At 70.0% G+C, this 115,064-nt stretch carries 93 protein-coding genes, 2 pseudogenes and 1 riboswitch (1 of these 96 running past the window's edge); of the genes and pseudogenes, 44 read left to right on the plus strand and 51 right to left on the minus strand.

Features of this window, described 5'->3' with window-relative positions; translation table 11 throughout:
* A protein-coding gene (locus ACQP2E_RS25050) for a glutamate--cysteine ligase (protein ID WP_433825376.1) crosses the window boundary here: on the plus strand, positions 1-26 show its end. It extends 1,450 nt beyond the left edge of the window; only the last 26 of its 1,476 coding nucleotides appear in the window; its start codon lies off the left edge, out of view; its stop codon occupies positions 24-26.
* A 1,123-nt stretch (positions 27-1,149) separates the two neighbouring features.
* The gene (locus ACQP2E_RS25055; protein WP_433825377.1) at positions 1,150-1,476 is read left to right on the plus strand and encodes a hypothetical protein; all 327 of its coding nucleotides are present in this window, start codon (positions 1,150-1,152) and stop codon (positions 1,474-1,476) included.
* A 52-nt stretch (positions 1,477-1,528) separates the two neighbouring features.
* On the opposite strand, the gene ACQP2E_RS25060 is transcribed toward ACQP2E_RS25055, so the two are convergent.
* From ACQP2E_RS25060 to ACQP2E_RS25085, 6 genes are all read right to left on the minus strand, one after another.
* The gene (locus ACQP2E_RS25060) at positions 1,529-1,918 is read right to left on the minus strand and encodes a cobalamin biosynthesis protein (protein ID WP_433825378.1); all 390 of its coding nucleotides are present in this window, start codon (positions 1,916-1,918) and stop codon (positions 1,529-1,531) included.
* Positions 1,915-3,261, minus strand: coding sequence for a cobyrinate a,c-diamide synthase (locus ACQP2E_RS25065; RefSeq protein WP_433825379.1), 1,347 nt, complete (start codon positions 3,259-3,261; stop codon positions 1,915-1,917). The genes ACQP2E_RS25060 and ACQP2E_RS25065 overlap by 4 nt, the downstream gene beginning before the upstream one ends.
* A complete protein-coding gene (gene cobO, locus ACQP2E_RS25070; RefSeq protein WP_433825380.1) occupies positions 3,255-3,854 on the minus strand; it encodes a cob(I)yrinic acid a,c-diamide adenosyltransferase in 600 nt (199 codons plus the stop codon). Before cobO ends, ACQP2E_RS25065 begins: the two co-directional genes overlap by 7 nt.
* A gap of 132 nt (positions 3,855-3,986) precedes the next feature.
* Positions 3,987-6,149: a VWA domain-containing protein gene (locus ACQP2E_RS25075; RefSeq protein ID WP_433825381.1), complete on the minus strand. Its 2,163-nt coding sequence runs from the start codon at positions 6,147-6,149 to the stop codon at positions 3,987-3,989.
* 55 nt (positions 6,150-6,204) lie between these two features.
* A riboswitch (cobalamin riboswitch) is annotated at positions 6,205-6,342 on the minus strand.
* Between the two features lie 62 nt (positions 6,343-6,404).
* The gene (locus ACQP2E_RS25080; protein ID WP_433825382.1) at positions 6,405-7,970 is read right to left on the minus strand and encodes a gluconokinase; all 1,566 of its coding nucleotides are present in this window, start codon (positions 7,968-7,970) and stop codon (positions 6,405-6,407) included.
* 840 nt (positions 7,971-8,810) lie between these two features.
* Positions 8,811-10,094, minus strand: coding sequence for a citrate synthase (locus ACQP2E_RS25085; protein WP_111647819.1), 1,284 nt, complete (start codon positions 10,092-10,094; stop codon positions 8,811-8,813).
* 173 nt (positions 10,095-10,267) lie between these two features.
* Between ACQP2E_RS25085 and ACQP2E_RS25090 the strand changes: the two genes are divergently transcribed.
* Positions 10,268-11,122 carry a universal stress protein gene (locus tag ACQP2E_RS25090; protein WP_433825383.1) on the plus strand — a complete coding sequence of 285 codons (855 nt, stop codon included), beginning with the start codon at positions 10,268-10,270 and terminating at the stop codon, positions 11,120-11,122.
* 68 nt (positions 11,123-11,190) lie between these two features.
* Positions 11,191-13,539 (plus strand): putative bifunctional diguanylate cyclase/phosphodiesterase, encoded by a 2,349-nt coding sequence (locus tag ACQP2E_RS25095; RefSeq protein ID WP_433825384.1) that lies wholly within the window; start codon positions 11,191-11,193, stop codon positions 13,537-13,539.
* Positions 13,540-13,547: 8 nt separating this feature from the next.
* Here ACQP2E_RS25095 and ACQP2E_RS25100 read toward each other — a convergent pair whose 3' ends face one another.
* Complete coding sequence (locus ACQP2E_RS25100; RefSeq protein ID WP_433825385.1) at positions 13,548-14,171, minus strand: hypothetical protein; 624 nt, start codon at positions 14,169-14,171, stop codon at positions 13,548-13,550.
* Between the two features lie 249 nt (positions 14,172-14,420).
* Between ACQP2E_RS25100 and ACQP2E_RS25105 the strand changes: the two genes are divergently transcribed.
* The 3 genes from ACQP2E_RS25105 to ACQP2E_RS25115 are packed head-to-tail and all read left to right on the plus strand — an operon-like array spanning position 14,421 to position 17,913.
* Positions 14,421-15,203 (plus strand): exodeoxyribonuclease III, encoded by a 783-nt coding sequence (locus ACQP2E_RS25105; protein WP_433825386.1) that lies wholly within the window; start codon positions 14,421-14,423, stop codon positions 15,201-15,203.
* A gap of 41 nt (positions 15,204-15,244) precedes the next feature.
* Positions 15,245-16,891 carry a PP2C family protein-serine/threonine phosphatase gene (locus tag ACQP2E_RS25110; RefSeq protein WP_433825387.1) on the plus strand — a complete coding sequence of 549 codons (1,647 nt, stop codon included), beginning with the start codon at positions 15,245-15,247 and terminating at the stop codon, positions 16,889-16,891.
* A complete protein-coding gene (locus tag ACQP2E_RS25115) occupies positions 16,888-17,913 on the plus strand; it encodes a cobalamin B12-binding domain-containing protein (RefSeq protein ID WP_433825388.1) in 1,026 nt (341 codons plus the stop codon). The genes ACQP2E_RS25110 and ACQP2E_RS25115 overlap by 4 nt, the downstream gene beginning before the upstream one ends.
* 189 nt (positions 17,914-18,102) lie before the next feature.
* On the opposite strand, the gene ACQP2E_RS25120 is transcribed toward ACQP2E_RS25115, so the two are convergent.
* The 4 genes from ACQP2E_RS25120 to ACQP2E_RS25135 all read right to left on the minus strand — a co-directional run bounded on the left by ACQP2E_RS25120 (position 18,103) and on the right by ACQP2E_RS25135 (position 24,429).
* Positions 18,103-18,846 carry a LamG-like jellyroll fold domain-containing protein gene (locus ACQP2E_RS25120; RefSeq protein WP_433825389.1) on the minus strand — a complete coding sequence of 248 codons (744 nt, stop codon included), beginning with the start codon at positions 18,844-18,846 and terminating at the stop codon, positions 18,103-18,105.
* A gap of 74 nt (positions 18,847-18,920) precedes the next feature.
* On the minus strand, positions 18,921-19,301 hold the full coding sequence (locus ACQP2E_RS25125) for a DUF6401 family natural product biosynthesis protein (RefSeq protein ID WP_433825390.1): 381 nt from the start codon (positions 19,299-19,301) through the stop codon (positions 18,921-18,923).
* A gap of 75 nt (positions 19,302-19,376) precedes the next feature.
* A complete protein-coding gene (gene hrpA / locus ACQP2E_RS25130; RefSeq protein ID WP_433825391.1) occupies positions 19,377-23,300 on the minus strand; it encodes an ATP-dependent RNA helicase HrpA in 3,924 nt (1,307 codons plus the stop codon).
* Between the two features lie 55 nt (positions 23,301-23,355).
* Positions 23,356-24,429 carry an LCP family protein gene (locus tag ACQP2E_RS25135; protein WP_433825392.1) on the minus strand — a complete coding sequence of 358 codons (1,074 nt, stop codon included), beginning with the start codon at positions 24,427-24,429 and terminating at the stop codon, positions 23,356-23,358.
* A 136-nt stretch (positions 24,430-24,565) separates the two neighbouring features.
* On the opposite strand from ACQP2E_RS25135, the gene ACQP2E_RS25140 reads away from it, so the two are divergent.
* Positions 24,566-24,925, plus strand: a complete 360-nt coding sequence (locus ACQP2E_RS25140; protein ID WP_433825393.1) for a response regulator — start codon at positions 24,566-24,568, stop codon at positions 24,923-24,925.
* Between the two features lie 17 nt (positions 24,926-24,942).
* On the opposite strand, the gene ACQP2E_RS25145 is transcribed toward ACQP2E_RS25140, so the two are convergent.
* Complete coding sequence (locus ACQP2E_RS25145) at positions 24,943-27,225, minus strand: ATP-binding protein (protein ID WP_433825394.1); 2,283 nt, start codon at positions 27,223-27,225, stop codon at positions 24,943-24,945.
* A 64-nt stretch (positions 27,226-27,289) separates the two neighbouring features.
* Positions 27,290-28,405, minus strand: a complete 1,116-nt coding sequence (gene gsmA / locus ACQP2E_RS25150; protein WP_433825395.1) for a sporangiospore maturation cell wall hydrolase GsmA — start codon at positions 28,403-28,405, stop codon at positions 27,290-27,292.
* A gap of 221 nt (positions 28,406-28,626) precedes the next feature.
* Between gsmA and ACQP2E_RS25155 the strand changes: the two genes are divergently transcribed.
* Together ACQP2E_RS25155 and ACQP2E_RS25160 are read left to right on the plus strand one after the other, a co-directional pair.
* On the plus strand, positions 28,627-29,550 hold the full coding sequence (locus tag ACQP2E_RS25155) for a phosphatase PAP2 family protein (protein WP_433825396.1): 924 nt from the start codon (positions 28,627-28,629) through the stop codon (positions 29,548-29,550).
* A complete protein-coding gene (locus ACQP2E_RS25160; protein WP_433825397.1) occupies positions 29,547-30,185 on the plus strand; it encodes a general stress protein in 639 nt (212 codons plus the stop codon). The genes ACQP2E_RS25155 and ACQP2E_RS25160 overlap by 4 nt, the downstream gene beginning before the upstream one ends.
* A 54-nt stretch (positions 30,186-30,239) precedes the next feature.
* On the opposite strand, the gene ACQP2E_RS25165 is transcribed toward ACQP2E_RS25160, so the two are convergent.
* Positions 30,240-31,001, minus strand: coding sequence for an RNA polymerase sigma factor SigF (locus ACQP2E_RS25165; protein WP_433825398.1), 762 nt, complete (start codon positions 30,999-31,001; stop codon positions 30,240-30,242).
* 248 nt (positions 31,002-31,249) lie between these two features.
* On the opposite strand from ACQP2E_RS25165, the gene ppgK reads away from it, so the two are divergent.
* Entirely contained in the window at positions 31,250-32,041 is a 792-nt protein-coding gene (ppgK, locus tag ACQP2E_RS25170) for a polyphosphate--glucose phosphotransferase (RefSeq protein WP_433825399.1), read from the plus strand.
* Entirely contained in the window at positions 32,042-32,503 is a 462-nt protein-coding gene (locus ACQP2E_RS25175) for a PPOX class F420-dependent oxidoreductase (protein ID WP_433825400.1), read from the plus strand.
* 137 nt (positions 32,504-32,640) lie between these two features.
* Here ACQP2E_RS25175 and ACQP2E_RS25180 read toward each other — a convergent pair whose 3' ends face one another.
* Both ACQP2E_RS25180 and ACQP2E_RS25185 read right to left on the minus strand, forming a co-directional pair.
* Complete coding sequence (locus ACQP2E_RS25180; protein ID WP_433825401.1) at positions 32,641-33,123, minus strand: hypothetical protein; 483 nt, start codon at positions 33,121-33,123, stop codon at positions 32,641-32,643.
* A gap of 174 nt (positions 33,124-33,297) precedes the next feature.
* Positions 33,298-33,894: a hypothetical protein gene (locus ACQP2E_RS25185; protein ID WP_433825402.1), complete on the minus strand. Its 597-nt coding sequence runs from the start codon at positions 33,892-33,894 to the stop codon at positions 33,298-33,300.
* A 361-nt stretch (positions 33,895-34,255) separates the two neighbouring features.
* On the opposite strand from ACQP2E_RS25185, the gene ACQP2E_RS25190 reads away from it, so the two are divergent.
* The 4 genes from ACQP2E_RS25190 to glgB are packed head-to-tail and all read left to right on the plus strand — an operon-like array spanning position 34,256 to position 41,472.
* Positions 34,256-36,220, plus strand: coding sequence for an alpha-1,4-glucan--maltose-1-phosphate maltosyltransferase (locus tag ACQP2E_RS25190; RefSeq protein ID WP_433825403.1), 1,965 nt, complete (start codon positions 34,256-34,258; stop codon positions 36,218-36,220).
* A gap of 10 nt (positions 36,221-36,230) precedes the next feature.
* The gene (gene treS, locus ACQP2E_RS25195) at positions 36,231-37,988 is read left to right on the plus strand and encodes a maltose alpha-D-glucosyltransferase (RefSeq protein ID WP_111647799.1); all 1,758 of its coding nucleotides are present in this window, start codon (positions 36,231-36,233) and stop codon (positions 37,986-37,988) included.
* A complete protein-coding gene (locus tag ACQP2E_RS25200; RefSeq protein ID WP_433825404.1) occupies positions 37,985-39,301 on the plus strand; it encodes a maltokinase N-terminal cap-like domain-containing protein in 1,317 nt (438 codons plus the stop codon). Before treS ends, ACQP2E_RS25200 begins: the two co-directional genes overlap by 4 nt.
* A gap of 20 nt (positions 39,302-39,321) precedes the next feature.
* A complete protein-coding gene (gene glgB, locus ACQP2E_RS25205; protein ID WP_433825405.1) occupies positions 39,322-41,472 on the plus strand; it encodes a 1,4-alpha-glucan branching protein GlgB in 2,151 nt (716 codons plus the stop codon).
* Positions 41,473-41,478: 6 nt separating this feature from the next.
* On the opposite strand, the gene ACQP2E_RS25210 is transcribed toward glgB, so the two are convergent.
* Positions 41,479-42,054, minus strand: a complete 576-nt coding sequence (locus tag ACQP2E_RS25210; protein ID WP_433825406.1) for a DUF4240 domain-containing protein — start codon at positions 42,052-42,054, stop codon at positions 41,479-41,481.
* Positions 42,055-42,120: 66 nt separating this feature from the next.
* Complete coding sequence (locus ACQP2E_RS25215; protein WP_433834048.1) at positions 42,121-42,672, minus strand: GNAT family N-acetyltransferase; 552 nt, start codon at positions 42,670-42,672, stop codon at positions 42,121-42,123.
* Between the two features lie 47 nt (positions 42,673-42,719).
* Here ACQP2E_RS25215 and ACQP2E_RS25220 point away from each other — a divergent pair, with 47 nt between their 5' ends.
* Positions 42,720-43,100, plus strand: a complete 381-nt coding sequence (locus tag ACQP2E_RS25220) for an MmcQ/YjbR family DNA-binding protein (protein WP_433825407.1) — start codon at positions 42,720-42,722, stop codon at positions 43,098-43,100.
* Here ACQP2E_RS25220 and ACQP2E_RS25225 read toward each other — a convergent pair whose 3' ends face one another.
* The gene (locus ACQP2E_RS25225) at positions 43,101-43,820 is read right to left on the minus strand and encodes a PP2C family protein-serine/threonine phosphatase (RefSeq protein WP_433825408.1); all 720 of its coding nucleotides are present in this window, start codon (positions 43,818-43,820) and stop codon (positions 43,101-43,103) included.
* A gap of 535 nt (positions 43,821-44,355) precedes the next feature.
* Here ACQP2E_RS25225 and ACQP2E_RS25230 point away from each other — a divergent pair.
* The gene (locus ACQP2E_RS25230) at positions 44,356-46,731 is read left to right on the plus strand and encodes a Tex family protein (protein ID WP_433825409.1); all 2,376 of its coding nucleotides are present in this window, start codon (positions 44,356-44,358) and stop codon (positions 46,729-46,731) included.
* 18 nt (positions 46,732-46,749) lie between these two features.
* Here the strand turns inward: ACQP2E_RS25230 and ACQP2E_RS25235 are convergent, their stop codons facing one another.
* Positions 46,750-48,525, minus strand: a complete 1,776-nt coding sequence (locus ACQP2E_RS25235) for a serine/threonine protein kinase (RefSeq protein ID WP_433825410.1) — start codon at positions 48,523-48,525, stop codon at positions 46,750-46,752.
* Positions 48,526-48,698: 173 nt separating this feature from the next.
* Between ACQP2E_RS25235 and ACQP2E_RS25240 the strand changes: the two genes are divergently transcribed.
* The gene (locus ACQP2E_RS25240) at positions 48,699-48,950 is read left to right on the plus strand and encodes a PspC domain-containing protein (protein WP_433825411.1); all 252 of its coding nucleotides are present in this window, start codon (positions 48,699-48,701) and stop codon (positions 48,948-48,950) included.
* Positions 48,951-49,161: 211 nt separating this feature from the next.
* On the opposite strand, the gene ACQP2E_RS25245 is transcribed toward ACQP2E_RS25240, so the two are convergent.
* Genes ACQP2E_RS25245 through ACQP2E_RS25255 form a run of 3 tightly spaced genes read right to left on the minus strand, consistent with a single transcriptional unit; the run spans position 49,162 to position 53,084 of the window.
* Entirely contained in the window at positions 49,162-49,701 is a 540-nt protein-coding gene (locus ACQP2E_RS25245) for a TlpA family protein disulfide reductase (protein WP_433825412.1), read from the minus strand.
* A gap of 24 nt (positions 49,702-49,725) precedes the next feature.
* On the minus strand, positions 49,726-51,201 hold the full coding sequence (locus tag ACQP2E_RS25250; protein WP_433825413.1) for an NADH-ubiquinone oxidoreductase-F iron-sulfur binding region domain-containing protein: 1,476 nt from the start codon (positions 51,199-51,201) through the stop codon (positions 49,726-49,728).
* Positions 51,198-53,084 carry a translation initiation factor III gene (locus ACQP2E_RS25255; RefSeq protein ID WP_433825414.1) on the minus strand — a complete coding sequence of 629 codons (1,887 nt, stop codon included), beginning with the start codon at positions 53,082-53,084 and terminating at the stop codon, positions 51,198-51,200. The genes ACQP2E_RS25250 and ACQP2E_RS25255 overlap by 4 nt, the downstream gene beginning before the upstream one ends.
* Before the next feature lie 380 nt (positions 53,085-53,464).
* On the opposite strand from ACQP2E_RS25255, the gene ACQP2E_RS25260 reads away from it, so the two are divergent.
* Together ACQP2E_RS25260 and ACQP2E_RS25265 are read left to right on the plus strand one after the other, a co-directional pair.
* Positions 53,465-54,250 (plus strand): hypothetical protein, encoded by a 786-nt coding sequence (locus ACQP2E_RS25260; protein ID WP_433825415.1) that lies wholly within the window; start codon positions 53,465-53,467, stop codon positions 54,248-54,250.
* An 88-nt stretch (positions 54,251-54,338) separates the two neighbouring features.
* Positions 54,339-54,974, plus strand: a complete 636-nt coding sequence (locus ACQP2E_RS25265; RefSeq protein WP_433825416.1) for a DUF3455 domain-containing protein — start codon at positions 54,339-54,341, stop codon at positions 54,972-54,974.
* A gap of 89 nt (positions 54,975-55,063) precedes the next feature.
* On the opposite strand, the gene ACQP2E_RS25270 is transcribed toward ACQP2E_RS25265, so the two are convergent.
* Positions 55,064-56,860 carry a glycoside hydrolase family 6 protein gene (locus tag ACQP2E_RS25270; RefSeq protein WP_433825417.1) on the minus strand — a complete coding sequence of 599 codons (1,797 nt, stop codon included), beginning with the start codon at positions 56,858-56,860 and terminating at the stop codon, positions 55,064-55,066.
* A gap of 258 nt (positions 56,861-57,118) precedes the next feature.
* Here ACQP2E_RS25270 and ACQP2E_RS25275 point away from each other — a divergent pair, with 258 nt between their 5' ends.
* Together ACQP2E_RS25275 and ACQP2E_RS25280 are read left to right on the plus strand one after the other, a co-directional pair.
* Positions 57,119-58,645: a diguanylate cyclase domain-containing protein gene (locus ACQP2E_RS25275; protein WP_433825418.1), complete on the plus strand. Its 1,527-nt coding sequence runs from the start codon at positions 57,119-57,121 to the stop codon at positions 58,643-58,645.
* 83 nt (positions 58,646-58,728) lie between these two features.
* Positions 58,729-59,487 (plus strand): hypothetical protein, encoded by a 759-nt coding sequence (locus ACQP2E_RS25280; protein WP_433825419.1) that lies wholly within the window; start codon positions 58,729-58,731, stop codon positions 59,485-59,487.
* Between the two features lie 84 nt (positions 59,488-59,571).
* On the opposite strand, the gene ACQP2E_RS25285 is transcribed toward ACQP2E_RS25280, so the two are convergent.
* Positions 59,572-60,714 carry an acyl-CoA dehydrogenase family protein gene (locus ACQP2E_RS25285; RefSeq protein ID WP_433825420.1) on the minus strand — a complete coding sequence of 381 codons (1,143 nt, stop codon included), beginning with the start codon at positions 60,712-60,714 and terminating at the stop codon, positions 59,572-59,574.
* 44 nt (positions 60,715-60,758) lie between these two features.
* Between ACQP2E_RS25285 and ACQP2E_RS25290 the strand changes: the two genes are divergently transcribed.
* On the plus strand, positions 60,759-63,716 hold the full coding sequence (locus ACQP2E_RS25290) for a glycine--tRNA ligase (protein ID WP_433825421.1): 2,958 nt from the start codon (positions 60,759-60,761) through the stop codon (positions 63,714-63,716).
* A gap of 1,328 nt (positions 63,717-65,044) precedes the next feature.
* Positions 65,045-66,136, plus strand: a complete 1,092-nt coding sequence (locus tag ACQP2E_RS25295) for a glycerophosphodiester phosphodiesterase (RefSeq protein ID WP_433825422.1) — start codon at positions 65,045-65,047, stop codon at positions 66,134-66,136.
* 48 nt (positions 66,137-66,184) lie between these two features.
* Here the strand turns inward: ACQP2E_RS25295 and ACQP2E_RS25300 are convergent, their stop codons facing one another.
* From ACQP2E_RS25300 to ACQP2E_RS25325, 6 genes are all read right to left on the minus strand, one after another.
* Positions 66,185-66,496, minus strand: a complete 312-nt coding sequence (locus ACQP2E_RS25300) for a hypothetical protein (protein ID WP_433825423.1) — start codon at positions 66,494-66,496, stop codon at positions 66,185-66,187.
* 11 nt (positions 66,497-66,507) lie between these two features.
* A complete protein-coding gene (locus tag ACQP2E_RS25305; protein WP_433825424.1) occupies positions 66,508-67,737 on the minus strand; it encodes an anion permease in 1,230 nt (409 codons plus the stop codon).
* Between the two features lie 232 nt (positions 67,738-67,969).
* Positions 67,970-70,036: a PQQ-dependent sugar dehydrogenase gene (locus tag ACQP2E_RS25310; protein ID WP_433825425.1), complete on the minus strand. Its 2,067-nt coding sequence runs from the start codon at positions 70,034-70,036 to the stop codon at positions 67,970-67,972.
* Positions 70,036-70,947, minus strand: coding sequence for a sugar phosphate isomerase/epimerase family protein (locus ACQP2E_RS25315; protein ID WP_433825426.1), 912 nt, complete (start codon positions 70,945-70,947; stop codon positions 70,036-70,038). Before ACQP2E_RS25315 ends, ACQP2E_RS25310 begins: the two co-directional genes overlap by 1 nt.
* 149 nt (positions 70,948-71,096) lie before the next feature.
* On the minus strand, positions 71,097-72,392 hold the full coding sequence (locus ACQP2E_RS25320; protein ID WP_433825427.1) for an aspartate aminotransferase family protein: 1,296 nt from the start codon (positions 72,390-72,392) through the stop codon (positions 71,097-71,099).
* A 28-nt stretch (positions 72,393-72,420) separates the two neighbouring features.
* On the minus strand, positions 72,421-73,797 hold the full coding sequence (locus ACQP2E_RS25325) for an aminotransferase class I/II-fold pyridoxal phosphate-dependent enzyme (RefSeq protein ID WP_433825428.1): 1,377 nt from the start codon (positions 73,795-73,797) through the stop codon (positions 72,421-72,423).
* 193 nt (positions 73,798-73,990) lie between these two features.
* Between ACQP2E_RS25325 and ACQP2E_RS25330 the strand changes: the two genes are divergently transcribed.
* From ACQP2E_RS25330 to ACQP2E_RS25360, 7 genes are read left to right on the plus strand one after another with little or no spacing between them, the layout of a single operon-like run.
* The gene (locus ACQP2E_RS25330) at positions 73,991-74,833 is read left to right on the plus strand and encodes a nitrilase-related carbon-nitrogen hydrolase (protein ID WP_111647776.1); all 843 of its coding nucleotides are present in this window, start codon (positions 73,991-73,993) and stop codon (positions 74,831-74,833) included.
* The gene (hydA, locus tag ACQP2E_RS25335) at positions 74,830-76,230 is read left to right on the plus strand and encodes a dihydropyrimidinase (protein WP_433825429.1); all 1,401 of its coding nucleotides are present in this window, start codon (positions 74,830-74,832) and stop codon (positions 76,228-76,230) included. Before ACQP2E_RS25330 ends, hydA begins: the two co-directional genes overlap by 4 nt.
* Positions 76,231-76,241: 11 nt before the next feature.
* The gene (locus ACQP2E_RS25340; RefSeq protein WP_433825430.1) at positions 76,242-77,243 is read left to right on the plus strand and encodes a TIGR03842 family LLM class F420-dependent oxidoreductase; all 1,002 of its coding nucleotides are present in this window, start codon (positions 76,242-76,244) and stop codon (positions 77,241-77,243) included.
* Complete coding sequence (locus ACQP2E_RS25345; protein WP_433825431.1) at positions 77,240-78,082, plus strand: ABC transporter permease; 843 nt, start codon at positions 77,240-77,242, stop codon at positions 78,080-78,082. Before ACQP2E_RS25340 ends, ACQP2E_RS25345 begins: the two co-directional genes overlap by 4 nt.
* Positions 78,079-78,837 (plus strand): ABC transporter ATP-binding protein, encoded by a 759-nt coding sequence (locus ACQP2E_RS25350; RefSeq protein ID WP_433825432.1) that lies wholly within the window; start codon positions 78,079-78,081, stop codon positions 78,835-78,837. The genes ACQP2E_RS25345 and ACQP2E_RS25350 overlap by 4 nt, the downstream gene beginning before the upstream one ends.
* A complete protein-coding gene (locus ACQP2E_RS25355) occupies positions 78,834-79,589 on the plus strand; it encodes an ABC transporter permease (RefSeq protein WP_433825433.1) in 756 nt (251 codons plus the stop codon). Before ACQP2E_RS25350 ends, ACQP2E_RS25355 begins: the two co-directional genes overlap by 4 nt.
* Positions 79,590-79,600: 11 nt before the next feature.
* On the plus strand, positions 79,601-80,740 hold the full coding sequence (locus ACQP2E_RS25360; RefSeq protein ID WP_433825434.1) for an ABC transporter substrate-binding protein: 1,140 nt from the start codon (positions 79,601-79,603) through the stop codon (positions 80,738-80,740).
* A 1-nt stretch (position 80,741) separates the two neighbouring features.
* Here ACQP2E_RS25360 and ACQP2E_RS25365 read toward each other — a convergent pair whose 3' ends face one another.
* From ACQP2E_RS25365 to ACQP2E_RS25385, 5 genes are all read right to left on the minus strand, one after another.
* Positions 80,742-81,515: a hypothetical protein gene (locus tag ACQP2E_RS25365; protein ID WP_433825435.1), complete on the minus strand. Its 774-nt coding sequence runs from the start codon at positions 81,513-81,515 to the stop codon at positions 80,742-80,744.
* A gap of 73 nt (positions 81,516-81,588) precedes the next feature.
* Positions 81,589-82,452: an SCO6745 family protein gene (locus ACQP2E_RS25370; protein ID WP_433825436.1), complete on the minus strand. Its 864-nt coding sequence runs from the start codon at positions 82,450-82,452 to the stop codon at positions 81,589-81,591.
* Positions 82,449-82,952 (minus strand): hypothetical protein, encoded by a 504-nt coding sequence (locus ACQP2E_RS25375; protein ID WP_433825437.1) that lies wholly within the window; start codon positions 82,950-82,952, stop codon positions 82,449-82,451. The genes ACQP2E_RS25370 and ACQP2E_RS25375 overlap by 4 nt, the downstream gene beginning before the upstream one ends.
* Positions 82,953-82,990: 38 nt before the next feature.
* Positions 82,991-85,342, minus strand: a complete 2,352-nt coding sequence (locus tag ACQP2E_RS25380; RefSeq protein ID WP_433825438.1) for a putative bifunctional diguanylate cyclase/phosphodiesterase — start codon at positions 85,340-85,342, stop codon at positions 82,991-82,993.
* Entirely contained in the window at positions 85,339-85,635 is a 297-nt protein-coding gene (locus ACQP2E_RS25385; protein ID WP_433825439.1) for a PAS domain-containing protein, read from the minus strand. Before ACQP2E_RS25385 ends, ACQP2E_RS25380 begins: the two co-directional genes overlap by 4 nt.
* Positions 85,636-85,719: 84 nt before the next feature.
* Here ACQP2E_RS25385 and ACQP2E_RS25390 point away from each other — a divergent pair, with 84 nt between their 5' ends.
* On the plus strand, positions 85,720-86,748 hold the full coding sequence (locus ACQP2E_RS25390; protein WP_433825440.1) for a hypothetical protein: 1,029 nt from the start codon (positions 85,720-85,722) through the stop codon (positions 86,746-86,748).
* A 137-nt stretch (positions 86,749-86,885) separates the two neighbouring features.
* Positions 86,886-88,256, plus strand: coding sequence for a serine/threonine-protein kinase (locus ACQP2E_RS25395; RefSeq protein WP_433825441.1), 1,371 nt, complete (start codon positions 86,886-86,888; stop codon positions 88,254-88,256).
* Positions 88,257-88,284: 28 nt separating this feature from the next.
* Here ACQP2E_RS25395 and ACQP2E_RS25400 read toward each other — a convergent pair whose 3' ends face one another.
* Positions 88,285-89,295 (minus strand): LacI family DNA-binding transcriptional regulator, encoded by a 1,011-nt coding sequence (locus ACQP2E_RS25400; RefSeq protein WP_433825442.1) that lies wholly within the window; start codon positions 89,293-89,295, stop codon positions 88,285-88,287.
* Positions 89,296-89,430: 135 nt separating this feature from the next.
* Here ACQP2E_RS25400 and ACQP2E_RS25405 point away from each other — a divergent pair, with 135 nt between their 5' ends.
* Genes ACQP2E_RS25405 through ACQP2E_RS25415 form a run of 3 tightly spaced genes read left to right on the plus strand, consistent with a single transcriptional unit; the run spans position 89,431 to position 92,481 of the window.
* Positions 89,431-90,393, plus strand: coding sequence for a GlxA family transcriptional regulator (locus ACQP2E_RS25405; protein ID WP_433825443.1), 963 nt, complete (start codon positions 89,431-89,433; stop codon positions 90,391-90,393).
* Positions 90,394-90,440: 47 nt separating this feature from the next.
* Positions 90,441-91,436: a type I glyceraldehyde-3-phosphate dehydrogenase gene (gene gap, locus ACQP2E_RS25410; protein WP_433825444.1), complete on the plus strand. Its 996-nt coding sequence runs from the start codon at positions 90,441-90,443 to the stop codon at positions 91,434-91,436.
* Between the two features lie 16 nt (positions 91,437-91,452).
* Positions 91,453-92,481 carry a LacI family DNA-binding transcriptional regulator gene (locus ACQP2E_RS25415; protein ID WP_433825445.1) on the plus strand — a complete coding sequence of 343 codons (1,029 nt, stop codon included), beginning with the start codon at positions 91,453-91,455 and terminating at the stop codon, positions 92,479-92,481.
* Between the two features lie 326 nt (positions 92,482-92,807).
* Here the strand turns inward: ACQP2E_RS25415 and ACQP2E_RS25420 are convergent, their stop codons facing one another.
* Positions 92,808-93,374, minus strand: a complete 567-nt coding sequence (locus tag ACQP2E_RS25420; RefSeq protein ID WP_433825446.1) for a helix-turn-helix domain-containing protein — start codon at positions 93,372-93,374, stop codon at positions 92,808-92,810.
* A 47-nt stretch (positions 93,375-93,421) separates the two neighbouring features.
* Between ACQP2E_RS25420 and ACQP2E_RS25425 the strand changes: the two genes are divergently transcribed.
* Positions 93,422-94,456 (plus strand): class I SAM-dependent methyltransferase, encoded by a 1,035-nt coding sequence (locus ACQP2E_RS25425; protein WP_433825447.1) that lies wholly within the window; start codon positions 93,422-93,424, stop codon positions 94,454-94,456.
* A 262-nt stretch (positions 94,457-94,718) separates the two neighbouring features.
* On the opposite strand, the gene ACQP2E_RS25430 is transcribed toward ACQP2E_RS25425, so the two are convergent.
* On the minus strand, positions 94,719-96,737 hold the full coding sequence (locus tag ACQP2E_RS25430; RefSeq protein WP_433825448.1) for an MFS transporter: 2,019 nt from the start codon (positions 96,735-96,737) through the stop codon (positions 94,719-94,721).
* A gap of 177 nt (positions 96,738-96,914) precedes the next feature.
* Here ACQP2E_RS25430 and ACQP2E_RS25435 point away from each other — a divergent pair, with 177 nt between their 5' ends.
* Positions 96,915-97,493: a hypothetical protein gene (locus tag ACQP2E_RS25435; protein WP_433825449.1), complete on the plus strand. Its 579-nt coding sequence runs from the start codon at positions 96,915-96,917 to the stop codon at positions 97,491-97,493.
* Here the strand turns inward: ACQP2E_RS25435 and ACQP2E_RS25440 are convergent.
* The 10 genes and pseudogenes from ACQP2E_RS25440 to ACQP2E_RS25485 form a co-directional block, all read right to left on the minus strand.
* A pseudogene (locus tag ACQP2E_RS25440) lies at positions 97,490-97,747 on the minus strand (L-glutamate gamma-semialdehyde dehydrogenase); the annotation flags it as partial. The gene ACQP2E_RS25435 and the pseudogene ACQP2E_RS25440 sit on opposite strands and share 4 nt — an antisense overlap.
* 51 nt (positions 97,748-97,798) lie before the next feature.
* Positions 97,799-97,900: pseudogene (locus ACQP2E_RS25445) on the minus strand (hypothetical protein); the annotation flags it as partial.
* 64 nt (positions 97,901-97,964) lie between these two features.
* Positions 97,965-99,158: a hypothetical protein gene (locus tag ACQP2E_RS25450; protein ID WP_433825450.1), complete on the minus strand. Its 1,194-nt coding sequence runs from the start codon at positions 99,156-99,158 to the stop codon at positions 97,965-97,967.
* 170 nt (positions 99,159-99,328) lie between these two features.
* Complete coding sequence (locus tag ACQP2E_RS25455) at positions 99,329-100,930, minus strand: serine/threonine-protein kinase (protein WP_433825451.1); 1,602 nt, start codon at positions 100,928-100,930, stop codon at positions 99,329-99,331.
* 200 nt (positions 100,931-101,130) lie between these two features.
* Positions 101,131-102,435 (minus strand): pectate lyase family protein, encoded by a 1,305-nt coding sequence (locus ACQP2E_RS25460; protein WP_433825452.1) that lies wholly within the window; start codon positions 102,433-102,435, stop codon positions 101,131-101,133.
* Between the two features lie 8 nt (positions 102,436-102,443).
* Positions 102,444-102,770 carry a cupin domain-containing protein gene (locus ACQP2E_RS25465; protein ID WP_433825453.1) on the minus strand — a complete coding sequence of 109 codons (327 nt, stop codon included), beginning with the start codon at positions 102,768-102,770 and terminating at the stop codon, positions 102,444-102,446.
* Positions 102,771-102,789: 19 nt separating this feature from the next.
* The gene (locus ACQP2E_RS25470) at positions 102,790-103,893 is read right to left on the minus strand and encodes a Gfo/Idh/MocA family protein (protein ID WP_433825454.1); all 1,104 of its coding nucleotides are present in this window, start codon (positions 103,891-103,893) and stop codon (positions 102,790-102,792) included.
* A complete protein-coding gene (locus tag ACQP2E_RS25475) occupies positions 103,890-105,326 on the minus strand; it encodes a mannitol dehydrogenase family protein (protein ID WP_433825455.1) in 1,437 nt (478 codons plus the stop codon). The genes ACQP2E_RS25470 and ACQP2E_RS25475 overlap by 4 nt, the downstream gene beginning before the upstream one ends.
* On the minus strand, positions 105,323-106,726 hold the full coding sequence (gene uxaC, locus ACQP2E_RS25480) for a glucuronate isomerase (RefSeq protein WP_433825456.1): 1,404 nt from the start codon (positions 106,724-106,726) through the stop codon (positions 105,323-105,325). Before uxaC ends, ACQP2E_RS25475 begins: the two co-directional genes overlap by 4 nt.
* Positions 106,723-108,054, minus strand: a complete 1,332-nt coding sequence (locus ACQP2E_RS25485) for a Gfo/Idh/MocA family protein (RefSeq protein ID WP_433825457.1) — start codon at positions 108,052-108,054, stop codon at positions 106,723-106,725. Before ACQP2E_RS25485 ends, uxaC begins: the two co-directional genes overlap by 4 nt.
* Positions 108,055-108,310: 256 nt before the next feature.
* Between ACQP2E_RS25485 and ACQP2E_RS25490 the strand changes: the two genes are divergently transcribed.
* The 5 genes from ACQP2E_RS25490 to ACQP2E_RS25510 are packed head-to-tail and all read left to right on the plus strand — an operon-like array spanning position 108,311 to position 113,023.
* Positions 108,311-109,336 carry a LacI family DNA-binding transcriptional regulator gene (locus ACQP2E_RS25490; protein WP_433825458.1) on the plus strand — a complete coding sequence of 342 codons (1,026 nt, stop codon included), beginning with the start codon at positions 108,311-108,313 and terminating at the stop codon, positions 109,334-109,336.
* Between the two features lie 9 nt (positions 109,337-109,345).
* Complete coding sequence (locus ACQP2E_RS25495) at positions 109,346-110,638, plus strand: ABC transporter substrate-binding protein (protein ID WP_433825459.1); 1,293 nt, start codon at positions 109,346-109,348, stop codon at positions 110,636-110,638.
* A gap of 5 nt (positions 110,639-110,643) precedes the next feature.
* Positions 110,644-111,621 (plus strand): carbohydrate ABC transporter permease, encoded by a 978-nt coding sequence (locus ACQP2E_RS25500; RefSeq protein WP_433825460.1) that lies wholly within the window; start codon positions 110,644-110,646, stop codon positions 111,619-111,621.
* A complete protein-coding gene (locus tag ACQP2E_RS25505; RefSeq protein ID WP_433825461.1) occupies positions 111,621-112,451 on the plus strand; it encodes a carbohydrate ABC transporter permease in 831 nt (276 codons plus the stop codon). Before ACQP2E_RS25500 ends, ACQP2E_RS25505 begins: the two co-directional genes overlap by 1 nt.
* Entirely contained in the window at positions 112,448-113,023 is a 576-nt protein-coding gene (locus ACQP2E_RS25510) for a hypothetical protein (RefSeq protein WP_433825462.1), read from the plus strand. Before ACQP2E_RS25505 ends, ACQP2E_RS25510 begins: the two co-directional genes overlap by 4 nt.
* A 148-nt stretch (positions 113,024-113,171) precedes the next feature.
* Here ACQP2E_RS25510 and ACQP2E_RS25515 read toward each other — a convergent pair whose 3' ends face one another.
* Together ACQP2E_RS25515 and ACQP2E_RS25520 are read right to left on the minus strand one after the other, a co-directional pair.
* Entirely contained in the window at positions 113,172-114,401 is a 1,230-nt protein-coding gene (locus tag ACQP2E_RS25515) for an endonuclease/exonuclease/phosphatase family protein (protein WP_433825463.1), read from the minus strand.
* A 62-nt stretch (positions 114,402-114,463) separates the two neighbouring features.
* Entirely contained in the window at positions 114,464-114,931 is a 468-nt protein-coding gene (locus tag ACQP2E_RS25520) for an Lrp/AsnC family transcriptional regulator (RefSeq protein ID WP_433825464.1), read from the minus strand.
* Between the last annotated feature and the right edge of the window lie 133 nt (positions 114,932-115,064).

Below are 115,064 nucleotides of genomic sequence, written 5' to 3' on the forward strand. Positions count from 1 at the left end.
CCGTTCACGAGTGGCCGGTCAGCTGATTGAAGGTTGGTTGTCGGCAGGGTGCGAACGCCCGGGCGCCGCACGGCCAGAGGGCGGGTTCGTCCATCTCTTCGGGTAGCCGGGGTCTGCGGGGCCGCCGGGTTCTGCTGAGGGCTCGAGGTCGCTCAACGTGTGCGCTCGCCGCCCCTGCCAGCGGCAGAGGCAGAGGCAGCGGCAGCGGCAGCGGCAGCGGCAGCGAATGTGTCCACAGCCGCGACTCAGCAGCGATGGCGAGAGGCCACGGTGACCCCCCAGACGCCGTGACCAGGTCGCACATTGGCGTTCCGTGCGCCCTGATCACGGTCCTGGCGATGCTGAAATCGCACACAACGTCAACGTGCGACCTCGTCCCGCCAGGCTCAGCACAACTCACCCGCTGCCCCACGCCCTGCCCGACCCCGCTCCGCTCCACGTCCTGCCCGACCCCGCTCCGCCCCACGCCACCCGCCCCGATCTGCCTGGATCTTGTGGACTTCCCCGCAGACGTGTCCGCACAACTCCACAAGATCGAACAGGCCCAGCCGATCTTGCGGAGTTACGCGCAAACGGTTCGCCGAACTCCACAAGATCGGCGAAGCACCCCGCTCACCACCTCGGAACCGCGAAGCACCGCGCTCACCACCTCGAAACGGTGAAGCACCCCGCTCACCACCTCGGAACCGCGAAGCACCCCGCTCACCACCTCGAAACGGTGAAGCACCCCGCTCACCACGTCGAAACGGTGAAGCACCGCGTTGGCCGAACCGTGGAGACCGGTGGGGCATAGAGCACAGGGCATGGAACACCCACGAGTCTCCAAGATCCGGCACGTCCACCCGCTGCGGTGGCAGAGCATCACCACAGCACTCGCCAACCACGCGACACCGACATGCCACGGGCGCACGCCCCGCAAACTCGTGCACTCGCGGTCGATCAGCCGGCCAAACCGCACAAGATCTCCGAGCGGCACCTCGCACGGAGAAACCGCCGCCCCGCCCCGCCACGCCACGCCGCCACGCCACGCCGCCACGCCACGCCGCCCCCGCCACGCCGCCACGCCGCCCCGCCACGCCGCCCGGCCACGCCGCCACGCCGCCACGCCACGCCGCCACGCCGGCTTTCTCGGCGGATCCGACCACCGGCTTGATCCAGACCTGGCTGCCCGAGTCCACGGCCGAGTCCGGGGCGTCGCCGATCATCGTGTTCGACGGCACGTCCGGAGCTGCCGTGCACACCTCGCCGGCTCGCCGTGCTGGCGGTGATCACACCGCCGATCGGCGCGAGGCTGGCGCGCAGCGTATACGCCGATGTCGCGCGGGTGCTCGCCGCAAGACCGGTGTCCGATCAGATGCCGGGCGACAAGGTGAGCACGGTGCCGACTACGACTACGACTACAGCTACAGCTACAGCTACAGCTACAGCTACAGCTACAGCTACGCGAATCCCGTCGAGGCGACGAGCACAAATTGATTTATAAACCCCAACCAGGGGAAGTCCATCTCTTAGAAATGACCAGGAAACCCTATTCGACAGCACCTTCGGAAACATCAGTCGCAACAGCCACGGTGATCGTTCCGATAATCTTTTTCGGCACTATCAGGCCACCGTTCGGACCGGCCGCCAGCAGGGCCGCCGCCTCGGCGACGCTGGGTGTGCCGGTAACCGCCGCGACCGTCGCGCTGGGTGACGGCACCTGAACGGCGGCGAGCTCGCCGGCGGAGAACCCGACGAGCCGCCAGCCGGCCTCGGCGACGAGAACACGCACTTCGGAGGAGCTAGCCCGCCGATCCAGGGTGGCGAGCGCCGTGACGTCCGGAAATCCGAGACCGGCGTCGGCAAGTACCTGGCGAACCGCGGCGGCCAGGGCCGCGGTGGTAACCCCCGACCGCGACCCCAGACCGACAACGATCACGCAGCGGCCCGTACCAGCCGGCGCGCCAGCTCCGGATGCCCGGCCCAGTGCAGGTGCAGGTAGGAGGCGTGTACGCCGGGGCCCGCGAACCCTTCCGGGTCGGCGCCGCGCCACGCCCAGGCCGCGCCGGCGGCCGGCGACAGCAGGATTCCCGAGCGGGGATGCACCGTGGTCCGGTGGAACTCGTGCCCGGTCACCCGGGTGCCGGCCGGCGCGAGAGGACTGTCGGTGAGCGCGACCGCATCCCGATAACCCAAGGTCAGCGTGGGTGTCATGGCCGCCTCGGCGTCGATCACCCCGCACATCGGCTTGCCGTCGAGCGACGTGCAGAGCCAGAGCAGCCCGGCGCACTCCGCGGTGATCGGCCCGCCGGTCGCGGCGAGGGCGGCGACCGAGGCGCGCAACGGGGCGTTCGCCGACAGTTCGGACGCGTAGACCTCGGGGAATCCGCCGCCGATCACCAGCGCACGGGTTTCGGGCGGCAACGACTCGTCACGAAGCGGATCGACGGTCACCACTTCGGCTCCGGCTCCGGCCAGCAGTTCGGTCGTTTCGGCGTACCCGAAGGAGAAAGCCGGGCCACCGGCGACCGCGACCAGCGGACGGCCTGGAACCGGATCTTCGGACAGCGGGCTCCAGGGCGTCGCCACCAGCGGCGGCGCGGAGCGCGCGACGGCCGCGACCGCGTCCAGGTCGATCGCGTTCGCGATCAGCGCGGCGAGCGCGTCCACCGAGGCGAGTGCCTCTGCGCGGCGTTCGGCGGCGGGCACGAGACCGAGATGGCGCGACGGCGCGGCGACCGCTTCTGATCGGCGCAGCGCACCGAGCACCGGCGTGCCGACCTCCTCGCAAGCGTCCCGCAGGATCTGCTCGTGCCGGTCGGAGCCGACCCTGTTCAGGATGACGCCGGCCAGCCGGACCGTTCCGAAGCTGCGGAATCCGTGCACCAGCGCGGCCACCGAACGGCCTTGCGCGGCCGCGTCCACGACCAGGATCACCGGGGCTTGGAGCAGCTCAGCGACCTGTGCGGTGGATCCGGTGTCACCGGCGCCGGTGCGGCCGTCATAGAGGCCCATCACTCCTTCGACGATCGCGATGTCGGCGCCGGCCGAGCCGTGCGCGAAGAGCGGCCCGATCTGGTCCGCACCGACCAGAACCGGGTCGAGGTTGCGGCCGGGCCGGCCCGCAGCGAGCGCGTGATAGCCGGGGTCGATGTAGTCAGGACCGATTTTGAACGGCGCAACCGTCTTGCCCCGGCGGGCGAACGCGGCGAGCAGACCGGTCGCCACCGTCGTCTTCCCGTGCCCCGACGCGGGCGCGGCGATCACGACCCGGCTCACCATTCGATGCCCTGCTGACCCTTGCGACCGGCGTCCATCGGGTGCTTCACCTTGGTCATCTCCGTGACGAGGTCGGCCGCCGCGATCAGGTCCGGATGCGCATCCCGCCCGGTGATCACCACGTGCTGCGTGCCTGGCCGATTCTGAACAGTCTCGACGACATCCGCGACGTCCACCCAGCCCCACTTCATCGGATAGGTGAACTCATCGAGCACATAGAACTTGTAGGTCTCCGCCGCAAGATCCCGCTTGATCTGCGCCCAACCCTCGGCAGCCTCGGCCGCATGGTCACGCTCCGTGCCTGCCCGCTGGATCCACGACCAGCCCTCACCCATCTTGTGCCAGGTGACCGGAGTGTCGTTGATGCCGTCGAGCGCTTTGAGGGCGGTCTCCTCCCCCACTTTCCACTTCTGCGACTTCACGAACTGAAACACCCCGATCGGCCACCCCGCACTCCACGCGCGAAGCGCCATCCCAAAGGCGGCCGTCGATTTCCCTTTGCCCGCCCCGGTGTGCACCGCGAACACCGCCTGCCGCCGCCTCTGGCGCGTGGTCAGCCCATCGTCCGGCGTGACGGCAACTTTCCCTTGTGGCATTTAAGAACCCTTTTTTCTGTACGGGCCGAAACCCGTCCCGCCGAATTACCGTGGCTCTCCGAGAACCCGCCCCTGACGGGCGCGGTCCGGCTCACCTCGCTCACCCACCGCCGATGGCCGGGCTTCAATCCGTCAGGCAGCCCGCCGATGAGCACGGTCCACCGGACCGACCGGTGCGGACCCCTGCAGAACCGAGGCCTGCAGCTGTTCGAGCGGCATCAGCTCGGCCTTCAGCGCGCCCGCCAGCCGGCCGGCCAGGCCCAGCCGGATCGGGCCGGACTCGCAGTCGACCACCACTGCCGAAACCCCGTGCAGAGCCGGCACCATCCGCAACGGGTCCGGGCCGCTGGTGGCCCGCCCGTCGGTGACCAGCACCAGCAGCGGCCTGCGGCGCGGATCCCTGCGGCGTTCGGTGGCGATGGTCCGGGCCGCGGTGCGCAGGCCGGCCGCGATCGGCGTACGCCCACCGGTCCGCAACGCCGCCAGCCGCATCACCCCGACCTCGTGGCTGGACGTCGGCGGCAGCACCAGATCGGCGTCCGCGCCCCGGAACGTGATCATCCCGATCCGGTCCCGCCGCTGGTACGCGTCCCGCAGCAACGACAGCACCGCCGTCTTCACGAGAGTCATCCGCTTGCGAGCCGCCATCGACCCGGAGGCGTCCACGACGAAGAGCACCAGATTGGCCTCCCGCCCCACGTGCACCGACTCCCGCACGTCCCGCGGCAGAACCCGGATCACGCCGTCCGCCGTATCCACCGGCCCGTGTGAAGCTGATCGGCCCAAAGCCGTCCGGTCCAGCGCCGCTCGCAGCGTCGCCGGCAGGTGCGGCGCGCCCGCCAACTTCCCGGCCGGGGTACGGCTGCCGACGACCCGGCCGCGCCGTGCGTACGCGGGTGACCGCCGCCCGGCGTGCCCGCCCTCACCACGGCCGGCGATCTTCAGCGTCCGCGTCCGGTACGCCGGCCCGGCGCCCGCGACAGCTCCGGCCTTCTCCTGCCGGCCGGCCCCGTCCTGTTCGGCCCCGTTCTGTCCGGCCCTGTTCTGTTCGGCACCGTTCTGTTCGGGCTGCTCGGGGGGCGTGCTGTTACGCGTACCCTCGTGATCGGAGCCTGCGCCCTGCGGGCCGCCGCCGTCGCGCGGACCTTGTGGCGCACCGCCTCCGCCGCCGTCAGGCGGTCCGTCACCCTCGGGATCCTCCGGGTTGTCCTTCTCCTCCGCCGCCTGGCGTTCCGCCTTTTCCTCCGCCGCCTGGCGTTCCGCTTCGTCCTCCGCCGCCTGGCGTTCCGCCTCGGCGAGGGCGTCGTCGAGTTTCTCCTCGTCGGTGCCGGGCGGGTCGAGCGGATCGGTGCGGCGGCGATGCGGCAGCGCGAGCCGGGCCGCGTCCGCGACGTCCTCGGCGGTGACCCGGTCGCGGCCGTGCCAGGCGGCCAGGGCCACCGCGCAGCGAGCCACGACGATGTCCGCGCGCATCCCGTCGACGCCGTACGCGAGGCAGACCCGTGCGATCCGGTCCAGCTCCTCGTCGGGCAGCACCACGGCCGGCAGCTGGGCGCGGGCGGCGGCGATGCGGCCGGCGTACGCATTCTCGTCGCCGGCGAACCGCACGGCGAACCCGTCCGGGTCGGCCTCGTACGCCAGCCGGCGCCGGACCACCTCGGCGCGCTGCACGGCGTCGCGGGGCGCGGCCACGTTCACCACCAGGCCGAACCGGTCCACCAGCTGCGGGCGTGGCTCACCCTCCTCCGGGTTCATCGTGCCGACCAGCAGGAACCGGGCCGCGTGCTTGACCGACACGCCGTCGCGCTCGACGTGCGCCCGGCCCATCGCGGCCGCGTCCAGCAGCAGATCGACCAGGTGGTCGGGGAGCAGATTGACCTCGTCCACATAGAGGACACCGCGGTGCGCGGCGGCGAGCAGACCCGGTTCGTACGCCTTCACGCCGTCACTGAGCGCGCGCTGCAGATCGAGGGTGCCGACAACCCGGTCCTCGGTGGCGCCGACCGGGAGTTCGACGAGGGTGGCCGGTCTGTGCTGCGCTTTTTCATCGGCCGCGTGGGGTCCGTCCGGACACGCCGGATCGGGGGCTGCCGGGTCACAGGCGAACCGGCAGCCGCGGACCGTGTCGATGCCGGGCAGCAGGGCGGCCAGGGCGCGTACCACGGTGCTCTTCGCGGTGCCCTTCTCGCCGCGTACCAGCACGCCGCCGACCGCCGGCGAAACGGCGGTGAGAAGCAACGCCAGGCGCAGGTCATCGAGGCCGACCACGGCCGAGAACGGGTACGGAGTTGTCACAGAGATCCCTTCCGGCGGGTGTCCACGCCCGCGCGACGGCCGAAACGAGCGGCCGGAGTCTCCTGACTCCCGGATCAACGCTCGCCGCTCCTTCCGGCTGTTCAAGCCGTCAGGCTCTTTTCAAGCCGTGGAATTGCGGGTCGCTCCCCAGGTCACAGTGGCGGGACCGTCCCGGATTCGCACCGGGTTCCTCCGCTTCCGCTCGCGCGTCACTCTAGCGCGGTCGTTTCCCGGCGGCCTACGGCGAGGATCACGTCAGCTCTTGACCGCCTTCTCGGTTCCGGGCAGCGGCTCCGGCGCGATCCGGTCCAGCTCGGCCACCACGTCGAGCACCGCGAGTGCGGACTTCTCGACGAGCGGGCGCAGCTTGCTGTACAGCGCCGCGTCGGCCGGCTGCGGCTGGGTGTGCCGGCTGATCGGCACGAGCGCCGCCGCCTCACCGAGGTCGGGCAGCTCACCGAGGGCGTGCCGGGCCAGCAGGCAGGCGCCCAGGGCAGTGCCCTCCGGGGTATCGGCCACCGAAACCGGCAGGTCCATTGCCGACGCGAGCGTCTGAATCCACAGTTCCGAGGCGGCGGCGCCACCGGTGGCCCGGATCTCGGTGAGTGAGCTGCCCTCGGCCTCGAACGAGTCCCGGACCAGGGCGAGCTGCTGGCACACCCCTTCGACCGCGGCCCGGACCAGGTGCGGGCGGGTGTGCTCGCGGCGCAGACCGAGGTACGCGCCGCGCATACCCGAACGCCACCACGGCGCACGCTCGCCGAGCAGGTAGGGCAGGCACAACAGACCTTCGCTGCCGGCCTCGACCGCGGCCGCCTCCTCCAGCAGGGCGGCGTCGCGCTCGTCGGCGTCCTCCCCTTCGGACCCGGGCCGCTCGAATCCGGCGGCGAACGCCTCCCCCGCCCACCGGACCACCGAACCGGCGTTGTTCACGGCGCCGCCGATCACCCACCGGTCCTCGGTGAGCGCATAACAGAACAGACGCCCTGCGGCGTCCGTCGTCGGCCGATCCACGACGGTACGCAAGGCGCCGCTCGTACCCAGCGACACCGCTGCGACCCCGGGCGGTGTGGCGCCGACACCGAGGTTGGCGAGCGGCCCGTCGGCGGCGCCGATCACCAGTGGCACGTCCTTGTCGAGCCCGGCCGCCGAGGCGATGTCGGACCTCAGTCGCAGGGTCGTGGTGGTCGGCACCACCTCGGCGAGCTGGTTAGCCCGGACACCGGCGATCTCCAGGGCCTCGTCGTCCCACTTGCGCGAGTGGATGTCGTACAACCCGGTGCCGGACGCGATCGACAGGTCCACCTGGAACGGCGCGTCGGTGAGCGCCGCGACGATCAGCTCCTTCACCCCGCCCCAGCGAGGTGTGCCGCGCAGCGTCTCCGCGTCGTTCTCGGCCCACCAGGCAAGCTTGGTGAGCGGCGACATCGGGTGTACCGGCGTACCGGTCCGGGCCTGCAGCGTCTTGGCCCGCCCCTCGGCGACGATGCGCTCACACTGCTCGGCCGAGCGCCCGTCCGCCCAGGTGATCAGCGGCCCGAGCGGCTGACTGCCGGCGGACATCGGCACGAGGGCGTGCAGGAACCCGCTGAGACCGATAGCGATCACCCGGTCGCCGTTGTCCCGGCATTCGGTGGCGACGTCGACGAGCGCCTTGACGGCGGCGGCGGTGAGCTGCTCCGGGTCAAGTTCGGCCCGGCCCGGCCCGGGCACCGACAGCGGGTAGTGCACGCTGGTCAGCGCACGCACCTCACCGCGCGGCCCGGTCGCGACACCCTTGGTGGCGGTGGTCCCGGTGTCGATCCCGATCACGACGTCCATGCGTAGCCTCCCTCGCGGCGCCCGGCAGTTTCCCGGCGCGTTCTGGCATACCCGTCGAACATCCTTTCCTACCGGCCCGCCACCGGCCGATCCCGCAAGGCGGGCGCCCGGGTCCCAGCCACCGGGTCACCCCGGACGGCCGCATCCCGGGCGCGGCGGGGCGGCGGCGGGCGCGGCGGGGCGGCGGCGCGGCGGCGGGGGCGCGGCGGCGCGGCGGCGGGCGGCGGGCGGCGGGCGGCGGGCGGCGGGCGGCGGGCGGCGGGCGGGATCAGAGCACACAAAGAGGAGTGGCAGGGTAGGCCCGGTCGCACAGTGGCGGTCGATAGCGAGGATCGGGTCGCACACAACGCCAACGTGTGGCCTGAGCACGGCTATAGCGATGATGAAAACGCACGCAACGCCAATGTGTGTCCTGATCCCGCCTCGAGTGGACCAGAACCCACCGTGGGCCCCTGCCCCGGCCGGACACGAGCACACCGTGGGCCCCCGCCCCGGCCGGACACGAGCACACCGTGGGCCCCCGCCTCGGCTCGGCACTGCCGGCCGCTCCGGCTCCGGCCGCTCCGGCCCCGGCTCCGGCTCCGGCTCCGGCTCCGGCGATCTTGGCGAGTTCGGGCTTTTACGGCGGTGGAGCTTGCCAAGATCTTGGAAGTCGGCGGACAGCGACCCGGTGCTGTGGGCGACGGCCTCAGGCATGCACCGGTCGCGATGGGCGCCGGGTGGCCTGGAGTGGGCAGCCAGCTCGCGTCCGGGTGGCACGGGGCTCTGCGGTCACGCGTACCCAGAAGAAAGGGAAACGCCCTGCCGGAGCCACCGGCAGGGCGTTGTGGAGCGGAAAGCTCAGCGCTTGTCCAGAGCGACGAAGTCGCGGACCGGAGCGCCGGTGTAGATCTGGCGCGGGCGGCCGATCTTGTTGGCCGGGTCGACCATCATCTCGCGGTACTGCGCGATCCAGCCCGGCAGGCGGCCGATCGCGAAGAGGACCGTGAACATCTTCGTCGGGAAACCCATGGCCTTGTAGATGAGGCCGGTGTAGAAGTCGACGTTCGGGTACAGCTTGCGAGAGATGAAGTAGTCGTCGGAGAGCGCGATCTCCTCCAGCTTGAAGGCGATCTCCAGCAGCGGGTCGGGCGTTTCCAGGGTGGAGAGGACTTCCTGGGCGGCCTTCTTCACGATGGCGGCGCGCGGGTCGTAGTTCTTGTAGACCCGGTGGCCGAAGCCCATCAGCTTGACGCCTTTTTCCTTGTTCTTCACTCGCGTGACGAACGCGTTGACGTCTCCGCCGTCCTTGCGGATCTGCTCGAGCATTTCGAGCACCGCCGCGTTGGCGCCGCCGTGCAGCGGGCCGGAGAGGGCGTTGATGCCGGCCGAGACCGAGGCGAACAGGTTCGCCTGGGAGGAGCCGACGAGGCGCACCGACGACGTGGAGCAGTTCTGCTCGTGGTCGGCGTGCAGGATGAACAGCATGTCGAGGATCTTGGCGACCTTCGGGTCGACATCGTACGGCAGCGTGGGCAGCCCGAACGTCAGACGCAGGAAGTTCTCGACGTAGTCCAGCGAGTTGTCCGGGTACGGCAGCGGGTGCCCGATCGACTTCTTGTAGGCGTACGCCGCAATCGTCGGAAGTTTCGCCATCAGGCGGATTGCGGAGATATCGACCTGCTCGGGATCGAGCGGGTCGAGTGAGTCCTGGTAGAAGGTCGACAGCGCGGTGACCGCCGAGGAGAGCACCGCCATCGGGTGCGCGTCGCGCGGGAAGCCGGAGAAGAACGTGCGCATCTCCTCCTGGAGCAGGGTGTGCACGCGGATCTTGTCCGCGAAGTCCCGCAGCTCCGGAGCGGTCGGCAACTCGCCGTTCATCAGCAGGTAGGACACCTCAAGGAAGGTGCTCTTCTCCGCCAACTGGTCGATCGGGTAGCCCCGGTACCGCAGGATGCCCTGGTCGCCGTCGATGTAGGTGATCGACGACGTGGTTGAAGCGGTGTTTACGAAGCCCTGATCGAGCGTTACGTAGCCGGTCTCTTTAAGAAGAGCACTGACGTCGATGCCGCCCGGCCCGTCGACGGCTTCGCGTACCGACATCGACAGCTGGCCACCAGGGTGGTCGAGCTTGACATCCGTCATGTATTTCCCTCACTTCACCGGCAGATGTCCCAAAGATTTTGCCGTTCACCGTAAACCCTCAACCTGAATGGGTCATCAGGTAGCCACCTGTTGAGGCATTGGTCACCAGTACGTATGGGCCGTTGCACCATAGACAATGGTCGGTATATTGCGGCTTTGTTACGGGAGGACCGATGCGAGATCCCGTCGTGGTGGGTACCGACGGCACCGCGGCGAGTCGCGCCGCGGTCCGGCTGGCCGCACGGGAGGCCCTCTCCCGCGCGTGCACGTTGCAAATCGTTCACGCTTTCACCTGGCCCGATCCGAAATCCTGGCCCGATCCGAAATCCTGGCCCGATCCGAAATCCTGGCCCGACCCGAGAACCGAGTCCGGCCCGGGCACTGATTACGCCTCGGCTCGTGGCGCCGCCTCGCGCGTGCTGGACGAGGCGGTCGCTACCGCCCAGCGTTCCACACCCGGGGTGGATGCGCGGGGACAACTGCGGGATGGATCACCCGCACGCGTCCTGATCGGCCTGAGCCGCACCGCCGCCCTGGTCGTGGTGGGTGGCGACGGGCTCGCCCGGCTCGGTTCGGGCTCTTTGGTACGCACACTCGTGCCGGATTCCTGGTGCCCGGTGATCCTGGCCCGCGGGCCGAGGCCGCCGGTCGGCCCGGTGCTCGCCGCTGTCGACGACTCCGAGTTCGCCGCACTGGGCCTGCGGTTCGCCGCCGAGGAGGCCGCGCTGCGCGGCAGCGCGCTGTACGCCGTGCATGTGATCACCACCGACCGGCCGGAGACCAGGGCCGCCGCCGATCGACTGCTCGCGCCGGTGCCGCCGGGCAGCAGGCGGATCCTGGTCGGCCCGCCGGCGGCCACCCTGGTCCGCCTCAGCCGCCAGGCCGGCCTCGTGGTGCTCGGCCCGCGGGGTGCGGGCGGCGCGCGGCGGCTCGGCTCGGTCGCGCGGGAGGTGCTGCGGCGCGGGGCGAGCCCGGTGGTCTTCGCGCATGAAGCCAGGCGAAGCGCGGTCGTGAGACCAGTTCACTAAACCCCGGTACCCAAAAGGGCGGAATTGCTACCGTTGATCCCAACATTGATCTTCGGGAGGAATGCCCGGTGCAACCTGCACTCCCGCCCGTTATCGTCCGGCGGCTCTGGCAGGTCATGGCCGTCGCCGGCATCGCCGCCACGGCCCTCTACGCGCTGTTCCCCGACTCGCTGATCAGCAACATCAGCTTCGTGCTGCTCGGCGTCGTCACGGTCGCGGCCTGCTTCCTGGGTCCCCGCCGCTGGGGCGCCGAACCGCCGACCGCCTGGCTGCTGATGGGCGCGGCCGCCCTGCTCTTCCTGATCGGGGTGCTGATCCGGCCCACGGTCACCGAGGAGGCCATGCCCTGGCCGCTGGTCGCCGACGTGTTCAGCTTCAGCGGGTACGTGCTGCTCGGCGTCTTCCTGGCGATGCTGCTGCGCCAGCGGCAGAGCCTGGACCGGCACGCCGTGCTCGACGGCCTGATCGTCACCCTGGCCGCCGGTGTGACGACAACCCTGCTGCTGGCTCTACCGGCCGCCGCGATGACCGGCCGGCCGGCCCTGCTGTCGCTGATCCAGGGCACCTACCCGCTCTTCGACGTGATCATCATGCTGCTGATCGTCAATCTGACCTTCACGGCGAAGACCTGGCCGTTCAGCCTGACCGCGCTCACCGTCACGATGATCGGGATGTTCACCGGCGACTTCCTGTACGCGATCGCCGGGGTCGGCGGGAAGATCTACGCCGACCCGCTGCTCAACGTGCCGTTCCTGATCGCGTACACGGCCCTCGGCGTCACCGCACTGCACCCGTCGGTCGTCGAGATGAGCCGTGCCGCCCGGGCGCCGGTGCAGGAGTGGGGCTGGCAGCGCCTGGCCCTGCTCGCCCCGGCGATGGTCCTGCCGTCCGTACTGCTGCTCACCGAGAGGAGCAGCGGCACCGGCGAGCGCCTGCTGATCGCCGGCGTCGGCGCCCTGACCGTGGGCCTGTTGCTGTTCCGGGCCACGTCGGCCGTGCAGGCCCAGGTCGCCGCCCAGCTGCGCTCCGAGCACCAGGCCACCCACGACCCGCTGACCTCGCTGCCGAACCGGACGTCCATCTCGTCGGAGATCGAACGCCTGGTCACCGTCGTCGACCCGGAGGGGCACGACCGGGTCTGGGTCTACATGCTCGACCTGGACGGCTTCAAGTGGGTCAACGACTCCTGGGGCCACGACACCGGTGACCAGCTGGTGATCGAGGTGGGCCGGCGGCTGCGCTCGGCGGTGGCCGCGAACATCCCGGTGGCCCGGGTCGGCGGCGACGAGTTCCTGCTCGCGTTCGTCGGCGAGAAGGGCGGCGCCCTGCACCTGGTCGACGACATCCGCGGCTGCTTCGCCCGGCCCTTCCCGGTACGCGACACCGAAGTGGTGATCAGCGCGTCGATCGGCATCTCGCACGCCGCCGGTGACGCGGCCCGCGCCGCGGTGACCGCCGAGGCGCTGATGCGCGATGCCGACACCGCCATGTACCGCGCCAAGGGCGAGGGCCCAGGCCGCTCCTCGATCTTCGACACCTCGATGCACGACCAGGTCCGGGAGCGGATCGAACTCGAGGTGGCGCTGCGCCAGGCGCTCGCCGAAGGCCAGCTGCGGGTCCACTACCAGCCGCTCGTCCGGCTGGAGACCGGCATCCCGGTCGGCGCCGAGGCCCTCGTCCGGTGGGAGCACCCGGAACGCGGCGCGATCCCGCCGATGACGTTCATCCCGATCGCCGAGGACGCCGGCCTGATCGGCAGCATCGGCACCTGGGTACGCCAGGAGGCGCTCCGCCAGCTCGGCGTGTGGCGCTCCGAGGGTGTCGTCCGCGACGACTTCTACCTCTCCATCAACGTGTCGCCGCGCCAGCTCAACGAGCCGGAACTCCCGCTGATCGTCTCCGGCGAGATGCTGCGGTACGGCGTACCGGCGCACTGCGTAGCCCTGGAGATGACCGAGTCGGTGATGGTGGACGGATCCAGCGTGACCGCCCGGGTCCTGTTCGAGCTGCGTGAGCTCGGCGTGAAGCTGCTCATCGACGACTTCGGCACCGGCTTCTCGGCGCTCGGATACCTGCGCCGTTTCCCGGTCACCGGCGTGAAGATCGACCGCTCGTTCGTGATCGGCCTCGGGGTGAACGTGGAGGACGACGAGATCGTCCGTGCCGTGGTGGCGATGAGTCACGCGCTCGGCCTCAGCGTCATCGCCGAGGGCGTGGAGACGCCGCTGCAGCGTGAGGCCCTGTACGCCGTCGGCGTGGTCAACGGCCAGGGCTGGCTCTGGGGCAAGGCGGTACCGGCGTCGGAGTTCGCCGAGCGGTGGCACAAGGACGTGATCGCGGGTCCCCCGGAAGTCCAGGTCCCCGCGATCACGTCAGCGCTGGAATCGGCGTACGGCCGGCACCGCCGGTCCGAATGAGGAGCTGACTAGCGGCCGCCGCGGCGTTCCGGGAGTCCGCCCCGGCGCTCCCGGAATCCGCTCCGGCGTTCCTCGCGGACCAGCGTTCCGGGCGGTGGGAACTCGTACATCCAGAACGACTGGGCGTCCAGCCGGGTCGGCTGGGCCTGACCGGCGACCCGGCCCAGGATCATCGAGATCATCCGGGGCAGCGAGTTGCGCTCCTCGTTGTACGAGCAGATGTCGACGAACACCTTGCCGTCGACCGCGCCGATCGCCTTGTACATGGACCGCAGCAGGCTGATGAAGACCCCGGCGCCCCGGGTGCCCACCGAGGCGCCGACGAAGACCACGTAGAAGAGCCGGCGCTCCTCGAACAGGTCCGGCCAGTGGTACTCGAAGTACTTCGGCGAGACCAGCGGCACCGCGTCCAGTTCGTTTGTCATCACGCCGAGCCCGACGATGCCGCCGTCGGCGTCGACCGCCACGTACTTGTCCGCCCGCTTGTCCGCCATCAGCTCGTCGAACTCGTGGCGGTACATCAGGTGCCGGTTGACCGCGAGGATGGCCAGATCGGAAAAGGTCTCCTGGTAGAACGCCCAGGCGTCGTCGTACAGGTTTTCCGGCAGTTCCGGCAGCACTTGGACTTCCATGATCGCTCCCCGTGATCAGTACTTGTCTCTTGGACAAACCTGTCAGCAGGACTGGCGTTGTGCGGGCAACTCCGGCATTATTCGCACACGGATTTGGGTTGTGTGCCAGGTCACGTCAGGTCGCTTCGGGAGAGAACCAGTGCTTCTCATGCTGCTGCTCGTGCTGATGACCGGGCTCGCGCTGGCCCTGTTCACCGCAGTGCGCGACCCGATGCGGCCCGGGCCGCTGAAATAGGGCAGTCTGGGCGGATGCGCTTCGCCACCTGGAACGTCAACTCGGTCAAGGCCCGCCTGCCGCGCCTGCTCGACTGGCTCACCACCACCGCGCCGGACGTCGTCTGCCTCCAGGAGACCAAGGTCGCGCAGGACGGGTTCCCGGACGAGGTCGCCGCACTGGGTTACGACGTGGCGGCGTACGGCCAGGGCCGGTGGAACGGCGTCGCGATCCTTTCCAAGGCCGGCCTCGGCGACGTGCGCCACGGGTTCGACGGCGAACCGGGGTTCCCCTCGGCCGAACCCCGAGCGGAGGCCCGGGCGGTCAGCGCGATCTGCGGCGGCATCCGGTTCATGTCGGTGTACGTGCCGAACGGCCGGACACCGGAGGACCCGCACTACACCTACAAGCTTCAGTGGCTGGCCGCCCTGCGTACCGCGCTCGTCGCGGACCTGGCGGCCGGCCCGGTCGTGGTCGCCGGCGACTACAACGTGGCGCCCACCGACGCCGACGTCTGGGATCCGGCCGTCTTCGCCGGTTCCACCCATGTGACACCGCCGGAGCGGGCGGCCCTCGCCGAGCTGCGCGCGCTCGGGCTCACCGACGTGCCGGCCCGACCGCTCAAGGGCGACCATCCCTTCACCTACTGGGACTACCGCGCCGGTATGTTCCATCAGAACAAGGGCATGCGGATCGATCTGGTCTACGCGAGTTCCGACATCGCGGGCCGGGTCACGGATGCCCTGGTGGACCGGGAAGCACGCAAGGGAAAAGGACCGTCCGACCATGCCCCGATCGTGGTCGACATCAAGGACTGAGCCGGAGACCACGTAACCTGAAGGGGTAAAGGAGGCGACTGATGACGCGTACCGTTCCGGTCGCGCCCGCACCAGCCCTGTTCCGGGCTGCCATGGACGCCGCCACCGAGGCCGTGATTCTCTGCGCCGCCGCCGGCGACGTGGTGCTGTTCGCCAACGCGGAAGCGCTGCGCCTGCTGCCCGGCGTGAAACCCGGCGAGGACAGCCCGCTGTCCGGGAACTCCTACCGCGCCGAGCACGACGGCCGCCACGTCTACGGGATGCGGCGCCGGCTCGACGACGAGCACTACGCCTGGTTCCTGCGCGACAACACCGAGCAGACCCAGCGCACCGCCGAGCTCGAGATCGAGCGGTCCCGCACGGCCTTCCTCGCCGAGGCGGGTCGCAGGCTCTCCGCCTCGCTCCATGTCCGCAGGTGTACGCGTACCACCGCCGAGCTGGCGGTGGCGCACCTGGCCGACGCCGCCATGGTGGTGATGCCGCTCGACAACGGCAAGTGCGCCTGGATCCGCATCTCCCCCGGCCACGCCGCCGAGGAGGGCACCCTCGCCGAGCGGGTGCTGGTCGAGGTCCCCGGCCTGCCCGAGGCGCTCGACGGCTTCCCGCCGATCCCGAGCCGGTGGCTCGACCCCGCCCAGGCGCCCGGCTGGCTCTTCCCGGCCGGCCTCGGACCGATCGGCGCGCTGCTGGTGATCCCGCTGCCCGGCAACGCCGAACCGGCCGGCGCGCTGATCCTGGCGCGCAGCGGCACCACGGCCACGTACTCGGCCGGCGACGAGATGCTCGCCCGGATCTTCGCGGCCCGGGCCGGCGCCGCGATCGCGGCCGCCACGCTCTACCAGGAGCAGGTGGACACCACCGCCGTTCTGCAGGCCGACCTGCTGCCGCCGGAGATTCCCCAGCCGGAGGGCTTCGAGCTGGCCGCTTCCTACCAGGCCGCCCGTGACTCGCTGCGCATCGGCGGCGACTTCTACGACGTGCTCGGCCCGGTGAACGGCGGCAGCGACACCGTGATCGCGCTCGGCGACGTCTGCGGCACCGGCCCCGAGGCCGCCGTCCTGACCGGCAAGGTGCGGCAGACCCTGCGCGCGCTGCGGCTCGTCGGCGTCACCCCTGAGGCGATGCTGACGGTGCTCAACCAGGCGCTGCTGCAACCCGGCCGTCGCCGCCAGCGGTTCGTCACCCTCGTCGTCGGCTCGGCACACAGAGCCGAGCACGGCCGCGTGCGCCTCAGGCTCGCCAGCGGCGGTCACCCTCCACCGCTGGTCCTGCGCCTCGACGGTACGGTCGAAGAGGTCCCCGCCAAGGGAACACTGATCGGTGTCCTCCCGGAGATCACGGTCCGCCCGGCCACCGTCGAGCTGGCCCCCGGCGAGCTGTGCCTGCTCTACAGCGACGGTCTCACCGAGGCGCGCGGCGGCCCGAGCGGCGAGGAGCAGTTCGGTGAGGAACGGCTGCGCCGGCACCTGGCCGGCTGCCTGGGCGTGCCCGGAGCGGTCGCGGTGGAACGGCTGCGCCAGCTCGTCTCCGACTGGGTGCACGGCGGTCCCCGCGACGACATCGCCCTGCTGGCGGTCCGCGCGCACACCCGGACGCCTCTGACCCTGCGCGGCGGCGGTGCACGCAACTCCTCGCCGTACCTGGTCGCCACCCAGCGTGGCGACCGGCGGGTCCGGTCCCGCTCGTGACCTCCGTGGCCACCGCCGATCTTGCGCTCGATCACTATCTGGATCTGGTCGGCGACGGTGACGAGCGCGGCGCGATCGCTCTCGCGACCGCCCTGCTGGACTCCGGCGTGCCCGCCCAGCGGGTGATCGTCGACGTGATCGGCGCGACCCAGCGGCGGGTCGGCGAGCTCTGGGCGGCAAACGAGTGGGGTGTGGCCCGCGAGCACGCCGCCACCGCGGTCAGCGAGCGTGTGCTGGCCGCCGTCGGCGCCCGCACCACCGTGCCGGCCGCCCGCGGCCGGATCACTCTGGCCTGCGTGGACGGCGAGTGGCACGGCCTGCCCGCCCGGATGCTCACCGAGCTGCTGCGGCTGGACGGCTGGCGGGTCGACTTCCTCGGCGCCAGCGTCCCCGGCCGGCACCTGATCACCCACCTGCACCAGACCGGCCCGGACGCGGTCGCGCTCAGCTGCATGATCCCGACCCGGCTGCCCCGGGCGCACGCCGCCATCACGGCCTGCCGTGCCGCCGGGATCCCGGTGATCGCCGGCGGCGCGGGCTTCGGCCCGGACGGCGTCTACGCCGAGCGTCTCGGAGCGGACGCGTGGGCGGCCAGCGGTGAGACGGCGGTCGCCCGGTTGGCGGCGGACTGGCCGCCACCGTGGGGAGCCGACGCTTTTCCGGGGACTTCTCTCGGCGATGAGGAGTACACCCACCTGGTCCGGTCGCGGCCGCAGCTCATCGCGACCGCGATGGAACGGCTGCCTGCGGCCTATCCCACCGCCCATCACTACGACCAGGAGGAGGCCGACGCGACGGCCGAGGACCTGGGCCACATCGCCGACTTCCTGGCCGCCGCACTGTACGTCGGCGAGGACGCGATCTTCACCGACTTCGTCGAGTGGACGGCCGGGGTGCTGGGGAGCCGGGGTGTGCCGGCAGGTGCGCTGCGCGTGGGGCTGCGGCTGGTCCGCGACCAGCTGGTCGACTTCCCCGAGGCGACTCGCATGATCGACTCGTCGATGGCCCGCATCGCGGTTTGATTCGATCACCCACCGTGGCGCCGGCGACGACCGCCAGGCGCCGAGCCGTAGCGCAGAAAGGTCATCGGACCGGATGATCTCTCTGGGCTACGGCTCGCGTCGCTTCCTTGCCGCTCAGCCGTGCCGCTCAGCCGTAGCCCACGGAGGTCATCCGGCCCGATGACCTACGTGAGCGACGGCCGGGGACTATCAGCCGAGCTGGACGTACACATCGTCGATCTGGCCGTGGTACATGTCGCCGCCGGTCTGCAGGTTCGGGCCGCCGACGCGCAGCGGCATCGCGTTGTCCACGGCCAGCGTTGCCGGGATCACCGCCCGGCCGCTCGCCACGCCGTCCACCGACACGCTCAGCCCGGTGCCGGCCCGCTCGCACACCAGCCGGTGCCAGGCGCCGTCCGCGATCGGCTTCGCCGACGTGGCGGTGAACTTCTGCCCGGTGCCCTGGGCCACCATCACGCACTGTGCCCGGCCGGCCTTGCCGCTGATCTGCATCTTCCACTGGCTACCGGCGTTCGCGACGCCCTTCTGCATCATGTTGGCGTTGCCGGTGAGCTGCCCGGCCGCGACGCGTACCGTGGCTGCCCATTTGAAACCGCGGGTGCCCGGGTCGAGGTCGGCGTCGTCGGCCGCTTCGAGAAGCGCGCGCGGGCACGTGGTCGTCCCGGCCGCGCAGGCGGCCGGGAACGTGGCGAACCGGCCGGCGCCGAGCGCGGTGAACGCCACCTGCCCGTTGTTGGAGCCGCGCACGGTCAGCGGCCCGCCCCGGCCGGACAGGTCGCTGACCCGCCCCCCGGTGGCCCCGCCGTCGAAGTTGTAGCGCGCGACAAGGCCCGGCGCCGGAACTTCCGACGGCGAAGCGGGCGCGGCGGCGGCCGGAGCCGCCAGAGCCGGGACGGCGAGGAGAGCGAAAATCGAGTACTTGAGGATCCTCATGGAAAGAAGATCGCTCATTCACCCCACAAGGGTGCAAAACACCCACGGAAAGTCGACCGTATGGGGTCGCCGGTTCAGAGGAGGCCGGCCTCCACGGCGATCAGGCAGACACCGAGGAGCCGCTGCAACGTCCACTCGGCGCCCATCCATCCGGCGGCCGTCATCGGCGCCTCGCCGGCGGCCGGGATCGTGCGTCCCATCCGGGCGGCGCCCGCCGTGATGGCCCGGGCGTACGACGCCAGGCCCTCGGCGTCGAGCTCCCGGCCGGCGTCGGCGAGGGCGTCCCGGACCGCGGCGGCGTGCTGGTCGACGCGGGCCAGCAGGGCGGGCGAGGCGAACGCGGCGACCAGACCGTCGACACCGATCCGGGCCATCATCTCGTCGAGGTGGGCGCCGGCGGGACGGACGGCGACAGCGGCGGCGATCGGGGCGATGGCGAGGTTCTCGTTCGTCATGCGGAAGACGCTAAAGCCCGGCGACCAGCCTGAACAGGGGGGTAACCGAACGGCACCCAGCACGCACCGACCCTGCTAGAGAGGCAGCGCGTCCATCGCCTTGTAGATCCTTTTGTCCGAAATCGGATAGGCGGTTCCGAGCGTCTGGGCGAAGAAGTTGACCCGCAGCTCCTCGATCATCCACCGGATCTCGCGCAGGCCCTCCTCGGCCGGGCCACCCTTCGGCGCCTCGGCGCGCAGCTCGCGGAACTCCGACTCGATCTCGTGGATCTGCGTGGTCAGCTGCCGGTCGCGGCCGAGACCACCACCGAGCCGGTCCAGGCGGTAGACGATCCCGCGCAGGTACCGCGGCATGTGGTGCAGCTGCCGCCATCCCGTCTCGGTCACGAAACCCTGATGGACCAGGCCCTTCAGCTGCTGACGGATGTCGGCGAGCGCGGGCAGCAGGGTGGGGTCGCGCAGGACGCGTACCCGCTGCTCGACGTCATAGGCGGTCGCCAGGACCGCCTGCACCTGGGTGACCACGTTCGCGACCGCGTCCACCAGGTCCTGACGGACGTGGTCACGCAGCGACGCGAACTCGACCGACGACCACACCGGACCGCCGTTGTCCGCAACGAGGCGGTCGACCGCGGCGCCCGTGCAGTCGTCGAGCAGATCGGAGATCGACCGGTAGGGGTTACCCCGGGAGAGCTCCAGCTTGGCCTTGTTGTCGAGCCGGCCCTGCAGGAACCGCGCGGCCGGGGGCAGCGTCAGCATCAGCAGCCGGCGGGTGCCGGCGACCATGGCGGTGCGCTGCTCCGGCTCGGTCTCGAAGACCTTCACGGCCACCGACGTGCCCTCGTCGACGAGCGCGGGCCAGACGTTGACCTCGTACCCGCCGCGGACCTGGGCGACCTTGCGCGGCAGGGCGCCGAAGTCGTTCGTGGTGATGCCGCGGCGTTCCAGGTTGCCGGCCGCGCGGGAGATGGTGGCCTGCACCTTCGGCGCGAGCTGACGGCGCAGCACGTCGAGGTCGCGGCCCTCGGCGACCACCTCGCCCGCCTCGTTGACCACCCGGAAGTTCATCCGCAGGTGCTCGGGGACCTGGTCGGGACGCCACGCGTCGGCCGGGACCACGGTACCGGTGAGCCGGCGCAGCTCGGCGCCGACGGCGTCGGGCAGCGGCCCGCGGCGCGGCGGCACGCGGTCGATCACGGCCTCGGCCCAGTCCGGCACCGGGACGAACGCGGTGCGCAGGTGTTTCGGCAGCGCCCGGATCAGCGCGATCACGACGTCCTTGCGGAAGCCCGGCACCGACCAGCCGAAGTCGTCCGCGTCGACCTTGTTGATCAGATCGAGCGGCATCCGGACCGTCACACCGTCGGCGTGCGAGTCGGGGTTGAACTCGTAATAGAGCGGGAGTTTCACGCCGCTCGCCAGCCAGGCGTCCGGGAACGCGTTCGGGTCGACGGTGTCGCGTCCCGCGTTGACGACGTCTTCCCGGGTGAAGGTGAGCAGTTCCGGCGATTCGACGCGAGCTTTCTTCCACCAGCCGTCGAAATGCCGTGAGGACACCACCTCGGCCGGGATCCGCGCGTCGTACAGCGCGTACACCGTTTCGTCGTCGACCGCGATGTCCCGTCGCCGGGCCCGGTTCTCGATATCGGTGATCTGTTTGAGCAGCCGCAGGTTCTCGCCGTAGAACTTGTGGTGGGTCTCCCAGTCACCCTCGACGAGCGCGTGCCGGATGAACAATTCCCGGGAGACGATCGGGTCCACTTTGCCATAACCGACACGGCGGCGCGGCACGATCGCCAGGCCGTACAGAGTCACTTTCTCGAAAGCCATCACCGCGCCCATCCTGCGGTCCCAGTGCGGCTCCGAGTAACTACGTTTGACCAGGTGCGGAGCGAGTTTCTCGGCCCATTCCGGTTCGATCCGGGCGTTCACCCGGCCCCAGAGCCGGCTCGTCTCGACCAGCTCGGCGGACATCACCCAGCGCGGCTGCTTCTTGAACAGCGCGGACCCGGGGAAAATGGCGAACTTGGCGCCCCGGGCACCCAGATATTCCCGCTTGTCGGAATCCTTGAATCCGATGTGGCTGAGAAGACCCGCGAGCAGGGCGGTGTGCACCGGTTGCGGCGCGACTCCCGCTTCCCAGTCCTCCTTCAAGGACAAACCCAGGGTACGCGCGACCTGCTTCAGCTGCGAATAGATGTCCTGCCATTCCCGTACCCGGAGGTAGTTGAGGAATTCGGAACGGCAGAGCCGGCGGAACTGATTGCCGGAGAGTTCCTGTTGTTTCTCGCGCAGATAACGCCACAGATTGAGATAGCTGAAGAAGTCCGATTCCTTGTCGACGAACCGGGCGTGCCGCTCGTCGGCCTGCTGCTGTTTCTCGGCCGGACGCTCGCGCGGATCCTGGATCGACAGCGCGGCCGCGATCACCATGACCTCGGCGAGGCACTCCTGCCGGTCCGCCTCGATGACCATGCGGGCCAGCCGCGGGTCGACCGGCAGCTGGGCGAGCTGGCGGCCCATCGGGGTGAGCTTGCGGTCGTCGAGCGCGCCCAGTTCTTCGAGCAGCTTCACGCCGTCGGTGATGTTGCGCCGGTCCGGCGGGTCGATGAACGGGAACTTGGCGAGGTCACCGAGACCCAGGTTGGTCATCTGGAGGATGACACTGGCCAGGTTGGTCCGCAGGATCTCCGGCTCGGTGAACTCGGGGCGCTGCTCGAAGTCCTCCTCCGAGTACAGCCGGATGCAGATGCCGTCCGACGTACGCCCACAGCGGCCCTTGCGCTGGTTGGCCGACGCCTGGGAGACCGCCTCGATCGGCAGGCGCTGCACCTTGAGCCGGTGCGAGTACCGGCTGATCCGGGCGGTGCCCGGGTCGATCACGTAGCGGATGCCCGGGACCGTCAGCGACGTCTCGGCCACGTTGGTGGCGAGCACGACGCGCCGTCCGGTGTGCCGTTCGAAAACCTTGTGCTGCTCGGCCGCCGAGAGCCGGCCGTACAGCGGGACGATCTCGGTGTTGCGCAGGTCCCGCTTGGTCAGCGCGTCGGCGGTGTCCCGGATCTCCCGCTCACCGGAGAGGAAGACCAGGATGTCGCCGTCGCCCTCCCGGCCCAGCTCGTCGACGGCGTCGGCGATGCCGTCGATCTGATCCTGCGGTTCCTCGGTCTCATCCTCGGTCACGATGACCAGCGGGCGGTACCGGACCTCGACCGGGAAGGTGCGTCCGGACACCTCGATCACCGGGGCGGGCTTGCCGCTCGCGTCCGCGAAGTGCTCGGCGAACCGCTCGGTCTCGATCGTCGCCGAGGTGATGATCAGCTTGAGGTCGGGCCGTTTCGGCAGCAGCTCACGCAGGTAACCGAGGATGAAGTCGATGTTGAGGCTGCGCTCGTGCGCCTCGTCGATGATGAGGGTGTCGTACCGTCGCAGCATCCGGTCGGTCTGGATCTCGGCGAGCAGGATGCCGTCGGTCATCACCTTGATCATGGTGTCGTCGCTCACCTGGTCGGTGAAGCGCACCTTGTAACCGACGGTCGAACCGAGCGGCCGGTCCAGCTCCTCGGCGATCCGCTCGGCCACGGTACGGGCCGCGATCCGCCGGGGCTGGGTGTGCCCGATCTGCCCGCGTACCCCACGGCCCAGCTCCATGCAGATCTTGGGGATCTGGGTGGTCTTGCCGGAGCCGGTCTCACCGGCGACGACCACGACCTGGTGGTCCCGGATCGCCGCCGCGATGTCGTCCTTGCGGGCGCTGACCGGCAGCGCTTCCGGATAGCGGATCGCCGGGATCCGGGCGAGCCGGGCATCCAGGCGCGACCGGGCCTGTTCCAGCTCGGCGGTGATCTCGGCGAGCGCAGCGGACCGGGCCGCGTCGTCGCGGATGCGCCTGGTCCCCTCCAGCCGGCGGCCCAGGCGGTGTTCGTCGCGGGGTAGGAGCTCGGCGATCCGGTTACGCAACTCGGACATGGCCGCAGGGGAGGCAGGCGAAATCGACATGGCGCAGCAAGAATAGGCGGAACGGCTCAGAAACGCCTGGTGATTAACGACGCGTTCAGGTGCCGGGCTGGACCTGCGGCGGGTTCGCGGCGAGCCACTGGTCGATGGTGTCGCCGGCGAGGGCCGCGAACATCGCCGTCGAGGCCTCCGCGTCGAGCTGGACCGCGGTGCCGGCCGAGGTGTTCAGGTCCGCCCGGGTGTACGGCACAGTCCGGAAATCGACGTCGCCCGGGCGGATGGCGCGGACCGCGAAGGCCAGGTCCCGCAGGTCCAGCTTCTCGTCGACGGTGAGCGCACCGGCCGTGATGCCGAGCAGGCTGTCCAGTTCCAGGGGGTTGGTGAGCGTGCCGCTCGACGAGACCTTCGCGATCAGCGCCTTCACCACGAGCTGCTGGTTGTGCATCCGGCCGAAGTCGCCGCCGACCACGCCGTGACGCTGGCGGACGAACTCCAGCGCGGTCGCGCCGTCCATGTCGTGGCAGCCCGGCTCCCAGACCCGGCCGGTGTCGAGCGCGCGTACCCGGTACTCGATGCAGACGTTGACCCCGCCGACCGCGTCGACCATCTCCCGGATGCTGCCGAAGTCGGCGACCATGGCGCCGTCCAGGGTGACCCCGGTCAGCTTCGTCACGGTCTCGGCGGTCAGCGGCGCCCCGCCGAACGCGAACGCGGAGTTGATCTTGTTTTTGCCGCCGTTCCAGTTCCCGCCGGGCGGCACCTCGACGTAACTGTCCCGGGGGATCGAGATGAACACGGCCCGGTCCCGGCTCCTGGAGATGTGCAGAATCATGATCGTGTCCGACCGCTCACCGATCGGGCTGACCCCGCTGGTCGCCTCCTCGGCACGCGAGTCGGATCCGAGCAGCAGCAGGTTGAGCGGCCCGGACGCCCAGTTCTCCTCGGTCTTCTTGGCGTCCTCGGCCGACAGCGACGGCATCAGCGGAGCGCGCTCGACCCTGTCCTCGTACCGGTGGTAGAGGTAGAAACCGCCACCGGTGAGCCCGCCGGCGATCACCAGCACCAGCGCCGACAGAACGATCAGCGCCTTCTTCCAGCCCGCCAGCCTGCCGAAGGCCGCGAACCGGCCGCTCTTCACCACCGGCGCAAGATCGCTCTCTGAATCCACCATGACACCCAACCCAAGGGGCGAGGGAAGGTCATCAACCTTTCAGGTGGAACTGGTCAAGAAGCGGGGGACGCCACCGTTTCCCGGCCTGGGCCTGGCTCGGTATCTCCATCGAGCAGCCAATCGACGGAGGTGTGCCGTGATCGTAGTCGCGGAGGATCACGAGGACATCCGGTACGTCCTCAAGCGTTCCCTGGAACGTGCCGGGCACCGGGTGGTGGCCGCCGCCGACGGCGCCGAGGCCCTGCTGGCGATCCGGGAGCATCGGCCGGACCTCGTCGTCACCGACGTGGACATGCCGCACATGACCGGTCTCGATCTGTGCCGGGCGATCAAGGCGGACGACGACCTGCGGCACATCCCGGTGGTGGTGGCCAGTGGGTCGCTGATGCCCGGCGACGGGCAGGCCGAGGAGGCCGGCGCCTCGGCGACCCTGCTGAAGCCGTTCGTCCCGGCGCAGCTCATCGCGCTGATCGCGACCCTGCTGCCGCAGATGTGAGCCAGGCGAACGCGGCTCTAGTCCTGCCGCTGCCGCTCCTGGCGGGGCGCCCGCAGCGGCTGCTCCTCGACCGGCGGCGGCACACCGAGGCCCGGCAGATGCGCGGCCTCCATGATCGCGGCCCGTTCGGCGAGCGCCCGCTCCAGCGCGGCGCGGACAGCCTCGTCGTCCGGCGACTCAGGTGACGTATCAGGCACAGTGAACTCCAAAGGTGACGACGGCACAGCGGGCAGGGTGAAGAAGAACCGGGAGCCACCGCCCGGGTTGTCGGCGACGCCGATCTCGCCGCCGTGCCGTTCCACGATCCGGCGGCAGATCGCCAGGCCGAGGCCGGTGCCGGCATATCCGGCGGCCTCCTCGGTACGGTGGAACGACTCGAAGACCCGCGGCTTGTCCGAGTCCGGGATGCCGATCCCGCCGTCGGCCACCTCGATCCGGGCCCAGCCGTCCGCGGTGAGGCGCCCGGTCACGTCGATGCGGGGCGGCACACCGGGCCGGACATATTTCACGGCGTTGCCGATCAGGTTGTCGACCACGTGCCGGACCATCCCCGGGTCGGCGCTCACCAGCGGAAGCGGGCCGGTCGACCAGGTCGCATCCTGATGGGTGAGCCGTTCCTCGATCACTTCGCGGACCAGCGGCGCCAGGTCGACGGGCCGCAGCTTCAGCGGCGCGTTGCGGGCGGTGGTGTACGCGAGAAGCGTCTCCACCATCGCGTCCATCCGATCGGTGGTCTGCACGATGCGTACCAGGCTCGCGCGGGCCGGGTTGTCGGCCGGCACGTCGTCGAGGGCCAGCTCGGCGTGCCCGCGGGCGATGGCGAGCGGCGCTTTCAGGTCGTGCGCCACGACACCGGCGAAGACCTGCAGGTCGGACTCGTACCGTCGCAGTTCGGTGATGTCGCGGAAGACCGCGACAGCGCCGCGCTGGCCGGCGCTCGGGTCGAGCGGGCGGCCGTCGACGCTGATCAGCACACCGTCGGGTCGTTGCGGGTTACGGATGACGATCTCCACGCCGTCGCACGGCTCGCCGTGCAGCGCCCGGATCAGCGGCATCTCCTCGACCGGCAGCGGGGTGGTCCCGTCGGTCCGGAACGCGCCGTAGTGCTGCTGCCACTCCTCGGGGGTGTCGTTGGAGTCGCCGGTGCCCATCAGCCGTTTGCCGGCCGGGTTCTCCATCAGCACCCGGCCGGTCTCGTCGACCACGCTCACCCCGTCGCTGATGCTGTTGAGAACCGCGCCGAGCAGCCCCGCCTGCCGGCGGCTCTCCGCCTCGGCCTCGCGCAACTCCCCGGTGGCGATCAGGACCTGCTCGCGGGCCCGGGTCCGGCCGGTGGCGAGGGCCCAGACGAGCCAGGCCAGCATCGAGGCGAGCACCACCCCGCCGCCGAGGACGAGTTCCGGCGCCTGACCGCCGGCGCCGGGCAGGCGCGCCGAGTCGGCCTGGGTCGTCAGCACCCAGGAGCGGTCGCCGACCTCGAAGGACGAGTGCCGGGTGAGGTCGGGCTCGCCCTGCACGGACCAGTCAGCGATGGTGACCTTGGTGCCGTCGCTGTCGGTGGCCTCCAGGCTGCCGAAGAGCTGGCCCTGGCTGATCGTGTCGAGCACGCCGGAGAGGAAGGTGCGCCCGCGCAGGCCGAGCACCACCCAGCCCTTGAAGACGGGCGTGTTGGCACGTGACCACAGCGGCGCGACGAAGACGAACGACTGCTGCTGCGACGAGGCGGGATTGTCCCGGTCGCGCAGCAGGATGTACGTATCGGAGACCGCCGTGGCGTGGATCCGCCGCGACTCGTCCAGCGCGTCCTTCAGTTCCGGTGCGTCGGTGAGGTCCATCCCGCCGGTCGACGACTCACCGTCGGAGAGAGGCCTGATGAAGATCGGGAAGTAGTGCTCGGGCCCGGAACCCTTCGGCACCAGGGTGAGCCCTTCGGCGCCACGTCCTCGCCAGAAACGCTGAACCTCGGCTACCTGGTCCTTGCCGGCCGGCACCACGTACGCCAGAGCGGCCGCGCCGATCAGCTTGGCGTCGTCCAGCGGTTCGGTGCCGACGTCGAAGTCGTCCCAGGTGAGCACGGTCTGCGCGGCGACCCCGGCGGCCGTCGCTTCGAGCAGCGAGCGGTATCGCCCGATCTCGGTCTCCACGGCGGCGAGAGCCATGGCGTGCCGCTGGTCCATCACCCGCTCGGCCTTGTCCTGCTGAGCCGCTTGGAGCCCGGCCGCCACCAGCACGGTGACCAGAAGTCCCGTGAGCAGCACCCCGGCGGCGAGGAGTCCGCCGCCTGTTCGTCGCCCCACCATGAAGAGCGTAAGACGCGGAACGCCCCCGTCGGCCAGGTTCGGCCAACGGGGGCGCAGGGGCTGCCTACTTCCAGGTGTCGTACTGGTAGAGGCGGTAGGTCGCCATGATTCCGGTGACCTTCGGGACGTACTTCGGGTCGGTCGCGTACCCGGCCTTCCACACCTGTTCGATGAACTTGTCAGCGTTCCTGGTGTAGGCGAACGCCGGGGCGTACCGCTTGTTGGCCTTCAGGAAGTGGCCGTGGTCGCGGAACGACCGGGCCATCGAGGAGTAGGTGCGGAACGCGTCGTTCATCTCGAAGCACTTGCCGGCCTTGGTGCACTCGGTCGTCTTGTAGACGTGGCAGCCGGTGGCGTGCGGGCCGTAGGCGCCGTTCTGGCACTTGATGCCGAAGTAGTTCTTGTCGACCGCCGACAGCCCGCTGCGTCCCCAGCCGGATTCGAGGATGGCCTGGGCGATGGTCACCGACGGCGGCACGCCGTAATCGCGCCAGCCCTGCTGGGCGCCGGGCACCGCGGCCTTGATGAACTGCTCGGGGGTCAGGACCGGCGCGGCCGGCGTCGTGGGCGCGGCAGGTGCGGCGGCGCACGCTTTCACGGTTCCGGAGAGCATGTACGCGTGCGAGACGTACCGCCCGTCGGCCAGCCGATCCCACTGTGCCGAGGTCCGCACCGTGCCGGCCACCGAACTGCCCTGAGCCGCACAGTCGATCTTCACGATGGTGTTGTTCGCGAGGGTGCCGGCCACCGCGCTGGACGTGTACGGCCCGGTCCGGGTGTTCACCGCGCCGTCGGTGGTGCGGACCGTGCCGGTCACGTACACCGGAGTGGTCTTCTTGGCAGGCACGGCGCAGGCCGGGATCTTCGCGCTGGTCCGCACGTACCCGTGTGCGATGTACGCGCCGCTGGTGAGCCGGTCCCAGACCTTGGTGGTGCGGACCTTGCCGCTCACCGACGGGCCGGTCACCGCGCAGGCGATCGACACCTTCGTGCCGTCCTTGACCGTACCGACGACCTTGGCGGCCGTGGAGGGCGCTGAGCGGATCTTCAAGTCGCCGCTGACGTCGATGGTTGCCGAACGTCCGGCCGCGTAAGCAGCGCCGGGTGACATGCCCAGCCCGCCCCCGGCGGCAAGCACCAGCACGGCGCCGGTGAGCAGTCGTCGGGTCGTGTGCCTCATTGGAACGTCTCCTTCATAGCGGGCGGCGTCCGTTAGAAGGTCGCGGCTGGGCGTTGCGTCAGCGGAGCCCATCCGGGTGCGTCTGGGTTGCCGGCGACCGGAGAGGCGTCCGATGTGGCCCAGGTGACAGAGGTGGCGGGGGACAGCTGCCACTGGTGTGCTTGAGAATTCCTGTGACGGGGAAAGCCGTGTCCGCATCCCCGCCGCCCTTGGAGGTCGAGTTGACGACCGTCGCATCGAAGCCGGCCCGGTCCCCCGGCGCCACAGCCGTGCCCGCGCGGAGTTTCTGGCACACGGTGTCCCCGCTGCTGGTCAGCCTGCTCGCGGCGGCCGGTGTCGCGGCCATGTACTTCGTATTCGTCCGCACCTCGCTGGGCCAGTCGGTCGACACCACCGCGATGTCCGGTGGCGACGTGAACCACCCGCAGGTGATCGAGGTCCTCAGCAAGGCCCTGAACTACACCCATCTGACACTGCTGGCCCTGGTCTGCCTCCTGGCCGCCGGGCTCGGTGTGGTCCAGCGCCGCTTCGACCTGGCGATCGGCGCGGCCTTCGTGGTCGGCGCGGCGAACCTCGCGACGCAGCTGCTCAAGTCCCGCCTGCCCCGGCCGGACCTGGACGGCACCGCGATGATGAACTCGTTCCCCAGCGGGCACGTCACGGCCGCCGCGTCGGTCGCGTTCGTGCTGGTGCTGGTCTTCCCGCGGGCGCTGCGCGGCACGATCGGGCTGATCGGCGCCGTCTACGTCACGGTCGTCGCGGTCGCCACGGTCTGGGCGGAGTGGCACCGGCCCAGCGACACCATCGCCGCCCTGCTGATCGTCCTGGCCTGCGGCGGGCTCGTCGTCTGGGGCGTACGCCTGCGGCGGCGCGGCGCCACCCGTCCGCTGCACCTGCCCAACATGCTCGTCATGGGAATCCTCGCGGTGACCAGCGCGGTGACAGCGGCGGCCGGTCTGATCGGCCTCCTCGCCGTGGCACTGACCGAGCGCGGCTCCCCCGAGTTCGTCTCCGGGCAGTTCGCGTTCTCCACCGGCAGTGCGGGCATCGTGGCCTGTGTCGCCGGCACGTTCATCATCTGGGTACGGCTCACGGCGGACGAACCGCCGGCGGGCCGGCCCCGCCTGGGAGGCAAGAAGAAATGACCAGTCCTTCGACCGAACCCACCACGCCCATCCCGGCGGGCACTCCGGCAGCTGCCACCCCGTCGGTCGCGACGCCGGCGGCGGCTACCCCCACCGGCCCCGGCACGATTCCGCCCGGCCCGGCCGGCGTGCCCACGCTGCCCGCGCAGACCGGTCCGGCACAGGCCGCAGCGGCGGCCGGCCCGACCGTCGTGGTCGGCACCTACCCGGAGTACGCGCTCGCCCAGCAGGCGGTCGACCACCTGTCGGACAACAAGTTCCCGGTCGAGCGGGTCTCGATCGTCGGCACCGACCTGCGTCTCGTGGAGACCGTGCTGGGCCGCCTCACCACCGCACGGGCGGCTCTCGCCGGCGCGGCGAGCGGCGCCTGGTTCGGCCTCTTCATCGGCCTGCTGTTCGGCATCTTCAGCGACGAGAGCTGGTTCGGCCTGATCCTGACCACGCTGATCATCGGCGCCATCTGGGGTGCCATCTTCGGTGCGATCGCGCACGCCGCGACCGGCGGCCGCCGCGACTTCTCGTCGCGCAGTTCGCTCCAGGCCGCCCAGTACGCGGTCCTGGCCGACGCCGACGTCGCCGACGAGGCACGCACCCTGCTGGTCCAGCTGAACTGGCGCGCCAGCGGAGCAGAGTGACCCGCACATGGTGAAGCCCCACGGACCGGGTCCGTGGGGCTTCTTCGTTCTGTCCTAGAGACTGCCGTCGAGCTGTCCCCGCAGCTTGGTCAGGGCTTTGGTGAGCAGCCGGGAGACGTGCATCTGCGAGATCCCGATCTCGTCGGCGATCTGCGACTGGGTCAGGTTGCCGTAGTAACGCAGCGTCAGGATCCTCTGCTCACGCTCGTCGAGGGTGGCAAGAGCCGGCCCGAGAGCCACCCGGGTCTCGGCGATCTCGAACTCGTGGTCCTCGCCGCCCAGCGTGTCACCGAGTTCGGTGTTGCCGTCGGCGCTGATCGGGGTGGAGAGGCTGGTGGCGTTGTAGGCGCGGGCGCCTTCCAGGCCCTCCAGCACGTCCTCCTCGCTGATCCCCAGGTGCACCGCGACATCCGGCACCGTCGGGGAACGGCCCAGCGAGTGGGTCAGCGTGCTGTTGGCCTCGGTGATCGCCAGGCGCAGCTCCTGCAGCCGGCGCGGCACCCGCACCGACCAGGTCCGGTCCCGGAAGTGCCGCTTGATCTCACCGATGATCGTCGGAATCGCGTAACCCGCGAAGTCGACCCCGCGGTCCGGGTCGAACTTGTCCACTGCCTTGATCAGACCCACCGTCGCGGTCTGGATCAGGTCGTCGGTGGGCTCACCACGCCCGGAATATCGATGCGCGAGGTGACGGGCGAGGGGCAGCCAGGCCTCGATCGCCTTGTCGCGGAGCCGGGCCCGCTGCGCCGGCGGCGCGGCGGTCATCGCTTCGAGTAGTGCGGAGGCGCTGGTGGGCGCGCTGGCAAGAAGGGTCATGTCAGGTCCTCCATCAGACGGGCAGAGAGCCGTGCCCGCGAGCGGCGACCGTTCTGAAGTGCAACGCTATCCAAGAAGCCTAGCTCCGCCTAGCCGAAAGGATGAGTGACGTTGCGTGAATGAGGGAACAACGGAGCGAATTCATCCTAGAGTGTCTGACCCGCGGAGTCCGGTGACCACAAGTTTCGGTGTCGCACCCGCGTGGTAGACAGCATCGGCAACAACCCGAAGCGGCGAACGGAAAACGGATGACCATCCTCGGCATCGACATCGGCGGCTCCGGTGTGAAAGGCGCACCGGTCGACACGGTGCGCGGGGAGCTGCTCGAAGAGCGGTTCCGCGTGCCCACCCCACAGCCGGCGACCGTGCAGAGCGTCGTCGAGGCGGTCGCTGAGGTCGCCGAGAAATTCGGCGACTACGACAGGGTCGGCGTCACGTTCCCCGGCGTCGTGGTCGACGGCGTGACCCGCAGCGCGGCGAACGTCGACAAGTCCTGGCTCGACGCCCCGGCCGCCCAGCTCTTCACCGAGCGGCTCGGCAAGCCGGTCACGGTGCTCAACGACGCTGACGCGGCCGGCGCCGCCGAGGTGGCGTTCGGCGCGGGCCGCGACCAGTCCGGCCTGATCATGATGGTCACCCTGGGCACCGGCATCGGCACCGCGCTCTTCCTGGACGGCGTGCTGATCCCGAACACCGAACTCGGTCATCTGGAGATCGACGGCCGCGACGCGGAACTGCTCGCCTCCGACCGCATCCGCGAGGCCAAGGAACTCTCCTGGGAGCACTGGGCGCCCCGCGTGGAGAAATACCTGCGCCACGTCGAGATGCTGCTCGCTCCCCGGCTCTTCATCATCGGCGGCGGCGTCAGCAAGAAATCGGAGAAATTCTTCCCGCTGATCGACATCCGCACCCCGATGGTGGCGGCCACCCTGCTCAACAACGCGGGCATCATCGGCGCCGCGGTCAGCGCCGAGCAGCACCCCGCGTCACTCCAGGTGGATGCGGCCGCCCAGGCCGCACGATCAGAGGGTACGGAATAAATGGCGCGCACCATCGCGAGAAACGACCGGGTCGGCCGGGACGAGCTGCTGGAGTTCCTACGCCCCCGGCACCACGCGATCCTGATGACCACCCGCAAGGACGGCCGCCCGCAGTCCTCACCGAACACCTGCGGCGTGGACACCGAGGGCCGGATCGTCATCTCCAGTTACCCCGAGCGGGCCAAGGTGGCGAACATCCGCCGCGACCCGCGGGTCACCCTCTGCGTCCTGTCCGACGAGTGGAACGGCCCGTGGGTGCAGGTCGACGGCGTCGCTGAGGTGATCGACCTGCCCGAGGCGGTCGAGCCCCTGGTGGAGTACTTCCGGGTGATCTCCGGCGAGCACTCGAACTGGGACGAGTACCGCCAGGCCATGTTCGACCAGGGCAAGTGCCTGATCCGCGTCACGATCGAGTCCTGGGGCCCACTGGCAACAGGCGGCTTCCCGGCACGCCTGGCGTAACATCCGTCCCTCACCGATCTTGTGGAGTGCCGCGACAACGGCTCGCCGGCATCCCACAAGGTCGGAGCAGGACGACGGGTTACTGGCGCCAGCCGGCCAGTTTCACGGTGGCGGTCGCCGTCAGGGACTCGACGTCGTCACGTCGGAGGGCGCTGACTCGTACCCATAGGTCTCGAGAAGGGTGACCGAGTCACCCACCCGGACCGCCGCGCCGTGTAATCGCTGCTCAGCTCGGGTGAGCGGTAGAGCAGCGTGACCGACGCGCGTACCCCGGCCAGATCCTCGCCCGGGAAAGCCGCCTTCTCGCACAGCTCCGGCGGGGTGTGCGGGTCGTCGAGGCGGGTGAACTCGCCCACGTTGCCGTCGTCGCCGTTCAGCAGAGCCCGGGCCGGCACCGACTCCGGAATGGCGGGGGCGGCCGGCGCAGAGATCGATGGTGAGACAGGCGGCGGCGACACCGGCGACGAAGCGGCGGGCGCCGAATCGAGCAGCCGGCGCCGCCGGTCGGTCGCCAGCCGGGCCAGCACCAGGCGGATCCAGGCATCCGGCGCCGGATGCGCCGACACCGTCCCCCATTGCCGCCAGGCGCGTGTGTAGGCCTCCTGCACCCGGTCCTGCACCGAAGTCCAGAAAAAGAAAAAGCACGGCCGGCACCCCAGGAGGACAGGAGGGTGCCGGCCGTGCTGGTTCAGGGAGTTGTGGCGCGAGCAGAGTCGGATCGCGCCTGTCGGTGTCGAGGGCTCCGAAATCGGCGAGGCGGAGCCGTGGTCGATTTCGGTGCCCTCGACACCGACTTAAAAGGCGCGATCCCCACCGAGCGGAGCGAGGTCAGCCGGCTCAGCGTCCAGCAGGTAGAGGAGCGCGTCGCGGTGCATGGCGGCGACCGGCTCGAGCAGGTCGGGGTGGCGTAGCAGCGTGGCGGCGTCGCGGTCACGGGCGTCCGGCGAGAGCAGGCGGCGGAACTCGTTGGGCAGACCACCGGCGCGGCGGCCGTGCGGGCGGGGGCGGGGCTCCGGGATCGGCATCGCGGCGATGACCGAGTCGACGCCACGGCGGGCCAGCATCGGGTCGGCCAGCAGGCAGGCGGCCCAGCTGACGACGACCTCGTCGACCCAGGTGCGCCAGCCCTCGCCGTCGGCGAACTCGTCCTCGGGCTCGCTGCCGGCCTTCCAGTCGAGGAGGGCGGAGCCGCCGGGGCCGGCGATGGCGACCAGCGCCGCGTCGATCTCGGTCGGGTACCGCAGCCACGCGGCGACCGTCACGGCCTGGCGGGCCTGCAGCTCGGCGAGGGTGCAGGCGACCGTGTTGGACTCGCCACCGGGGTAGGCGCGGGCCAGCCAGTGGGTGCTGGCAGCGATAACCGGGGACAATGCCGTCGACGGTCCAGCCACGTGTGGATCTCCTCCCTGAGGCGCCTTCCGTGTTCGGTTGGCGTCAGGGGTATAGCTCGGTTCTGCCGGCCGGGACTTGAGCAGTGATCCTCGATGGCAACCCGCGGCAACCAACGCGCTCCTTTGCCGGGCGACGACTGGCCGGGCGCCGGGCGCCTGTTGCGAACAGGTGAACTTGTCGTGTTTTCCAGCAGCGCGCGGCCGCGTCTGGATGCGCCACCGCAGGGGTCCTCCGGTAGGTTGAAAGCATCTCGGCGGTCGGCCGGTTTCATTTCCTCCATTCCGGAGAACTCATAGGGTGCCGGCGTTGGTTTTCCGGTCGCCGAGTCCTCACGCACCCCCTCTGACTACGGTGGAGATCATGACCGGACGCTTCCCCATCGAAGACGTGACGCCGGCTGTTTCCGGTGGCCGCTACCCCTCGAAAGCGGTGGTCGGCGAACTTGTCCCGGTGTCGGCGGTGTCCTATCGCGAAGGTCACCACGCGCTCGGTGTGAACGTGGTATGGCGCGGCCCCGACGGTGAGACCAAGCCCTTCACCCGGATGACGCCGGGTGAGCCCGGCCTGGACCAGTGGCACGCCGCGATCCGCCCGGACTCGGTGGGCCGGTGGACGTTCACCGTCGAGGCCTTCGACGACCCGTACCGGACCTGGCGCAACGCCGTCGCCAAGAAGATCGGCGCCGGGCAGGGTCTGGAAGACCTGGCGAACGACCTCGCCGAGGGCGCCGACCTGCTCGACCTCGCCACCAAGGTGGTTCCGCCGGAGGACGAGGAGCGGGTCCGCGACGCGGCCGCCGCGCTCCGCGACGAGCAGCGGTCGCTGTTCGCCCGGGTCACCCCCGGCCTGGAGCTGGAGGAACTGCTCTGGCACAACCCGGTGCGCCTGCTGGTGACCACGACCCGGTCCTTCGCGATCTGGGTGGACCGCAAGCGCGCCCTCTTCTCCGCGTGGTACGAGTTCTTCCCCCGTTCCGAGGGCGCCGAGATCGGACCGGACGCCACGCCGATCAAGCACGGTACGTTCCGGACCGCCGCCGAGCGTCTGCCGGCCGTCGCGGCGATGGGCTTCGACGTCGTCTACCTGCCGCCGATCCACCCGATCGGCAAGATCAACCGCAAGGGCCGCAACAACACGCTGGTGGCCCGGCCGGAAGACGTCGGCTCACCGTGGGCGATCGGCTCGGACGAGGGCGGCCACGACGCGATCCACCCCGAGCTGGGCACCCTGGAGGACTTCATCTCCTTCCGGGAGAGGGCCGAGGAGCTCGGCATGGAGATCGCCCTCGACCTCGCCCTGCAGGCCGCTCCGGATCACCCGTGGGTGAAGGAGCACCCGGAGTTCTTCACGACCCGCGCCGACGGCACCATCGCGTACGCCGAGAACCCGCCCAAGAAGTACCAGGACATCTATCCGCTGAACTGGGACAACGACTACCGGGCGCTGCGCGACGAGGTGTACCGCGTGGTGATGCACTGGGTGGACGCCGGCGTGAAGATCTTCCGCGTCGACAACCCGCACACCAAGGCGGTCAACTTCTGGCAGTGGCTGATCCCGAAGGTCAAGGAGACCGCTCCGGACGTCCTCTTCCTGGCCGAGGCGTTCACCCGCCCGGCCATGATGAACGGTCTCGGCAAGATCGGCTTCACCCAGTCGTACACGTACTTCACCTGGCGGACCACCGCCTGGGAGATGCGTGAGTACATGGAACAGCTGCTCACCACGGTCGACTGGATGCGGCCGAACTTCTGGCCGAACACCCCCGACATCCTGCACGAGTCGCTGCAGCACGGTGGCCCGCCGATGTTCAAGATCCGCTCGGTGCTGGCGTCGATGCTGACGCCGTCCTGGGGCCTGTACTCGGGCTTCGAACTCTTCGAGCACGTGGCCCGCCCGGGCGCGGAGGAGTACATCGACAACGAGAAGTTCGAACTCAAGCCCCGGGACTGGGCCGGCGCCGAGCGCTCCGGCCGGTCGCTGGCGCCGTACCTGACCCGGCTGAACCGGATCCGGAAAGAAAACCCCGCCCTGCACTGGCTGCGCAACCTTCGATTCCACGAGATCGACAACGGCGCGATGCTGTGTTTCTCGAAGCGGGACCCGGACACCGGCAACACGGTGCTGGTGATCTGCTCCTTCGACTCCAGCAACGTGCAGTGGGGCAACACGACGCTCGACATGGCCGCCCTCGGCCTGGAATGGCACGACCGCTTCACCGTGGTCGACCAGATCAGCGGGGCGACATACGAGTGGGGTCAACACAATGCGGTCCGGATCGACCCTTACGTCGAGCCGGCACACATCTTCGTCGTGCAGACGGGGTAGGGGGAACACGATGGAGTTGACGAGCGAGCACGATCCGGCGGAGGGCAGCCACACCGAGGACGGCGTGGTCGAGCACCCGAACTCCGACGACTTCGGCCACGCCCGGGCACTCCCCGCCGACCGCACCTGGTTCCAGCGCGCTGTCTTCTACGAAGTGCTGGTGCGCGCCTTCTACGACTCGGGTTCGGACGGTGGCGGCGACCTGCGCGGCCTGATCGAGCGTCTGGACTACCTGCAGTGGCTCGGCGTGGACTGCCTCTGGCTGCCGCCGTTCTACGACTCGCCGCTGCGCGACGGCGGTTACGACATCCGCGACTTCTACAAGGTGCTGCCCGAGTTCGGCACGGTCGAGGACTTCGTGGCGCTGCTCGACGCGGCGCACAAGCGCGGCATCCGGGTGGTCACCGACCTGGTCATGAACCACACGTCGGACTCGCACCCGTGGTTCCAGGCGTCACGTCACGACCCCGAGGGCCCGTACGGCGACTTCTACGTCTGGAACGACACCAGCGACAAGTACGCCGACGCCCGGATCATCTTCGTCGACACCGAGGAGTCGAACTGGACGTTCGACCCGGTGCGGCGGCAGTTCTACTGGCACCGGTTCTTCTCCCACCAGCCCGACCTCAACTACGAGAACCCCAAGGTGCAGGAGGCGATGCTCGACGTCCTGCGTTTCTGGCTGGATCTCGGCATCGACGGTTTCCGGCTGGACGCGGTCCCCTACCTCTTCGAGGAGGAGGGCACCAACTGCGAGAACCTGCCGGCCACCCACGCGTTCCTGAAGCACTGCCGCAAGGTGATCGACGACGAGTTCCCGGGCCGGGTTCTGCTCGCCGAGGCGAACCAGTGGCCGGCCGACGTGGTGGAGTACTTCGGTGACCCGCGCTCCGGCGGCGACGAGTGCCACATGGCGTTCCACTTCCCGCTGATGCCGCGCATCTTCATGGCGGTGCGGCGCGAGTCGCGGTTTCCGATCTCGGAGATCCTGGCGAACACGCCGGCCATCCCGGAGAACACCCAGTGGGGCATCTTCCTGCGTAACCACGACGAGCTGACGCTCGAGATGGTCACCGACGAAGAGCGCGACTACATGTACTCGGAGTACGCCAAGGACCCGCGGATGAAGGCGAACGTCGGCATCCGCCGCCGTCTCGCCCCGCTGCTGGAGAACGACCGCAACCAGATCGAGCTGTTCACCGCGATGCTGCTGTCGCTGCCCGGTTCACCGGTGCTGTACTACGGCGACGAGATCGGCATGGGCGACAACATCTGGCTGGGCGACCGCGACGGTGTGCGTACGCCGATGCAGTGGACGCCGGACCGCAACGCCGGGTTCTCCACGGCCACGCCGGGCCGGCTGTACCTGCCGGTCAACCAGGACCCGGTCTACGGGTACCAGGCCGTCAACGTGGAGGCGCAGCGGGACAGCTCCACCTCGCTGCTGAACTGGACCCGGACCATGCTGGCGGTCCGCCGCCGGCACGAGGCGTTCGCCGTCGGCACGTTCCGTGAGCTGGGCGGCTCCAACCCGTCGGTGCTGGCGTACCTGCGCGAGTACGGCGACGACGTGGTCCTCTGCGTGAACAACCTGTCCCGCTTCCCGCAGCCGATCGAGCTGAACCTCCAGCACTGGAACGGGTACACGCCGGTCGAGCTCACCGGGCACGTCAACTTCCCCAGGATCGGCCAGTTGCCGTACCTTCTGACCCTTCCGGGACACGGCTTCTACTGGTTCCAGCTGTGCGGATCGGAGGAGAAGCAATGACGCTGCCTTTCGCCGAGTGGTTACCGAAACAACGCTGGTACGCCGGGCGCAGCCGGGTGCTCGCGTCCATCAAGGAGGCGTCCGCCACGTCTCTCGGTGACGGACTCGAACTGGTCCTCGTCGACGTGGAGTACACCGACGGCAGCACCGAGCGCTACCAGATCATGGTGGGCTGGGGCGACGAGGGCCCGCTGCCGGAGTACAGCGCGATCGCCACGATCGGCACGGCCGACGACGGCCGGGTCGGTTACGACGCGCTCTACGATCCGCGGGCCACCCGCCACCTGCTCGGGCTGGTCGACCGGTCGGAGACGGCCGGCGACGTGTCGTTCGAGAAGGAGCCCGGCGTCGAGCTGCCGCTGGAGGCGTGGCCGCGGGTCTTCGACGCCGAGCAGAGCAACACCAGCGTGGTCTTCGACGAGGACGCGATCCTCAAGCTGTTCCGCCGGGTCACCTGCGGCATCAACCCGGACATCGAGCTGAACCGGATCCTCGGCCGCGCCGGGAACCCGCACGTGGCGCGGCTGCTCGGCTCCCTGCAGTCGGCCGACGACTCGGGTTCCTGCTCGCTCGGCATGGTCACCGAGTACGCGACCAACTCCGCCGAGGGCTGGGCCATGGCGACCGCGTCCGCCCGGGACCTCTTCGCCGACGCGGAGTTCGCCGCTGACGAGGTGGGCGGGGACTTCCAGGGTGAGTCGTACCGGCTCGGTGAAGCTGTCGCGTCGGTGCACCAGACCCTCGCCGACGAACTCGGCACCGGTCCGGCGCCGTTCCCGCTCGACGCGTTCCTGGCCCGGCTGCGCACCGCCGCCAACTCGGTTCCCGAGCTCCAGCAATTCGTCCCGGCGATCAACGACCGGTTCACCGCGCTCACCGGCGAGCAGGTGACCGTCCAGCGTGTGCACGGCGACCTGCACCTCGGCCAGGTGCTGCGTACCCCCGAGGCCTGGCTGCTGATCGACTTCGAGGGCGAGCCGGGTCAGCCGCTCGACGAGCGCCGGATGCCGGACTCGCCGCTGCGCGACGTGGCGGGCGTGCTGCGCTCCTACGAGTACGCCGCCTACCAGTTGCTCGTCGACCAGGACGACGACGAGCACCTGGCCGCCCGCGCCCGGGAGTGGGTGGACCGCAACCGGGCGGCATTCTGCGACGGGTACGCCCATGTCGCCGGCTCCGACCCGCGCGAGCAGGGTGCGCTGCTGTCGGCGTACGAGCTCGACAAGGCGGTCTACGAGGCCGCGTACGAAGCCCGGCACCGCCCGGGATGGCTGCGGATCCCCCTGCGGTCCATCACCCGGCTCGTCGGATGACCCCGGAGGAACCAACCATCATGATCGGGCAAACCACCTCGCGCCTCGCTGCCGATCAGCGGGCCATGAACAGCGTGATCGCCGGGGACACCCACGATCCGCACGCCGTCCTCGGCGCTCATCCGCACGGCGGGCACACGGTGATCCGTACCCTGCGCAAGGGCGCCTCGAAGGTGGCGGTCCTGCACGACGGGGAACGCACCGAGATGACGCTGGTACACCCCGACGGCATCTTCGCGGCCGAGCTGGCCGGAACCGTGCTCGACTACCGGCTTGACGTGGACGGCACCCAGGCCGACGACCCGTACCGGCACCTGCCGACCTTGGGAGAGCTGGACCTGCACCTGATCGGTGAGGGCCGGCACGAGAAGCTGTGGAAGGTCCTCGGCGCGCAGCCGCGGGGCACCGGCGTGGCGTTCGCGGTCTGGGCGCCGAGCGCCCGGGGCGTGCAGGTGATCGGTGACTTCACCGGCTGGGGCCCGTTCGACGGCTGGCCGATGCGCTCGCTCGGTTCCAGCGGCGTCTGGGAGCTGTACATCCCGGCCGCGCACTCCGGCAGCAAGTACAAGTTCAAGATCCTCGGCCAGGACGGGACGTGGCGTGAGCACGCCGACCCGCTCGCCCAGCACACCGAGGTCCCGCCGGCCACCGCGTCGGTGGTGTACCAGACCGAATATCAGTGGCACGACGAGCAGTGGATGCAGGAACGCGCCCGCAAGTCGTGGCACCAGGAACCGATCAGCTGTTACGAGGTGCACCTGGGCTCGTGGCGGCCGGGGTTGTCCTACACCGAGCTCGCCGACCAGCTGGTCGACTACGTCCTGGAGACCGGCTTCACCCACGTCGAGCTGATGCCCGTCATGGAGCACCCGTTCGGCGGCTCCTGGGGTTACCAGGTCACCGGCTACTTCGCCCCGACGTCGCGGTTCGGCTCGCCTGACGAGTTCCGCTTCCTGGTGGACAAGCTGCACCAGGCCGGCATCGGCGTGATCCTGGACTGGGTCCCGGCGCACTTCCCGAAGGACGAGTGGGGCCTGGCCCGCTTCGACGGCACCCCGCTGTACGAGCACGGCGACTGGCGCCGCGGCGAGCAGCCGGACTGGGGCACGTACGTCTTCGACTTCGGCCGCAAGGAGGTCCGCAACTTCCTGGTGGCGAACGCGCTGTACTGGTGCGAGGAGTTCCACGCCGACGGCCTGCGGGTCGACGCGGTCGCCTCGATGCTGTACCTGGACTACTCGCGCAAGGAAGGCGAGTGGACCCCGAACCAGTACGGCGGCCGGGAGAACCTGGACGCGATCAGCTTCCTCCAGGAGATGAACGCGACCGTCTACAAGAACCACCCCGGCGTCATGACGATCGCCGAGGAGTCGACGGCGTGGCCGGGCGTCACCCGCCCCACCCACCTGGGCGGTCTCGGCTTCGGTTTCAAGTGGAACATGGGCTGGATGAACGACACCCTGTCGTACGCCGAGCACGAGCCGATCCACCGGCAGTGGCACCACCACCAGATGACCTTCGCGACGGTCTACTCGTGGAGCGAGAACTACATCCTGCCGATCAGCCACGATGAGGTCGTGCACGGCAAGGGTTCGCTCACCGGCAAGATGCCCGGCGACCTGTGGCAGAAACTGGCGAACACCCGCGCCCTGCTCGGCTTCATGTGGGCGTTCACCGGTAAGCAGCTCCTCTTCATGGGCGCCGAGATGGGTGACCTCCGGGAGTGGAGCGAGGAACGCGGCCTGGACTGGGACCTTCTCCAGGACCCGCAGTTCGGCGGCATGAAGTCGCTGGTCACCGACCTGAACCGGGTTTACCGTGAGACCCCCGCGCTCTGGACCCAGGACACCTCACCGGCCGGCTTCCGCTGGATCACCAGCGAGGATTCGCAGCACAACACGTTCTCGTTCGTCCGTTTCACCCCGAACGGCGACACCCTGGCCTGCGTGGTCAACTTCGCCGCGGTCCCGCACGAGGGTTACCGCATCGGCCTGCCCCGCGCCGGCCGCTGGACCGAGGTCATCAACACCGACGCCGAGATCTACGGCGGCTCCGGTGTCGGCAACCTCGGCGAGGTACACGCCGAGAACATCCCCTGGCACGGCTTCGACGCCTCGGCCGCCCTGCGGGTCCCCCCGCTCGGCGCCCTCTGGCTGCGTTACGAAGGCTGAGATCTTCTAGGGGGACGGGTTCACGCCCGTCCCCCGCCTGCGATGCGGAAACAGCGCTTCCAGCCGCGGGTAACGTCGTGGCCGGCTCCAGTCCGGCTTGAGCGGGTCACTCCGGATCCGCGCACCGCGAGCGGTCAGCGCCTCGTGAAGCGCGTCCTCGTCGCCGGTGATCGCCTCATAGGCCTGGTCGGCGACATACGCCAAGCTCTCCCACTCCGGCCACTCCTCGTCCGTCCAGGTGCCGTAGGGCCTGGTTGCCAGGTGCTGGAGGTCGGGCACCGTCGCCAGGTCGTCCGGGTCGGCGGCCACGCGCTCGAACAGCTCCCGCCCCTGCCCGACCAGCCAGCACTGGAAATACCAGAAACTGTCGGTCGAGCAGCCGTCGATGACGACGTCGGCCGCACCCCACATGTGCGCGTCGTCGATCCTGTCGCGCAGCTCCTGCAGGCGGATCTCGAAATCCTCGATGTCCGGCCGGTCGAGCGCGCCCAGGGCGCCGATGAGCCACTGCTCGCGGCCGGGCCGGTCGACGCTCTCACGGGCGCTGCGCTCGATCAGGCGCCAGAAATCATCGATGTCCACCCGAGTATCTCAACATCGGGGTGCGACAGTTTCCGCGTACCCTCGAAAGGGCCGGAAGCGGACCGCTCAGGATGACCGCTGACGGTCGTGGGCGGTGAGCCACTCGGGGGCGAGCAGGCCGTAGAGCAGGTCGTCGGTCCACTCGCCCTTGATCAGTGTCTGCTGCCGCAGCAGACCCTCCCGCTGGAACCCCAGCCGCTCCATCAGCGCCGCCGACGACGTGTTCCGCGCGTCGCACTCCCCCGTCACCTTGTGCAGCCCCTGACGGCGGAAGAGCCGGTCCAGGACCGCGCTCACGGCTTCGAAGGCATAACCCTTCCCTTGGTACGCCTTGGCGAGGCTGAACCCGATCTCGGCCTGCTGAAGGTTGTCGTGGAGCCGCACGTAGACGTCCCCGAGGAGAACCCGCCCGGCGGTGTGCTCGATCGCGTACTGAAAATGCCCGGCCTCGTCGGGTGAGCTCGCCGCGAAGTTGCGAACCGCGACCTCGGCCCGGTCGAGCGGGAACGGCGCCTCCCAGGACTGGTACCGCGCCACATCCGGATCCGAGCGGTACTCCGCCAGCCGCGGCGCGTCCGAAGCCCGGAATCGCCGCAGGGTGAGCCGTTCCGTCGCCATCAGCACGGGCCGAGAATATGTCACACCCGGGGAGCAGAATCGCAGGCATGGCAGCGGTTACCGAAGACCCGACGGCCCAGCGCGTGCGCGAGATCTGCCTGCGCCTGCCGGAGACCACCGAGCGGCCCAGCCACGGGTCACCGGCGTTCTTCGTGCGCGGCAGGAAGCAGTTCGTCATGCTCTGGCCCACCGGCCACCACGACCACGACTTCCCGCACCTGTGGTGCGCCGCCCCGCCGGGCGCTCAGGAGGAGCTGATCGCCTCCGGTCCGGCCCGGTTCTTCCGCCCGCCCTACGTCGGCCACCGAGGCTGGCTGGGCGCCCGCCTGGACGCCTCCCCCGACTGGTCCGAGATAGCCGAGCTCTGCGAGGAGGCGTACCGGACAGTCGCCCCGAAATCCCTGATCACCCGCCTCGACGAGCCGTGATCAGGACTCGACGACGTCGGCGACGATCACGGTGACGTTGTCCGGGGCGCCGTTGTCGAGGGTGCGCTGGACCAGCTGGCCCGCGCACTCCTTGCGGTCGGCCACCTCGCGCAGCGTCTGGGCGATCATCGCGTCCTCGACGTAATCGGACAGCCCGTCGCTGCACAGCAGGTAACGGTCGCCCACCCGGGCCGGGATCATCCGGCCGGCCGGGCGGAACGGGCCGCCCTGCACGGCCTGGGTCACCAGGGCCCGCTGCGGGTGCCGCCGTGCGTCGTCCGGCGTCAGCACGCCCTGGTCGACGAGCGCCTGCACGTACGTGTCATCGCGCGTGAGCTGGGTGAACTCCCCGTCGCGCAGCAGGTAACAGCGGGAGTCGCCGACGTTCAGCGCCGCCAGCCGGTCGCCGGACAGCAGCAGGGCGGTCACCGTCGTGCCCATGCCGTCGCGCGCGTCGTCGTCGGCGACCGCCGCCTCGATCCGCTGGTTCGCGGTCTGCAGCGCGGCGATCAGGTCCTGCAAGGGCTCACCGGTGTCCGGTGTCGTGTCGACGATGCTGAGCGACTGCACCAGGATGTCGCTCGCCAGCTCCCCGGCGGGGAGCCCGCCCATGCCGTCCGCCACGACGAACAGTCGATTTCCGACGAAGACAGCGTCTTCGTTGTTGGACCGGACCAGGCCCTGATCAGTGGCGGCGACCGCCCGGACAGCAAGCGTCATGTGACAAGAGTGCCAAAGCCCGATTCCCTTGTCTCTAGTACCTCCCACCTAGTGTGCGCCGACGGCCGTGTGCAACGCTCCCGGGCTGGGCAATCCACGGCCGCCGGACGGGCACATGTTCCCCGGTGATCGTGCTGGTCACGGGCCGGCGTGCGGATTGCGGCGTCCGGCCGGCGGCGCTCCGAGCAGCCGAATCGGTAATCCACTCGCGCCCGGGCGCGTTCCCGGCGGCTCGTGACATTCGCGACATCGAGGGACGGCGCACCCCTCCGGCGACCCGGACGGCCAGTTCGTGGAGGCGATGTCCAGGAAGCATGGCGGGGCCGCCAGGCTCCGCCGATCAGAGCGCACCCTAAATCAACACGCTTGCCCGAGGCGCCGTGCGGTGGCGATGGGGACGGCCATGCGCCGCTCTACCACATCGGCGCGGTCATGATCTTCAGACGGCGTGGCGTCGTCCGCGCGGTGACCCGCAAACAGCCGGGCGCGCGGGGCGGCGCGACAACACACAGCGGCCTCGGTAACAATCGTCGGCGTGACGACAGCTATCCATCAGCGCATCGCCTCGGAACTCGGGGTCCGGGAAGGACAGGTCACGGCGGCCGTCGAGCTGCTCGACGGCGGGGCCACGGTGCCGTTCATCGCCCGCTACCGCAAGGAGGTGACCGGCACCCTCGACGACGCCCAGCTGCGTACGCTCGAAGAACGGCTCGGCTACCTGCGGGAGCTGGAGGACCGGCGGGCCGCGGTGCTGGAGTCGATCCGCTCTCAGGGCAAGCTCGACGACACACTCGAGCAGCAGATCCGCGAGGCCGACACGAAGGCCCGCCTGGAGGACATCTACCTGCCGTTCAAGCCGAAAAGGCGTACCAAGGCCCAGATCGCCCGTGAGGCGGGCCTGGAGCCTCTGGCGGACGGCCTGCTGGGCGATCCCTCGGTCGACCCCAAAGCGGCCGCAGCGGCGTTCGTGGACGCCGAGAAGGGCGTGGCTGACGCACAGGCCGCCCTGGACGGCGCCCGCGCCATCCTGATCGAGCGGTTCGCCGAGGACGCCGACCTGATCGGTGACCTCCGGGAGCAGATGTGGACCCGGGGCCGCCTGGTGGCGAAGGTCCGCTCCGGCAAGGAGACCGACGGGGCGAAGTTCTCCGACTACTTCGACTTCGCCGAGCCGTACGCCAAGCTCCCCTCGCACCGCATCCTGGCAATGCTGCGCGGTGAGAAGGAGGACGTCCTCGAGCTCACCATGGAGCCGCACCCGGAGGAGGACGAGGGTTACTTCGAGGGGCGCATCGCCGGCCGCAACAACATCACCGACCACGGACGGCCGGGCGACAGGTGGCTGGTCGACACGGTGCGGTGGGCGTGGCGTACCCGGATCCTCATCCACCTCGGCGCGGACCTGCGGGTCCGGCTGCGCGAGGCCGCCGAGGACGAGGCGGTACGCGTCTTCGCCGCCAACCTGCGTGACCTGCTCCTGGCCGCCCCCGCCGGCACCCGCGCCACGATGGGCCTGGACCCCGGTTTCCGCACCGGCGTGAAGGTGGCCGTGGTCGACGCGACCGGCAAGGTGGTCGCCACCGACACGATCTACCCGCACGTCCCGCAGAACAAGTGGGACGAGTCGATCCACCGGCTGGCCGCGCTGGCGAGCAAGCACAACGTCGACCTGATCGCGATCGGCAACGGCACCGCGTCCCGGGAGACCGACAAGCTGGCCGCCGAACTGATCAAGCGGCACCCGGAGGCGAACCTGACCAAGGCGGTCGTCTCCGAGGCGGGCGCGTCGGTGTACTCGGCGTCCGCGTACGCGTCGCAGGAACTGCCCGGCATGGACGTCTCGATCCGCGGCGCCGTGTCGATCGCCCGCCGCCTGCAGGACCCGCTCGCCGAGCTCGTGAAGATCGACCCGAAGTCGATCGGCGTCGGCCAGTACCAGCACGACATCTCCGAGGTGAAGCTCGCCCGCTCGCTGGACGCGGTGGTCGAGGACTGTGTGAACGGCGTCGGCGTGGACATCAACACCGCCTCGGCACCGCTGCTCACCCGGGTCTCCGGCATCACCGCCGGCCTGGCCGAGAACATCGTGCTGCACCGCGACCAGAACGGCCCGTTCACGAACCGCAAGGAGATCAAGAACGTGGCCCGGCTGGGTCCGAAGGCGTTCGAGCAGTGCGCGGGCTTCCTGCGCATTCGCGACGGCGAGGACCCGCTCGACTTCTCCAGCGTGCACCCGGAGTCGTACGCGCTGGTCCGGACGATCGCGGCGGACGCCGGCTCGGACGTCAAGACGATGATCGGCAACAGCCCGCTGCTCAAGGGCATCCGGCCGGACAAGTTCGTCACCGACACGGTCGGCCTGCCCACCATCACCGACATCCTGAAGGAGCTGGAGAAGCCCGGCCGCGACCCGCGTCCGGCGTTCACCACGGCCACCTTCGCCGAGGGCGTCGAAAAGCTGTCCCACCTGAAGCCGGGCATGATCCTGGAGGGTCAGGTGACGAACGTGGCCGCGTTCGGCGCGTTCGTCGACATCGGTGTGCACCAGGACGGCCTGGTGCACGTCTCGGCGCTCTCCGACAAGTTCGTGCAGGACCCGCGCGAGGTGGTCAAGTCCGGTGACGTGGTGAAGGTCCGCGTCCTCGAGGTGGACGAGGTCCGCAAGCGGATCTCGCTCTCGATGCGCCTGCAGGACGAACCGGCGAACAAGGGCGGCCGTCCCAAGGACGAGCGAGGCGGCCAGGGCGGCCAGCAACGCCAGGGCCAGCAGCGCCAGGGCCAGCGACCACAGGGGCAACGCGGAGGCCAGCCCCGCCAGCAGGGTGGCGGCCAGCGTGGCGGTCAAGGCGGCGCCATCGCCAACAGCGCCATGGCCGACGCCCTGCGCCGCGCCGGCCTGACCCGCGACTGACGGTGGAGATCTGGGCCGTCAGCCGGCGGCCCAGATCTTCACATCGGTGTAGGACACCTCGTACGGGCCTTTCAGGTCCGCGTGCTGCTCGGTGAAGACGCCGAGCAGCAGTTGCCCACCGGTGATCGACTTGTCCTTCAGCACGGCACCGCCGACAGCGACGCCGTCCCGGCTGACCTGCATCTGATCCCCGATGACGGACAGGCCGATCCGGGCCGTCTCGTCCTCCAGGGCGATCGGCGCATCCCCGATCGGGAACGTCTTGAGCACCTTGATCTCGCCGGTCCGCTCGTGCACGCCGAGATAGATGTTGTTCTCGCAGACCCGCAGCTGATAGCCGTGCAGTTTCTCGAACCGGAACCAGATCGCCGCGCAGCTGTCCTTGGTGAGCAGCCGCACCGACACCTCGGCGTTGAGATCGGCCGGCATCGCGTCGGCCGGTCCCCGGCAGCGGTACACGCCCTCGGTTTCCCGGCGTACCACCAGCGCGTCCTCGAAGCTGCAGGTCGCGCCCTCCTTCGCCTGCTCGGTCGGCTGCCAGAACAGTTTCTGGCGCAGCGAGTCGGCGATCAGCGGCGTCCCGTCGGTGATCGCCGGGCCGAGCACGCCGGTCGACGGCGCGGGATCGGCGACCTCACTCGTCGTCGGGCGCAGCGACAGGGCCAGCATGACTGCGCCGGCAGCGATCGCGGAGATCAGGACGAGCACACCGGCGGGCAGCGCCCACCGGCGGCCGATCCGGTGCGGCGGGCGGGTGCCGGCGGGCGTACCCAACAGGGTCGTGGCTTCGGAGATCGGCACCGTGACGATCGAGTTCTCGTCGTACCCGACCAGGCCGTGCGGGATGGCCAGGGCCGGCGTGGGCGCGAACCCGGTGACGGCCTGCGCCTCCACCGCCGCGGCCTTCAGGTCCGGCTGGTCGGCGAAGGCGGCAGCGGTGGCGACCGGCCGCTCGCCGGAGATCAGCAGGTCGAGCAGCTCGCGGGCGCTGGGCCGGTTCGCCGGGTCCTTCTCCAGCGCGTGCGCGACGAGATCACGCAGCGGGCCGGAGAGCCCGTCGAGACGCGGTGGCTGGGTGAGGATCCGCGCCGCGGTCGCCATCGGCGAGTCGGCGGCGAACGGCGTCTTGCCGGTCCCCGCGTACGCCACCACGCTGCCCCAGGCGAACACGTCAGCAGCCGGTGTCACCGGGGTGTCCGCCTCGGTCCCGAACCGCTCCGGCGCCATGTACGCCACCGTGCCCACCATCTGGTCGGTGCTGGTGTTGGCGCTCGTCGCCTCCATGGCCCGGGCGATCCCGAAGTCGATCACCTTGGGGCTGCCCGGCGCGAGCAGCACGTTGCGCGGCTTGAGATCGCGGTGGATCACGCCGGCGCCGTGGATGGCGGTCAGCGCGGTCGCCACCCCGATCGCCACGCCGTGCAGGTTGGCGCTGGTCAGCGGCCCGCGTTCCTCGACCACCTCGGCCAGCGTCGGCCCGTCCACGTACTCGACGACAAGGTACGGATGCTCGTGGTCGGGATCGGCGTCGAGCACCTCGGCCGTGCAGAACGGCGGCACCTGCCGCGCCCGGTTCACCTCGCTGCGGAACCGGCGGCGGAACTCGTCGTCGTGCGCCAGGTCGGCGCGCACCATCTTGACCGCGACCAGGACTCCCTGCGCGGTCCGGGCCAGGTAGACAGTGCCCATCCCGCCCTCGCCCAGGCGACCCACCAGCTGGTAGTCGCCGAGACTTTTCGGATCACGCGGGCGCAGTGGAGCGGTCCGCTCCCCCGGCAGTGTTCCATCGACCATCGCAAACGCCCCCCGGCCGCTCTTTGTCGCCGGCTGCACTGTATCGGTCGGGGTCTCTTCCGTTCTTCCCGGAGGGCGGTCTCAGGGTCCGATCCGGGCAAGACCCGATGGAATCGGGCGTCGGCGACGCGCAAGCTTGATACATCAGCCACTACCGGAAAGCGAGATCCACCATGAACGCCGTGCACGACTCGATGGCCCGTCAGGGTCTGGTCCGCCCGCAGGACGGCCGGATGATCGCCGGTGTCTGTGCAGGACTGGCCCGCCGCTTCGGCCTGGACCCGTGGATCGCGCGCCTGCTCTTCGTGCTGATCCTCTTCGTCATCCCGGGCAGCCAGATCCTGATCTACCCGGTCCTCTGGATCCTGATGCCCGCCGAGAAGCACGAGTGGGCCACCACGCCCACTCCCCCGACCACATACTGACCCTCCCCGTCGCCCGGCCTCCCCGGCCGGGCGACCCCCACCTCGCTCAAGCCAGTCGCCCCACTCCCGCCCTTCCCCGGGTACGCCCCAAGCCCAGCGATCGCGCCCGAAGCCACCACGCAGACTGTCCACACGAGCAGCCGTTTCGCAGCGTGCGTGTGGACTTCGGGCGCCAATCGCACCGCAAATCAACACGCTGGGATTGACCGGGTCAGGCCGTCGGGGCGGTCAGCTCCTTGACCTTCGTCGTGAGCTGCAGGTCGTCCAGATAACCGCGGTGCACGATGGTTCCCTTCGCATCCACGAAGACGTACCAGCTCTGCTGCGCGATCCCGAACCGCTGCCAGATCTTGCCGGCCGGGTCGCTCAGATGCGGCACCGCACCGACCTGCATCTCACTGACGAACTCCTTCATCGCGTCGTTGGTGCCGAGCCCGCCGATCCCGAGGATGCCGAGCCGGTCGCCGTACTCGTCGTGCAGGTCGGCGACCGACTGGGCCTCGCTCGCGCAGGTCGCGCACCACGGCGCCCAGAACCAGAGCATCGCGGGCTTCCCGGCGAGGCTGGCCGCGTCGAACGCCGCCCCCTCGATCGTGGTCCCGCTGAACGTGAGCGCCTGCGGCACGGTGACTGCCGCCGACGCCGGCGCCGACACACTCGCGGCCGCGGGCAGCGCGCTCTTCGCGGTGGCACAGCCCGCTGCCGCGACAAGCGTCGCCAGCAGGGTCACCACCAGCTTGGGTACGCGCAAGAGCCCGCCTCCGTTCTGCTCGGTCTACTTGGCCGTGGTCGGCTCGGTCAGTCGCAGCGCCAGCGCCGGGCAGACGTTGACGGCCTTGCGGGCGCCGTCCTCCAGCCACGGCGGCAGCGGCGTCTGCGGGAACGCCGGGAACCCGTTGTGGTCGAGCCGGATGATCTCCGGGGCGACCGCCGAGCAGAGCCCGTGCCCGTCGCACCGCGACCAGTCCAGAGCGAGCTTCCGCGCGCCCTTCTCGGCCGTGTACGGCAGCGGCAGGATGCCCCGCACCTGCTTGCCGCAGCCCTCGCCGTTGGTGTGCGCGGCCACGTCGGCGGCGAACACCTCCAGCGCGGACAGCGCGAACCGCGACGTACCGTCCGGGTGGCTGCACGCGCCACGGCCCTTGACCAGGCCGGCCGCCTGCCGCACGTTCTCCACCGCGTTGCCGCCGAGCGACACCAGGGTCACCGCACGGGCCAGGTCGGGCAGGCCGATGCGGCACGGGCCGCACTGCCCGGCCGACTCGCCGGCCAGGTACTGCACGACCTGGGCGACCTCGCCGAGCGGGCAGGTCTTGGAGCCGATCGGGATCAGCATGCCGGCGCCCAGGGTGCCACCGACCTTGGCGAAACCCTTACGGGAGATCGTGATGGTCTTCGCGGCCTCGGCGCTGACCCACTTGCCGTGGTAACCGCCGACCAGCAGGCCCGGACCGAGGTCGGCGCCGCACATGTTCAGCACGTCCATCAGCGGGGTGCCGCTCGGCGCCTCCACCACGGCCGGCGCGGTGGCCGAGCCGCCGATGGTGAGCATGACCGTGCCGGGCTCCTCGGGGATGCCGACCGAGTTGTACTCCCACGGCCCTATCCGCGCGGCGATCGCCAGCTGGGAGTACGTCTCCGCGTTGGAGAGCAGGGTCGGCAGGCCCATCACGCCGTTGTCGCTGGACCGCACCTTGCGGCCGGGCGGGATGTGCGCCTCGCCGTTGATGCCGCGGACCAGGGCGCCGCCCTCACCGGAGATGAACCGGTGCGGCACGGTGACGATCCGGGTCGGGCACGGCATCTTGCGTTCGGCCAGCGCCTCGGTGATCGAGTTGAGGCCGACGCCGTCGTCGGCGACGCCGATGACGATCTCCTCGGCCTCCAGGGCGGCGGCGGCGAGCGCCGCGCCGTCCAGGATGAGGTGCGGGCCGCGGGTGAGCACGGCCTTGTCCTTCCAGGAGGGCGGTTCGCCCTCGGTCGCGTTGACCACGATCACCGGCGGCAGCTCCTGCCGCCGGCACGAGTCGATGACGGCGCGGACCTTGCGGGCGAACGGGAAGCCCGCTCCGCCCCGGCCACGGAGCTCGATGCGGTCGGCGAGGCCGACCAGCTCACCGGAGGAGAGCGCGGCGAATCCGCCGTGCACCTCCTGGTGGGCGACGAGGTCGAGGCGGCCGTATTCGTCGAACCCCGCCGTGATCCGTGGGGTCCCGATCGCCGTGACCGGTGGAACCTGTGCGGTACTCAATTTGTTTCCCTGATGTCACCACGTAGCTGGGAAAAATAGTTGTCGTCCTCGTCGCGGCCGCGCCGGCTGGCCCGGCTCTCCCGCTCCAGCGGTTCGGCGCGGCGAGTGCGGCGCGACGTCGTGTCGACAAGGGTCGGCGAGTCGTCGGGCTCGCCGCCCCATTGTCCGTCGGCCAGGTCGACGAACTGGCTGCGGCTGCTCCGGGCGTCGTCACGGGCACGACGGCGGGGCGGCTCCTCCTCGGCGTACCGAGCGGCGCGCGGCGCGGGCGGCTCGTCGTCGTACCGTGCGGAACGCTGGCGGGGCGGCACCTCGTCGTATTCGTCGCGGCGGCGGGGACGGTCGTCGTACTCGGGCTCGCGGCGGCGGCCACGGGGCGGCGGCTCGTCGTCGGCGTACCGCCGCATCCGGGTGGCGGTGTCCTCGAGCTCGTCGCGGCGCATCCGGGTACCGGTGGACTCGATCTCGTCCCGCCGCATCCGCGTCCCGGTCTGATCCAGGTCGTCGCGGCGCATCCGGGTGCCGGTGGACTCGATGTCGTCGCGGCGCATCCGGGTGCCGGTCGACTCCATGTCCCGGCGCATCCGGGTACCGGTGGACTCGATCTCGTCCCGGCGCATCCGGGTGCCGGTCGACTCCACGTCACGGCGGTCCCGGGGCGCGGGCTCGTCGTCGGCGGCACGGCGGCCGCGGCGTGGCCCCTCGTCGTAGATCTCCTGGGAACGGCCACCCCGGGTACGCGGCGCCGGCTCCTCGTCGTACCGATAGCGCTCGTCCTCGACGTCGCGGCGCGAGATCGCCCTGGTCGGCGTGTCGTAGCGGTCGTCGTCCTCGGCGGCGCGGCGCTGCCGGGGCGCCGGGGCCTCGAACTCGGCCGGGCCACGGACCTGCTCCATCGGATAACCAGCCTGCTCGATCGGATAACCGGCCTGCTCCATCGGGTAGCCAGCGGGCGCCGGGCTGACCGGCATCGCCGGGGCGGGGCTGACCGGGCGGGCGACCGGCGGGGCGGGCGGCACCGGCGGAGCAGCCGGCGTCCAGGTCTGTGTGATCGGGCTGACCGGCGCGAGCATCTCCACGGCGGGCTCACCACGGCGGCCGGGCCGCCGCTTCGGCGCCGGCGAGCCGGTGGGCACCAGCTGGCCGACCGGCTTGATGCCGGTGCCGGCGGCCGAGGAGAAGTCCTTCTTCCGGTTCAGGCTGACCGACAGGCGCACGGCCAGGCCGACCAGCACGCCCAGGACGCAGACGACGTAACTGACGTTGACCCAGGTGGCCGCCGGCCGTCCGGCGGACAGGCCGTGGAACAGCGCGATCGGCCACATCAGGTACGAGATCGAGTGAATGCCGCGCCACATCCAGGGCTTGCCCCGGCCGATGAACTTGGACCGGAAGATGCCGGTCCACATCACCAGCATCATGATCCAGCCGGAGACAGTGCCGAGGCCGATGTACAGGGTGTTCCCGGGTGACAGGAACGGGACGATGATGTCGATCAGCCGGATGTGCTCCTCGGCGTACTTCGTCCAGACGTGCACCACGAGCGCGGTGACCGCGATCAGACCGGTGGTCCGGTGGGTGGACTGGAGCAGGACACGCTGGCGGATGCTGAGCACCAACCGGTCGGTGGCCACCAGACCGACCATGATCGTGATCGAGAGCGACACCAGGCTGATCACGCCCATGTAGTACTCGGCGTAGATGAAGAAGTAGTAGTAACCGACCCGGCCAGGAGTGGTCATCATGGCGACCGACCAGAGTGCCGCCAGGATGCAGACGACGACCAGTGCGATCGCGGCTCTCGAGGCCGGACGCGTACCGGTGGATCCGACTTCGACCGCCACCCGAGGGGCAGCCCGCTGGGTGTTCTTCGACCTGGCCATTGACTCCTCGTTTTCCTTGCGTGCGGGCACGTCCCGTGGGCGGTGGGACGCGGCGTCCGTGGGGAACGCCCCGCGCTCAAGCGCTGCTGGAAACGATCCGTGGCCGTTGCTTTCCCCTGCCGTACCCCGGTCCGTGTCCTCCCCGGATTACGTGGCCGGCCTGGGTTCGGATGAACACCGTCGGAATTTTTTGCGTAACTGCTCGACTACCGTTCGCTAACCGCTGCTGACCAGCGGAAATGGCGATCAGGTTGCTCTCCTAAGGAAGATTTAAAGTCCCCGGAGGTAGTGACCCAGGACACCGGCTGAACCATTCCGGCCGCGGCGGCGAACTAAGTACTGGAGGCGAATCTATCGCCTGCATGGGAAGGGGGATCGCCATGCGTCACTCCACCGCTCTGTTCGGCGCGGTGCTCGCCGGCGTCGTACTGAGTATGACGCTGGAGGCGCCGGCCGGCGCCGACGAGCCGGGGTTCAGCGTGCGTGTGACCGCGCCCGAGGAGTTCACGACGGGCGAGTCGGCGAAGACCGTCACCGCCGTGGTCACGTCGGAGAACCGGCGCTGCCGCAAGGTCCGCTGGGCTCTGCTGGTGCACTCCGGGTTGCAGGACGACCAGTTGGCGGTGGTCCGGGTCGAGGACGACGGCGAGTTCCGCACGAGCACCAGCACCTCGGGCATCACCACGACGTTCCTCGACGACCAGCTGGACCCGGGGACGCTGTGCCGCGGGCGTACCGTCACCGGCCGCTGGCAGGTCGCCTTCACCGGCCCGGACGCCGGGCAGGTGCAGTTCGAGGCACAGGCGTTCGACGCGCAGGGCACCCTGCTGACCGCGGGCGGCGCCAGCGTGCAGGTGGAGAGTGACGAGGAGCCCGCGCCGTCACCCTCGCCGTCACCGTCACCGTCCGCCGAGGCGGAACCGGAACCGGCCGGTGAGACCGACGAGACGTCGGAGACGCCGGCCGCGGGATCGGGCGACGAGTCGCGCGACGCCGAGGCGGCCCTGGTTTCCGAGGACTCGTTCCTGCTCGGTCCCGGCCTGATCGTCGGTGGCGTGTTCGTCTTCCTGGGCGTCCTGTTGCTGCTGCGCATCCGGTCCCGGTCGCGGTCGGCCCGTCAGGAGTCACAGCGAGTGCCGACCGGCTTCTACACGATGCCCCGGTAACCCATTTATCCGGATACGCCCTATCCTGCGGGTGATTTCCTGACAGCTGGGGCCGCCACCGCCCGTCGGCCCGCTACGGTCTTCCCTGATGTCACCGTCCATTGGGGAGGGCCTCGTGACCAGGCATTCGGTGAAAACGTTCGGCGCGGTCGGCGCGCTCGCACTAGTAGCGGTGGCGATTCCGGCCGGCGTCTCGTTCGCCGGGACGGACCGGCTGCCCGCCGCGCCGGCTCCGGTGGCCGCCGCCCAGGCCGACAGCTCTGCCAGCGGTGAACCCCGGGTTCCGGCCGAGCTGGCCCCGCCCGCCGGCCACGTCGTGCACGCGGTGCTCAAGGCGCGTGGCGTCCAGATCTACGGCTGCACGGCCGCCGCCTGGACACTGATCGAGCCGGCCGCCTCACTGACCGGCGTGACCACGCGCCCGGCGAAGAAGGTGACCGCTCTGCACTTCCGCGGACCGAGCTGGCAGTCCGACCAGGACGGCAGCCTGGTCGAGGGTGACGGGGCGTCCGCGGTCCGCGCCGCCTCGGCACACCCGGACAGCATCCCGCAGCTGCGGATCACCGCGAAACTCGTCCGCGGCGCCGGCCTGTTCGGCAAGGTCACCTACATTCAGCGGCTCGACACGGTCGGCGGCATCGCCCCGACCGGCGCCTGCACGGCCGGGGCCACCACCGCCGTGCCGTACCGCGCGGTCTACCGCTTCTTCGTCGCCAAGAGCTGAGTCGCCAGGATCTGACACGCCCGGCCGTGACAGAAGCGACCGACCGGCGCCCGAGAAGCGCCGGCCGGTCGCCGGATGGGGAACGTGGATCAGAGTGCCGGGTACGCGTTCGCCATGAGCTGCGCGAACTGTGCCGGGAACCAGGCGCCCGAGATCGGGGCGCCGGACAGCGAACCGGTCAGGCTGTTGCCGTTGCGGGCGTTACCGGTGTACGTCGGGTCACACATCCGGTCGAAGCCCTTGCCCTCGTCGTTCGGGATCAGCGTCGAGGAGCCGTCCGACTCACCCGGGGGCTTCACCCAGACGTACGCGTCGATACCGGCGGCCGGGGCTGCCGTGGGACGCTCGCCGAGGCCGGCGCCCGCCTGGTTGCACCAGTTGCCGGCGTGGATCCGGCGGTCGATGCGGGACTGGTCGACGAAGGTGTTGATGTCGGTCGAGGTGCTCGCCGCGGTGGGCCGGGCCGAACCGCCCCAGCCGTTGCGGGAGGTGTCGATCAGCATGCCGATGCCGGCGTCGAAGCCGATCGAGACCAGCTTGGTCCGGAACGCCTGGGCAAACGTCAGCTCGTCGGTGTACTGGTTCCAGTCCACCCACTTCGACTGCCGTACGCTCTGGCCGTTGACCTGGGTGGTGGGCTGGACGAACGGCTCACGCAGCGCGGAGTAGTTGGCCGTGTTGGTGATGAAGCCGTTCACGTTCTTCACGTTGCCGGAGGCCTGCGCCGCCTGCAGCATGATCTCCGCGCTCGGGCCGAAGTTCGAGTCCCAGCCGATCCAGCCGTGGTGAGCGGCGTCCACGTAGTTGTAGACGTTGCCGAGCGCGCCCAGCTTCTGCAGCGCGTACCCGATGCCCTGGACGTATCCGCCGTTGGCCTTCATCGTGTCGCACATCGCGGTGCCGCCGGCCTGGCCGGAGGTGTTGGTCACCAGGTTCGGCAGCGAGTCGATCTCGACGATGTTGATGATCCGCAGGCTGGCGTACTTCGCGTCGCCCTGGATCGCCGCGATCGGGTCGATGTACTCCGACTTGTACCTGGGCAGGTCGTTCGGGCCGAGCTCACCGTTGGAGGCAAGCGCGGCGCAGTCCCGGCCGGGCAGGTTGTAGACGACGAACTGGATGTATCCGGCACCCTGTGCGAGTGCCGCGTCCAGGTGGTCACGGACGCCCATCGAACCGTTCGAGCTGCTGCCCGTGGTGCCGTTGATGGCGGCGATCCGGTCGATCCAGACCGCTGTCGGGTTGCTGGAGACCCGGCTGCCGCCGGTCACCGACTCGGCCTTCGCCTTCCACTCCGGGTTCACGTAACCCCGGGCTCCGGCGTACGGGTTGTCGACCTTGGTCCCCGGCACCGTCGGGGTCGACGGCGAGGTGGACGGGGAACTCGAGGGCGAGCTCGACGGGGAGCTGGACGGCGAGCTGGAGGGCGAACTCGACGGGGAGCTCGACGGCGAACTGGGCGTCGTGCCGCCGTTACAGACCGTTCCGTTCAGCGTGAACGACGCCGGCGCGGTGTTCGTACCCGAGTAGTTGGCATTGAAGCCGAAGTTGGCGGTGCCGTTCGTGCCCAGCGAGGCCGCCCACGACGGGTTGACAGCGGTGACGTTCTGCCCGGACTGGGTGATCGTCGCGCTCCAGCCCTGGGTGACCGTCTGGTTACCGGCGTAGGCCCACTTCAGGTTCCAGCCGCCACTGATCGGGTCGCCCAGGTTGGTGACGGTGACGTTGGCGGTGAAGCCGGTGCTCCACTGGTTCACCGAATAGTCGACGCGGCAGCCGGCCGCGGCGCTGGCACTGCCTGCCACGGCGACAGCACCGGCGCCGGCCACGATGCTCACGGCTGCAGCCGCTGTGAGAGCCCGGGCACGGGTGGGGAAGGGTCTCATGTGAGGACTCCTAGAGACGGGGGCGGCGCGGGAGCGCGCCAGGGAACGACAGCCAACGCATCGGTGGGGATCGCTGGCCGATGGGGACAGCATTGCATGGGAGCGCTCCCAGCGCAATGATCCCGAAACACTGCGGCAAACCCCAGTTCACGGCCTCGAGCGGGTCGGGTGCGACCGGCAACCGGTCGCACCCGATTTGCGACCCCGGTTGGGCCCTTTGCTGCTCAACCGGGCGGCGACGGTGCCGACCCTAGGACCATGACCGTGGGCAGCGCAGTGCACACAGCCGGACTCCAGACGGAGCTTCCCGGCGAAGCGGCCATGACCACCGACCGGCAGGGTCTGCTGCTGGCCGAGCTGGTCGCCTTCATGACCAAGGACACGCCATCGGTGCAGCATGTCCTTGAACTGACCGGGCCGCATCTGCGCGAGATCGCCGGGCTGACCGCGGCCACTGTCTTCGAGCTCGACTCGGAGACCGGCATGATGACGGCGACCGCGCAGCTGGGCGAGGCCGGCCGGCGCGACCAGATGGTCGCCGGCAAGGTGTTCCGCACCCCGGCCGGCGGCAAGCCGGTGGTCAACGGCGAGCAGATGGCGATCCGGCTGCGGATCGGCGGGCAGACGGTCGGCGTCCTGCTGCTGACCGGCGACGCACTGTCCGACCTGCGCCAGGAGACCATCTCCACGCTGGCTCTGCACTTCGCCACCACGCTGCAGGGGCTGTCCGCGGAGAAGCAGCGGCAGTTCGTCACGCACAGCAGCGCCACCATCCGCGACCTGTTCGAGCAGGGCATGACGGCCGGCAACGTGGAGGCCGCAGCCGAGCTGCTGGCCCGGTCCTGCGCGACGGCGTTCCGTACCGAGCACGCCGGCATGCACCTGATCGACGCCGAGGGCCGGATCCGGTACGTGCACGGAGTCGGCTTCCCCGAGGAGACCCGGGAGAGCATGACCGACGGCCTGATCGGCAAGCTCGCGGCCGACTCGCCGATCTGGCGGGCGATCGCCGAGACCGGTGGGCCGATGCTCGTCGGCGACGCCGCCACGGCGAAGAGCCGGTCCGGCGGGTTCATCCAGAGGATCGGCGTGAAGTCGTTCATCGCGATTCCGCTGATGTCCGCCACCGGGCCGGTCGGCATCGTGGTCTGCGGCGACTCCAGCGGCACCCGCGAGTGGAGCGTCCGGGACCGCATCCTGGCCGAGCAGCTCGCCGTCGAGGGCGCGCTGATCATCGACAGCGCCCGGATGCGCCAGGCCTCCCAGCTGCACATGGACGAGCTGACCCGGCAGGCGTTCCACGACTCGCTGACCGGTCTGCCGAACCGCAAGCACCTGCTGGACCGGGCCGAACAGGCCGTCGAGATCGGGCACGCGACCGGCACCGACGTGGCCCTGCTGCTGCTCGACCTCAACGGCTTCAAGCAGGTCAACGACACGGTCGGGCACCACGCCGGCGACGTGCTGCTCCAGCTGGTGGCGCAGCGCCTGCAGAGCACCGTCCGCCACCCCGACCTGGTCGCGCGCCTCGGCGGCGACGAGTTCGCGGTGCTGCTGACCGGTGACCCGGACGAGCACGCCGCGGTCGCGGCTAGCGAGCGCATCTGCGAGCGGCTCCGGGAGCCGTTCGACATCGAGGGCCAGGAGGTACGCATCGGCGCGAGCGTCGGCGTGTCCATCTGCCCGGAGCACGCGACCGAGTTCGGCGCCCTGATGCGCTCCGCCGACGCCGCCATGTACGAGGCAAAGCGCAACGGCGGCGGCGTACACGTCGCGACCCGGTGACGCGCCGTCGAAGCATGACGAAATCCAACAAACCGGGCAAAGGCTGGTAACTTCGGGCGGCAACCGACCCGGAAGGACCAGCCATGCTCGGCACCCACCTGTTCGCGGCAGCCGCCGTGCTCACCGCCGCGATGCCGGGCGCGGCGCCGGCGGCGGTCGTGCGTGGCCCGGTGACGGAGATGACGTTCGCGGTGTCGCCGGACGCGGTCACGAAGGGTTCCCGGATCACTCTGGCCGGCGAGGCCGGTGCCGGGGACTCCGGCAACGCCGGCCCGGTCGACCTGTTCTTCCGCAAGTCGGAGGACGACGCGTACGCCCGGATCGGGCGGATCACGGCGTCGGCGACCGGCCGGTTCAGCACCACCCTGACGGCGACCACGTCCGGTGACTACCAGGCGGTCTACCGGGGCAACAAGAAGCGCGGCGAAGCCTCCGGCAGTGACTACCTGGCCGTGTACACGACCCGTACCGTCAAGCGTCTGATCTATACCTGGAGCGCGACCGGCATGCAGTGCCACCCGGTCTGCCGGGCGCACAGCCCGGAGCTGACGCTGGGCCAGGGACCGGTGCACGTGAGTTTCCGGCGTGACTGCGGGCAGGCCCGGTCCGGCGGCAGCCTCGGCTTCACCCCGGACCCGTGGAACAAGCACGAGCCGGGCGACCCGGGCTGGCGCGACTTCCCCGACGGTGCCGGCCCGGCCGAGTTCGACCTGGCACCGACGAAGCCGGCCGGGCACTTCTACGTGACGTGGTCGAGCGTCGCGCGCGAGCCCGGCCAGCCGACCCGCTGCCAGTTGTCCTACACGGCCACCCAGACCGCCACCGAGATCACCTACGTCTGACCCCCGCCTGACCGCCGCCGATCTTGAGCGACTTTCAACCCCCCGAGGTGGAAAATCGCTCAAGATCGCGGAAAGAGAGGAGCGCTAGACGAACGCTCCGTGGCCGGTGATCGCCCGGCCGACGATCAGGGAGTTGATCTCGCGGGTGCCCTCGTAGGAGTAGAGCGCCTCGGCGTCCGCCACAAACCGCCCGATGTCGTAGTCCAGCACGATCCCGTTGCCGGCGAGCAGCTCGCGCGCCCAGCCGACCACCTCCCGCATCCGGGTCGTGCAGTACGCCTTCGCCAGCGCCGAGTGCTCGTCCTTGTAGACGCCCTGGTCCTGCAACTGAGCAAGCCGCACGCACATCCCGAGCGACGCCGTCACATTACCGACCATCCGGACCAACAGGTCCTGCACCAGCTGGAACTTCGCGATCGGCCGGCCGAACTGCTCGCGCTCCTTGGCATATTCGAGGGCGATCTCGTAAGCGGCAAGCATCACGCCGACCGCCTGCCAGGCCACTCCGGCCCGGGTCTCCCGCAACACCTTCGCGGTGTCCTTGAACGAGTTCGCCCGCTGCAGACGATCCACCTCCGGGACACGGACATCCACAAATTCAAGATCAGCATTTTGTACGATCCGCAGCGCGATCTTGTTCTCGATCTTCTTCGCGGTGAACCCCGGCGCGTCACCGGGCACCACGAAGCCCTTGACCTGGTTGTCCGCGACGTCGCGGGCCCAGACCACGACGAGATCGGCGAACGTCGCGTTGCCGATCCAGCGCTTCGCCCCGTTGAGCACCCAGGAATCCCCGTCCCGGGTGCAGGTCGTCCGCAACCCGGCGGCCACGTCCGACCCACCGGTCGGCTCGGTCAGCGCGAACGCCCCGATCGTGTCGAACGAGGTCATCGCGGGCAGCCAGCGTTCCTGCTGCTCCGGCGAACCGCAGGTCTGGATGCTGCCCATGGCCAGGCCGGCGTGCACCCCGTAGAACGTCGCCATCGACGCGTCCGCATGGCCCATCTCCAGGGCGAGCCAGCCGTTCAGCAGCGACGAGTGTTCCACTCCGGCCAGGCCCAGCCCGGCAAACCGCTTGATCAGGTGGTTCGGGAACTCGGCCCGGGTCCAGTACTCGTTCGCGATCGGCGTCACCTCGGCGGCGAGGAAGTCCCGTACCCGCTGCACGATCGCGGACTCGTCATCCGACAGGAGCCCCTGAAAGGTGTAAAGATCTCCGGCAAGCATGTTCGGTTCGTACCCCCGTTAAGCCGCACCTAGACTTCGATCCCATGCTCACCATGCAGGACGCACTGGCCCGGTTGACCGCGTATTGGACAGATCAGGGTGCCCTGGTCGTCCAGCCGATGAACACCGAGGTCGGCGCCGGAACCCTCAACCCGGCGACCTTCCTGCGCGTGCTCGGCCCGGAGCCGTGGAAGGTCGTCTACGTCGAGCCGTCGGTCCGCCCCGACGACTCCCGGTACGGCGAGAACCCGAACCGGCTGCAGACACACACCCAGCTCCAGGTCATCCTCAAGCCCGACCCCGGCAATCCGCAGGAGCTCTACCTCGGCAGCCTCACCGCGATCGGCATCGACGTAGCCGCGCACGACGTCCGGTTCGTCGAGGACAACTGGGCCTCCCCCGCGCTCGGCGCCTGGGGCCTGGGCTGGGAGGTCTGGCTGGACGGCCTGGAGATCACCCAGTTCACCTACTTCCAGCAGGCCGGCGGCCTCAACCTCGACCCGGTCAGCGTCGAGATCACCTACGGCATCGAGCGCATCATCATGGCGCTGCAGGACAAGACCCACTTCAAGGAGATCGAGTACTCGAAGGGGGTCAGCTACGGCGAGGTGTTCGGCCAGTCCGAGTACGAGATGTCGCGCTACTACCTCGACGACGCCGACATCGAGGCCAACCGCAAGCTGCTCGACATCTACGCCGGCGAGGCCCAGCGGATGATCGACGCCGGCCTGCCGGTCCCGGCGCACACCTTCGTCCTGAAGTGCTCGCAGGCGTTCAACGTCCTCGACTCGCGCGGCGCGGTCTCCACCGCCGAGCGGGCCGCCGAGTTCGCCCGGATGCGCCGCCTCGCCGGTGAGGTCGCCGGCCTCTGGGTGACCCGCCGCACCGAGCTCGGACTGCCGCTGGGCACGGTGCCGCCGCTGGACGCCGCACGCCCGCCGGCCACCACGCAGACCAGCGAGGACGCCCGTACCCTGATCTTCGAGATCGGCACCGAGGAACTCCCGCCGGGCGAGCTGCGCTCCGCCCGCACCCAGCTGTTGCGCCTGGTCACCGAGGGTCTGGCCGGCACCCGTCTCACCCACGGCGAGATCCGGGTCTTTGGAACACCACGCCGGCTCATCGCCGTCGTACCCGCGGTGGGCGCGCGCGAGGACGATCACGTGCGCTTGGTGCGTGGACCAAAAGCCCAGCAGGCGTACGCGCCGGACGGCACGCCCACCAAGGCCCTGGAAGGTTTCGTACGCGGCCAGGGCATCACGGTCACTGATGTGACAAGTGTGGAGCTCAACGGCGTACAGCATGTGGTCTTCGAGAAGCAGGAAGAGGGACGCGCGGCACCCGCCGTGCTGGCCGACGTGCTCGCGCAGGTCGTGAGCGGGCTGCGGGCCGCGAAGAACATGCGATGGAACGACCCGAAGCTGTCGTTCAGCCGGCCGATCCGCTGGCTGACCGCGCTCTGGGGCGACGACGTGGTACCGGTGACCGTCTCGACGCTGGCGGCCGGCCGTGAGACCCGGCTGCTGCGCACCGCCGCCACCCCGGTGATCGCTGTCGAGTCGGCCGAGACGTTCATCGAGACGCTCGGGGTGAACGGGATCGTCCCCGATCACGAGGACCGCCGCGAGTTGATCGTGGTCGGCGCGCAGGACCTCGTCTACCCGGACGGCAAGATCGACGTCAACGGTGAGGCCGCGCTCATCGACCAGATCACCGACCTGGTGGAGCAGCCGTTGCCGCTGCTCGGGACGTTCGACGAGGCCTACCTGGAACTGCCCGACGCGGTGCTGACCACGGTGATGCGCAAGCATCAGCGGTACCTGCCGGTCCGCGACGCGGACGGCGCCCTGCTGCCGATGTTCGTGACGGTGGCGAACGGACCGGTCGACGTCGAACTGGTCCGCACCGGCAACGAGGCGGTGCTGCGCGCCCGGTACGAGGACGCGGCGTTCTTCTACCGCGCCGACCGTGAGGTGCCGCTGGCTCTTCTGAAGGCGCGGCTGTCCCGGCTCACGTTCACCGACAAACTGGGCTCGATGGCCGACCGGGCCGACCGGATCGCCGCGCTGGCCCAGCTGTTCGCCTCGCAGCTCGGCCTGTCGTCGGCGACTCTGGACCGGGCGGCGGCGCTGGTCAAGTTCGACCTCGGCTCGCAGCTGGTCACCGAGATGACCAGCCTGGCCGGTGTGATGGCCCGCGACTACGCCCTGAACGCGGGCGAGGACCGTCCGGTCGCCCAGGCCGTCTACGAGGCCGAACTCCCTCGCAACACCGGGGACGCCCTGCCGCGCAGCGTCGCCGGGGCCCTGCTCTCGGTCGCCGACCGCCTCGACGTCATCACCGGCCTGGCCGCGACCGTCGGGCTGCCGACCGGCAGCAGCGACCCGTTCGCGGTACGCCGCGCCGTCCTCGGCCTGCTCGCCGTCCACCGCGCCACACCGGCCCTGGCCTCGCTCGACCTGGTCGACGGGCTGGCGCAGGCCGCGGCCGCCCAGCCGGTCCCGGTGTCCCCGGCCGTCCTGGAGGCGTGCGCGGACTTCCTCGCCAAGCGCCTGGAACAGGCGTTGACCGAGGAGGGCAAACCCATCGACCGGGTACGCGCCGTGCTGGCCCACGCGAACCGGCCGTCCACGGTCGACGTCCTGCTGGCGCAGCTGGACTCGCTGGCCGCCGACCCGGGTTTCGTGGCGGTGGCCGCGGCCATCCAGCGCGCCCGGCGAATCGTCCCGGCCGGGACGGCGGGGTCCTACGACCCGTCGACGCTGAAGGAGCCCGCCGAGCTGGCGCTGCACGCAGCAGTGAACGCCGTACCGGACTTTTCCGATATTTCAAGTTTTGTCGAGGCGACGCGGGGGCTGGTGGAGCCGCTCAACACCTTCTTCGACGAGGTGTTCGTGATGGCCGACGACCCGGCACTCCGAGCCGCCCGGCTGGGACTGCTCGCCAAGGTCCGCGACCTGGGCGAAGGTCTCGTCGACTGGACCCACCTACGCCTCCAATAACCACCACCGCTTCCAGCGTCCCGTCCCGTCGCCCCGCATCGCGATCTCGGTGGCTTGCGCCCACATTTCAGCCGATCGACTTTCACCATTTGTGGAGAGGTAGTGGGTTCGAGGGGGTGTGGCGGTGTGGCGGTGCGGCGGTGTGGCGGTGTGGCGGTGTGGCGGTTTCTCGGTGCGAGGTGCCGCTCGGAGATCTTGTGCGGTTTGACCGGTTGATCGACCACGAGTGCACGACTTTGCGGGCCGGCCACCCGCGGTAGGTCGGTTTCGGGTGGTTGGCGCGCTTTGTGATGACGCTCTGCCACCACCGCTGGCGGTCTGTGCCGAATTTTCGAGGTTCGTGGGTGTGCTACGCCCTACCGGTTTCCAGGTTCGGCCAACGCGGTGCTTCACAGTTCCGACGTGGTGAACGTGGTGCTTCACAGTGCCGACGTGGTGAACGTGGCGAACGTGGCGAACGTGGTGCTGGGTGCCGGGTGCCGGGTGCCGGGTGCCGGGTGCCGGGTGCTGGGTGCTGGGTGCTGGGTGCTGGGTGCTTCGCCGATCTTGTGGAGTTCGGGGAACCGTTTGCGTGTAACTCCGCAAGATCGGCCGAAGCCTGTTCGATCTTGTGAAGTTGTGCGGACACGTCGCCGGGGAAGTCCACAAGATCCAGGCCAAGCTAAGCCGAGCGGCGCGCGGCAGAGCAGGGCGGGCAGCACGGGGCGGGCACGCGGGCCAGCACGGGGCGGACGCGCGGGCCAGCACGGGGCGGACGCGCGGGCCAGCACAGGGCGAGCACGCGGGCCAGCACAGGGCGAGCACGCGGGCCAGCACAGGGCGGACACGCGGGCCAGCACAGGGCGGACACGCGGGCCAGCACAGGGCGGACACGCGGGCCAGCACAGGGCGGACACGCGGGCCAGCACAGGGCGAGCACGCGGGCCAGCACAGGGGCGGACGCGCGGGCCAGCACAGGGGCGGACGCGCGGGGCAGAGCGGCGCGGGGCAAAGCGGCGTGGGGCAGCGCGCTCAGCGGCGTGCCTGCGGTGGAGGGCGGGCTGGGGGGTGGGAGTGATCTTGTGAGTTTCCGCCCCCGCACCAGCCGCAAACTCACAAGATCTGTCCGGGTGATGGGTTCTTCCACCTAGCGGGTCGACCACTGCGTGGTCCGGCCCCGGCTTGCCGGGATCGCTGAGCACGCGAGCGGTCGGCGGGCGCGGGGTGAGCTTTGGCCGGGCGTTTGCGGACGCGCCACGATCAATTCTTCTGCTCGACGAATCGGTCACCTGGACTGCGAGCGGACAGTTCGGCGGTTCGCGCCGGGCACCGAATTCGTGGAGGAGAACGTGGCAGATCGCCGTCAGGTGCTGCGTATCGGAGCTGCGGCCGCCGCCGCTCCGGCGCTGGCCGGCACCGTCGCCGCACCCGCGCTCGCCGGCAGCAGCAGCAGCACGAAGAAGCTGGTGGTGGGTCACCGCGGTGCGTCCGGCTATCGGCCGGAGCACACGCTCGCGTCGTACGAGCTGGCGGCCCGGCTGGGCGCCGACTACATGGAGCCGGACCTGGTGATCACCAAGGACGGCGTCCTGGTGTGCCGGCACGAGCCGGAGATCGGCGGCACCACCGACGTGGCGTCGAAGCCGGAGTTCGCGGCCCGGAAGAAGACCGTGCTGCTCGACGGGATCAGCGTGACCGGCTGGTTCACCGAGGACTTCACGCTCGCCGAGCTCAAGACGCTGCGCGCGACCGAGCGGATCCCGGCGATCCGGCAGCGGAACACGCTGTACGACGGCCGCTTTCAGGTGCCGACCTTCCAGGAGGTCCTCGACCTGCGCAAGCGCCTGTCCAAGGAACTCGACCGCGAGATCGGCGTCTTCCCGGAGACCAAGCACCCGACGTACTTCCAGCGGCTGGGCCTGCCGCTGGAGGGCCCGCTGGTGCGCACCCTGCGCCGCAACGGGCTCGACCGGCGCGGCGCGAAGGTCTTCGTGCAGTCGTTCGAGGCCGCGAACCTGCGTGAGCTCGCCGACAAGCACCGCGTCGAGGTTCCGCTGGTGTTCCTGACCGGCGCGGCCGGCGGGCCGTTCAACGACCCGCGCAGCTACGCCGATTACCTGACGCCGGCCGGGCTGAAGGAGCTGTCCCAGTTCGTCGACGGTCTCGGCCCGGAGAAGGGCCAGATCATCCCGCGCAACGCGGACGCCACCCTGGGTACGCCGACCGCGCTGGTGAAGAACGCCCACCAGGCCGGACTCAAGGTCATCCCGTACACGTTCCGGGCGGAGAACTCGTTCCTGCCGGCTGAGCTGCGAGTGGGCACCGACCCGGCCGCCTATGGCAAGGCGATCGACGAGCAGGTGACGTTCCTGCGTACCGGGATCGATGGCCTCTTCACCGACAACCCGGACGTGGGCGTCCTGGCCCGCACCCTGATTTGATCTCCACAAGGGCCCGGCGCCGTGAGGCGCCGGGCTGTCAAAAAAGGGCTATTTCTCGACCAGGGCCGGGAAGAAGTGCGAGAAGTCCAGCTTGTAGCCGAAGCCGCCGGCCACGATGAACGTGATCCCGAGGACCACGCCGAGGATCACGATCGCGAAGAGGAAGTAACCGATCACGGTACCGATCGGGCGGCGCGGGCCGGGCGCGGTCACGCCGCTGCCGGTCACCGAGGCCTCGCCGGCGCCCCAGGCGAGCGACCGGATGCCGAGGGCGAAAATGATCGGCAGGCCGGCGCCGAGGACCAGGCCGGCGAGCAGGACCTGCCACGCGCCGTCGAGTGCGAATCCCAGGTTGTGCATGTCGTCGTCTCTCAGTTCGCCGCAACGGCCGGGACCGAAGCCGGCTTTTCGGAAATTTCCGTCTCGTCCCAGTCGTCGTTCACGTTCGACGAGTCGACGCGACCGGAGCGGGAGCGCAGGTACATCGCGACCGAGGCGATCACCAGCAGGGTGAAGACGACAAGCGCGCCGGCCATGCCACCGACCATGTCGCCGACCCACCACATCACGGCGCCGACCAGGCCGGCGGCCGGGAGGGTGATCATCCAGGCGGCGATCATCCGGCCGGCGACCGCCCAGCGGACGGTGGCGCCGGGCCGGCCGAGGCCGGAGCCGAGCACCGAACCGGTGGCGACGTGGGTGGTGGAGAGCGCGAAGCCGAGGTGGCTGGAGGCGAGGATGACCGCGGCGGCGCCGGACTGGGCGGCGGTGCCCTGCGGCGGGCTGATGTCGGTGAGGCCCTTGCCGAGCGTGCGGATGATCCGCCACCCGCCGAGGTAGGTGCCGAGCGCGATGGCGAGAGCGGCGGAGACCTTCACCCACAGCGGGATGTTCTCGGTGTCGCTCCAGTGACCGCTCGCGATCAGCGCGAGGGTGATCACGCCCATCGTCTTCTGCGCGTCGTTGGTGCCGTGCGCAAGGGAGACCAGCGAGGCACTGCCGATCTGACCCCAGCGGAAGCCCTTGTCGGTGAAGCGCGCCGCGATCCCTGACGTGATCTTGAAGATGATCCAGGTGCCGACCGCGGCGACCACGGCCGCGATGACAGGCGAGAGCACCGCGGGCAGCAGGACCTTGCCGACGACCCCGTCCAGCTTCGAGCCGTCGCCGTTCCAGTTGACGCCGCCCCAGCCGAGACCGGCGATCGTCGCGCCGACGAGGCCACCGAAGAGGGCGTGCGAGGAACTGGAGGGCAGACCGACGAGCCAGGTCAGCAGGTTCCAGACGATGCCGCCGACCAGACCGGCCAAGATGATCAGGAGGAGCCCGCTGCCGCCGTCGGCGAGAAGTTCCGCTTTCGGCAGGCCGCTCTTGTCCTGGATCTTGACAACGGCGTTGGTGACGGTGAGCGCGACCTCGACCGAGAGGAAGGCGCCGACCAGGTTCAGCACCCCCGACAGCGCGACGGCGGTCTTGGGCCGCAGCGCTTTCGTAGCGATGGAGGTGGCCATCGCGTTCGCGGTGTCATGGAACCCGTTGGTGAAATCAAAGGCCAGGGCCGTGAGGACCACCAGCGCCAAGATCACGGATGTTTCAGTCACGCGCTGATCGTGACCGAGGTAGCTGTGCGGCGGCCATAGGGTGAGCGGTACATGTACAAGGTTCCGCCGCCGTTAACCTTCCGTTTTCCAAACATCATTTTTGGGTGACTGTTCAAACACTTTGCGCTTATGTCAACGGACGTCGAATGAACACTTCTTTATGTCCGTTCGGTGGACAACGCGATGCCGGCCGGGCCTCGCGGCCCAGCCGGCATCGATCAGGAACCCGCGATCAATCTGCCGGGTCCAGCACCACCTCCGCGGTCCCGGTCTGCGGCGGGTCACCGGCGTCCGTGTACGACGCGACGAACACCGCCGTCAGCCCCTCGGCCCCGGCATGCCCCGGATCCACGAAGGTTGTGATCGACCCGGTGCAGCCCGCCGACGTGGAGAGCGGGTGCCCGTGCTCGGCGTGCCCGAGGATGTACGTCACGGTCACGTCGGCGCAGTCGACCGGCTGGTCGTCGGTCACCGCTACCTCGTAGTTCACCGTGTCGCCGAACTCGAACGGCTGCCCCTCGACCGGCGACACGAACGTGACGACCGGCGCCAGGGTGCCGACCGGCAGGATCACCTCGGCGGCCGCGGACCGGCCGGTGCTGTCGGTGACCTTGAGGACCGGGCGGTAGTTGCCGTTCGCCGTGAACGTGTACGTGGCGTTCGGCGACCGTGAGTCGACCCGGCCGTCGGCGTCGAAGTCCCACGCGTACCGCAGGGCGTCGCCGTCCGGGTCGGTCGTGCCGGCGCTGGAGAACGACACCGTGAGCGGCGCCTCGCCGGACGTCGGCGTGGCCTTGACGACGGGGATCGGCGTCCGGTTGCCCCGCACGAAGTCGAACCGGGACAGCTGGGCGTCCGGGTTCTCGGCGAAGTAGCCGTCGCCGTACTCCAGGACGTAGAGCGCGCCGTCCGGGCCGAACTCCAGATCCATCGGGTTGTCGAACACCAGGTTCGGCAGGACCGGGTCGATCTGGGTGACCTGGTTGCGCCGGTCCAGGTGGAAGGCCTTCACGTAGTCCCGGGTCCACTCGGCGAACAGCGGCAGCCCGTCGAACTCCTTCGGCCACTTGGTCTGCGACCTGTTGCGAGCGGAGTAGTCATACGCCGGGCCGCCCATCGGCCCGATGCCCCCGGTGCCCAGCTCGGGCCACGTCGCGCTGGCCCCGTACGAATAGATGACCTCGGCCTTCTCGACCGGCGGCAGGTTGCGCAGCCCGGTGTTGTTCGGCGATTCGTTGACCGGTGCCGCGCAGTTGAACGGGGCGCCCGACACACCGGTGGCGAAGTCGTAGTCGACGTAGGGCTGGTCCGGTGCCACGCAGTACGGCCACCCGTAGTTGGCGGGCTTGTCGATCGCCATCCAGCGGCCCTGCCCGGCCGGGCCCCGCGCCGGGTTGGCGGCCTGCGCGTCCGGCGAGTAATCGGCCAGGTAGACCACATTCGTCACCGGGTCGACGGTGAACCGGAACGGGTTGCGCAGGCCCATGGCGTAGATCTCGGGCTTGGTCTTCGCGGTGCCCGGCTTGAACAGGTTGCCCCGCGGGATCGAATACTTCCCGGACGGCCCGACCTTGATCCGCAGCAGCTTGCCACGCAGGTCGTTGGTGTTGCCGGAGCTGCGCTGCGCGTCGAAGACCGGGTTGCGGTCGGCACGCTCGTCGATCGGGGCGTACCCGTCGGAGAAGAACGGGTTGCTGTCGTCGCCGGTGGAGATCAGCAGGTTGCCCGACCGGTCGAAATCGATCTTGCCGCCGACGTGGCAGCACTGACCGCGGTCGGTCGGCACCTGGAGGATCTTCTGCTCGGTGCTCAGCCTCAGCGTGTTGCCGGACAGCTTGAACCGGGACAACTGCAGATGCCCCTTGAACGGCGCGAAGTCGGCCGCCGTCCCGGTCGCGGGCGCGTCACCCTCGTTGATCCCCGGGGTGGCCGGGTCGTCGGACGGCGTGTTCAGCACCGGCGAGTAGTAGACGTAGACCCACTTGTTGTGCGCGAAGTCCGGGTCGATCGCGATGCCCTGCACACCCTCCTCGTCGTGCAGGTACACCGGGATCTTCGCGGCCAGCACGTTGCGGCCGGTGGAGGGCTCGTGGATGCGTACCTCGCCGGTGCGGGCGGTGTGCAGCACCCGCTTGTCGGGAAGCACCGCGAGGGCGATCGGCTCACCCGGGAAATCGTCGAGGGTGACCTTCTGGAAGTCGGACGGGAACTCGTGCCCGGGATGGGCGGCGACCGAAACCGGGGCGACCAGCACGGCCGCTCCGGCGATGATCAGCGCGGAGAGACGGCGAAACCTCATCAGAATCGCAACCCCTCCAGGTACGCGTACCCACGCTGCGCCGTGACCAGGGCATCCGCCGGAGTCCGCGGCGGCGACCCGGCATCGTCGCGTTCCACGATGTACTCGACCAGCCCGGCTTCCCGGGAGTGCTCGAAGATCCGGCCGAAATCGATCAGCCCGTCGCCGGGGTCGGCGAAGCTGGCGTTCACGTCGAGGTCCTTCACGTGCACCTGGCGGATCCGCCCCCGATGCTTCCTGATCAGGTCAACCGGGTCGTTCGCTCCCCGGAACGCCCAGTAGAGGTCGACCTCTAGATGCACGTTGCGCGCGTCGGTCTCCGAGGTCAGGATGTCGAACCCGGTCAGATTGGTCCCGTTCTGCCGGAAGAACTCGGCGTGATGATTGTGGTAACCGAAGCTGAGACCGGCCCTGCGGGCCAGCGCCCCGGCCTTGTTCAGATCGGCCGCGAAGGCCCGGTACACGGCCGCGTCGCGGATCGGACCGGTCGCGCCCTGTCCGAAGAACGGGTGGACGATGAACTTGTTGCCGACGACGGCGGCGTCCTCCAGGGCGCGCTTCCAGGTGTCGGCGTTGAAGGGCTGCGGGATGCCGACGTGGCCCGAGGTGGCACGCAGGCCGGCGTTGTCCAGGGCGGCACGGAACTGAGCGGCGGTACGCCCGACGAAGCCGGCGTGCTCGACCCGGGTGTACCCGATCTCGGCGAGCTCGGCGAGGCTCGCCTCCAGGTTGATCGAAAGCTGATTGCGGAGCGTGTAGAGCTGCACGCTGATCTGATCGCGCGGAACACGGCCTGCCCGGCCGTGTCCTCCCGCGAGGGCGGCGCCGGGCACGGCCAGCGCGCCGGTGGCTCCGGCCGCGCCCGCGGCGGCGGCGCCGAGCAGGCTGCGGCGGCTGAGTGACTGCGGCATTGCGGTCCCCCTGTCATCGATCCATCTACATGGATCGAGACGTTACCGATCTGTTTCGTCCAAAGTGAAGACAAGTTTCTTCAGATCAAGCGAAAGTTCCCGCGCCTACAGCAAAACCCCCGCGATTGCGGGGGTTTTGCGGCTAAATATCAGGCGATACGCGACTCAGAATCCGCAACGGCGATCGCGTCAGTGAGAACGGCCAGCCCCGCACGGGCCTCGTCCTCGGTGAGCGTCAGCGCCGGACCGATCCGGATCACGTTGCCGTACAGGCCGCCCTTGCCGACCAGCAGGCCGCCCTCCCGGCAGAGGTCGAAGACGCGCAGGGTGGCCGCCGGGTCCGGCTCGGTGGTTCCGGGGCGGACGAACTCGATGCCGATCATCAGGCCGCGCCCGCGTACCTCGGCCACGATCGCGCTCTCCAGCGACCGCAGGCCGTCGAGCAGGATCGAACCGACCCGCAGCGCGTTGCCCTGCAGATCGTGATCCAGGACGTAGTCCAGCACCGCGTTGCCGGCGGCGGCACTGATCGGGTTGCCGCCGAAGGTGGAGAAGCTGATCGCCGGTACCGCGTTCATCACCTCGGCCCGCCCGACGACGCCGCCCAGCGCGTACCCGTTGCCGATCCCCTTGGCGAAAGTGATCAGATCCGGCGTGACGCCGTGGGCCTGGTATCCCCAGAAGTGCTCGCCGGTGCGGCCCCAGCCGGTCTGCACCTCGTCGGCGATGAGCAGGATGCCGTGTTCGGAGAGAACCTTCTGGTACGCCCCGAGCAGCCCGTCCGGCCCGTGCACGAACCCGCCGACACCCTGGATCGGCTCGGCGATCAGCGCCGCGACGTCACCAGCGGTGACCGTGGCGAGCACCTCGCGCAGATCGTCGACGGCCGCGTCGAGCAGGTCGCCGTCGTCCAGCCCGGCCATCCGGCCGCGCAGCCGGTCGGCGGAGGAGAGCCAGTTCACCGAGAGCGGGCTGAGCGAACTCGACGACCAACTGCGATGCCCGGTCACCGCCATCGTGGCGAAGGTCCGGCCGTGGTAACTGTTCTTGATCGCCAGAATCTGGTTGGAGCGGCGCACGTTGGTGGCGAAGAGCAGCGCCGACTCGTTCGCCTCGGTGCCGGAGTTGGTGAAGAAGACCCGGGCGTCCGGGATGCCGGAGACCCGGGCGATCTTCTCGGCCAGCTCGACCTGCTGCCGGATCAGGTACAGCGTGGACGTGTGCGCCACGCCGGTGTCCACCTGACGGCGGACCGCGTCACTGATCTCGGCGATGTCGTAACCGACCATGGTGGTCAGCACGCCGCCGAAGAAATCCAGGTAACTGCGGCCGGCCGCGTCGGTGACCCGCCGACCCTTTCCGGACACGATCTCCAGGGCGTCGTCGCCGTAGTAGACGGGCATCCAGCCTGGCATGACGGCGCGATGCCGATCCAGCAGACTCATGAAAGTACCTCCTGAACGACGAGGGATTTCAGCGCCAGCCGTGGGGGTGTCCCTGGCCGCGCCGGCCGCTGCCGCGGCTGGTCTGGAACGCGGCCGAGGCGAGTACCTCGGCCAGTTCGTCGTATCCGCCGGTGACCAGCCCGGCGGTGATCCGCAGGTGGTCGTCGGCGAGTGGCTGAACGCAGAACGGCGCCCCGGGCGCCGCCGCGACACCGTGCGCGGCGAGGGCCACCATCGCGTTCTGCTGATCAGGAACGGTCATCCACAGATTGATTCCGTCGGCTGCGGTCGCCTCGACCCCGTGTGCGTGAAGCACGGCGAGCAGGGCGGCGCGGCGCGCCGCGTACGTATCCCTCGCGGTGGAGACCTGAGCGATCACCCGCCGGTCGGTGAGCAGATCCAGGAGTACGCCCTGAAGCAGCCGGCTGGACCAGCCCGGACCGAGCAGTCTCCGGTCGCTGACGGCGTCGATCACGTGCGAGGGACCGCCGATCGCGGCGAGCCGCAGGTCCGGCCCGTGACTCTTGGAGAAGCTGGCGACGTGCACGGTCCGGTCGGGCAGGTGCGAGCCGAGACTGACCAGCGGCGCCGAGGCGATGTCGCCGGCGTGGTCGTCCTCGATGATCAGCAGGTTCGGGGCCTCCAGGAGGACCTGGGCGAGGGTCAGCGCCCGGTTCCGGTCCATGCTGGTCCCGGTCGGGTTCTGCGCCCGGGGCTGCAGGAAGAGCGCGACCGGCCGGTAATCGCGCAGGATCTGCCGCAGCGCGGCCGGGTCGACACCGCCCGCGTCCATCGGCACGCCGATCACGGTGGCGCCGACCGCCTGGAGCAGGTCGAGCAGCGGCGCGAACGCCGGGTTCTCCACCAGCACGTGGTCACCGAAACGCAGCATGGCACCGGCGATCCGGTCGAGGGCGTCCATCGCGCCGTCCACCACGGTCAGCCGCTCCGGCGGGTACGGCCACCGCTCCCGCAGCACCGCCTCCAGCTCCGGCAGCACCGGCGCGTCCAGGTAACTGCCCGCCCACCGTCCGTCGCCGATGCGGCGCAGCGCCCCGCTCAGGTCGGGCAGCAGCGCCGGGTCCGGAACGCCTGTCGACAGGTCCTTCGGCAGGGTCACGCTGGCGTTGCCGAGCTGGGTGTACCGCAGGCGTTCCCGGGGTGGCAGCGGGCCGGAGACGTAGGTGCCGGAACGCCCGCGCGTCTGGATCGCACCGGCGAGAATGAGGCTGCGCCACGCCTCGCTGACCGTGGTGGGGCTGACCCCGAGCTCGGAGGCGACCGAGCGGACGGTGGGCAGCCGGGCCCCGGCCGGCAGCCGGCCGGCCGTGATCAGACGGCTCACCGCCGCCGCGATGCCGCGGGCGCTGCGATCCTGAACCGCCCCGGTGATCAGCGTGAGCAAATTATTCTCTCCGAAACATTCCGTAACGTACGAGCAATTGTCCGCCTCAATGTGTGTCGTTAGTGTCCTACGGCATCCGGCGCTGACAAGCAAGAGCTAGCGCAGGGCCCACGCCGAGGAGTAAACACACGATCACAGGCGCTTAGCAGCGCACTGCGCGTGCAAAAAAGAGATCAACATGAAAGGGGCCGCAATGACGACCAGCGTCGTCCGCGCCGCCCTCGTCCAGACCACCTGGACGGGCGACAAGGAATCGATGATCAAGGCACACGAGGATTACGCTCGTGAAGCCGCCGCCCAGGGCGCGAAAGTGATCTGCTTCCAGGAGCTCTTCTACGGCCCGTACTTCTGCCAGGTGCAGGACGCCGCCTACTACGAGTACGCGGAGTCCATCCCGGGGCCGACAACGGAGCGCTTCCAGGCCCTCGCCGCCGAACTGGGCATGGTCATGGTCCTGCCGATGTACGAGCAGGAGCAGCCCGGCGTTCTCTACAACACCGCCGCTGTGATCGACGCCGACGGTAAATATCTCGGCAAGTACCGGAAGAACCACATTCCCCAGGTCAAGGGATTCTGGGAGAAGTTCTACTTCCGCCCGGGCAACCTCGGATATCCGGTATTCGACACCGCTGTCGGCAAGGTCGGCGTTTACATCTGCTACGACCGCCATTTCCCGGAGGGCTGGCGTGCGCTGGGCCTCAACGGCGCGCAGATCGTGTTCAACCCGTCGGCCACGAGCCGCGGGCTCTCCTCGTACCTCTGGCAGCTGGAGCAGCCGGCCAGCGCGGTCGCCAACGAGTACTTCATCGGCGCCATCAACCGGGTCGGCGTCGAGGACCTCGGTGAGAACGACTTCTACGGCCAGACGTACTTCGTCGACCCGGAGGGCAAGTTCGTCGGCGAGGTCGGCGACACGCACAACCCCGAGCTGATCATCCGCGACCTGGACCTGAGCCTGCTCACCACGGTTCGCGACCGCTGGCAGTTCTACCGGGACCGCCGTCCCGACGCTTACGGGGACCTGGTGCAACCATGAGCTTTCTGATCAAGGGCGGGACCGTGATCGGTCCCAGCGGGGCGATCCCGTCGGACGTTCTGGTCGACGGCGAGAAGATCGTGGCGCTCTTCGCGCCCGGCACCGCACCGCATCAGGAGGAGACGATCGACGCCACCGGGAAGTTCGTCATCCCGGGCGCCGTCGACGCGCACACCCACATGCAGCTGCCGTTCGGCGGCACCGCGGCCAGCGACACGTTCGACACCGGCACCAAGGCAGCAGCGATCGGCGGCACCACCACGATCATCGACTTCGCGGTGCAGAAGACCGGTGAGGTGGTGCAGGACGGCCTGGCCGCCTGGCACGGCAAGGCGGACGGCAACTGCCACATCGACTACGCCTTCCACATGATCCTCGGCGGGGTCGACGACGAGTCCCTCAAGGCGATGGACTACCTGGTCGCCAACGAGGGGATCAGCAGTTTCAAGCTCTTCATGGCGTACCCCGGGGTGTTCTACTCCGACGACGGCCAGATCCTGCGCGCCATGCAGAAGGCCCGCGACAACGGCGCCATGATCATGATGCACGCGGAGAACGGTCCGGCCATCGACGTGCTGGTCAAGCAGGCCCTGGAGCGGGGTGAGACCGACCCGATCCACCACGGCCTGACCCGGCCGCAGGAGCTGGAGGCGGAAGCCACCAGCCGGGCCATCTGGCTGGCCAGCGTCGCGGCGGACTGTCCGCTGTACATCGTGCACCTCTCCGCGTCGAAAGCCCTGGAGCAGGTGGCCGAGGCCCGGGACCGCGGACGCAACGTGTTCGCCGAGACCTGCCCGCAGTACCTGTACCTGACGCTGGAGGACCAGCTCGGCGCGCCCGGTTTCGAGGGCGCCAAGTGGGTCTGCTCGACGCCGCTGCGCAGCAAGCACGAGAGCCACCGCGCCGACCTGTGGCAGGGCCTGCGTACCAATGACCTGTCGGTCGTCTCCACCGACCACTGCCCCTTCTGTTTCAAGGACCAGAAGGAGCTCGGCCGCGGCGACTTCTCCAAGATCCCGAACGGGATCGGCAGCGTCGAGCACCGGGTCGACCTGCTCTACCAGGGCGTGGTCGACGGCAAGCTGTCGCTGAGCCGCTGGGTCGAGACGATCGCGACCACCCCGGCGCGGATGTTCGGCCTCTACCCGAAGAAGGGCATCATCGCGCCCGGCTCGGACGCCGACATCGTGCTGTACGACCCGAACGGGCGTACCCGGATCAGCGCCGAGACGCACCACATGAACATGGACCACTCCGCGTGGGAGGGCTGGGAGGTCGACGGCAAGGTCGACACCGTCATCTCCCGCGGCGAGGTGATCGCCTCCGGTGGCCAGTACACCGGGCGGGCCGGCCGTGGCCGGTACGTCAAGCGCGGCCTCAGCGACTACCTGGTCTAAGGGAGGCTCACATGGACATCGGGGTAGTCCTTCAGAACGACCCACCAGCCCTGCAGATCGTCGAGTGGGCGAAGAAGGCCGAGGCCGCCGGCTTCAGCCACTTCTGGACGTTCGACTCGCACGTGCTCTGGCAGGAGCCGTACGTCGTCTACTCGGCGATCCTCGGCGCCACCGAGCGGATCATCGTCGGGCCGATGGTGACCAACCCGGGCACCCGGGACTGGACGGTCACCGCGTCGCTGCACGCGACGCTCAACGAGATGTACGGCAACCGGACCGTCTGCGGCATCGGCCGCGGCGACTCGGCGCTGCGCGTCCTCGGCCTCACCCCGCAGACCCTCGGCCAGCTCCGCGAGAGCGTCCAGGTGATCAAGGGGCTGGGCAACGGCGAGAAGGTCACGGTACGCGGAAACGAGATCCAGTTCGCCTGGGCGGCCGACAGCCGGCTGGAGGTCTGGGTGGCGGCGTACGGGCCCAAAGCCCTCGCGATCACCGGCGAGGTCGGCGACGGGTACATCCTGCAGCTGGCCGACCCGGACATCGCCGAGTGGATGATCACGGCGGTCCGCAACGCGGCGAAGAAGGCCGGCCGGGACCCGGACTCGATCACGTTCTGCGTCGCGGCTCCCGCGTACGTCGGCGACGACCTGGCGCACCAGCGGGAGCAGACCCGGTGGTTCGGCGGGATGGTCGGCAACCACATCGCTGACATCGTCGGCCGGTACGGCGGCGACGGCGGCGCGGTGCCGCAGGCGCTCACCGACTACATCAAGGCGCGCGAGGGGTACGACTACAAGGAGCACGGACGGGCCGGCAACAGCCACACCACGTTCGTGCCCGACGAGATCGTCGACCGGTTCTGCGTCCTCGGCCCGGTCGAGGCGCACGTGAAGAAGTTGCAGCAGCTCAAGGAGCTCGGCGTCGACCAGTTCGCCGTCTACCTCCAGCACGACGCGAAGGAAGAGACCCTCGCCGCGTACGGCGAGAAGATCATCCCGGCCTTCAACGCATGAGGCGCGTCCTCTCGGTGATCGCCGGGCTGCTGATCGCGGGATTGGCCTGGGAAGGCTACAAGGCGGTCGGCAATCCCGAGGGGACGGTGTTGTTCGGCGTGCGGGTCCTCCCGCGCGCCGACGACCTCTCCATGCCTCATCTCTGGACGATCGCCGACCGGCTCGGCGCGCCCGAGCTGGCCGGCGGCCGTCCGGTGTGGCAGGTGGTGCTGGACGCCTGCGCCTTCACCCTCGGCATCACCGCGGCCGGGTTCCTCGCCGGCGCGCTGATCGGGCTGGTCCTGGCGGTCGCGATGCAGCGGTTCCGGATCGTCGAGCGCGGGCTGCTGCCGTACGTGATCCTCTCCCAGACCGTTCCTCTGGTGGCGCTCGCGCCACTGATCGCCGGCTGGGGCGGCGTCGTGATGCCGCCCTGGGCGACGGTCGCGGTGATCGCCGCCTACCTCGCGTTCTTCCCGGTCGCGGTGGGCATGCTGCGCGGTCTTCAGTCGCCGTCCGCCAGCGGCGTCGAGCTGATGCGCAGTTACGCCGCGGGGTGGTGGCGCACGCTGGTGAAGCTCCGCTTCCCGGCGGCGCTGCCATACCTCTTCCCGGCGCTGCGCCTGGCCGGCGCGGCAGCGGTGGTCGGCGCGGTGGTCGGTGAGATCTCCACCGGCACCCGCGGCGGCATCGGCCGCCTGATCATCGAGTACTCCCGGGAGGCCACCTCGGATCCCGCCAAGGTCTACACGGCCATGCTCGGGGCGGCGCTGCTCGGCCTCGTGGTGGCCGCCGCCGTCAGTCTTCTGGAAGTGCCGCTGATGCGGCATCGACGCCACGTGGAGGTGGTGACTCTATGACCGCCGTGGTGGTCGACAACGTCACGAAGATCTTCAATCAGGGACGCGGCGACGAGGTGCTCGCTCTCTCCGATGTGAACCTCACCGTGGGCGATGGCGAGTTCGTCTCGCTGATCGGCCCGTCCGGGTGCGGCAAGAGCACCCTGCTGCGCCTGATCGCCGACCTGATCACGCCGACCACCGGCACGGTCACCGTCGCCGACCGGCCCGCCGCGACCGCCCGCAAGGAGCAGGAGTACGGCATCGCGTTCCAGCAGGCCGGCCTCTTCGAGTGGCGGACCGTCCGCAAGAACGTCGAGCTGCCCCTGGAACTGCGCGGCGTCAGCCGGGCCGAGCGCAAGGCCAAGGCCGAGGAGATGCTGGAGCTGGTCGGTCTCGCCGACTTCGCCGGCCACTACCCCGGTCAGCTCTCCGGCGGCATGCAGCAGCGCGTCGCGATCGCCCGGGCCCTCGCCGTGCAGCCGCCGCTGCTGCTCATGGACGAGCCGTTCGGCGCGCTCGACGAGATGACCCGCGAACGCCTCCAGTCCGAGCTCCTCGGCATCTGCGCCAAGACCGGCACCAGCACCGTCTTCGTCACCCACTCGATCTCCGAGGCGGTCTTCCTCTCCGACCGGGTGGTGGTGATGTCGGCTCGCCCCGGCCGGATCACCGCGGCGATCGACATCAAGATCCCGTCGCGGGACGAGGCAGGACGGCAGGCGCCGGCTTACTTCGACAAGATCACTGAGGTACGCAAGGCGCTCCGCTCATGAGACGCGTGCTGCCACCGGTGATCGTCGGTGTCCTCGCACTGGTCCTCTGGGAGCTGATCGTCACGCTGGGCCGGATCGCCCCGTTCATCCTGCCGGCACCGTCGGCGATCTGGCGCGAGCTGCTCGCCCAGCGCACCAACGTCTGGGAGGCGGCCCTCGCCAGCGGCACCAACGCCCTGGTCGGCCTGGTGGCGGGCACTCTGATCGCGATCCTGGCCGCTCTCGCCGCCAGCCGGTCGAAGATCCTCGGTGAGGTCTCCGTCCCGTTCGCCGCGGTGATCAACGCGCTGCCGATCATCGCGCTCGCCCCGATCCTCAACAACATGTTCGAGTCGACAAGCAGCGTCCCCCGCCGCCTGGTCACCGCGATCGTGGTGTTCTTCCCGGTCTTCCTGAACCTGCTGCGCGGCCTGCGCGAGGTGAATCCGGTCCACCAGGAGCTGATGCACACCTACGCGGCCTCCGGCTGGACCTTCGCCCGCAAGGTGCGCCTGCCCGGCGCACTCCCCCATCTCTTCACCGGCCTGCGGCAGGCGTCGTCGCTGGCCGTGATCGCCGCGGTGGTCGCCGAGTACTTCGGCGGCCTGCAGGACGGGCTCGGCGCGCGGATCACCTCCGCCGCCGCGTTCACCGCGTATCCCCGTGCCTGGGCCTTCGTGGCCGGCGCCTGCCTCCTCGGACTCACCTTCTACCTCGTCACGCTCCTGCTGGAACGGCTCGCCATGCCGTGGCGGCAGTCGCTCATCTCCTGAGAGGTCTTTTCATGCGCCGAACCCGGATATTCGCTTCCATCATTGCCACGTCTGCCCTGATCCTCACCGGCTGCGGTACCGCCGACGAGACCGCCACCCCCGCCCCCGGCGCCAGTGGCGCGCTGACCCCGATCAAGCTTCAGCTGCAGTGGTTCTTCCAGGCACAGTTCGCCGGTTACATCGCCGCCGTCGACCAGGGTTTCTACAAGGAGCAGGGTCTCGACGTCGAGCTGCTCGAAGGCGGCGTCGACATCGTCCCGCAGACCGTGCTGGCCCAGGGCAAGGCCGACTACGCGGTCGCGTGGGTGCCGAAGGCCCTGGCGTCGCGGGAGCAGGGCGCCGGGATCACCGACGTCGGCCAGATCTTCGCCCGCTCCGGCACCTACCAGGTGGCCTGGGCGGACAGCGGCATCAAGACCGCCGCGGACCTCAAAGGCAAGAAGGTCGGCAACTGGGGCTTCGGCAACGAGTTCGAGCTGTTCGCCGGCATGACCAAGGCCGGTATCGACCCGGGCAAGGACGTCACCCTGGTCCAGCAGCAGTTCGACATGCAGGCGCTGCTGAAGAAGGAGATCGACGCCGCACAGGCGATGAGCTACAACGAGTACGCCCAGCTCCTCGAGGCGAAGAACCCGGCGACCGGCAAGCTGTACACCGCCGCCGACTTCTCGATCATCGACTGGAAGTCCGAGGGCTCCTCGATGCTCCAGGACGCGGTCTGGGCGAACACCGAGAAGCTCGACGACCCGGCGTACCAGCAGCAGACCGTGAAGTTCCTGACCGCCACGATCCAGGGCTGGGCGTTCTGCCGCGACAACGCGGAGAAGTGCCGTGACCTGGTGATCGCGAAGGGCTCGAAGCTCGGCAAGAGCCACCAGCTCTGGCAGATGAACGAGGTCAACAAGCTGATCTGGCCGGCCACCGGTGGCATCGGCGTCATCGACGAGGCGGCCTGGAAGCAGACCGTGGACATCTCGCAGACCACCAAGAACCAGACCGGCGACTCCGTGCTGACCAAGGCCCCGGAGGGCCTCGCCTACACCAACGACTACATCACCAAGGCCGTCGAAGCCGCCAAGACCGCCGGCGTCGACGTCAACGGCACAAGCTTCGCCCCCGCCACCGTCACCCTGGAGGAGGGCGGCGCCTGAGCTAGAGCGGGATGAGTCTGGCTGCGAGGGCGACTGCTGTCAGGTCGCCCTCGCGGAGCAGTTTGGCGGCCCGGGGCTCGTTCAGCATCTCCAGGCGGGTGGCGGAGGCCTCGATCAGGTCCTGCTCGCCGGCGAGCAGCCGGCGCGCGATGCGCGCCTGTGCCGGGCTCAGCTCGGCGTACGCGCAGCGGTCCAGAGCGGTGATCGTGTGCTGGTCGAGATTGCCGGCCATGGCCCGCTCGGTCACGACCTTGGTGAGCCAGCTCGGCCACCAGCTGTACTTGCCGATCACGGCGCCGGACCCGAGCGCGGCCGCCGGGGCGTGCCCGGCCGCGAGCATCCGGACCGCCAGGTCGTTGTCGAACCGCTCCATCCGCAGCGCCCCGACGAAGAGCCGCAGGACCGACTGGGTCTTCACGAACCCCTCGGCCTCGGAGGCCGCCTCGGCGAGCCGGCCCTCGAGCAGGTGACAGAGCGCGCGGGCCTCGGCCAGCTCGAAACCCTCGCCGGACCGTTCCTCGAGCCGCTCCACGGTCTCGACGAGCCGCTCCACGGCCTTGGTGGAACGCTCGGCCAGCTCCGGGCTGTTCGGCTTGTTCAGGTACCGGACCACGATCTCCGTCGCGATCTGCGCCTCACGCCGCAGCAGCGGCGACCCGATCTTCGCGTTGATCAGGTCGCCGAGCCCCTCAGTGAGGTACGCGGAGTCGAAGCGGTCGGCGGCCTCGATGAACTGCGCCCACCAGGACGCCGGGTGTCTCCGCTGCTCGCTCACCAACCAAGAGTGACTCCCTTGCTACCCTCCGACAACGTTTTTGGCCGGTGCGACTTTTCACCCGGCACTTTCCTCAGCTCGGACGCTGCGGACTGAGCCCTCGGGGGTCGAGAAAACCGGCCTTGACCAGGGTCCGCCTCAGCGGCCGGGTAAGCTCCGCGAGCCGCAGCGCGCCCTGCTCGCCCAGCACCTCGTACGCCGGCGCGGCCAGCCGGTCGGTCTGCTCCTCGATCGCGGCGCGCAGCCGCAGGCCCTCCTCGGACAGCTCGTCCCCGGTGAGCAGGCCGCGCTCGCGCAGCCCCTCGGCGGCGGCCGCCCACTCGTCGCGGCTCCAGCCCCGGGTGGGCCGCAGGAATCGCTCGTCGGACAGGCCCTGCTTGACGTAGAGCACCACCGCCTCCAGGCCGCTGAGACCGGCCGTGAGCAGCGCGGCGATGTGTCCGTCGCCACGGAACTCGCGCAGCAGCGTCTGCGCGTGGAAGAGCACCAGGTGCGGCTGCTCCGGCCAGGCCAGCTCGGCGTGCGCGGCGAACAGCGGCCGGCCCTGCGGCCACCGGGTCGCCGCCTCGGCGGCGGTCCGGGCCAGCTCGGCCGCCTCGGCGACCTCCGGGCCGGCGAGCACCTCGGCGCCCAGGCCCCGGGTCAGCGCCGCGTCGACGGCGTGGTAACGGGCCGCGATCATCGCTTCCGGCGTCGTCTTCTGCCAGGCGGCCGGCAGGACCCGGGCCACCAGGCGCGGGTTGAAGTTGTAGAACGTGGCGGTCACGACCTGGGGTCCGGTCGCGCCGAACACCGCGCCCCGGGACGCGAAGTAACCGGCTCCCGCGTCGTCCAGCCCGGCCTTCGCATATGCCTCCGGCCCCTCGGGCACGAAGTAGATCATCGAGTGGATCGGCTCGGTCACGCGCCAGGCCAGGTGGTACGGGCTCTCGGTCATGCGTCCTCCAGGGGCAGTTCCGCGATGTTACCGGAAAGTAACCGCTCCGAGTGGGCCGGTGCGGGCCGGTCTGCCACGGTGTGCCATTTCCCGGCCCGGCGGGCCGTCTCCCGGGTCACCAGATGCACCGGCAGCGGCGGCGGCGAGAACGGGCCCGCTCCCCAGCGCACCCAGATCGCGACCCGGCCGGCCGCCGCCTCGGCCAGCAGCTTGTCGACAGTGCGCTGCCGGTCGCTGCGGTCGATCTCGATCGCGATCGGCGGGCCGTCCGGCCGCGCGCAGGCCACGTCGAGCACCGAGTTGCCGCGCAGCGGGGCCGGCAGCGGGAAGACGCTCGGCGCCCGGCGGTAGACCCGCCACCCCTGCGCGCCGGCCCAGTCCGCCACGGTGTCCAGGATCCTGGCCGTCGCCTGGCTCTCCGTGAGGTCGGCGAAGGTGAGCTGATCCAGCCGGGCGGCGAGCGACTGTGCCGTACCGGTGCCGTCGTCCGCCGTGTCCATTTCCGTACCCTAACCGGGTCTGACGGGGAGGTGCTCGCTCAGGCCGCGGCAGGCTGGGAGCGCCGGGCCTGCTCCGCCTCGGCCGCGAAGCGGGCGGTGATCTCCTCGGGCGCAACCGGGCGGCCCAGGTGATATCCCTGGCCGACGGTGTAACCGAGGCGGTGCAGGCGGTCGGCCTGTTCCTGGTTCTCGATGCCCTCGGCGACCGTGTCCAGGCCGAGCGCGCCGGCCAGCTGGACCACCGCGCGGGCCACCGCCTGACGGGCGTCGGCTGCCGGGGTGCCCAGCTCGTCGACCTCGATGCCGTCGACGAACGACTTGTCCAGCTTCACGATGGCGGCCGGGAACGCGCGCAGCAGGCTCAGTGACGACTCGCCGGTGCCGAAGTCGTCCAGGGCAAGGCGCACACCCATGTCGTGCAGATCGTGCAGTACTCGCAGCGCCTGCGGGCCGCGCAGCACCGCAGACTCGGTCAGCTCCAGGACGAGCCGGTCGGCGCGCAGCCCGGAGTCGGCGATCGCGGCCTTCACGTCGTCGATGAAATCGGGGTCGTGCAGCTGGCGGACCGAGACGTTCGGCCCGACCTTCGTGATGGTGTCCGGGCCGAACGCGGTGATCCAGGCCGCGGCCTGCCGGCAGGTCTCGCGCAGCACGAACCGGCCCAGCGGCACGATCAGCCCGGTGCGCTCGGCGGCCGGGATGAAGTCGGCAGGCGAGACCAGGCCCCGTTCCGGATGCGCCCAGCGGACCAGGGCCTCCGCTCCGATGATCCGGCCGGTGCCGAGCGAGACCAGAGGCTGGTAGACGACCCGGAACTCGCCGGCGTCCAGGGCCCGGCGCAGCTCGCCGCCGAGCCGGGCATGTGCCTGCGCGGCCTGTTCCATGCCGCTCGCGTACCGCACCCAGTTGTTCTTGCCGCGTTCCTTGGCCACGTGCATGGCGGTGTCGGCGGCGCGCAGCAGCGCGCTGGCCGCGGTGCCGGCCGGCGCCGACGCCAGGCCGGCGCTCACCCGGATGAGCAGCCGGTTCTCGCCGACCGGAGCGGCGGTCATCGCCATCACCCGTTCGGCGAGCAGCTCGGCCCGGCCGAGCCCGACGTCGCCGCTGCCGACGTCACCGCTGCCGACGTCACCGTCGCCGTCGCCGTCGCCGTCGCCTTCACCGGCGCCTTCACTGCGCCGGACCAGGACCGCGAACTCGTCGCCTCCCAGCCGGGCCACCTCGCCGTCGGCGCCGGTCGCGCTGCTGAGCGCCGCCGCGAACGCCATCAGCAGGTCGTCGCCGAGATCGTGGCCGAGCGAGTCGTTCACCGTCTTGAAGTCGTCCAGGTCGACAAGCAGGACCGTGGCCTCGCCGGCGGCCAGCTCCTCGTCCAGCCGGCGGCGGAACAGCGCCCGGTTGGCGAGCCCGGTCAGCCCGTCGTGGGTGGCTTCGTAGCGCATCCGCGCCTCGGAGGCGCGCTGCTCACCCAGCAGGCGGTTGTTCGCCCGGAACGCCAGGTACTGCCGCACCGTGACCAGCGCGGTGACCATGACCGACGCGCCGACCACGACCCGGGTCTCGTCCAGGGTCGTGGTGCCGAACAGCACATGCGCGACCGCCACATCGGTGGCGAGCATCGCGAGGTACGGCAGCATGATGTTGCTCCGGCGCGGCGGAGCGCCGGCGGCGGCACGCTGCCGCCGGGCCGCCATCGCGATCAGCACCGGAACCATCGGCAGGCAGAGCGCCTGGGCGATGACCGGCCCGTTCACACCACCGGCCACCGCCGCGACCGCGACCACGGCGGCGACCAGCCCGGTCATCGCGATCGCGCGGACGGCCGTGCGGTCCACCGGGCCGCCGGTGATGTACGAGACCTTGGTGATCGCGCCGGCCGCGAAGAGGAACGCCATCAGGATGATCACCAGGACCGGCGTGCTCCACGGCTCGGGCGCGAAGACCATCGGGGCCAGGCCGAAGTGCCAGAGCACGGTGCCGCAGCCGAGGAACGCGATGAGCCGGTCCAGGCTCTGCTTGCCACGCTCGTGCCAGCTGGTCACCCCGAGCGGCACCCGGACCACGGCCCACATGGCCAGCAGCATCCCGGCGCCGGCGAACGCCACTGCGGGCAGCGGCATCACCGGCAGCTCGGGGGCGGCGACGAACGCGGCGCCGGCGAGGATTCCGTAGCCCGCGGTCAGCAGCCAGCAGGCGATCTCCAGGGTCCGCCAGAACCGCTGGCCGACCGGTTCCAGGCCGGTCGTCCGCCGCATCCGGCGCAGCGCGACCAGGGCGGCGAGCAGGCCGGCCGGCATGAACAGGTACGCGACCGCGGCCGAGCCGCCTGCTCCTGCCGCCCAGAGCACGTACCAGAGCACGCCGAGCAGCGCGATCACCGCAGCGATCACGGCGTGACCGCTCTGTCCTCGGCGTACCAAAAGTCCCTTGCTGGCCGGCCCAGCACGTCCGTGACCGGCAGGCCGAGCAGCCGTTCCACGGCCGGGCTCACCTGTAGGAACTTACCGTCCGCGCCGGCGATCGAGATGATCTCGCTGGAATGCCGCAGCATCGACTCCAGCAGCCGGATCTCACCGAGCCTGGCGCCGGGCCGGCTGTTCTCGGCGAGCGACACCACCACGCTGCACCCCCGCCGCGCGCTCACCGGCAGGTCGCGCTTGCGCGGCTCGTCCGCCCCGGTCATCTGTCCCCCTGACGTTGCCAGTGATCGGCCGGAATTCGCACGGGCTTAGACCTTCGGACACTCCATTCCCTTACATTCACGCCCATGCATCTCTTAAGAACCTTGGCCGCTGTCGCGGCGGGTGTGCTCAGCACGGCGGTCCCGGCCCTTCCGGCACACGCCGCGGTGAGCCGGGCGGACCTGGCGCTGCGCTGGGCGCCGATCCACTACCAGGACGTCGACGCCACCGGCGCACACGCCCTGAACGGCAAGTCGGACATGATCACCAGGTACGACTTCGACGGCAACCTCGCCGGCCGGGACAACTGGGACAACGCGGGAACCGACACCACGGCGTACGCGTACTACTCGGTGGCCGAGACCGCGACCCACTGGTACCTGACCTACCTCTTCTTCCACCCCCGCGACTGGATCGACCACCCGTTCTTCGAGACCGAGCACGAGAACGACGGCGAAGGCGTGCTGATCGCCGTCGAGCGGGACGGCTCCGACTACGGCGCGCTCCGGGGCGCCGTCACGGTGGCGCACAGCGACTTCTTCTCGTACGCCCCGTCCGGCTCCACCTGGACGAACGGCACCGAGACGATCGACGGCACGCTGCTCACCCAGTCGTCGCCGCACGACTCGTTCACTCACCCGGTCACCGCTCAGGAGGCGCGCGGGCACGGGCTGAAGGCGTACCCGCAATACACGATCAACGGGGACGGACTCGTCTACTACCCGTCGCTGACCACGGCCGAGGCGCCGTCCGGCGCCGACGACCGGGACGTGCGGTACCGGCTCGTCGATGTCTTCGCCGCAGGCGGCCTCTGGGCGCAGCGCACCAACGGCAGCCTGTTCGCGAGCCTCGGCACGTTCGCCGGTGACACCAGCGGCGGCTGCGGCACCGGCACCTGGTCGTGCGGCACCAACTCGGCGAACGCGCCGTGGGGCTGGGACGACGGCAACGACGTGGTAGCACGCGGTGAGATCGCCACCGACCCGGCGAAGCTGTCCACAAGCTACTTCACGATTCCGGGCACACCGTCGCGTACGTACAGCTACAACCCGTACACGGCCGCGGCCGCTGCGCTGCGTGAGGCCGCGCGCACACTTCCGCCTACTGTCGACTGAGAATCCGGCAACGAGGATCCCCGGTTCCGGCCCAAAGCTTGTTTCACAGAGGGCAGGAGCGTGGCGTGGCCCAGCCATCCCTTGTGAAACAAGCCCCAGCGGTTGACATGCCCGCCGGACTCCGCGAATGTCCTGGCATGCACGATGTCTGGCCGGCCCCGGGGCTCCTGCTCACCTCGCGGTACCGCCTCGTCACCTTGCTGGAGACGGGCGGTATGGCGCAGGTCTGGCGGGCCACCGACGAGCTGCTCGATCGGCCGGTCGCGGTGAAGCTCCCGGCCGGTGACACCCGTGCCGCGCATCTGGCCTGGCGGGAGGCGCGCCTCGCGGCCCGCCTCTCGCACCCCGGCATCGCGGCCGTGCACGACTACCGCGAGGCGGTACGCCCGGACGGCTCGGTAGCGCCCTTCGTCGTGATGGAGTTGCTCAGCGGCGAAACCGTGGCGGCCCGCCTCACCGACGGCCCGATGCCCTGGGGCGAGGCCGTCTCGATCGGCGCGGCCGTCGCCGAGGCACTGGCCGCCGCCCACGCCGCGGGTGTCGTGCACCGCGACATCAAGCCCGGCAACGTGATGCTCTGCACCGGCGGGGTGAAACTGCTCGACTTCGGGATCAGCGCCACCGCCGGCGAACCGGACGACGACGACACCGGCGCCACGTTCGGCACCCCGGCGTACGCCGCACCGGAACGCCTCGACGGCAAACCGGCCGAGCCGGCCACCGATCTGTACGGTCTCGGCGTCCTGCTCTTCGAGATGGTCGCCGGCGAGCCGCCGTACTCGGTGGACACCTGGGAGGAGCTGGCCGCCGCGCAGTCGCACGGTCCGGCCCGGCTGCCCGAGACACTGCCGGAGCGGCTACGGGATCTCGTCGGGCAGTGCCTGCAGGATGACCCGTACCGTCGTCCCTCGGCCGCGGAAGCGCGCCGGGCCCTGACCCGGCTGATCCCCTCGACGGCGTCGCGGCGCACCATCCCGCTGCCCACCCGGCCGCCGACCGGCAGCGCCCGGGTCATCCCGCGCCCGCGCCTGGCCGCCGACCCGTCGCTGAACCGCCGCCGGATCGCGCTCGGCGTCGGCCTGGCCGTGGTGGCCGGATCGTTCGTCGTGCTGGTCAACACGGTCGGGCGCTCCGAGGACGACGCGCAGTTCGCCGCGCCCCCGAGCGCGTCACCGGCTCCGTCGGCGACGCTGGAGACGACCGCTCCACCGGCTCCACCCAGCCCGGCCGCCCCCGCGGAGAAGACGCTGACTGTCGACGCGGCGGTGAGCCGGGTACGTGACGCCGTCGAGCAGGGCGAGGAGGCCGGCGAGATCCGGTCGGACGTCGCGCTCGACTTCCTGAACCTTCTCGGTCAGCTGGACGGGCTCTCCGAGGTGAAGGTCGACGACCAGGTCGACCTGCTCAGCCGTAAGGTGCGCCAGCGGCTCGGCGAGGGCGGCCTCACCTCGGACCAGGCCGGCCTCATCCAGGATCGGCTCACTGATTTGCGAAGTGCCTCGGCCTAAGCCGATCCTCTTGGCGAAGTGCCTCGGCCTAGGCCGATCCTCGCAGGATCAGCCTGGTCGGCAGGACCGTCTCCCAGTCCGCCGTCTCCTCGCCGTCGAGTTTGCTCAGCAGCAGCCGGACCATCTCCTGGCCCATCTGCTCGATCGGCTGGTAGACGCTGGTCAGCGGCGGATCGGTGTGCCGGGCGATCACCGAGTCGTCGAAACCGATCACCGCGACGTCCTGCGGCACCCGGCGTCCGGCCCGGCGCAGCACCCGCAGCGCACCGGCGGCCATCATGTCGGAGGCCGCGAACACGGCGTCGATCTGCGGGTACTGCTGGAGCAGCCACTCCATCGCGGTCGCGCCGCTGAGCTCGCCGAAGTCGCCCCGGGCGGCCGGGCCGTCGCCGACCACGTCGCGGTAACCGTCGAAACGCGCGATGCCGGCCGCCATGTCCAGCGGGCCGGTGATCGTGGCGATGCACCGGCGGCCCTGCTCACGCAGGTAGGTGACGGCCGCGCGGGCGCCACCGCGGTTGTCCGCGTCGACCGAGCTGACCATGTCCGGATGCATCGGGCGGCCGACCCGCACGGTCGGCACGCCACGCTCCTCCAGGATCCCGGGCAGCGGGTCGTCGCCGTGCAGCGACAGCAGCAGCGCGCCGTCGACGTGCTGCCGGGTCAGGTATCCCTCCAGCTGGCGGCGTTCCTCGGGTGCCTGCGCGATCATCAGGACCATCTGCAGGTTGCGGGCCACCAGCACCGAGGAGACCGACTGCACGATCCGGCCGAAGAAGGGCTCGGCGAAGAACCGCTCACCGGACTCGAAGATCACCAGGGCGATCGAATCGGTTCGCTGGGTGACCAGCGCGCGGGCGGCGCGGTTGGGCACGTAACCCAGCGCCTCGATCGCGTCCTGGACGGCCTCTCGCGCTTTGGGGCTGACCTGCGCCGACCCGTTGACGACGCGGGACACCGTGCCCCGGCCGACTCCGGCCCGGGCCGCGACCTCCTCCAGCGTCGGCCGCCCTGTCGAGCGACTCCGGTCCTCTCGCATCGCCGGCCGTCCTTTCCGCGTCGCCACACGGTACGTGCGTACGCGTCACGAGGGTAGTCCGCCTGGCGGAATCCTTGCGTACCCTGTCCGGACCGCCAGTTCCGCGCCGCGCCGCGCGCCCGGCAGAGTGGTCCTGTGACCGGAACTCACAAGATAGCCGTGCTGGTCCTGCCGGGCGCCTCGCCACTCGACCTCGGCATCACCATGCAGGTCTTCTCGCCCCGCGACGGACACCCGGCGTACGAGCTGACCCCCTGCTCGCTGGCGCCCGGCCCGGTGCCCGGCCGCGACGGGCTCGGCTTCGTCGTCGAGGCCGGCCTGGAGGCGATCGCCGAGGCGGACACCGTCATCGTCCCCGGGTTCCGCCTGCCGCAGCGCCCGCCCGCGCCGGCCGCACTCGACGCGCTGCGTGACGCCGCCTTCCGGGGCGCCCGGATGGTCTCGATCTGCGGTGGCGCGTTCGCGCTGGCCGCGAGCGGCATCCTGGACGGCCGGCGGGCCACCACCCACTGGCGGCTGGCGCCGTTCCTGGCCCGCGACTACCCGAAAGTGCACGTCGACGGCAGTGTGCTCTTCGTCGACGAGGGCCAGGTCCTCACGTCGGCCGGGGTGGCCGCCGGGATCGACCTCTGCCTGCACATCATCCGGCGCGACCACGGGGTGCAGGCGTCGAACGCGGTGGCCCGGGTCATCGTGGCGGCGCCGTACCGCAGCGGCGGCCAGTCCCAGTACGTGCCACGGACCATTCCGGAGCCGCTCGGCGACGTGTTCGCGGCGACCCGGGAGTGGGCGCTGCGCCATCTCGACGAGACGCTCACGGTGTCCGCCCTGGCCCGGCACGCCCGGGTCTCCGAGCGCACGTTCGGCCGGCGGTTCGTCGAGGACACCGGGTACACGCCGATGCAGTGGATCCTGCGGGCCCGGGTCGACCTGGCGCGGGAACTGCTGGAGTCCAGCGATCTTGGTGTCGATCAGGTGGCGGCGCGGGTGGGCCTGGGCACCGGGGCGAATCTGCGGCTGCACTTCCAGCGGGTGCTGTCCACCACGCCGACCGAGTACCGGCGGGCCTTCCGCTGGCGGGAACCTCGCGCTTCCTGACGCTTCTCCTACTATTTTCAGCTTTTATCGTGAAGAAAGCTGAAGGCATGACACGTATCGCCATCAACGGCTTCGGCCGCATCGGCCGCAGCCTGCTGCGCGCCACCCTCGACGACCCCACTCTGCGGATCGTCGCCGTCAACGACCTCGCCGACCCGGCCACCCTGGCCCACCTGCTGCGTTACGACAGCACCCTGGGCCGGCTCGGCCGCCCGGTCGAGGCACACGACGACCACCTGATCGTCGACGGCCGGCGCATCGAGGTCTCCCGCGAACGCGACCCGTCCCGGCTGCCGTGGAAGGACATCGGCGTCGACATCGCCGTCGAGTCGACAGGCCGGTTCACCGCTGCCGCCGACGCTCGCGCCCATCTCGCCGCCGGAGCTCGCAAGGTGCTGGTCAGCGCCCCGTCGAAAGGCGCCGGCATCACCATCGCGTACGGGCTGAACCACGGCGACTACGACCCGGCCGTTCACGACGTCGTGTCGAACGCCAGCTGCACGACGAACGCTCTCGCCCCGATCGCGGCCGTCCTCGACGATCTCGCCGGTATCGAGGCCGGATCGATGACCACGATTCACGCGTACACACAGGAGCAGAACCTGCAGGACGGCCCGCACCGGGATCTGCGGCGTGCGCGCGCCGCCGGGCTCAACATCGCGCCGACCACCACCGGCGCGGCCACCGCGATCGGCGCGGTCCTGCCGCGGCTGCAAGGCCGTCTCACCGGCTATTCGGTACGCGTACCCGTCCCGGTCGGCTCCCTGGTCGAGCTGAACGCCCTGGTCGAACGCCCGGTCACGGCCGAAGAGATAAACAGCGCGTTCGAGGCGGCGGCGGCCGGACCGCTGCGTGGTGTCCTGGAGTTCTCCTCGGACCCACTGGTCTCCAGCGACATCACCGGCAATCCGGCGTCCGCCATCGTCGACTCGCTGCTGACCGCCGCGCAGGGCCGTCTCGTCAAGGCCGTGGCCTGGTACGACAACGAATGGGGCTTCGCCAACCGGGTCGCCGACACGCTGCGCCTTCTCGGCCGGAGTTAGTCTCTAGACTGTCGCGATGGCGGTCACCCTGGCAGATGTGGCCCGGCTTGCCGGGGTCTCCCCCGCGACCGTCTCCCGCGTGATCAACGACAGCGCGAAACGGGTGAACGACGACCTCCGGGAGCGGGTCCTGGCCGCTGTCGCGCACCTGCACTACGTGCCGAACGCGCACGCCCAGAACGTGGCCCGCCCGCGCCAGTCCGCCGTCGGCGTGATCGTCCACGACGTCTCCGACCCGTACTTCGCCGAGATCACCCGCGGTCTCCAGCGCCAGGCCTGGGACCACGACCGGCTGCTGGTGATCTGCAACAGCTACCGGGATCCGGAGCGCGAGCTGGCGTACGTGGCCCTGCTCCGGGCCCAGCAGGTGCACGCGCTGATCCTGGCCGGCTCCGGTTACCACGACGACGACTTCACCGACCGTCTGAACGCCGAGCTGTCCGCGTACCAACATGCCGGCGGCCGGGTCGCGGTGATCGGCCGCCACCGGCTGGTCGGCTCCGCGGTCCTGCCGGCGAACGAGGCCGGCGCGCACGCCCTCGGCCTGCGCATCCTCGGCCTCGGTCACCGGCGGGTCGGCGTGATCGCCGGCCCCCGCACCCTCACCACCACCACCGACCGCCTGACAGGTTTCCGCCGGGCCTTCACCGACCTGCGCGTCGCCCTCCCCCCGGAGCGGGTCGTGCACGCGGACTTCACCCGCGACGGCGGCATGACGGCGGCGGCCGCCCTGCTGGACACCGACCCCACCCTGACCGCCCTGATCACCCTGAACGACTCGATGGCAGTCGGCGCCCTCGCCACCCTGCGTGACCGCGGCGTCCGGGTGCCCGACGACATCTCGGTGACCGGTTTCGACGACATGCCGATCGCCCGTGACGTCACCCCGCCGCTGACCACCGTGCGCCTGCCGCTGGTCGAGATGGGCGAGCGCGCCATGGCCCTCGCCCTGGGCAACGACCCACTCCCGCGCAGCGAGCCGGCCGAGGCCACCATCACCTGGCGCTCCAGCTGCGCACCCCCGTCACCGGAGCGCTCCCCGTGAGCGGCGGCGACCGGCGGCGAGCGGCGGCGAGCGCGCGCAATCGCCAGCACAGGGGCGGTGAGCGCACCCAAACGCCAGCGCACGGCCAATGAGCGCGCACAAACACCAGTACAGGGGCGGTGAGCCCACGCAACGCCAGCGCAGGGGCGGTGACACCTCCGGATCTTGAGCGATTTTTCACCGCCGGCGGTCGACAATCGCTCAAGATTCGCTGGTCGGCTCCCTGATGGCGGCGGCGACCGGGCGTCAGGTGGCGGGAGCGGGCGTCAGGTGGCGGGAGCGGGCGTCAGGTGGCGGGAGCGGGCGTCAGGTGGCGGGAGCGGGCGTCAGGTGTCGAGGTGAACGCGTTCGCCGTCGTGGTCGAGGATCGCTATCACCTCGGCCGGGCCGCCGTGTGAGCCGATCGCATGCGGAACCATCGTCGAGAACGCCGCCGCCTGACCTGCCTCGATCAGAATCGTCCGCTCGCCGAGCACCAGCTCGATCGTGCCGGACAGCACCGTGAACCAGTCCCGGCCCGGGTGCACCCGTAGCGCGTCCGGCCCGCGATCGGGCGGCTGGGTGATTCGCATCCGGGCGACCGTCATGCCCTGACGGCCGGGTTCGTGGTTGAGCACCCACGTGGTGATCCCCCGCTCCGGGTGGTGATGCGGCTTGATCACCACCTCGTCACCGGCCGTCTCGACAAGCGAGTCGAGGCTGGCCCCGAGCGCCCGGGCGATCGCGGTCAGCTGGTCGAGGCCGATCCGCCGGTGCCCGGTCTCGATCCGGCTCAGCGTCGACGGGCTCAGATAACAGCGCGCGGCCAGCTCGTCGAGCGACAGCCCCTTCGCCAGCCGGAGCCCACGAATCCGCGCCCGAACCAGCGCGTCGATCTCAGCGTCTTGCGTCATACGCAAGATTGTATGCGCTTGGGGCAAGTACCTCGTAGGGTTGCCTCATGCCACACGACCACCGCCCCACCGCCGCCCCCGCCCACTCCGCCTCCGCCCACTCCGCGGCCACCGCGGCCACCGCCCACTCCGCCGCCACCGCTCACTCCGCCGCCGAGCCCGGCTCCGAACAACAACACGGACACACGGTGGACCCCGGTCCGGGACACAGCCACGGAGACGGACACGGACACGGACACGGACACGGAAGCAGCCAGCACGGACACGAGCATCACGGCCACGGCGGCGAGGCCGATCTGACGCTGCCGCACCTGCTCGACCTGGATGCCGAGGTCGCCCGTACCCAGGTCGAAGCCCTGACCGCCCAGATCGCCGACCTCGCCGGCGATCACCCGGTCCGCACGATCCTGGACATCGGCAGCGGCACCGGAACCGGAACGTTCGCCCTGCTCAGCCGCTTCCCCGAGGCCGTATCCACCACAGTCGACACCTCCGACGAGATGCTGGAGCACCTGGCGGAGAGCGCCCGCCGCCACGGTATGGCCGACCGGATCCGGCCGCTCCGGGCCGACCTCGACGCCGGCTGGCCGAGCATCGACCAGGTCGACCTGATCTGGGCGGCATCCTCGATGCACCACATGGCCGAACCGGACCGCGTCCTGCGCGACATCCGCGCCACCCTGCGCCCGGGCGGCCTGTTCGTGATGGTCGAGATGGACGCGATGCCCACGTTCCTGCCGGCCGGCTTCGCGAACGGCCTGGAGGAACGCTGCCAGGCCGCCGCCGCGAAGGCCCGCGCCGAGCACCTCCCGCACGGCGGCGGGAACTGGACCGAGCGCCTGACCACGGCCGGCTTCACCGTGCTGAAAGAACAACGCCTGACGGTCGAGGTCCCGGCGCCACTCCCGGACAACGCCCTGCGGTACGCCACCACGGTGCTGAGCCGGTACCGAACGGCCCTCGGCGACCTCATCTCCCCCGCCGACCTGGCCGCGCTGGACGAGCTGCTCGTCCCCGGAGCCCTCGCCACCCAGAAAATCGTCTCCCTGACCAGCACCAGAGACGTCTGGATCACCCGCTGAACGACCGCCGCCCGCAGCCCGCGCAGCCCACGCAGCCCACGCAGCCCACGCAGATCTTGAGCGATCCTCCACCCCCGAGGGTAGAAAATCACTCAAGATCGCGGAAAACCGGCGGCGGGGACGGCGGTCGGGCGGCAGCAGGCGGGCAGCGGCAGCACCGGCGGCAGCGAGCAGCACCGGCGGCAGCAGCGAGCAGCAGCCGGCGGTCGGCGAGCGGCGAGCAGCAGCGGAGGCGAGAGGCGGCGAGCGGCACCAGCAGCGGTCAGCCGCCGATGGGGACTCCGGCTCGTTCCTCCAGGGTGGCCTTGATGCGGTCGGCCTGGAGGCGGCTCTTGATGCCGGTGATCGACTGGACCCGGTTCCGGGTGATCCGGCCGTTGATCGCCAGGTACTCCTCCAGCTGACCGCCGTACACCTCGAGGATCTCCTCGTCGGACGCCGACCGGGCGCTCTGCGGGCGCGGCATCAAATGCTGCCACGGCTGGGAGCCACCCGAACCCGGCTGCCCACCCAGCGCCAGCAGGTAATCCCCGATGAACCCGCGGATCGTGTCCTCGTCGAGCCGAGGCGCGCTCGGCGCGAGAAGTTCGGCCAGGTCGTAGGGGTCGGCCGGCAGTTCGCCCTGGCTGAGCTCCTCCTCCAGGGCGGCGTGCAGCTCTTCGAGCGCGGCCAGCCAGGGGGCTGAGCCGGGCGTCGCGGTCGCGGGTTCCGGGAGAAAATCACGCCATGGGTACGCGACCTCGCCGTACTCCCCGTTGAGTTCGCGCACGTAGTCGTTGACGAATGCCCGCACCACGCCTTCGCCGAGTTCCGAGTTGCGGGAGGCGAGGTTGCGGGCGAGTTCGCCGATCCGGGTGTACGTCATGTCCGGGAGATCCTCGGGGCTGATCTCCTGGGCGACAGCCTTACTGAGCCGGTCGACGGCGAGCCGCCACCACGGCGAGCCGACGATGCTGACGGCCGGACGTGCCCCGGTTCCGATCGACGCCCACGCGGGGATCGCCGGAGCCGGCGAAACGGGCGCGGCGGGCAGCGCAACAGCCGGCACCGAGGCCGACGCGATAACAGGAGCAGTCGGCCCCGGCACGGCAGGCACGGCAGGCACGGCAGGCACGGGCGCGGCAGGCACCGGGACGAGCACGGCCGGGACGGCAGCGGTGACACCCGGCAAGTCCTCCGCCGACCGGCGAGGCGCCGGCACGGGAATGCCCACCGATCCGTTCCGATGCTCGGCAGCAGGTGCGCCGGCCACAGCGCCGGAACCGGCCATCGGCTCAGCAGCGGCCGGCGGGCCGGCGACCGCCGGCTCGTCCTCGACAACCGGCTGCATGAACCGCACCTGCGGCGCCGCCGTGACAACCGCCGCCGCGACCGGCGCCGGCGACGAAGAAGAAGACGAAGACGACGAGGACGAAGACGAGGACGCCGGGACAGCCAGCAGCTCGGTGGCCGCGCCGGCCGGCTGCGGGGCCGCCACCTGGAGCCCACCGGGCAGCAGCAGGTCCATGACCCGCTGGATCCGCGCCAGCTGCTGGACCACATCGGCCACCACCGGCTCACCGGCAGTCCGGGCGTCCTTCAGCAACCGGGACTTCCACCAGGACTGCGGCCAGCGATTGCCGCTCACCCGGTGGTAGTTCACGACCATCCGGCGGACCTGCCGCTCGGCGGCCATGCGTACCAGATCGGGGTCGTCGTCGGGGATCAGCCAGCCCCAGCGCTCGGCCATCCGGCGCGGGCTGTAGGCGAAGCGGCCGCGGCGCACGCGCTGACCGGCGGCGGTCAGCGCCGCCCACCACATCAGGAAGATCACACAGGGTACGGCGAGACGCAGGAGTTTCTCGGTGCCCGTGACGGCGTTGCTGGCCACGATGATGCCGGAGATCGCGGCGATCAGAGCGGCGATGTAGAGCATCGGTCCGGGGTGACCGGGCGTGAGGATCTTGCCGTCCGGACCGTACGTCGTGGTCCGCCGGTACTGCTCGGCGGCGAGCGAGGTCGCGGTCAGGAAGCAGATCTCGAAGACGGCGAAGACCAGCACCGCGAAGATCTTCGGCAGTTTGAGCTGGTCGACCGCGATGACCCACATGCCCTCCGCGTTGAGCAGCAGGGCGAGGTTCATGCTGAACGCCAGGGCGACCGGCCGCAGCGGCTTCTGCGACTTCTTGGCCCAGACGAACAGGCCGATGAGCGCGAAGACGCCGATCAGGCCCCCGCCGAGCAATACCAGGGCGGCGTAATCGCGCCAGAAATCCGCGACCAGGTCGTTGAGCTGCCTCACGCCGGTAACCCCTTTCCATCAACTCGCCGGGCTTTCTACCACGCCGGTGTTACACGCGCCGGCGAACGCTACCGGACCGGGCAGGCCGCGCGCGATTCCGCTGCCGAGTGGCGAGCTCCGGATGATCACCTTACGGTCGAAGATCGACAACATTGGGTACGGAGGAGGACTTATCGGATGGGTTGGATGCTCGTGGCGGCCGTGGTCGTCTCCGCCGCGCTGTTCGGCGGATGGGTGATCGCAAAGGGCCGTCAGCCGGCCCGGCCCGCACCGTTCGCAGTGGACGAACTGCTCGCCGACGCGGACGCGGTACGCGCGGCGGCCGAACGCGCGGTGGTCGCCGCCGACCAGGCGAGGGACCGGGCGGAGACCGCGGAACAGGCCAGTGAAGAGGCCCAGCAGCGGTACCTGGCGTCACAGTGGGAGACCCGCGCGGAGCCGGAGGACGAGGCGAGCCGTCTCGTCCAGAAGGCGGCTCTGGACGCGTACCGAAGGGGTGATCTGAGCGTGACGCAACTCAACACCATCTGGGAACAGTCGGGTGCTCCCGAATGGGAGCCCAGGAACGTGGACGCGGCGCGCGAGGAGTACGACCGCGCGCTCGCCGAGACGGCCCAGGTGCGGCACGAGGCGCACGTCGCGGAGGTGGCGGCCGAGGTCCTCGCCGAGGAGACCCGGATCGTCGAGCACGACGTGCGGATGGCCCGCCAGGAGGCCCGGCCCGGTCTGGCGGGCCTCCTGCGAGCCGACGATTAACCCATGTGCGGGTACGCGTGCCCGACCGCCGGCACGAACGTCTCCTTGATCGTCCGCGGCGACGTCCACCGGATGAGGTTGTGCCAGGACCCGGCCTTGTCGTTGGTGCCGGAGGCCCGGCCACCGCCGGACGGCTGCTGTCCGACGACGGCGCCGGTGGGCTTGTCGTTGAAGTACAGGTTGCCCGCCGTGAACCGCAGCCGGCGACCCAGATCCTCGAGGACGCCCCGGTCCTGCGCGAAGATCGCCCCCGGGGTGCGGCTCACTTCCAGGGATGCGGCCAGTTCCTCTTCGACGAGCCGCCGGTTCGGGGTGATGTCGCCGTCCAGGATCGCGTCACGCAGCTCCTGGTACGCCTTGTCCGCAGCGAACTGGACCCCGTCGACCGGGGGATGGCTTGAGTGCATGTGGCCCTCCCCCACGCGAAGGGCCCGGTCACCGTGGTGACCGGGCCCTTCGTCAGCTGCTAGTTCACGCGTTCAGCGAGCAGGGGGCGAGGCCCTCCGCGTTGAGGTTCGGCTTGGCGGCGTTGCGGCCGATCGCCGTCTCGATCCGGTTGATCGTCGCGAACCGCTTGTCCTCCAGCGGGCCGAGGATCGCGTTCTGGATGAAGTTCGCCCCACCCTGACCCTGCGTGCTCACGATCCGGGCGTTCGCCTCCTTGATCTGCGTGTTCAGCAGCTCCAGGTTGCGGGCCACCTCGGCCGCCGCCTGCGCCGGAACGGCCACGCCGATGCTCACGGCCGGGCAGTTCACGGTCGGGACGGCGCCGTTGCCGGCGTTCCCGTTGCCGGCTCCGGCGGTCGGGTTCGCGGTGGCGACAGCGGTCGGCTGCGCCGTGCCGGCCGCGCCGTTCTGGTTCAGGCCGCACGGCGAGAGGCCCTCGGCGTTCAGGTCCGGCTTCGGGGCGTTGCGGCCGATCGCCGTCTCGATCCGGTTGATCGTCGCGAACCGTTTGTCCTCCAGCGGGCCGAGAATCGCGTTCTGGACGAAGTTCGCCCCACCCTGACCCTGCGTGCTCACGATCCGGGCGTTCGCCTCCTTGATCTGCGTGTTCAGCAGCTCCAGGTTCCGCTCGACCTCGGCCTTGGCCTGCGCCGGCACCGCGACGTTGATGGTCACGGCCGGGCAGTTCACGGTCGCGACACCAGCCGCGGCGCCGTTGCCGGTGTTGCCGCCGGCGTTGTTGCCACCGGCGGCCGCGCTCGGCACCACGGTGGGCTCGGGCGCCGCGTTGCCGCCGCCGCCCGCGTTCAGCGAACAGGGCGCGAGGGCCTCCGCGTTCAGGTCAGGCTTGGCCGCGGTACGCCCGATCGCCGTCTCCATCCGGTTGATGGTGGCGAAACGCTTGTCCTTCAGCGGGCCGAGGATCGCGTTCTGGATGAAGTTCGCTCCACCCTGACCCTGCGTACTGACGATCCGGGCGTTCGCCTCCTGGATCTGGGTGTTCAGCAGCGCCAGGTTCCGCTCGATCTCCGCCTTGGCCGAAGCCGGGACGGCCGGCAGCTTGTCCGCCACGGACGCGCAGTTCACGGTCGGCACCGCGGTGTCGGCCGCAGCGGCAACACCCAGTCCGACTCCGACCATCGCCACCGCGACACCCGCCACGCCGGCCACTCGCCAGCGCCGGACATTCGATCCGCCGTTGCTCCGGTAGCGCTTCATCTCTGTGCCTTCCTGTTGCACCGCCTACTCGATCGGTCCATACGGGAACGCTCCCACGAGGGATCGAAATAAAGAGAAACTTAAGGTTCGAAGGGTCGTCCTATTAAGAAACCTGACCGTTAACGATCACCTCGAAAGCCTCTGAACAGCGGTTTCGGGTCACCTGGCGGTCAGGCCGGCGCAACCACCACGTCAGCGAAGGTCACGCCGGCGCCGGAGGTCGCCGGCGCCATGCCGAGAACCACCGCGCCACCGGTCCGCGGCGTCACCCGCACACCGCCGAGCACTGGTTCGCCGTCGAGTTCGACGCGGATCTCCGGTCCGGCGGCCCGCAACCCGACCGCGCGCCACCCGTCACCGGCACCGGCCGGCTCGACCGCCTGGAACGCCAGCGTCCGTTCGCGGCCGGCCTGTTCCTCGGCGAACTCCACCCGATCCGCGCAGAGGGTCAGCCGATAGCCCGTGTCGCCCACCGCGTACACCCAGATCGCCGCGCAGGCGCCCGGGCCGGCCAACGAGAATCGGGCTGTCACGGTGCGGCCACCCGGGCTGCGGACGCCGGGGCAGGCGAAAGCCGCCGGGGAATCCGGTCCCACCTCGAACGGGCCGTCCAGCGCACAGCGCCCGCGTGCCCCGCCACGGCTCGCCGCCTCGGAGGACCGGTCCTGGAGATCCGAGATGACGGTGCCCGAGGCGGACGGCGGCGGCGCGGGACTCTCGGCCAGGACGACGGCGGCCAGCCCGGCTCCGCACCCGATGCCGGCGAGCGCGGCCAGAACGCCGGTCCGGACCTGCCGCCCGGACCGTGGGCGCCGGTCCAGGAGATGCACCGGCGGGGTCCGCTCGGCGGCGTGCCGCGGCAGCATCATCCGTGCGGTGTGCCGGACCGCCGCCGCGGCCCGCCGGAGCTCGGGCCGCCGCAGACCGGCCCGGACCTGCGAGTGACCGGCAGCGCCGGCCCGCAACAGCCGCTCGAGCATCTCGTGCGCGGTGGGCCGGGCAGCCGGGTCGGCGTGAAGTGCCCGCTCGACGAGTTGCCGGAGCGGCTCGGGCAGCCCGTCCAGATCAGGGTCCGGCAGCGGCACACCGGCGGCGGCCGCCACCATCGCGTCCGGAGCGTACGGCGTGTGCCCGGTGGCGGCGAACGTGATGACCGCGCCCCACGCGAAGATGTCGGTCGCGGGGCCGGCCGACGGGCCGGCCGCCGGATCGAAGCGCTCCGGTCCCATGTACGCGATCGTCCCGAACACCTGCCCGGGCCCGGTGTGGTGGTCCGTGGTGCCGAGCCCTTTGGCTATCCCGAAGTCGATCACCTTCGGACTGCCCAGCTCGAACATCACGTTCGACGGCTTGAGATCGCGGTGCACCACACCCGCGTCGTGGATGGCCACGAGCGCCGTGGCCACCCCGATCGCGACGCTGTGCAGCGCGCCGCCGGACAGCGGCCCGCGTTCCTGGACGATCTCGGACAGGCTCGGCCCCTCGACGAGTTCGACGACCAGATAGGGACGTTCGTGGTCGGCGTCCGCGTCGAGCACCTCGGCGGTGCAGAAAGGCGGCACCTGGCGGGCCCGCCGCACCTCGCCACGGAAGCGCGCCCGGAACTCCGGGTCGGCGGAGAGCTCCGGCCGGACGATTTTCACGGCGACCCGCCGGCCGGACGGGCTCTGACCGAGAAAGACCGATCCCATACCGCCTTCACCGAGACGGGCGAGCAGCTGATAGGTGCCGATCCGCCGCGGATCGTCGGGGCGAAGGGGACTCGGGGTCACGGGATCCGGCACCTATCACTCAGAGTTTCTCCAGTGGGCCGGTTGCACCGTACACAGCACTTTCCACTCCGTGGACCCGTTTTGCCGGAACAATTCGGTAAACGAAGATCATAAATGGTTACGAACAATTCTCACGATCACCAAATGGTGGGATCGGCCGGAGAGCCCCGTACTCCCCGACCGATCCGGCCCATCGGCGGTCAGATCCGGCCCGCCCCCGCCCACGACGTGACGACGGCCGGGACTCGATCGGCCGGAGTGGGTGGACCGGCTCGCAGTGCCGGGGTCCAGCCCGCATCGGTGCCCAGGTCGGGCTCGTGGGTGGCGTTGTACTCGGCCAGCAGGTTCACCGGGCGGATCGGGCCGGTTCCCACGCGGGTCAGCGTGCCGATCTCGGTCATCGCCGTGCCGCCCCAGTCGTAGACGAACTCGTCCAGGGCGATGTCGGCGCTGCGCAGCAGGAAGTTGTTCTCCGCGTGGATGGCGGAGTACACCCCCACGCCCCACGAATACGAATAGTCGTCCTCGTCGGTCAGATAGTAATAGTTGTTGTAGACGTCCACCTGTCCAAAACGCACCCGCGGCACTCGCTGGCCGACGTTCGCGAACGTGTTGTGGTGGATCGTCACGCGCAGCTTGCCGACATCCGCGCCGACCGTGTTCGTCGAGCCGATCAGCATGGTCTTGTCGTGTTCCTGGAAAACGTTCCAGGAAACCGTCACATGATCCGATGCCCGGATGATGTCCAGGGCGCCGTCGTGCACCTGATACGGATGTCCGAAATAGCGCGGCTGCGCCGCGTCGGCGTTGTTGCCGTCGCTCAGGGTGTTGTGGTCGACCCAGACGTGCGTGGCGCCGGTCAGCGTCACCAGGTCGTACGCCGAGTTCCAGTTTCCGGCCGCGCCGTCGGTCGGGTCCCACAGCGGGAAACAGTCGGCGGCGTCTTCGAGGCGCAGATTGCGGACGATGACGTTGTCGACGTTCTGGATCAGCAGGTTCGCCCCGACGAGACGGGCGTTCGGCAGTCCGAGAACGGTGGTGTTGGCGCCGACCCGCAGTTGGATCCGGGCGGCCTGGTTGCGGGCGGAACGCACCCGGGCTTCCTCCAGGGGGCCGCTCGGCCGGGTGGCCGTGCCCCAGACAGCCGGGTCGTAAGCCGCCAGATAGGAATTGAGATCGTACGCCGGATCGGCGTAGTCGTCGCAGGTCAGCGCAGTGCCCGCGTCATCGGTGCCGGCGCGGATGGTCCCGGCGATCAGCACGATGCGCGGGGTGGGATCGGTGCCGCCGGCCAGGGCGGCCACCAGCTCGGCCCGGGTGCGGACGACGAAGACGTGCGCGTCGTCGGCTGCCGCGCCGCCGGTGGTCCCGCTGGTGGCAGCGGCCCATCCGTCGTTCGCGGGCAGAACCTGACGGGCAGCAGGCGGAACAGCAGCGGCGGCGGGGACGGCACCGGCGGCAGCGAGGACAACGACCGCCGAAAGAACCGAAATGAGGGAGCGCATCGCGAGGCCTACTCGACCGGTTCCAGGTGCATCCACACGAAGACCAGCGGTTCCGAACCCCGGCTGATCAGGTGATGGTCCTCCCCCGGTTCGAAGACGACAGCCTCACCGGCCTGGAATTTGTCCACCTCGTCGCCCTCGATCTCGATGCTCCCGCTGCCCTGAATGATGACGAACACCTCCGGGACGGAATGGACGTGCCGCCCCGGCTCGTCATGGGTACGGAAACCTGGCTGGGCGTAAACCCGGAATCCGCCGCGCTGCACGACATGACCGGGGAGAACACTGGTGAACTGTGGCCCGCGATGGTGATCCGCGAGCTCGGGGACAGCCATTTTGCGCATCGAACCCCTCCTATTGAATGAGTGAGACGAAAGAAGGCGGAGAAGCCCAGGGAACCGACGACGCCGACGGCAGTTCACCGGTCTCGGCGACCTCCCGGACCACCTCGTCGATCCCGGGCAGCACGCACCCACCGCCGTCCGGATGCGGCGCCAGCCACCGCGACGCGATCTCCACCGGCGGCGCGGACCCGACGATCGCCTCGGCGACGACAGTGAAGGCTTCGGTACGTTCCAGCGGCACCAGCAACGGCACCGCCGGGTCGGCACGGTGGTCGATCAGGTTCTCCAGGAGCCCGGCCCGGCCCGGCACCTCGCGGAACTCCTGCTCGCCGGGCAGGCGCAACCGGTCCGTCGGATACTCCAGAGCCGCCCCGCCGACCTGGATCTCCCCGGCCAGGAAGACCGGCGAGGCGAGCGTGACGCCCGCCGTGATCCGCCGCCCGTCCACCCCGGTGACCCGCAGGAACGTGGTGTCGTCGGTCTCGATGTCCCGGGTCCGGTACCGAGCCACCTCAGCGGTCGCCGGCCGGAATCCGGGGCCGGCCAGGACGAGCGCCTGCATCAGCGCGTGGGCGAACGGGTTGACCAGCGCGCCGTCGAACACCTGCCGGCCGCCGACGGATCGCCGGCCGGCCCACGGCGCCCGGGAGTAATAGGCGTCCGGCCGCCACCAGGCGCCGAAGACCCCGATCGGGCCGTCCGGTCCGGTGGCGGCCAAGGCGCGCAGCGCCGCCGATCCGAGCGCCTGGAACCCGATCTGCAGGAACCGCCCGCTCTCGGCGACCGCCGCCGCCAGCCGCCGGTGCTCGGCCGACGACATCACCGGCGGTTTCTCCAGCAGCAGGTCGGCGCGGGCTTCCAGACAGGACAGGGCGATCGGCAGGTGGGTGTGCGGCGGCGTACAGATGATCACCACGTCCGGGCGCACCTCGGCGAGCAGCGCCTGGTGGTCGGTGAAGAACGGAACGCCGGGCAACAGGTCCGGCACGATCGGCCGCCGATCGCAGAGCGCAGCCACCGAAACCCGTCCGGCAAGAGACAGCGTATGCAGAACCCGTTGGTGGGAAAGGCCGTGCCCACCAGCGCCGATCAGCGCGACCCGGGGAAGGCTCACTCGCCGGCCTCCCGGACGGTCGCCGCAGCGCCGTGCCGGTCCAGCGACGTGTACCAGCGGATCAGCGCACGCCGCAGCACGTCGTCGCCGGCGAGCGACGGAGGGAACAACCCCAGAAGTGCACCCACCACGCCGTCCGGGGTGTCCGGTGCGGCGGCCAGCACCTCCCGGATCCGGCCGGCCAGCGGGTCGTCCAGTGGCAAGGTCGCGCCGCTGTCGGCGTACCCACGCGCGAAGCGCATCCACGCGGCCAGGAACAGCGCCGCCCAGGGTGAGTGGGCACCAAGATCGCGTAGGTCGGTGATGGTGCCGAGCAGGCGGTGCGGCAGCTTCTGGGTGCCGTCCATGGCGACCTGGAGGTTGCGATGCCCGAGTTCGCGGTTGGCGAAGCGGACCAGGACGGTCTCGCCGTAATCGGAAACGGTCACGCCGGGCGGCGGGGTGACGGTGAGCGCGACCTCGTCAGCGAGGAAGCGCCGCAACAGCCCGATCATGCCCGGCAACTCCAGGGAGTCGGCGATCAGGGGGAGACCGGCGAGCGCTCCGAGGTACGCGAGAGCCGAGTGCACGGCGTTGAGAGCACGCAGTTTCAGCGTCTCCCACGGTGTGACGTCATCGGTGAGTATCGCTCCAGCCGCCGCCCAGTCGGGCCGCCCACCAGGGAATCGATCCTCGATGACCCACTGGGTGAAGGGTTCCGCGACGACCGGGACGGCGTCGTCGGCGCCGAGCGCGAGCGCCGCACGCCGGCGATGATCGGCGCTGGTCGCGGGCACGATCCGGTCGACCATGGTGGCCGGGAACGCGACGTCGTCCGGCAACTCGGCGCCGGCCACCGCGAGCGCCCGGGTGACCATGTCCCGGATGCGGGGGCCGTTGTTCTGCAGGTTGTCGCAGCAGAGCACGGTGAGCGGACCGGCGCCGGCGGCCCGGCGGGCGAGCAGTCCCCGGGCCAGCAGGGCGGGCACCGAGACCGGCGGCGCGTCCCCGGTGAGCTGTGCCCGGAAGTGGTCGTCGTCGAGGATCCGGTACGCCTTCTCGGTCACGGTCAGCGACACGATCCGGATGCCGGGGTCGGCAATCGCCGAGACGACGCCGTACGGATCGCCGGCGGCGTGGCCGAGCCCGGCGAGGATGCCGATCGCCCGCGCCTCGTCGGCCGGGCCGCCCGCGGTGAGCACGCTGTAGAGCCGGTCCTGCTCCCGCAGCAGGTCGAGGATCTCCCGGGACCGGGGCGCGACGCCGACGATCCCCCAGTTCCCGCCGGACGCGGCGACCGCCGCCTCGGTGTAGACGGCCTGGTGTGCCCGATGGAACGCGCCGAGTCCGAGATGGACGATGCCGGGGCGGACCTCGCCGGGGCGTACCGAAGGGCGGTTCGCGATCGGCAGGGTGCCGAGGGCGGAGAGGCCGAGCCGGGTGGTCACCGTCATGCCGGCTCGTCCAGGCGGAAAACCTTCTTGGGCAGGTGATAGGCCAGATCCGCGATCGTCTCGGCCGCCTCGTCCAGCGGCAACCGGCCCTCCGCCACGAGGCGTGCCAGGAATCCGGCGTCGATCCGGCGGGCCACGTCGTGCCGCGCCGGGATCGAGCAGAACGCGCGGGTGTCGTCGGCGAACCCGGCCGTGTTGTAGAAACCGGCCGTCTCGGTGACCGCCTCGCGGAACCGGCGCAGACCCTCGGGGCTGTCCAGGAACCACCAGGGCGCGCCGAGATAGAGCGCCGGGTATCCACCGGCGAGCGGCGCGAGCTCCCGGGTGAACGTGGTCTCGTCGAGCGTGTAGAGCACGATCCGCAGCCGGGGGTCGTCACCGTACGCGTCGAGCAGTGGCCGCAGACCGCGCACGTACTCGGTGGCCGACGGGATGTCGCCGCCCACGTCCCGGCCGTGCCGGCGGTGCAGGGACAGCGAGTGGTTGCGCACCGAACCCGGATGCAGCTGCATGACCAGGCCGTCGTCCAGGGACATCCGGGCGAACTCGACGAGCATGTGCGCGCGGAAGGTCTCGGCGTCCCGGGCGTCGGCGCCGCCACCGAGGGCCTTGCGGTACAGGACCGCTGCCTCACCGTCGTCGAGCACCACCGTGGCGGCGGTGGGGTGGCCGTGGTCGGAGCTGGTGGCGCCGGCGGCGATGAAGCGTTCCCGGCGGGAACGCAGGGCGGCGAGGAATCCGGAGTAGGTGCCCACGTCGGTTCCGGTCAGTTCGCCGAGGGCGGCGACCCGGTTCTGCCAGCCGGCCCATTCCGGGTCGACGAGGTCGTCGGGGCGGAACGTGGTGATGACCCGGGTTCCCCAGCCGTCGGCGGCGAGTTTGGCGTGTGAGGTGAGTTCGTCGAGCGGGCTTTCGGTGGTGGCGAGGACCTCGATGTTGAACCGGGTGAACAGTGCCCGGGGACGGAAGTCAGCCTGAGTCAGCTTATCCGAAATTTCGTCATAAATGCTGTCAGCGGTCGCAGCGCTGAAGGGCTGATAAATCCCGAAAACTTCGGCGAAGACTTTCTCCGTCCACAGTCGGGACGGCGTCCCCCGGAACAACTTCCAGTTCTCCGCCAGCAACCGCCAGATCGCCCGACCGTCGGTCTCCACCTCGGAACCGTCGACACTCGGAACCCCGAGCCGGCTCTGCGGGATCCCCTGGCTGGCGAGCATCCGGGTCACATAGTGATCGGGCACCACGAACAACCGGGCCGGATCAGGAAACGGGGTGTCGTCGGCGAGCAGGGCCGGGTCGACATGGCCGTGCGGGCTGATCAAGGGCAGATCTTTGGCGAGTGCGTACAGCTCACCGGCGATCTGTCGCTGCGTCGGGTCGGAGGGAAAGAGATGGGTCACCTGATCTCCTCAAGATCCAGGACGTCCTTCACGCGTACCGCTGTGCCGGTCCGCAGCGACTCGTTGGCGGCGAGTCCGGTGAGCAGGGCGCGGGCGCCGTCCTTCTCGGTGGCGCCCCGGCCGAGCGGATCCTTCGCACCCTCCGGGGCGAGAAGGTCAGCAAGCATCCGTACGTCGGCACCGCCGTGACCGCCCCGGGAGTACCCCTCGACGGTCACCTCCCGCGGCGGCGCCCAGTACGGACGGACCAGCAGACGCGCTGATCCCCGCTCCGCCGTGGCGGCCGCACCCGGCTCGCCTTTGACCGCGCCGGCCGCCGAAGGCGCGACGTGATCACTCTCCACCACCTCGAGCTCGAGGCGCCCCTTGCTGCCGTTGACCATGAGCCGGTACCCCTCCCACGGCGCGTACGCCGTCAGGTGGTAGCTCATCGACGCGCCACCGGAGTATCGGACCAGCACCGCCATATCGTCCTCGATGGATACGCCCGGTGCGAAGACGTTCTGGTCACGGAGGTATCCGTCGTGGTGTTCGGCGTCGAGGTAGAGCTCCTTGAGCGCGGGCTCGTCCTTCAGCGAGAGAGCGAACGGATCACCGGCCGCGCCCGGCGCCTCATGAGCCCGCTCGTAGTCACGCGCATACCCGTGCTTGCGGCCCGCGTCGCCGTAGAAGAACAACCTCCCGGCCGCGAACACCTCCGACGGCGCGTCGTCGAGCCACCAGTTGACCAGGTCGAAGTGGTGGCTGGCCTTGTGCACGAGCAGGCCGCCGGAGTTCGCCTTGTCGCGGTGCCAGCGCCGGAAGTAGTCGGCGCCGTGGCGTACGTCCAGCAGCCACTCGAAGTGCACCGAGCCGATCTCGCCGATCTCACCGCTCGCGAGGATCCGTTTGACGGCCTCGTGCAAGGGGTTGTAGCGATAGTTGAACGTGACTCTGACCGTTCTGCCGGATCGGGCCCGCGCGTCAAGAATCCGCCGGCACCCGGCCGCATCCACCGTCATCGGCTTCTCGGTGATCGCGTCACACCCGGCTTCCAGCGCCGCCACGATGTAGTCGTCGTGATATCGGTCCACCGTCGTGACCAGGGCGACATCAACCCGCTCCCGCTTGAGCATCTCGGCGAAATCGGCCGCGTCGTAGGCCGGCACCGGTGAAGCGCCGAGGCCCCGCAGACGGGCGTTGTGGACCGCGATCCGGGCCGGATTGGTGTCGGCCAGGGCAACCAGCTCGGCCACGTCCGCGTGGTCGGTGGTGAGTGCCCTGACGAAGAGTCCGGCCCGGGCGCCGGCGCCGACGAGGGCGTACCGGCGGCGGGGTGCGTGCGTCATTCCGTGGCCTCCGTCGAAGCGAAGTCGAACCCAAGAGGAGCGGCAAACGTTTGCAACAGATTAGGGAAGAGACCACGACATAAGTCAATGTCTTGGAAAAATCGTCCGCTTTTATGGCGTTTCTCTAACGCTGCGGAAACAAGATCGACATCGACAGGGGTTGACACGTCCGCAACCGTTTGCATCAATTGCTGTCACTGAGAGACCGGGGTCACATCGACGCCGGGCTCTCACAGGGAAAACCGAGGAGGGCATCGTGGCCGTGACGATCCGGGACGTAGCACGAGCGTCCGGAGTGCACATCTCCACGGTGTCGCGCACCTTCTCCGCGCCGCATCTGGTCAACCCCGAGACCCGCTCCCGGGTGCTGGCCACCGCGGAGCAGCTCGGTTACCGCCCCAACCGGGCGGCCCGGGCGCTGATCACCGGACGTACCCACAACATCGGCCTGATCGTGGCCGATATAGCCAACCCGTTCTTCCCGCCGCTGATCAAGGCGGCCGAGACACATGCCCGGCGGCGCGACTACCACGTGTTCGTCGCCGACACCGATGAAGACCCGATCGTCGAGGCCGACCTGGTCCAGGCCCTGGCGAAACAGGTCGACGGGATCCTGCTCTGCAGCCCCCGGATGAGCGACGACCAGATCGAGCAGCTCCGGCGCGAGGTGCCGCTGGTCGTCATCAACCGCATGATCACCGGCTTGCCCGCGGTGGTCATGGATGTCGGTCAGGGCGCCCGGTCCGCCGTGCGCCACCTGCTCGACCTGGGGCATCGCCACCTGGTCTACCTGTCCGGGCCGCGTGGCTCCTGGACCAACCAGAAAATCCGCCAAGCGGCCGGGGCCACCGCCCGGGCGGCCGGCGCGGAGCTCACCGTCCTCGGCCCGCACCAGCCGGTCACCGCAGCCGGCGCCGCGGCCGCCGAGGCCGTGCTCGCCACCGGCGCCACCGCCGTGCTCGCCTACAACGACCTGATGGCGATCGGCCTGCTCCAGGCACTGCAGGACCGTGACATCGCGGTGCCCGGTCAGGTCAGCGTCGTCGGCATCGACGACATCGCGGCAAGCGAACTGGTCCGTCCCCAGCTCACCACGGTGGCGAACCCGACCGCGGCCGCCGGACGGGCCGCCGTCGACATGCTGCTCCAGCAGGGCGACGACGGCTCCACCGGACAGATCAATCTGCACACCGACCTGATCATCCGCAACTCCACCGGCCCGGGACCCTTCCTGCCTGCCGGTGCGACCACCGCTGAGGTCGCCGCATACGTCAAGGAGTGACGACAAGCCATGACCGCGACACACCCGCCCCGACGTGTTCTCCTGCGCACCCTGGTAGCCGGCATGCTCGCCCTTCCCCTGGTCCTCGGCGCCTGCGGCGGCGACGACTCGGGCGACGACGGCAAGACCGAGCTGAGCTTCTTCTGGTGGGGAGGCGAGGCCCGGGCCGAACTCACCGAGAAGGCGCTCGCTCTCTACACCGCCAAGCACCCGGACGTCACGTTCAAGAAGACGTGGCAGGCCAACCAGGGTTACTTCGACAAGCTGGCCACGCTCACGGCCGGCGACGACGCCCCGGACATCTTCCAGATCGACGACAACTTCCTCGCCGAGTACGCGACCCGCAACGTCACGCTCGACCTCACCTCGTACCAGACGTCCGGCAAGCTGGACACCTCGAAGTTCCCCGAGGGCCTGTGGAAGTACGGCGTCGTCGACGGCAAGCTCGCGGGTGTCGCGTTCGGCGAGAACACCCAGGGCCTGGTCTTCAACAAGTCCAAATTGGAGGCTGCCAAGCAGCCACTACCGGAGACCGGGATGAGCTGGGAGGACTTCATCGCCTGGGCCGGCAAGGCGGGCGCCGCCACCAAGCTTGCCGGCACGATGGACCCGAGCGCCGACTACAAGGCGTTCTGGGTGTGGCTGCGCCAGCAGGGCAAGGAGATGTACAACGGCAACCAGCTCGGCTTCACCCAGGCCGACGTGCAGGCGTGGTTCGAGCTGTGGAAGGGCGCCCGCGACGCGAAGGCCACCCCGACCGCCGACGTGATCCACGAGGGCAACGCCACCGACATCACCAAACAGCTCGTGGTGACCAACAAGGCGCTCACCTCGTGGGTGTGGGCCAACCAGATGCCCGAACTGCAGAAGAACACCCAGGACGAGCTCGGTCTGGTCGCGTACCCGGGTGATGCCAGCAAGCAGTGGCCGCGCGCCTCGATGTACTTCTCGGTCTTCCGGGGCAGCGAGCACTCCGATGTCGCGGTCGACGTGATCAACTTCCTGGCGAACGACCCGGAGGCCGGCAAGCTGCTCGGCACCGACCGGGGCCTGCCGTCGAACACCGAGATCCGCGCCGCGGTCGCCGCCTCCACCGACAACGCGTCGATGAAGCAGACCATCGCGACCATCGACGAGCTGGCCAAGAACTACGGCCCGTCGCCGTCCGTGCCGCCGCGAGGCCACAGCACGGTCCGCAACGAGCTGATCAAGGCGGCCGAGGAGGCCCAGTACGGTCGTGCCACCCCCGCCAAGGCCGCCGAGCAGTTCTTCGCCGCCAGCCAGGCGGCAGTCAGCCGGTGAGTCCCGTGGCAGTAACCCAGGCGCCGCCGTCGCCAGCGCCGCCGCCCGCCGGTCCCGCCGCCACCCTGCGGCGGGGCCGGCCCGCCCGGCGCAAGACCGACGGCGCGGCCGGATACGTCTTCCTCTCCCCGTGGCTGCTCGGCTTCGCCGCCATCACAGCGATCCCGATGCTCATGTCGCTCTACCTCAGCTTCACCAACTACGACGTGCTCAGCGACTGGTCGTCGACCGAGTGGGTCGGGCTGGACAACTACCGCCAGATGATGACCGAGGACCCCTCGTTCTGGCACGCGGTACGCGTAACCATCACGTTCGCCCTGGTGGCAACCCCGCTCAAGCTGGCCGCGGCACTAGGCGTTGCCCTGCTGCTGAACCGCACGTTCCGCGCCGGCGGCCTGTTCCGGGGCCTGTTCTACCTGCCGTCGCTGCTCGGCGGCAGCGTCGCGGTCGCCATCGTCTGGGTCAGCATGTTCAACCAGGACGGCGCGTTCAACTCGTTCCTCGGCTGGTTCGGGATCACCGGCAAGGCCTGGGTCAACGACCCGGACTACGCGCTCGGCACGCTGATCCTGCTGGCCGTCTGGCAGTTCGGCGCCCCGATGGTGATCTTCCTGGCCGGCCTGAAGCAGGTGCCGACCGAACTCTACGAGGCGGCGTCGGTGGACGGCGCCGGTCCGGTGCGGCAGTTCTTCAACGTCACCCTGCCGATCCTGTCGCCGGTCATCTTCTTCAACCTGGTCCTCGAAACGATCAACGGGTTCCAGGGCTTCACCTCGGCGTTCGTTCTCTCCGGCGGCACCGGCGGCCCGGTCGACTCGACGCTGATGTACACGCTGCACCTCTACAACAAGGGCTTCACCGAGTACCAGATGGGCTACGCGTCAGCGATGGCCTGGGTCTTCCTGCTCTCGATCGGCCTGGTAACCGCGCTCATCTTCCGCACCGGCAAATTCTGGGTGCACTACTCGGACGGGGAGGACTGATGACCCTCAAAGCACGGCCCTTCGTTCTCGTCCTGCTCACCGCGATCGTGCTCTACCCGCTCGTCTGGATGCTCGGCAGCGCGTTCAAGTCGCCGCAGGAGGTGCTGAACAACATGTCGGCGTGGCCGCGGGAGTTCACCCCGGGCAACTTCACCGACGGGTGGAACCACTTCGACGTGGCGTTCGGCCGGTTCTTCCTGAACAGCGCCATGGTCGCGGGACTCACCGTGGTCGCGAACTGCATCTCGTGCCTGCTCGCCGCGTACGCGTTCGCCCGCCTGCGGTTCCGGCTGCGCGGCTTCTGGTTCGCCATCATGATCGGCACGCTGCTGCTGCCCGGCCACGTCCTGATCGTCCCGCAGTTCGTCATGTTCAAGACGTTCGGCTGGGTCGGCGGCGACTGGCCGTACGCACCGCTGATCGTCCCGCAACTGCTCGCCACCGAGGCGTTCTTCGTCTTCCTCATGGTCCAGTTCATGCGAGGCGTACCCAGGGAACTCGACGACGCCGCCAAGATCGACGGCTGCACGGCGTACGGCGTCTTCCGGCACGTGATCCTGCCGCTGTCCCGCCCGGCGCTGGTCTCCACCGCGATCTTCTCGTTCATCTGGACCTGGAACGACTTCTTCCGGCAGCTCGTGTACCTCTCCGACCTGGAGAAATACACCGCCCCGGTAGCGCTGACCCTCTTCATCGACTCCACCGGCCAGTCCGCCGTCGGCCCGATGTTCGCGATGTCCGTGCTCTCCCTGGCCCCGGTCTTCCTGTTCTTCGTGGCCTTCCAGCGGATGCTCGTCGAGGGCATCAACACGACAGGCCTCAAGGGATGAGAACCGCCGAGGAAGAACAGGCGCCGGCACGCCCGGACTGGCGTGATCGTTTCACCCTCGGCACCGACATTGCACTGATCGGAATCATCACCACCGTCTTCGCGCTGCCGGTCCTCCCGGCGCCGGCAGCGCTGGCGGCAGGTTCCGCAGCCGTCCATCACCGCTACCGCCAGAACACCCTGCCCCCGATCCGCCCGTTGCTGCGGCAGTTCCGCGAGAGCCTGCTCCGAGGCCTCCCGGTCCTGCTCATGGCCCTGTTCCTGCTGCTGGACCTGACCGCGGTATCCCGAGGCTGGGTACCCGGCGGCCCCCTCCTCCTCGCCGCCACCGCAGTGGCAACAGCATGGCTGGGCGGCATGGCAGGCCTATCCCTGGCATTCCTGGGCCGTGATCCAAACCAGTCATGGCGTACCGCAGCCAGCCGGTCCTGGACGCACCCCCGCGCAACCGGCGCCATCGCGGTGACCGCCGCAATAGCCCTGTTCCTGGCTCTCTCGGTCCCGGCGACGATCCCCCTGATCATCGGCTTCCAGCTCTTCGCCGCCCACATGATCAGCGATCGCCTGACCTGAGCCGGCCGCCGCGCGAGACCGTTCCATCCCGGCCCCGCGCGGCGGCCCCCCTCATCCCCACCCTCTCCCTCACCCCAGCGAGCCGTAGCCCAGAGAGGTCATCGGCACGGATGACCTCCGTGAGCCACGGCTCGCCCAGCCCGCGGATCTAGCGGCGCAGGGAGATGTCGGTCCAGGTCAGGCGGTGGTCGGAGGTGGGGTAGCCGCCCACCGCTGACCACGCCGGGCTGTAGACGCCGGTCAGGCGGGACAGCGGGTCCGCCTGGACCGGCCAGAAGACGCCGGTTCCGGTGACCTTGAGGCCGCGGCGCGGGAGGACGTAGTCGGCGCGCAGGTTGCCCGGGGCGGTGTCCGCGAAGTCGGCCGTGTCGTTACCGGGGTCGCCCTCGTGCGTGGTGTTCGCGCCGCCCTGCAGCACCGACGCCTCAGCCGCGCCGGCTGACGACGGCGCGCGCCGGGAGTTGATCAGCGGGTGGTCGACGAGCTGGTGGATCGCGTCGTCGTAGGAGTCACCGTCGAAGGGATCCGCGTTCTGGTCACCGGCGATCACGAAGGCCGCGCCCGGCTTGAGGCCGCCACGGTGGCCCTTGTCGTCGTAGATGTACCGGGCACTACGCACGTAGTCCGCCCAGAAGCGGATCTCGTCGTGGTTGCGCCGGCCGTTACGGTCCTCCGGGCCGTCGAACGTCGGCGGCGTCGGGTGCGAGACCAGGAAGTGCACGGTCCTGCCGTTCGCCCGGATCGGCACGTCCCAGTGGCTCTTCGAGGAGAGCCGCAGAACCGCCTGCTCCTCCGGCGAGTAGAAGTCCGCCGGGATCAGGTTGCCCGGCATGTCCTTCCACTTGAACAGCTGGAAGGTCCGGACGTCGCGCGTCGAGATCGGGTACTTCGAATACACGACCATCCCGTACTGGCCGGGGAAGACGCCGTATCCGAACGAGTCGTCGCCGTACGATCCGTCGCCGGGCGTGGTGTCGGCGACGCCGTTGTTGTTCAGGTCGAAGCCCGACGGGATGCCGGTGTTCGACGGGGCGACATATCGGTATTTGTAGGTGATGGCCGGCGCGCCGTTCTGCGACACCTGGAGGAAGTTCGCGGCGAACAGGCGCGCCGCCTCGGGGTCGTAGTCGAACTCGTTGATCAGCACGACGTCGGGCGCGGCCCGCTGGATCACCTCGGCCACGTTGCGCGCCTGCCGGCGGTAGACGTCGTCGACGGCTGGATTCGCCAGGTGTTCGCGGAGCAGCCCCTCGGCGGGCCTGTTCAGCGAGAGGTTGTAGGTCGCGAACCGGATATCGTCGTGCCGGCCGCCGGCCTGGGCCGGGGTAGCCGCGAACGCTGTCGCGGCGATGACCGCGGCCGTCAGAAGTCTTCTCATCGCACCATCCGATCGCTGGAGTGTTAACCCTCCATACCGGACGGTCGAACATCAGGGCAACCTCATGCGCCCCGGCGGTGTTCGAAGATCAGGTAGGTCTCGGTGCCGGCGACCAGGCGGGTGCTGCTCAGGCGTTCGGTGATGACGGTGCGGAGGTCGTCGACGTCGGCGGCGGCCACGTGCAGCAGGAAGTCGTAGGAGCCGGAGACGAAGTAGACGTCCCGGACGGCCGGGATCCCGGCGAGCGACTCGGCGAACTTGCCGATCCCGTCCCGGGCGTCGGAGCGGATCCGGACCGCGATCATCGCCTGGATGGGCCGGCCGACCCAGGCCGGGTCGACGTCGGCGTGGAAGCCGCGGATCGCGCCGATCTCGCGCAGCCGGCGAACCCGGGTGAGGCAGGTCGACGGGGCGATGCCGACCCGGTCGGCGAGAGCGTTGTTCGGCATCCGGCCGTCGGCTGTCAGCAGGCTCAGAAGCTCCAGATCGACGTTGTCGAGGCCTCGAACATCCTTCGGAAGATCGCTCACCGGCGTGGCTCGGCGCGCAGAATCTGCATCCTGCTCGTTACGAACAGAATCATCTTCGCTCGTCTTGCCCACCTGCTGCACATCGTTCCACTCTATGCCAGAGGGCCAGAGGACAACGAGGTCGAAAGGACGA

Origin of the sequence: Actinoplanes sp. CA-015351 (assembly GCF_050955685.1) — a bacterium.
Taxonomy (GTDB): domain Bacteria; phylum Actinomycetota; class Actinomycetes; order Mycobacteriales; family Micromonosporaceae; genus Actinoplanes.

Coding starts and splice junctions, on each gene's coding strand:
- ACQP2E_RS25465 (WP_433825453.1), bottom strand. CDS start 102,770: ATGGCTGTCCCCGAGCTCGCGGATCACCATCGCGGGCCACAGTTCACC.
- ACQP2E_RS25110 (WP_433825387.1), top strand. CDS start 15,245: ATGACGCGTACCGTTCCGGTCGCGCCCGCACCAGCCCTGTTCCGGGCT.
- ACQP2E_RS25260 (WP_433825415.1), top strand. CDS start 53,465: ATGCGTCACTCCACCGCTCTGTTCGGCGCGGTGCTCGCCGGCGTCGTA.
- ACQP2E_RS25390 (WP_433825440.1), top strand. CDS start 85,720: ATGCATCTCTTAAGAACCTTGGCCGCTGTCGCGGCGGGTGTGCTCAGC.
- ACQP2E_RS25220 (WP_433825407.1), top strand. CDS start 42,720: ATGGCAGCGGTTACCGAAGACCCGACGGCCCAGCGCGTGCGCGAGATC.
- gap (WP_433825444.1), top strand. CDS start 90,441: ATGACACGTATCGCCATCAACGGCTTCGGCCGCATCGGCCGCAGCCTG.
- ACQP2E_RS25350 (WP_433825432.1), top strand. CDS start 78,079: ATGACCGCCGTGGTGGTCGACAACGTCACGAAGATCTTCAATCAGGGA.
- glgB (WP_433825405.1), top strand. CDS start 39,322: ATGATCGGGCAAACCACCTCGCGCCTCGCTGCCGATCAGCGGGCCATG.
- ACQP2E_RS25395 (WP_433825441.1), top strand. CDS start 86,886: ATGCACGATGTCTGGCCGGCCCCGGGGCTCCTGCTCACCTCGCGGTAC.
- ACQP2E_RS25315 (WP_433825426.1), bottom strand. CDS start 70,947: ATGCCGCAGTCACTCAGCCGCCGCAGCCTGCTCGGCGCCGCCGCCGCG.
- ACQP2E_RS25160 (WP_433825397.1), top strand. CDS start 29,547: ATGACCAGTCCTTCGACCGAACCCACCACGCCCATCCCGGCGGGCACT.
- ACQP2E_RS25125 (WP_433825390.1), bottom strand. CDS start 19,301: ATGACGAACGAGAACCTCGCCATCGCCCCGATCGCCGCCGCTGTCGCC.
- ACQP2E_RS25370 (WP_433825436.1), bottom strand. CDS start 82,452: ATGACCGAGAGCCCGTACCACCTGGCCTGGCGCGTGACCGAGCCGATC.
- ACQP2E_RS25475 (WP_433825455.1), bottom strand. CDS start 105,326: ATGACGGTGACCACCCGGCTCGGCCTCTCCGCCCTCGGCACCCTGCCG.
- ACQP2E_RS25460 (WP_433825452.1), bottom strand. CDS start 102,435: ATGCGCTCCCTCATTTCGGTTCTTTCGGCGGTCGTTGTCCTCGCTGCC.
- ACQP2E_RS25425 (WP_433825447.1), top strand. CDS start 93,422: ATGCCACACGACCACCGCCCCACCGCCGCCCCCGCCCACTCCGCCTCC.
- ACQP2E_RS25090 (WP_433825383.1), top strand. CDS start 10,268: ATGCGAGATCCCGTCGTGGTGGGTACCGACGGCACCGCGGCGAGTCGC.
- ACQP2E_RS25485 (WP_433825457.1), bottom strand. CDS start 108,054: ATGACGCACGCACCCCGCCGCCGGTACGCCCTCGTCGGCGCCGGCGCC.
- ACQP2E_RS25100 (WP_433825385.1), bottom strand. CDS start 14,171: ATGGAAGTCCAAGTGCTGCCGGAACTGCCGGAAAACCTGTACGACGAC.
- ACQP2E_RS25135 (WP_433825392.1), bottom strand. CDS start 24,429: ATGGTGGATTCAGAGAGCGATCTTGCGCCGGTGGTGAAGAGCGGCCGG.
- ACQP2E_RS25145 (WP_433825394.1), bottom strand. CDS start 27,225: ATGGTGGGGCGACGAACAGGCGGCGGACTCCTCGCCGCCGGGGTGCTG.
- ACQP2E_RS25320 (WP_433825427.1), bottom strand. CDS start 72,392: ATGAGTCTGCTGGATCGGCATCGCGCCGTCATGCCAGGCTGGATGCCC.
- ACQP2E_RS25265 (WP_433825416.1), top strand. CDS start 54,339: ATGTCACCGTCCATTGGGGAGGGCCTCGTGACCAGGCATTCGGTGAAA.
- ACQP2E_RS25345 (WP_433825431.1), top strand. CDS start 77,240: ATGAGGCGCGTCCTCTCGGTGATCGCCGGGCTGCTGATCGCGGGATTG.
- ACQP2E_RS25420 (WP_433825446.1), bottom strand. CDS start 93,374: ATGACGCAAGACGCTGAGATCGACGCGCTGGTTCGGGCGCGGATTCGT.
- ACQP2E_RS25330 (WP_111647776.1), top strand. CDS start 73,991: ATGACGACCAGCGTCGTCCGCGCCGCCCTCGTCCAGACCACCTGGACG.
- ACQP2E_RS25080 (WP_433825382.1), bottom strand. CDS start 7,970: ATGGACGTCGTGATCGGGATCGACACCGGGACCACCGCCACCAAGGGT.
- ACQP2E_RS25165 (WP_433825398.1), bottom strand. CDS start 31,001: ATGACCCTTCTTGCCAGCGCGCCCACCAGCGCCTCCGCACTACTCGAA.
- ACQP2E_RS25190 (WP_433825403.1), top strand. CDS start 34,256: ATGACCGGACGCTTCCCCATCGAAGACGTGACGCCGGCTGTTTCCGGT.
- ACQP2E_RS25275 (WP_433825418.1), top strand. CDS start 57,119: ATGACCGTGGGCAGCGCAGTGCACACAGCCGGACTCCAGACGGAGCTT.
- treS (WP_111647799.1), top strand. CDS start 36,231: ATGGAGTTGACGAGCGAGCACGATCCGGCGGAGGGCAGCCACACCGAG.
- ACQP2E_RS25235 (WP_433825410.1), bottom strand. CDS start 48,525: ATGGTCGATGGAACACTGCCGGGGGAGCGGACCGCTCCACTGCGCCCG.
- ACQP2E_RS25085 (WP_111647819.1), bottom strand. CDS start 10,094: ATGACGGATGTCAAGCTCGACCACCCTGGTGGCCAGCTGTCGATGTCG.
- ACQP2E_RS25240 (WP_433825411.1), top strand. CDS start 48,699: ATGAACGCCGTGCACGACTCGATGGCCCGTCAGGGTCTGGTCCGCCCG.
- ACQP2E_RS25400 (WP_433825442.1), bottom strand. CDS start 89,295: ATGCGAGAGGACCGGAGTCGCTCGACAGGGCGGCCGACGCTGGAGGAG.
- ACQP2E_RS25340 (WP_433825430.1), top strand. CDS start 76,242: ATGGACATCGGGGTAGTCCTTCAGAACGACCCACCAGCCCTGCAGATC.
- ACQP2E_RS25270 (WP_433825417.1), bottom strand. CDS start 56,860: ATGAGACCCTTCCCCACCCGTGCCCGGGCTCTCACAGCGGCTGCAGCC.
- ACQP2E_RS25505 (WP_433825461.1), top strand. CDS start 111,621: ATGACCCTCAAAGCACGGCCCTTCGTTCTCGTCCTGCTCACCGCGATC.
- ACQP2E_RS25175 (WP_433825400.1), top strand. CDS start 32,042: ATGGCGCGCACCATCGCGAGAAACGACCGGGTCGGCCGGGACGAGCTG.
- ACQP2E_RS25215 (WP_433834048.1), bottom strand. CDS start 42,672: ATGGCGACGGAACGGCTCACCCTGCGGCGATTCCGGGCTTCGGACGCG.
- ACQP2E_RS25450 (WP_433825450.1), bottom strand. CDS start 99,158: ATGAAGCGCTACCGGAGCAACGGCGGATCGAATGTCCGGCGCTGGCGA.
- ACQP2E_RS25200 (WP_433825404.1), top strand. CDS start 37,985: ATGACGCTGCCTTTCGCCGAGTGGTTACCGAAACAACGCTGGTACGCC.
- ACQP2E_RS25255 (WP_433825414.1), bottom strand. CDS start 53,084: ATGGCCAGGTCGAAGAACACCCAGCGGGCTGCCCCTCGGGTGGCGGTC.
- ACQP2E_RS25495 (WP_433825459.1), top strand. CDS start 109,346: ATGACCGCGACACACCCGCCCCGACGTGTTCTCCTGCGCACCCTGGTA.
- cobO (WP_433825380.1), bottom strand. CDS start 3,854: ATGCCACAAGGGAAAGTTGCCGTCACGCCGGACGATGGGCTGACCACG.
- ACQP2E_RS25285 (WP_433825420.1), bottom strand. CDS start 60,714: ATGCTTGCCGGAGATCTTTACACCTTTCAGGGGCTCCTGTCGGATGAC.
- hrpA (WP_433825391.1), bottom strand. CDS start 23,300: ATGTCGATTTCGCCTGCCTCCCCTGCGGCCATGTCCGAGTTGCGTAAC.
- ACQP2E_RS25515 (WP_433825463.1), bottom strand. CDS start 114,401: ATGAGAAGACTTCTGACGGCCGCGGTCATCGCCGCGACAGCGTTCGCG.
- ACQP2E_RS25300 (WP_433825423.1), bottom strand. CDS start 66,496: ATGCACAACCTGGGATTCGCACTCGACGGCGCGTGGCAGGTCCTGCTC.
- ACQP2E_RS25375 (WP_433825437.1), bottom strand. CDS start 82,952: ATGGACACGGCGGACGACGGCACCGGTACGGCACAGTCGCTCGCCGCC.
- ACQP2E_RS25435 (WP_433825449.1), top strand. CDS start 96,915: ATGGGTTGGATGCTCGTGGCGGCCGTGGTCGTCTCCGCCGCGCTGTTC.
- ACQP2E_RS25355 (WP_433825433.1), top strand. CDS start 78,834: ATGAGACGCGTGCTGCCACCGGTGATCGTCGGTGTCCTCGCACTGGTC.
- ACQP2E_RS25510 (WP_433825462.1), top strand. CDS start 112,448: ATGAGAACCGCCGAGGAAGAACAGGCGCCGGCACGCCCGGACTGGCGT.
- ACQP2E_RS25310 (WP_433825425.1), bottom strand. CDS start 70,036: ATGAGGTTTCGCCGTCTCTCCGCGCTGATCATCGCCGGAGCGGCCGTG.
- hydA (WP_433825429.1), top strand. CDS start 74,830: ATGAGCTTTCTGATCAAGGGCGGGACCGTGATCGGTCCCAGCGGGGCG.
- ACQP2E_RS25290 (WP_433825421.1), top strand. CDS start 60,759: ATGCTCACCATGCAGGACGCACTGGCCCGGTTGACCGCGTATTGGACA.
- gsmA (WP_433825395.1), bottom strand. CDS start 28,405: ATGAGGCACACGACCCGACGACTGCTCACCGGCGCCGTGCTGGTGCTT.
- ACQP2E_RS25120 (WP_433825389.1), bottom strand. CDS start 18,846: ATGAGGATCCTCAAGTACTCGATTTTCGCTCTCCTCGCCGTCCCGGCT.
- ACQP2E_RS25225 (WP_433825408.1), bottom strand. CDS start 43,820: ATGACGCTTGCTGTCCGGGCGGTCGCCGCCACTGATCAGGGCCTGGTC.
- ACQP2E_RS25385 (WP_433825439.1), bottom strand. CDS start 85,635: ATGACCGGGGCGGACGAGCCGCGCAAGCGCGACCTGCCGGTGAGCGCG.
- ACQP2E_RS25280 (WP_433825419.1), top strand. CDS start 58,729: ATGCTCGGCACCCACCTGTTCGCGGCAGCCGCCGTGCTCACCGCCGCG.
- ACQP2E_RS25105 (WP_433825386.1), top strand. CDS start 14,421: ATGCGCTTCGCCACCTGGAACGTCAACTCGGTCAAGGCCCGCCTGCCG.
- ACQP2E_RS25360 (WP_433825434.1), top strand. CDS start 79,601: ATGCGCCGAACCCGGATATTCGCTTCCATCATTGCCACGTCTGCCCTG.
- ppgK (WP_433825399.1), top strand. CDS start 31,250: ATGACCATCCTCGGCATCGACATCGGCGGCTCCGGTGTGAAAGGCGCA.
- ACQP2E_RS25415 (WP_433825445.1), top strand. CDS start 91,453: ATGGCGGTCACCCTGGCAGATGTGGCCCGGCTTGCCGGGGTCTCCCCC.
- ACQP2E_RS25065 (WP_433825379.1), bottom strand. CDS start 3,261: ATGGTGAGCCGGGTCGTGATCGCCGCGCCCGCGTCGGGGCACGGGAAG.